The organism is Ensifer sp. NM-2 (assembly GCF_003024455.1).
GTDB classification, from domain to species: Bacteria; Pseudomonadota; Alphaproteobacteria; order Rhizobiales; family Rhizobiaceae; genus Ensifer; species Ensifer canadensis.
Window position 1 is genome coordinate 115,344 of record NZ_PVZR01000002.1, and the last position, 113,218, is coordinate 228,561.

Annotated in this window: 107 protein-coding genes, 1 pseudogene and 1 other annotated feature (1 of these 109 running past the window's edge); of the genes and pseudogenes, 41 read left to right on the forward strand and 67 right to left on the reverse strand. The window is 60.8% G+C overall.

The genetic code is table 11. The annotated features are described in order from the left end of the window. Positions 1-624: the 5' portion of an SDR family oxidoreductase gene (locus C6558_RS05755; RefSeq protein WP_057217029.1), read on the reverse strand. It extends 168 nt beyond the left edge of the window; 624 of the gene's 792 nt are visible here — the first part of the coding sequence; it begins with the start codon at positions 622-624; its stop codon lies beyond the left edge, outside the window. A gap of 196 nt (positions 625-820) precedes the next feature. Here C6558_RS05755 and C6558_RS05760 point away from each other — a divergent pair, with 196 nt between their 5' ends. Further along, positions 821-1,042 (forward strand): DUF2798 domain-containing protein, encoded by a 222-nt coding sequence (locus tag C6558_RS05760; protein ID WP_025430193.1) that lies wholly within the window; start codon positions 821-823, stop codon positions 1,040-1,042. 26 nt (positions 1,043-1,068) lie between these two features. Beyond that, entirely contained in the window at positions 1,069-2,019 is a 951-nt protein-coding gene (locus C6558_RS05765; RefSeq protein WP_107026946.1) for an alpha/beta fold hydrolase, read from the forward strand. Positions 2,020-2,032: 13 nt separating this feature from the next. Here C6558_RS05765 and C6558_RS05770 read toward each other — a convergent pair whose 3' ends face one another. From C6558_RS05770 to nirK, 4 genes are all read right to left on the reverse strand, one after another. Next, positions 2,033-2,938 carry a LysR family transcriptional regulator gene (locus C6558_RS05770; RefSeq protein ID WP_025430195.1) on the reverse strand — a complete coding sequence of 302 codons (906 nt, stop codon included), beginning with the start codon at positions 2,936-2,938 and terminating at the stop codon, positions 2,033-2,035. 213 nt (positions 2,939-3,151) lie between these two features. After that, a complete protein-coding gene (locus C6558_RS05775) occupies positions 3,152-3,853 on the reverse strand; it encodes a Crp/Fnr family transcriptional regulator (protein ID WP_025430196.1) in 702 nt (233 codons plus the stop codon). A 120-nt stretch (positions 3,854-3,973) separates the two neighbouring features. Then, positions 3,974-4,891: an SUMF1/EgtB/PvdO family nonheme iron enzyme gene (locus tag C6558_RS05780; RefSeq protein WP_025430197.1), complete on the reverse strand. Its 918-nt coding sequence runs from the start codon at positions 4,889-4,891 to the stop codon at positions 3,974-3,976. A gap of 110 nt (positions 4,892-5,001) precedes the next feature. After that, positions 5,002-6,144: a copper-containing nitrite reductase gene (gene nirK / locus C6558_RS05785; RefSeq protein ID WP_025430198.1), complete on the reverse strand. Its 1,143-nt coding sequence runs from the start codon at positions 6,142-6,144 to the stop codon at positions 5,002-5,004. A gap of 335 nt (positions 6,145-6,479) precedes the next feature. On the opposite strand from nirK, the gene C6558_RS05790 reads away from it, so the two are divergent. Next, the gene (locus C6558_RS05790; RefSeq protein ID WP_025430199.1) at positions 6,480-7,703 is read left to right on the forward strand and encodes an NnrS family protein; all 1,224 of its coding nucleotides are present in this window, start codon (positions 6,480-6,482) and stop codon (positions 7,701-7,703) included. 339 nt (positions 7,704-8,042) lie between these two features. Here the strand turns inward: C6558_RS05790 and C6558_RS05795 are convergent, their stop codons facing one another. The 5 genes from C6558_RS05795 to C6558_RS05815 all read right to left on the reverse strand — a co-directional run bounded on the left by C6558_RS05795 (position 8,043) and on the right by C6558_RS05815 (position 12,467). Beyond that, positions 8,043-9,467 (reverse strand): DUF1254 domain-containing protein, encoded by a 1,425-nt coding sequence (locus C6558_RS05795; RefSeq protein ID WP_371412242.1) that lies wholly within the window; start codon positions 9,465-9,467, stop codon positions 8,043-8,045. 382 nt (positions 9,468-9,849) lie between these two features. Further along, a complete protein-coding gene (locus C6558_RS05800) occupies positions 9,850-10,158 on the reverse strand; it encodes a metal-sulfur cluster assembly factor (protein ID WP_025430202.1) in 309 nt (102 codons plus the stop codon). Continuing rightward, entirely contained in the window at positions 10,145-10,681 is a 537-nt protein-coding gene (locus C6558_RS05805; RefSeq protein WP_025430203.1) for a DUF2249 domain-containing protein, read from the reverse strand. Before C6558_RS05805 ends, C6558_RS05800 begins: the two co-directional genes overlap by 14 nt. Next, entirely contained in the window at positions 10,678-12,042 is a 1,365-nt protein-coding gene (locus C6558_RS05810; protein WP_025430204.1) for a hypothetical protein, read from the reverse strand. Before C6558_RS05810 ends, C6558_RS05805 begins: the two co-directional genes overlap by 4 nt. Before the next feature lie 134 nt (positions 12,043-12,176). Continuing rightward, the gene (locus tag C6558_RS05815; RefSeq protein WP_025430205.1) at positions 12,177-12,467 is read right to left on the reverse strand and encodes a DUF2249 domain-containing protein; all 291 of its coding nucleotides are present in this window, start codon (positions 12,465-12,467) and stop codon (positions 12,177-12,179) included. 226 nt (positions 12,468-12,693) lie between these two features. Between C6558_RS05815 and hemN the strand changes: the two genes are divergently transcribed. Next, the gene (gene hemN, locus C6558_RS05820) at positions 12,694-14,046 is read left to right on the forward strand and encodes an oxygen-independent coproporphyrinogen III oxidase (RefSeq protein ID WP_057225852.1); all 1,353 of its coding nucleotides are present in this window, start codon (positions 12,694-12,696) and stop codon (positions 14,044-14,046) included. Positions 14,047-14,115: 69 nt separating this feature from the next. Here hemN and C6558_RS05825 read toward each other — a convergent pair whose 3' ends face one another. The 6 genes from C6558_RS05825 to C6558_RS05850 form a co-directional block, all read right to left on the reverse strand. After that, positions 14,116-16,017: a nitric oxide reductase activation protein NorD gene (locus C6558_RS05825; RefSeq protein WP_025430207.1), complete on the reverse strand. Its 1,902-nt coding sequence runs from the start codon at positions 16,015-16,017 to the stop codon at positions 14,116-14,118. A gap of 10 nt (positions 16,018-16,027) precedes the next feature. Further along, a complete protein-coding gene (locus tag C6558_RS05830) occupies positions 16,028-16,840 on the reverse strand; it encodes a CbbQ/NirQ/NorQ/GpvN family protein (RefSeq protein WP_025430208.1) in 813 nt (270 codons plus the stop codon). Positions 16,841-16,907: 67 nt separating this feature from the next. Further along, positions 16,908-18,254 (reverse strand): nitric-oxide reductase large subunit, encoded by a 1,347-nt coding sequence (locus C6558_RS05835; RefSeq protein WP_025430209.1) that lies wholly within the window; start codon positions 18,252-18,254, stop codon positions 16,908-16,910. Positions 18,255-18,278: 24 nt separating this feature from the next. Further along, positions 18,279-18,731: a cytochrome c gene (locus C6558_RS05840; protein ID WP_025430210.1), complete on the reverse strand. Its 453-nt coding sequence runs from the start codon at positions 18,729-18,731 to the stop codon at positions 18,279-18,281. Positions 18,732-18,903: 172 nt separating this feature from the next. Next, a complete protein-coding gene (locus tag C6558_RS05845; protein WP_025430211.1) occupies positions 18,904-19,182 on the reverse strand; it encodes a cytochrome C oxidase subunit IV family protein in 279 nt (92 codons plus the stop codon). Positions 19,183-19,187: 5 nt separating this feature from the next. Further along, positions 19,188-19,745 carry a cytochrome c oxidase subunit 3 gene (locus C6558_RS05850; RefSeq protein WP_025430212.1) on the reverse strand — a complete coding sequence of 186 codons (558 nt, stop codon included), beginning with the start codon at positions 19,743-19,745 and terminating at the stop codon, positions 19,188-19,190. A gap of 123 nt (positions 19,746-19,868) precedes the next feature. Between C6558_RS05850 and C6558_RS40280 the strand changes: the two genes are divergently transcribed. From C6558_RS40280 to C6558_RS05860, 3 genes are all read left to right on the forward strand, one after another. Further along, positions 19,869-20,030 carry a hypothetical protein gene (locus C6558_RS40280; RefSeq protein WP_164474911.1) on the forward strand — a complete coding sequence of 54 codons (162 nt, stop codon included), beginning with the start codon at positions 19,869-19,871 and terminating at the stop codon, positions 20,028-20,030. 120 nt (positions 20,031-20,150) lie between these two features. Next, positions 20,151-20,567, forward strand: a complete 417-nt coding sequence (locus C6558_RS05855) for a hemerythrin domain-containing protein (protein WP_025430213.1) — start codon at positions 20,151-20,153, stop codon at positions 20,565-20,567. Between the two features lie 9 nt (positions 20,568-20,576). Further along, positions 20,577-21,269, forward strand: coding sequence for an NnrU family protein (locus C6558_RS05860; protein WP_025430214.1), 693 nt, complete (start codon positions 20,577-20,579; stop codon positions 21,267-21,269). Here the strand turns inward: C6558_RS05860 and C6558_RS05865 are convergent. Together C6558_RS05865 and C6558_RS05870 are read right to left on the reverse strand one after the other, a co-directional pair. Continuing rightward, complete coding sequence (locus C6558_RS05865) at positions 21,218-21,844, reverse strand: UbiX family flavin prenyltransferase (RefSeq protein ID WP_025430215.1); 627 nt, start codon at positions 21,842-21,844, stop codon at positions 21,218-21,220. The genes C6558_RS05860 and C6558_RS05865 overlap by 52 nt on opposite strands. Beyond that, complete coding sequence (locus tag C6558_RS05870) at positions 21,841-23,352, reverse strand: UbiD family decarboxylase (protein ID WP_025430216.1); 1,512 nt, start codon at positions 23,350-23,352, stop codon at positions 21,841-21,843. The genes C6558_RS05865 and C6558_RS05870 overlap by 4 nt, the downstream gene beginning before the upstream one ends. A 113-nt stretch (positions 23,353-23,465) precedes the next feature. Here C6558_RS05870 and C6558_RS05875 point away from each other — a divergent pair, with 113 nt between their 5' ends. The 3 genes from C6558_RS05875 to C6558_RS05885 are packed head-to-tail and all read left to right on the forward strand — an operon-like array spanning position 23,466 to position 25,868. Next, positions 23,466-23,972, forward strand: a complete 507-nt coding sequence (locus C6558_RS05875) for an SCP2 domain-containing protein (protein ID WP_107026947.1) — start codon at positions 23,466-23,468, stop codon at positions 23,970-23,972. Next, positions 23,963-24,940, forward strand: a complete 978-nt coding sequence (locus C6558_RS05880; protein ID WP_057217002.1) for a peptidase U32 family protein — start codon at positions 23,963-23,965, stop codon at positions 24,938-24,940. Before C6558_RS05875 ends, C6558_RS05880 begins: the two co-directional genes overlap by 10 nt. A 4-nt stretch (positions 24,941-24,944) precedes the next feature. Continuing rightward, entirely contained in the window at positions 24,945-25,868 is a 924-nt protein-coding gene (locus tag C6558_RS05885; protein ID WP_057225867.1) for a U32 family peptidase, read from the forward strand. 246 nt (positions 25,869-26,114) lie between these two features. Here C6558_RS05885 and C6558_RS05890 read toward each other — a convergent pair whose 3' ends face one another. The 4 genes from C6558_RS05890 to C6558_RS05900 all read right to left on the reverse strand — a co-directional run bounded on the left by C6558_RS05890 (position 26,115) and on the right by C6558_RS05900 (position 30,467). After that, positions 26,115-26,300, reverse strand: a complete 186-nt coding sequence (locus C6558_RS05890) for a twin-arginine translocase TatA/TatE family subunit (protein ID WP_025430220.1) — start codon at positions 26,298-26,300, stop codon at positions 26,115-26,117. 414 nt (positions 26,301-26,714) lie between these two features. Continuing rightward, complete coding sequence (locus C6558_RS05895; RefSeq protein ID WP_107026948.1) at positions 26,715-28,148, reverse strand: family 16 glycosylhydrolase; 1,434 nt, start codon at positions 28,146-28,148, stop codon at positions 26,715-26,717. Between the two features lie 542 nt (positions 28,149-28,690). Further along, positions 28,691-28,876 carry a hypothetical protein gene (locus C6558_RS41535; protein ID WP_371412236.1) on the reverse strand — a complete coding sequence of 62 codons (186 nt, stop codon included), beginning with the start codon at positions 28,874-28,876 and terminating at the stop codon, positions 28,691-28,693. Positions 28,877-29,078: 202 nt separating this feature from the next. Next, positions 29,079-30,467: an FAD-binding oxidoreductase gene (locus C6558_RS05900; RefSeq protein ID WP_107026949.1), complete on the reverse strand. Its 1,389-nt coding sequence runs from the start codon at positions 30,465-30,467 to the stop codon at positions 29,079-29,081. An 89-nt stretch (positions 30,468-30,556) separates the two neighbouring features. On the opposite strand from C6558_RS05900, the gene C6558_RS05905 reads away from it, so the two are divergent. The 4 genes from C6558_RS05905 (at position 30,557) to C6558_RS05920 (ending at position 33,857) form a co-directional block, all read left to right on the forward strand. Then, positions 30,557-31,588: a GlxA family transcriptional regulator gene (locus tag C6558_RS05905; RefSeq protein WP_107026950.1), complete on the forward strand. Its 1,032-nt coding sequence runs from the start codon at positions 30,557-30,559 to the stop codon at positions 31,586-31,588. Positions 31,589-31,742: 154 nt separating this feature from the next. Then, positions 31,743-32,675: a LysR family transcriptional regulator gene (locus C6558_RS05910; protein WP_107026951.1), complete on the forward strand. Its 933-nt coding sequence runs from the start codon at positions 31,743-31,745 to the stop codon at positions 32,673-32,675. Between the two features lie 142 nt (positions 32,676-32,817). Further along, positions 32,818-33,531: an SDR family NAD(P)-dependent oxidoreductase gene (locus C6558_RS05915; protein ID WP_107026952.1), complete on the forward strand. Its 714-nt coding sequence runs from the start codon at positions 32,818-32,820 to the stop codon at positions 33,529-33,531. 86 nt (positions 33,532-33,617) lie between these two features. Continuing rightward, positions 33,618-33,857: a 4-oxalocrotonate tautomerase family protein gene (locus C6558_RS05920; protein ID WP_057207204.1), complete on the forward strand. Its 240-nt coding sequence runs from the start codon at positions 33,618-33,620 to the stop codon at positions 33,855-33,857. 111 nt (positions 33,858-33,968) lie between these two features. Here the strand turns inward: C6558_RS05920 and C6558_RS05925 are convergent, their stop codons facing one another. Beyond that, positions 33,969-34,859 carry a LysR family transcriptional regulator gene (locus tag C6558_RS05925; RefSeq protein ID WP_107026953.1) on the reverse strand — a complete coding sequence of 297 codons (891 nt, stop codon included), beginning with the start codon at positions 34,857-34,859 and terminating at the stop codon, positions 33,969-33,971. Between the two features lie 180 nt (positions 34,860-35,039). On the opposite strand from C6558_RS05925, the gene C6558_RS05930 reads away from it, so the two are divergent. The 10 genes from C6558_RS05930 (at position 35,040) to C6558_RS05975 (ending at position 45,030) form a co-directional block, all read left to right on the forward strand. After that, on the forward strand, positions 35,040-36,035 hold the full coding sequence (locus C6558_RS05930) for an ABC transporter substrate-binding protein (protein ID WP_107026954.1): 996 nt from the start codon (positions 35,040-35,042) through the stop codon (positions 36,033-36,035). A gap of 47 nt (positions 36,036-36,082) precedes the next feature. Next, a complete protein-coding gene (locus C6558_RS05935) occupies positions 36,083-37,432 on the forward strand; it encodes an MATE family efflux transporter (protein WP_245449127.1) in 1,350 nt (449 codons plus the stop codon). Next, positions 37,429-38,439: an iron ABC transporter permease gene (locus C6558_RS05940; protein ID WP_107026956.1), complete on the forward strand. Its 1,011-nt coding sequence runs from the start codon at positions 37,429-37,431 to the stop codon at positions 38,437-38,439. Before C6558_RS05935 ends, C6558_RS05940 begins: the two co-directional genes overlap by 4 nt. Beyond that, a complete protein-coding gene (locus tag C6558_RS05945; protein WP_107026957.1) occupies positions 38,436-39,473 on the forward strand; it encodes an iron ABC transporter permease in 1,038 nt (345 codons plus the stop codon). The genes C6558_RS05940 and C6558_RS05945 overlap by 4 nt, the downstream gene beginning before the upstream one ends. Positions 39,474-39,480: 7 nt before the next feature. Continuing rightward, positions 39,481-40,296 carry an ABC transporter ATP-binding protein gene (locus C6558_RS05950; protein WP_107026958.1) on the forward strand — a complete coding sequence of 272 codons (816 nt, stop codon included), beginning with the start codon at positions 39,481-39,483 and terminating at the stop codon, positions 40,294-40,296. A 271-nt stretch (positions 40,297-40,567) separates the two neighbouring features. Continuing rightward, positions 40,568-41,329, forward strand: coding sequence for a carboxy-S-adenosyl-L-methionine synthase CmoA (gene cmoA, locus C6558_RS05955; protein WP_107026959.1), 762 nt, complete (start codon positions 40,568-40,570; stop codon positions 41,327-41,329). 9 nt (positions 41,330-41,338) lie between these two features. After that, positions 41,339-42,088 (forward strand): isoprenylcysteine carboxylmethyltransferase family protein, encoded by a 750-nt coding sequence (locus C6558_RS05960; RefSeq protein ID WP_107026960.1) that lies wholly within the window; start codon positions 41,339-41,341, stop codon positions 42,086-42,088. 225 nt (positions 42,089-42,313) lie between these two features. Then, positions 42,314-42,967 carry a response regulator transcription factor gene (locus C6558_RS05965; RefSeq protein ID WP_025430235.1) on the forward strand — a complete coding sequence of 218 codons (654 nt, stop codon included), beginning with the start codon at positions 42,314-42,316 and terminating at the stop codon, positions 42,965-42,967. Between the two features lie 6 nt (positions 42,968-42,973). Beyond that, entirely contained in the window at positions 42,974-44,296 is a 1,323-nt protein-coding gene (locus C6558_RS05970; RefSeq protein ID WP_107027109.1) for a histidine kinase dimerization/phospho-acceptor domain-containing protein, read from the forward strand. Positions 44,297-44,355: 59 nt separating this feature from the next. Next, entirely contained in the window at positions 44,356-45,030 is a 675-nt protein-coding gene (locus tag C6558_RS05975) for a phosphatase PAP2 family protein (RefSeq protein WP_107027110.1), read from the forward strand. A 93-nt stretch (positions 45,031-45,123) separates the two neighbouring features. Here the strand turns inward: C6558_RS05975 and C6558_RS05980 are convergent, their stop codons facing one another. Next, on the reverse strand, positions 45,124-45,690 hold the full coding sequence (locus tag C6558_RS05980; protein ID WP_107026961.1) for a dual specificity protein phosphatase family protein: 567 nt from the start codon (positions 45,688-45,690) through the stop codon (positions 45,124-45,126). A gap of 215 nt (positions 45,691-45,905) precedes the next feature. After that, positions 45,906-47,321, reverse strand: a complete 1,416-nt coding sequence (locus C6558_RS05985; RefSeq protein ID WP_107026962.1) for an aldehyde dehydrogenase family protein — start codon at positions 47,319-47,321, stop codon at positions 45,906-45,908. 92 nt (positions 47,322-47,413) lie between these two features. Here C6558_RS05985 and C6558_RS05990 point away from each other — a divergent pair, with 92 nt between their 5' ends. The 5 genes from C6558_RS05990 (at position 47,414) to C6558_RS06005 (ending at position 53,015) form a co-directional block, all read left to right on the forward strand. Beyond that, on the forward strand, positions 47,414-48,307 hold the full coding sequence (locus tag C6558_RS05990; protein ID WP_107026963.1) for a LysR family transcriptional regulator: 894 nt from the start codon (positions 47,414-47,416) through the stop codon (positions 48,305-48,307). Between the two features lie 192 nt (positions 48,308-48,499). Then, positions 48,500-48,967 (forward strand): hypothetical protein, encoded by a 468-nt coding sequence (locus C6558_RS39600; RefSeq protein ID WP_146160872.1) that lies wholly within the window; start codon positions 48,500-48,502, stop codon positions 48,965-48,967. Between the two features lie 91 nt (positions 48,968-49,058). Further along, entirely contained in the window at positions 49,059-50,546 is a 1,488-nt protein-coding gene (locus C6558_RS05995) for a nucleobase:cation symporter-2 family protein (protein WP_107026964.1), read from the forward strand. Between the two features lie 84 nt (positions 50,547-50,630). Next, positions 50,631-51,236, forward strand: a complete 606-nt coding sequence (locus tag C6558_RS06000; protein WP_107026965.1) for a nucleoside deaminase — start codon at positions 50,631-50,633, stop codon at positions 51,234-51,236. Between the two features lie 444 nt (positions 51,237-51,680). Next, positions 51,681-53,015: a DUF2778 domain-containing protein gene (locus C6558_RS06005; protein WP_245449128.1), complete on the forward strand. Its 1,335-nt coding sequence runs from the start codon at positions 51,681-51,683 to the stop codon at positions 53,013-53,015. A gap of 243 nt (positions 53,016-53,258) precedes the next feature. Here the strand turns inward: C6558_RS06005 and C6558_RS06010 are convergent, their stop codons facing one another. The 10 genes and pseudogenes from C6558_RS06010 to C6558_RS06060 all read right to left on the reverse strand — a co-directional run bounded on the left by C6558_RS06010 (position 53,259) and on the right by C6558_RS06060 (position 65,061). Continuing rightward, complete coding sequence (locus C6558_RS06010) at positions 53,259-55,391, reverse strand: adenylate/guanylate cyclase domain-containing protein (protein WP_245449129.1); 2,133 nt, start codon at positions 55,389-55,391, stop codon at positions 53,259-53,261. Positions 55,392-55,660: 269 nt separating this feature from the next. Next, a pseudogene (locus C6558_RS40605) lies at positions 55,661-55,790 on the reverse strand (transcriptional regulator); the annotation flags it as partial. Positions 55,791-55,896: 106 nt separating this feature from the next. Further along, the gene (gene kduD / locus C6558_RS06025) at positions 55,897-56,661 is read right to left on the reverse strand and encodes a 2-dehydro-3-deoxy-D-gluconate 5-dehydrogenase KduD (protein WP_107026968.1); all 765 of its coding nucleotides are present in this window, start codon (positions 56,659-56,661) and stop codon (positions 55,897-55,899) included. Next, positions 56,658-57,497 carry a 5-dehydro-4-deoxy-D-glucuronate isomerase gene (gene kduI, locus C6558_RS06030; RefSeq protein ID WP_107026969.1) on the reverse strand — a complete coding sequence of 280 codons (840 nt, stop codon included), beginning with the start codon at positions 57,495-57,497 and terminating at the stop codon, positions 56,658-56,660. Before kduI ends, kduD begins: the two co-directional genes overlap by 4 nt. A gap of 46 nt (positions 57,498-57,543) precedes the next feature. Beyond that, on the reverse strand, positions 57,544-59,418 hold the full coding sequence (locus tag C6558_RS06035) for a DUF2264 domain-containing protein (RefSeq protein WP_107026970.1): 1,875 nt from the start codon (positions 59,416-59,418) through the stop codon (positions 57,544-57,546). 65 nt (positions 59,419-59,483) lie between these two features. Next, a complete protein-coding gene (locus C6558_RS06040; protein WP_158268918.1) occupies positions 59,484-60,668 on the reverse strand; it encodes an ABC transporter substrate-binding protein in 1,185 nt (394 codons plus the stop codon). A gap of 213 nt (positions 60,669-60,881) precedes the next feature. After that, positions 60,882-62,168: an ABC transporter substrate-binding protein gene (locus C6558_RS06045; protein ID WP_107026972.1), complete on the reverse strand. Its 1,287-nt coding sequence runs from the start codon at positions 62,166-62,168 to the stop codon at positions 60,882-60,884. Between the two features lie 34 nt (positions 62,169-62,202). Beyond that, complete coding sequence (locus C6558_RS06050; RefSeq protein WP_107026973.1) at positions 62,203-63,285, reverse strand: ABC transporter ATP-binding protein; 1,083 nt, start codon at positions 63,283-63,285, stop codon at positions 62,203-62,205. Positions 63,286-63,332: 47 nt separating this feature from the next. Next, positions 63,333-64,181, reverse strand: a complete 849-nt coding sequence (locus C6558_RS06055) for a carbohydrate ABC transporter permease (RefSeq protein ID WP_057207328.1) — start codon at positions 64,179-64,181, stop codon at positions 63,333-63,335. Positions 64,182-64,218: 37 nt separating this feature from the next. Then, the gene (locus C6558_RS06060; RefSeq protein WP_225906239.1) at positions 64,219-65,061 is read right to left on the reverse strand and encodes a carbohydrate ABC transporter permease; all 843 of its coding nucleotides are present in this window, start codon (positions 65,059-65,061) and stop codon (positions 64,219-64,221) included. Positions 65,062-65,298: 237 nt separating this feature from the next. On the opposite strand from C6558_RS06060, the gene C6558_RS06065 reads away from it, so the two are divergent. The 3 genes from C6558_RS06065 (at position 65,299) to C6558_RS06075 (ending at position 69,198) form a co-directional block, all read left to right on the forward strand. Further along, entirely contained in the window at positions 65,299-66,489 is a 1,191-nt protein-coding gene (locus C6558_RS06065; protein WP_158268919.1) for a glycoside hydrolase family 88 protein, read from the forward strand. A 64-nt stretch (positions 66,490-66,553) separates the two neighbouring features. Continuing rightward, positions 66,554-67,612 (forward strand): LacI family DNA-binding transcriptional regulator, encoded by a 1,059-nt coding sequence (locus C6558_RS06070; protein WP_025430254.1) that lies wholly within the window; start codon positions 66,554-66,556, stop codon positions 67,610-67,612. A 140-nt stretch (positions 67,613-67,752) separates the two neighbouring features. After that, the gene (locus C6558_RS06075; RefSeq protein WP_107026975.1) at positions 67,753-69,198 is read left to right on the forward strand and encodes a sulfatase; all 1,446 of its coding nucleotides are present in this window, start codon (positions 67,753-67,755) and stop codon (positions 69,196-69,198) included. Positions 69,199-69,499: 301 nt separating this feature from the next. Here C6558_RS06075 and C6558_RS06080 read toward each other — a convergent pair whose 3' ends face one another. Both C6558_RS06080 and oiaX read right to left on the reverse strand, forming a co-directional pair. Beyond that, positions 69,500-70,801 (reverse strand): four-carbon acid sugar kinase family protein, encoded by a 1,302-nt coding sequence (locus C6558_RS06080; RefSeq protein ID WP_057207185.1) that lies wholly within the window; start codon positions 70,799-70,801, stop codon positions 69,500-69,502. Positions 70,802-70,804: 3 nt separating this feature from the next. Next, on the reverse strand, positions 70,805-72,061 hold the full coding sequence (gene oiaX / locus C6558_RS06085) for a 3-oxo-isoapionate-4-phosphate decarboxylase OiaX (RefSeq protein ID WP_107026976.1): 1,257 nt from the start codon (positions 72,059-72,061) through the stop codon (positions 70,805-70,807). A gap of 152 nt (positions 72,062-72,213) precedes the next feature. Here oiaX and C6558_RS06090 point away from each other — a divergent pair, with 152 nt between their 5' ends. Next, positions 72,214-72,930: a transcriptional regulator NanR gene (locus C6558_RS06090; protein WP_025430258.1), complete on the forward strand. Its 717-nt coding sequence runs from the start codon at positions 72,214-72,216 to the stop codon at positions 72,928-72,930. A gap of 24 nt (positions 72,931-72,954) precedes the next feature. Here C6558_RS06090 and C6558_RS06095 read toward each other — a convergent pair whose 3' ends face one another. From C6558_RS06095 to C6558_RS06155, 13 genes are all read right to left on the reverse strand, one after another. Then, entirely contained in the window at positions 72,955-74,820 is a 1,866-nt protein-coding gene (locus tag C6558_RS06095; RefSeq protein ID WP_107026977.1) for a hypothetical protein, read from the reverse strand. Next, positions 74,817-75,851, reverse strand: a complete 1,035-nt coding sequence (locus tag C6558_RS06100; RefSeq protein ID WP_057216963.1) for a Gfo/Idh/MocA family protein — start codon at positions 75,849-75,851, stop codon at positions 74,817-74,819. Before C6558_RS06100 ends, C6558_RS06095 begins: the two co-directional genes overlap by 4 nt. A gap of 2 nt (positions 75,852-75,853) precedes the next feature. After that, the gene (locus tag C6558_RS06105) at positions 75,854-76,921 is read right to left on the reverse strand and encodes an ABC transporter permease (RefSeq protein ID WP_025430261.1); all 1,068 of its coding nucleotides are present in this window, start codon (positions 76,919-76,921) and stop codon (positions 75,854-75,856) included. Next, positions 76,921-78,465, reverse strand: coding sequence for a sugar ABC transporter ATP-binding protein (locus tag C6558_RS06110; RefSeq protein WP_107026978.1), 1,545 nt, complete (start codon positions 78,463-78,465; stop codon positions 76,921-76,923). Before C6558_RS06110 ends, C6558_RS06105 begins: the two co-directional genes overlap by 1 nt. Before the next feature lie 2 nt (positions 78,466-78,467). Then, on the reverse strand, positions 78,468-79,106 hold the full coding sequence (locus C6558_RS06115) for a DUF2291 family protein (RefSeq protein WP_057225907.1): 639 nt from the start codon (positions 79,104-79,106) through the stop codon (positions 78,468-78,470). Positions 79,107-79,175: 69 nt separating this feature from the next. Continuing rightward, positions 79,176-80,117: a D-ribose ABC transporter substrate-binding protein gene (locus C6558_RS06120; protein WP_025430264.1), complete on the reverse strand. Its 942-nt coding sequence runs from the start codon at positions 80,115-80,117 to the stop codon at positions 79,176-79,178. 117 nt (positions 80,118-80,234) lie between these two features. Continuing rightward, complete coding sequence (locus C6558_RS06125; RefSeq protein WP_084814014.1) at positions 80,235-81,062, reverse strand: phosphogluconate dehydrogenase C-terminal domain-containing protein; 828 nt, start codon at positions 81,060-81,062, stop codon at positions 80,235-80,237. 633 nt (positions 81,063-81,695) lie between these two features. After that, positions 81,696-82,820: an ABC transporter substrate-binding protein gene (locus tag C6558_RS06130; RefSeq protein ID WP_057207178.1), complete on the reverse strand. Its 1,125-nt coding sequence runs from the start codon at positions 82,818-82,820 to the stop codon at positions 81,696-81,698. A gap of 62 nt (positions 82,821-82,882) precedes the next feature. Continuing rightward, positions 82,883-83,884, reverse strand: a complete 1,002-nt coding sequence (locus tag C6558_RS06135) for an ABC transporter permease (RefSeq protein WP_107026979.1) — start codon at positions 83,882-83,884, stop codon at positions 82,883-82,885. After that, positions 83,881-84,861 (reverse strand): ABC transporter permease, encoded by a 981-nt coding sequence (locus C6558_RS06140; protein ID WP_057207176.1) that lies wholly within the window; start codon positions 84,859-84,861, stop codon positions 83,881-83,883. Before C6558_RS06140 ends, C6558_RS06135 begins: the two co-directional genes overlap by 4 nt. Further along, complete coding sequence (locus C6558_RS06145) at positions 84,858-86,372, reverse strand: sugar ABC transporter ATP-binding protein (RefSeq protein WP_057207326.1); 1,515 nt, start codon at positions 86,370-86,372, stop codon at positions 84,858-84,860. Before C6558_RS06145 ends, C6558_RS06140 begins: the two co-directional genes overlap by 4 nt. Continuing rightward, entirely contained in the window at positions 86,369-87,217 is an 849-nt protein-coding gene (locus C6558_RS06150; RefSeq protein WP_057207175.1) for a sugar phosphate isomerase/epimerase, read from the reverse strand. The genes C6558_RS06145 and C6558_RS06150 overlap by 4 nt, the downstream gene beginning before the upstream one ends. A 7-nt stretch (positions 87,218-87,224) precedes the next feature. Further along, the gene (locus C6558_RS06155; protein WP_158071660.1) at positions 87,225-88,091 is read right to left on the reverse strand and encodes a sugar phosphate isomerase/epimerase; all 867 of its coding nucleotides are present in this window, start codon (positions 88,089-88,091) and stop codon (positions 87,225-87,227) included. 162 nt (positions 88,092-88,253) lie between these two features. Here C6558_RS06155 and C6558_RS06160 point away from each other — a divergent pair, with 162 nt between their 5' ends. Continuing rightward, a complete protein-coding gene (locus C6558_RS06160; RefSeq protein WP_057207174.1) occupies positions 88,254-89,288 on the forward strand; it encodes an AraC family transcriptional regulator in 1,035 nt (344 codons plus the stop codon). Between the two features lie 1,107 nt (positions 89,289-90,395). Here the strand turns inward: C6558_RS06160 and C6558_RS06165 are convergent. Next, positions 90,396-90,641 carry a hypothetical protein gene (locus C6558_RS06165; RefSeq protein WP_057207325.1) on the reverse strand — a complete coding sequence of 82 codons (246 nt, stop codon included), beginning with the start codon at positions 90,639-90,641 and terminating at the stop codon, positions 90,396-90,398. 510 nt (positions 90,642-91,151) lie between these two features. On the opposite strand from C6558_RS06165, the gene C6558_RS06175 reads away from it, so the two are divergent. The 3 genes from C6558_RS06175 to C6558_RS06185 all read left to right on the forward strand — a co-directional run bounded on the left by C6558_RS06175 (position 91,152) and on the right by C6558_RS06185 (position 93,788). After that, a complete protein-coding gene (locus C6558_RS06175; RefSeq protein WP_057207172.1) occupies positions 91,152-91,400 on the forward strand; it encodes a hypothetical protein in 249 nt (82 codons plus the stop codon). 181 nt (positions 91,401-91,581) lie between these two features. After that, complete coding sequence (locus tag C6558_RS06180; protein WP_082523550.1) at positions 91,582-91,878, forward strand: PRC-barrel domain-containing protein; 297 nt, start codon at positions 91,582-91,584, stop codon at positions 91,876-91,878. Between the two features lie 317 nt (positions 91,879-92,195). Then, positions 92,196-92,251 (forward strand) — a sequence feature (sul1 is cis-regulatory element that is thought to sense ions involved in sulfur or methionine metabolism; They are found in Alphaproteobacteria). A 70-nt stretch (positions 92,252-92,321) separates the two neighbouring features. Continuing rightward, on the forward strand, positions 92,322-93,788 hold the full coding sequence (locus C6558_RS06185) for a SulP family inorganic anion transporter (protein WP_107026981.1): 1,467 nt from the start codon (positions 92,322-92,324) through the stop codon (positions 93,786-93,788). A 170-nt stretch (positions 93,789-93,958) separates the two neighbouring features. Here the strand turns inward: C6558_RS06185 and C6558_RS06190 are convergent, their stop codons facing one another. Genes C6558_RS06190 through C6558_RS06200 form a run of 3 tightly spaced genes read right to left on the reverse strand, consistent with a single transcriptional unit; the run spans position 93,959 to position 96,718 of the window. Then, positions 93,959-94,501: a flavodoxin gene (locus C6558_RS06190; protein WP_025430278.1), complete on the reverse strand. Its 543-nt coding sequence runs from the start codon at positions 94,499-94,501 to the stop codon at positions 93,959-93,961. Positions 94,502-94,560: 59 nt separating this feature from the next. Next, positions 94,561-95,550: an aldo/keto reductase gene (locus C6558_RS06195; protein ID WP_107026982.1), complete on the reverse strand. Its 990-nt coding sequence runs from the start codon at positions 95,548-95,550 to the stop codon at positions 94,561-94,563. Positions 95,551-95,560: 10 nt separating this feature from the next. After that, a complete protein-coding gene (locus C6558_RS06200) occupies positions 95,561-96,718 on the reverse strand; it encodes an aldo/keto reductase (protein WP_107026983.1) in 1,158 nt (385 codons plus the stop codon). A gap of 213 nt (positions 96,719-96,931) precedes the next feature. Between C6558_RS06200 and C6558_RS06205 the strand changes: the two genes are divergently transcribed. Then, the gene (locus C6558_RS06205) at positions 96,932-97,822 is read left to right on the forward strand and encodes a LysR family transcriptional regulator (protein WP_199196977.1); all 891 of its coding nucleotides are present in this window, start codon (positions 96,932-96,934) and stop codon (positions 97,820-97,822) included. Positions 97,823-98,113: 291 nt separating this feature from the next. Here C6558_RS06205 and C6558_RS06210 read toward each other — a convergent pair whose 3' ends face one another. From C6558_RS06210 to C6558_RS06240, 7 genes are all read right to left on the reverse strand, one after another. Then, complete coding sequence (locus C6558_RS06210) at positions 98,114-99,733, reverse strand: dihydroxyacetone kinase subunit DhaK (protein ID WP_107026985.1); 1,620 nt, start codon at positions 99,731-99,733, stop codon at positions 98,114-98,116. Positions 99,734-99,745: 12 nt separating this feature from the next. Beyond that, positions 99,746-100,741, reverse strand: a complete 996-nt coding sequence (locus tag C6558_RS06215; RefSeq protein WP_107026986.1) for an ABC transporter ATP-binding protein — start codon at positions 100,739-100,741, stop codon at positions 99,746-99,748. Then, positions 100,734-101,831, reverse strand: a complete 1,098-nt coding sequence (locus C6558_RS06220) for an ABC transporter ATP-binding protein (protein ID WP_057216945.1) — start codon at positions 101,829-101,831, stop codon at positions 100,734-100,736. Before C6558_RS06220 ends, C6558_RS06215 begins: the two co-directional genes overlap by 8 nt. Positions 101,832-101,834: 3 nt before the next feature. Then, positions 101,835-102,023: a hypothetical protein gene (locus C6558_RS06225; protein WP_025430285.1), complete on the reverse strand. Its 189-nt coding sequence runs from the start codon at positions 102,021-102,023 to the stop codon at positions 101,835-101,837. Then, positions 102,020-102,961, reverse strand: coding sequence for a carbohydrate ABC transporter permease (locus C6558_RS06230; RefSeq protein ID WP_025430286.1), 942 nt, complete (start codon positions 102,959-102,961; stop codon positions 102,020-102,022). Before C6558_RS06230 ends, C6558_RS06225 begins: the two co-directional genes overlap by 4 nt. After that, positions 102,958-103,905, reverse strand: coding sequence for a carbohydrate ABC transporter permease (locus tag C6558_RS06235; protein WP_025430287.1), 948 nt, complete (start codon positions 103,903-103,905; stop codon positions 102,958-102,960). Before C6558_RS06235 ends, C6558_RS06230 begins: the two co-directional genes overlap by 4 nt. Before the next feature lie 101 nt (positions 103,906-104,006). Then, a complete protein-coding gene (locus tag C6558_RS06240) occupies positions 104,007-105,344 on the reverse strand; it encodes an ABC transporter substrate-binding protein (RefSeq protein ID WP_107026987.1) in 1,338 nt (445 codons plus the stop codon). A gap of 275 nt (positions 105,345-105,619) precedes the next feature. On the opposite strand from C6558_RS06240, the gene C6558_RS06245 reads away from it, so the two are divergent. Both C6558_RS06245 and C6558_RS41540 read left to right on the forward strand, forming a co-directional pair. After that, the gene (locus C6558_RS06245; protein WP_057226324.1) at positions 105,620-106,642 is read left to right on the forward strand and encodes a LacI family DNA-binding transcriptional regulator; all 1,023 of its coding nucleotides are present in this window, start codon (positions 105,620-105,622) and stop codon (positions 106,640-106,642) included. A 7-nt stretch (positions 106,643-106,649) separates the two neighbouring features. Further along, positions 106,650-106,967: a hypothetical protein gene (locus tag C6558_RS41540; RefSeq protein ID WP_371412237.1), complete on the forward strand. Its 318-nt coding sequence runs from the start codon at positions 106,650-106,652 to the stop codon at positions 106,965-106,967. On the opposite strand, the gene C6558_RS06250 is transcribed toward C6558_RS41540, so the two are convergent. Next, complete coding sequence (locus C6558_RS06250; RefSeq protein ID WP_025430290.1) at positions 106,947-107,243, reverse strand: hypothetical protein; 297 nt, start codon at positions 107,241-107,243, stop codon at positions 106,947-106,949. The genes C6558_RS41540 and C6558_RS06250 overlap by 21 nt on opposite strands. Before the next feature lie 60 nt (positions 107,244-107,303). On the opposite strand from C6558_RS06250, the gene C6558_RS06255 reads away from it, so the two are divergent. Continuing rightward, positions 107,304-107,774 carry a hypothetical protein gene (locus tag C6558_RS06255; RefSeq protein ID WP_107026988.1) on the forward strand — a complete coding sequence of 157 codons (471 nt, stop codon included), beginning with the start codon at positions 107,304-107,306 and terminating at the stop codon, positions 107,772-107,774. 41 nt (positions 107,775-107,815) lie between these two features. Here the strand turns inward: C6558_RS06255 and C6558_RS06260 are convergent, their stop codons facing one another. The 5 genes from C6558_RS06260 to C6558_RS06280 all read right to left on the reverse strand — a co-directional run bounded on the left by C6558_RS06260 (position 107,816) and on the right by C6558_RS06280 (position 113,048). Further along, the gene (locus C6558_RS06260; RefSeq protein WP_057207163.1) at positions 107,816-108,568 is read right to left on the reverse strand and encodes an ABC transporter ATP-binding protein; all 753 of its coding nucleotides are present in this window, start codon (positions 108,566-108,568) and stop codon (positions 107,816-107,818) included. Beyond that, positions 108,565-109,416: an ABC transporter ATP-binding protein gene (locus C6558_RS06265; RefSeq protein ID WP_057207162.1), complete on the reverse strand. Its 852-nt coding sequence runs from the start codon at positions 109,414-109,416 to the stop codon at positions 108,565-108,567. The genes C6558_RS06260 and C6558_RS06265 overlap by 4 nt, the downstream gene beginning before the upstream one ends. Continuing rightward, entirely contained in the window at positions 109,413-110,315 is a 903-nt protein-coding gene (locus C6558_RS06270) for an ABC transporter permease (RefSeq protein WP_057207161.1), read from the reverse strand. The genes C6558_RS06265 and C6558_RS06270 overlap by 4 nt, the downstream gene beginning before the upstream one ends. Positions 110,316-110,324: 9 nt before the next feature. After that, positions 110,325-111,374 (reverse strand): ABC transporter permease, encoded by a 1,050-nt coding sequence (locus C6558_RS06275; RefSeq protein ID WP_245449130.1) that lies wholly within the window; start codon positions 111,372-111,374, stop codon positions 110,325-110,327. Positions 111,375-111,461: 87 nt separating this feature from the next. Beyond that, positions 111,462-113,048 carry an ABC transporter substrate-binding protein gene (locus C6558_RS06280; RefSeq protein WP_057207159.1) on the reverse strand — a complete coding sequence of 529 codons (1,587 nt, stop codon included), beginning with the start codon at positions 113,046-113,048 and terminating at the stop codon, positions 111,462-111,464. Between the last annotated feature and the right edge of the window lie 170 nt (positions 113,049-113,218).

The following is a 113,218-nucleotide window of genomic DNA, read 5'->3' on the forward strand; positions in this document are numbered from 1 at the left end:
GGCACACATCATTCCGGGCAGAAGTTCGGCTTCACATCCCGCAAATGGCCAGACATCGGTGCGGATTGCGGCGGTCAGAACCAATTGTACATAAACGCCGTGATGTCCCAGTTCGTGTTGCATCGTGCGGGCCAGGGCGATCAGGAAGGCCTTGCTCGCGCCGTAGACGCCGGTTGCAGTTTCGGGTGCGATGCCGCCGGCCGACGCCACGTTGATAATCGCACCGTGGCGCCGAAGGGCCATGTTCCGGGCGGCGGCCGCCGAAATGCGCGTGTATGCCCTCACATTCGTGCCAATCAGGCGGTCGAGATCTGCCGCAGAAGCTTCGGCCAGTGCCTTGCCGGGAGGCAGGCCGAGGTTATTGACGACGACGTCAAAGCCGGTTCCTCGCGCGAAACTGGCTTCCACGTCATCCAGGCCGCGATCGGTGCAAAGGTTTGGAGTGATGATCTCGACCGCCGCATCGGTTTCGGCTTGCAGAATACGTGCAAGCGCGGCTGGTCGATCAGCACCATTTGCAAGCATCACAACATCGTATCCGCGGCGCGCCAGCCGATCGGCATAAAGGAGACCGATCGCGCATGACGCGTAGGTCACAAGGGCCTTCGGGTGCGTTCGCGACATGACATTTCGTCCTTTCGCGACTGGTGTATGTCATTCCGCCCCGTTTGGGACTTGCCGACATCAAGAGGCTGCCTCTCGCATTCTTGCTCTACCGGCCGCGGGCGTGGCGCTCAATTCTTATGCCAGGTCCTGAACTCGTCGCTGACGACAAGCAGGCTGATTGAACCGCTATTTCCAAGCCTTCTGGGAGAAAGACATGCACATACATCTGAAACGGAAAATCGCATTCGCCCTGTCGATGGGCGTCGTGACGACGGGGATCATCTCCTTCTCGCTTCTCGCCTTCAATCTGGGCTTTTCGAATGGATTTGTCCTGACGTGGCTGCGTTCCTGGGGGATCGGATACGTGATCGTCATTCCCGCAATCCTCCTGATCGGCCCTCGCCTTCAGGCGCAAGTCGATCGCCTGGTCTACTGATCTGACGCTACATTGAGGAAACTGACATGCCAAAATCATCCATTCGGACGTTGTTCGCGGCCGCCGCGGTGCTTTGCTCTGCCATCGCTCCGGCAAGCGCCGAAGACAGCCAACAACCAAAGGCCAACATCGACTTCCTGAAGATCGATGCAGACATCACGCTTAGAAGAATGGTGGTGCATAACCCGAGACCGAAGGGGACCGTTCTCTTCCTGCATGGCTTTCCGGAGACCCTCTATGCCTGGAAAGATGTTTCGCTCGCCCTTGGCAATGACTACGAGGTTCATGCTTTCGACTGGCCAGGTTACGGTCTCTCATCACGGCCAGCGGTCGACAGATTTTCCTATGCGCCCAAGGACTACGCGCGCGTCTTGAACGAATACCTGGCGAAAGCGGATATCGACACCTCGAAGTTGACGATCTACGCAACCGACATCGGAGCCCTGCCAGCGCTGCTCCTGGCATTGGAAAAGCCTGATATCGCCAGGACGATCATTGTCGGCGACTTCGCTCCCTTCAACAGGCCCCAGTACATGTACGAGAGCCTGCAAAGCCTGAAAGTGGCGGGAGCGACTGGTCAGGCGCGTGCCCAGCTGAACAAGAATCGCGCCGATATCCTCGAGAACGCCTTCAGACGAGGCCTGCCCAAAGAAGCGCAGTTCGAGGTTTCGCAGGAATTCAAGGACGACATGGCCAACGGCTGGAACCATGGCGCTTTGACGACGGCAGACGCTTTCTCATTCTACTATTCTCACTTCACGCGGGACCAGGACTATTTTGAATCGCAATTGGCCCGGTTCAAAACACCCGTAAATGTGGTTTGGGGTGAGAAAGACCTCTACATCAAGAAGGAAATGGGGCTCGAACTCGCCTCAAGGCTCCCCGCAAAACTCAATCTCCTTGCCGGCGTTGGGCATTACCCTCATCTGCAGAGCCCGAAGCAAACGATTGAAGAGGTTCGCGCATCATTTCGGTGACGGCGCGTAGCTGTCAGGCCGCCGATCCATACCCACTGCAAGTCGTACGAAGCCGCGGCAGGGCCCAGTCGATGAAGGCGCGCACCTTCAGTGCGAGAAGGCCTTGACGCGAATAAACGATGTGGATCGGTTTCGCCTCGCCGCCATAACCTTGCAGGATCGGCACAAGCGCGCCGGTGGAGAGCTCCTCTGGCACCTGGTAGTCAAAGACCCGGGCGATACCGATGCCACTTAACGCGGCGGCAACACAATTGGCCGCCGTGTTGACTTCGATCCGGGCGATCGGAAGAGCTTCGATCAGTTTACCGTCGAGGTCAAATCCCCAGAAGAACGAGCGGTTGTTGAACATGATGCCGTCATGCTTCGGCAGGTCGCTCGGATGCTCAGGCACGCCATGCCGCTTGAGATAAGCTGGACTGGCAACCGTCAGAAGGCGAAACTCGCCAGCCTTGACTGCGTAAAGAGAGCTGTCGGCAAGTTCCCCGAGACGAATGGCAACATCCACCTGCTCGTTGACGAGATTGACTGAGCGGTCCAACGACAAGATGTTCAAGGAGACTTCCGGGTGCTTGTCCATGAAGTCCAATGCAATCGGCAGCACGTAGCGGCTTCCGAACTCCACCGGCATCGTGATCGTCAACGTTCCGCGCGGTGTTTGATATTCACCCGAGGCGCGTCGCTCGGCCTCCTCCAGGTCCGCCACGATCTTCCGCGCCGCTTCGACATAATCACGACCGGCATCAGTAAGTTGCAGGTTTCGGCTTGTGCGAATGATTAGGTTTGCACCGAGGTGCCGCTCGAGATCAGCGACTTTGCGGCTGACACTCGGCAAGGGAGCATTCAGCTTGCGGCTGCCAGCCGACAAACTTCCGGCGTCGACCACCGCAAGCAGTACCCGCATGGCATCAAGTCGATCCATTGGACCCCGCGACTAGAGCATCCCGCTTTCAAGTGGAATCACCGAAAGCGGATAAGATGCTCTACAATCAAAGTGCTAGAGCGTCCTTTGTGCGTTCATCTGAACGCACGGCGCTCTAGAATTTGCCCATAGGTACTGCATTCGTCCGATGGTGACTACAGGCCTTGACCAGACGTCTGGAAGTCACACACGTCGTGGAGGGGCAGTCGAACCCTAGCTCTTCTCGACTTGTTCAGCGAGACGTCGAAGCCCTGGCAGATCGCAGAGAAGCAGCTTCTGTCGTCCACCCTGCACCAGTCCCCGCCCCTCCCACGCGCTGAGAATGCGCGAGACGGTGTGGAGCGTCGTGCCGGTCATTTCGGCTATGTCCTGCCGGGAAATGGGAAAATCGATGCGCACGCCAAGCTCTTCGCGCTTACCCGCCTGTTCGGCCAGCCGCAGAACCGCGTGCGCGACGCGGCGTTCGACTTCCTCGGTCGACATCTCGCGGATGCGGGTATGGGCCTCGTCGAGCCGCTGGCCGATCGTGTGCATCGCATTGATGGCCAGATGCGGATTGCTCTCGACGAACACGTTCCAGAGCTCGGTCGGCCAGGCGAGGACGAGGCTTTCCGTTGCCGTCATCGCCGTTCCCGGATAGTCGCTGCGCTGCAGCGCGCGGGCAAAGCCGAACAGATCGCCCGGATTGACGACACGGACGATGATCTGTTGTCCGTCGCGGGTGACCTGAGTGACCTTAAGGCGTCCGTGCAGAAGCAGATAGAATGAGTCGGCCGCAGCCCCCTGCTCGAAGACGGCCTCATTCTGGGGGACGCGCCGCACGGTCGCGTGCGCCAGGAGCTTGTCCAGCTCCTGATCGCTCATCTTCTGAAACAGCGGGAGTGATTTGACGAGTGTTCGGTCCAGTGCAGCCACGTCGTTTCCTGTCTCCTGCGGATCGGCGATGCGGGCTGCTATATCACGTGCGATCGGGAGGAAGAAGCGGACAACACCCTTTCGCCGCCCTTAAGCGGCGATAATCAAGGCCCCGCGCTGTTACACCGCACCGGGGAAACGGCGCTCGAAGGCGTACAGCATGTTCGCATACCAACGATCGTCGCGAACCAGGCGGAAGCCGAGATTGTCCGGCGGCACGCCGACCGCGCAACCGCCGCTCTTCGGATCGCGAATGAAAAAGCTCATCGACGCACGGTGCTTGCCGTCGACGACGTAGATCCCGCAGGCTGGCGATATCTTCAGCACTTCGCCATCGACGCCGATCGTCACGCGACGGTGGCAGGTCTGCGTCCATTCCCAGACATTGCCGTCGAGATCGGCGACGCCGAATTCGTTTTCGCCGAACGTGCCCGACGGTTGCGGCATTGGGTTCTTCGACTTCTGCCGCGCGGATTCGCGCTCGTAGTCGGCAAGCCACCGGAGCGCCGGATTGTCCTTGCTGCCGTCAATGCCGAGCGCGTCGTCGGGAAATTTCCGGCCGGCCGCAAAGGCCCATTGCCGATCGGTCGGCAGACGCCAGACCTGCCCCGTCTTTTCCGTCAGCCAGGCGGCATAGTTGCTGGCGTCGGTGTAGTTGACGCCGGTCATCGGGGTATCATTGCCGAGGCTTGCCGCCGGCTCACCCTTCTCGCAGGCGCCGTCTTCGACGCAACGCTGATAGTCCGTGCGGCTAACCTGGTACTTCATGATCCTGAACGGTTTCGCGAGCGTCGCATCAACCAGCGGTGCATCGACGGCAAAGCCATTCTTGATGAAGTGGCCTTCGGCCCGGTATTCCATGCGGCGCGGCTCGATCGTCACTGTCACTGGCGCTTCGATGCGGGTGTCGACCGTTGCGTCGAGGTCATCCAGCAGCCCGACCTTGGCCGAAAGCACCCCGCCGATGGCAACCAGCAGCAAAGCTGGAACGGCGACGGAAAACACCGAAACCGAATTCTTGTGACGTCTATCGCGCATGTTCTTCCCCTTCTATTGGCATGCGCCGATGGATCCGGCGCATGCCTTTGTCGCTGCCTCGCGCTGCCCAAAGACCTCTTCGGGCAACGCGGCCAATTGTCATATCGGGGCTACATCGAAGCCGGCTTGACGACCGAGGTCATCAGATCGTCGTTCCACTCGCCGGTGACCTTGAAGTGTCCGGCCGCGCCCAGTTCGAAGGCCTCGATCAGGTTGTGGTTGACGTAGGCATAGATGCCCGGCTGCCGGAATGTGTAGAAGGCCGCGCCGGCCGTGCCGCCCGGAATGAACCAGGTTTCCTGATCGAGCTCGGGCGGATTACGGAATTTGCCGGTTGCCCAGACATAGTCGCCGTGTCCACCGATCAGGTGTGGCCGTGTGTCGCGGTTGGCCTGCGAGTGGATGACGAGCACATGTTCGCCAACGGCCGCTGTCAGCGCCCTCTCTCCAGTCAGCGCTCCGACCGCGCCATTGAAGACGACGTGGGTCGGGGTCAGCGTGCGCATCACCTTGACGGTATCTTCATAGGCTTCGCCGGGCGTTTCGTATTTCTTGTAATTGCCGGCTTCGTCGCGTGGGATGTAGAAATCCTGCTCGCCCACGTAGTAGACCTTGTCATAGGTCAGCGGCTGTCCCTTCTCATCCTTCAGCCCGTCACGCGGCAGCACCATGATGGCGCCGTTCATGCCCGAGGTAACGTGCCAGGGCACCATGCCTTCCGGCGCGCAATGGTAGACGAAGACGCCAGGTTTGGTCGCCTTGAAGCGCAAGGTCGTCTCCTCGCCGGGATTGACCTGCGTCAGGCCGCCACCGCCCAAGGCCCCCGTTGCTGCGTGAAAGTCGATATTGTGCAGCAGCGTGTTGGTGGCGGGGTTGATCAATCTGAGTTCGACATAGTCGTTCTCGTGGACGACCATCAGCGGACCGGGAACCGAGCCATTGAATGTCATGGCGTGCACTTCGGTGCCGTCGCCGTCAATGACCAGCTTCTTTTCTTCGATGGTCATGGTGAACTCGACCACGCGCGGGCCGGTCTTGGCGACCTGATCGTGAGCATGAACGAAGGGCGGAGCGACGAGGTCGACCTTGACCCGTTCCAGTGTCGCAATGTCGACCGGCGCCGTGTCCGCTGCCGCGGGAGCGGCGGCCGTTGCGGCCTGGGTCGAGGTCGCCGTCAGGATCGGCGTCAGCGCGCCAGCGAAGGCGGCGCCGGCCAGAATCGTCCGGCGAGTCATCTGCAGCTGTTCTGTCATCATTGCTCTCCTTGGGCATGACCGCGCGACCGGAGTGGCCGTCCGAAAATCATGCCGAAATTCAACGTGTTACGGTGTCCTCTGCCGTCCCTGGCGGGCTCACCTCAGGTTTTGACCACAGGTTTTTCAGTAGTCATGCCTCAAGTAGAACCGAGAGCGAATGACGTCTTTGTCTTGGAACAAATCGCCCCGGAAAGTGGATGTTTTTCTGCAAATCTTCACGGGGGCGGCGTTCGCCAGGCTCTATAATTGCGTTTTCGCAAAGATGCCTGGGCAAGCCCCGGATAAATCGATCCCATCCACCCGTCCGCTCGACGAAAGAACAGGATCGAACAATGTTTAGTTACTTCAGCAAACCAAGGCCTAGCGGAGGAATCCCGCGCGGAATCGCCACCACCGGTCCCGTTCTATTTTCCTATGGCTTCAGACCCTTCTTCCTCGGCGCCAGTCTCTGGGCGATCTTCGCCATGGCCGGATGGATTGCCGCCCTTACCACGGGTATCGACATTGCCGGCGAATATGGCCCTGCCCATTGGCACGCACACGAGATGCTCTTCGGGTTCTCATCCGCCGTACTCGCAGGCTTCCTTTTGACCGCTGTTCCGAACTGGACCGGCAGGCTGCCAGTTTCTGGCAGGCCGCTCGCCTACCTGTTCGCCCTGTGGGTTGCCGGGCGGCTGGCGCTGCTTGCAACCGATGTTATCGGATTGAAGTTCGCAGTGATCATCGAGGCCGCCTTCATGCCGGCGTTGCTCGCGATCTGCGCGCGCGAAATCATCGTCGGTCGGAAGTGGAAGGATCTGAAAATCGTCGGCGGTCTGGTTCTCCTTTCAGCCGCCAATGCGTGGTTCCATATCTCCGTCGTCCGTGAACTCGACGTCGATGCGGCGGCACGGCTGGCGATCGGCGCTTATGTCATGCTGATCATGATTGTCGGCGGCAGAATTCTGCCAAGCTTCACCCGCAACTGGCTGAACAAGTTCGGCCGGACCGACTTTCCGGTTCCCTATAACCGCTTTGACACACTGACGATTCTCGTCGGCGTCGCTGCTCTTGTCTGCTGGACCTTCGCGCCGCAACATATCGTCACGGCTACGGTAGCGTCCGCCGCCTCGTTGCTGCAGGCGGCCCGGTTTATCCGCTGGCGCGGGTGGACCACGTGGCCGGACAAGATCGTGTTCGTCCTGCACGCGGCCTATGCCTTCGTTCCACTCGGCTTTGCCGCCGTTGCGGCAGGCGCGGTCGGCGCTCTCGACGCGTACCCCGTCATGCATGTGATGACCGTTGGGGTCATAGCCTGCATGATGCTGGCCGTCATGACGCGCGCAAGCCGTGGACACACCGGACGGCCCTTGGCTGCATCGAACCTCAGCTGCGCCTCTTACATCGCCATCATCGGCGCGGCGCTGGCGCGCCCCTTCGCCGAGATCCTGCCGGCGCACTATCATCACCTGCTCGCGCTATCGGGAGCACTCTGGATCACAGCCTTTGCGCTGTTCTGCATCGAATACGGTCCGATGCTGGTTCGCGCCCGGCGCGCGCCACGGGGTACTGCGTAGCGCCCCGGGTAAGTTGGTTCTGCATAACCAAAAAAGAAGGTTGCCGCCGCTGCGGCAACCTTCCGACGAGGCCATGTACTCATAAAGACGTCGCCCCGCAGGATCGAAGCTTGTGCCTCCGACAGCGCGCGTGAGGCGAACCTCTCGAAAATCGCTAGCGCAGCCAATAACCGGTCATTGGCTGCGCTAAAAAAAACGATGGGGGCAGAAACACTTGCCACGGCGGCAGACGCAAGAAATCTAGCACTCATGCAGTGCCTGTGGTTCATTTCTTCGATGACTTCCCAGCGGGTCGGGTGTCGGACCGTATGCAAAACATCCGGAACCCGCGGCGCGTGTTCAATCAACCTTCTCGAAGTCGCCTGGCTTCCAACTCTTGTCGAACCATGGCTCCAATGGAGCATACAGCCGCAACAGCGAATTCCAGCCCTTGCCAGGTATGGTTTGAACCCAGTTTCCCTCTTGTCCCGACGGAGCCTCTGGAGAGAACCAGACTGTCACCGAACCGTCCTCGTTCTTCTTGATGCCCGGCTGGTTGCTGTCGATGCCTGCGAGCTTCTGGTCAGTCTCCAGCATTGATCTGGTCTGATTGTCATAGACCGTGAACGACCAGAACTGTCCGACCGGAACGGGGGCAGGCAAGGTGATTTTGTATGTCTTGCTGCCGTCGAGATAGGTTCCGGTCGAGTCCCTGACCGCAAACGCGTAGGCTGAGCCGGTGCCGGGCTTCGCATCTGCCATCGCAGGTGTGATCCCCGTCGCCGCGTAGTGGAACATCGTGCGCGCGTCGAGCATGCGTTCGCCGTCGTTCAGGAACTGATAGCTGTTGCCGATGAAGCCATTGTTCCATTGACGGTCGGGGTAAAATTTCGCGCGTTCATCGCGGGGAGCAAAGACCATGGACCGGGCCGTCGCATTGCCGACCGCAACAGCCTCGGTGAGGATTGCCCTCATGCGGGCATCAGGCGCGAACGGCTTGCCCTTCTTGATGCCAATAGATGCGAACAGGCCGACAATTTCGGGATCGAATGCATCGCCCGGCTCGGTCTGGATGACGCTGTTCAGCTCCTCGTAGAAATGGAAGTCATTGGCATGGACCGTATTCATCTGCTTGCCGGAGATGTTGATAAAGGTGGTTTCCGGCGGCTCCTTGCCCGCCGACAGCGGATAGACACGCGCATGGTCCTTCACGCTCCTGACTGCCGCAGCGATGTCGCCGTCCTTTACGAAGGCGCGGTAGAGAATCAGGTTTGTGTTGGTCGGCGACTTGGTGGCAAAGTAGCCTTCAGCAGGCAACTCGCCGGAATAGTCTGGTGGCACGAAAAGATATTTCCCACCTTTACCGCGGTCGGGTCCGATGAGGCCCACATCGGTGACGTAGCGGAAGTATGCGTCGTCGACGGGTCCGAGGACGCCTGGAGGTACCTCCGCGACGACTGGTCCGTTCGTAAGATCAACGCAGAAAAAGACGTAGACGGTTGTCGTATTCGCGGTCAGAAACAATGAACGCGCGTCCATAAGATTTTCCGTAATGCCGATGCCCTTGTTTTTCGCGGCCCCGACGTCCTCCAGGCCCTGGCACAGTGCGTAGACAGATGCGGCTGGCATTCCCGATAGAAACGCTTCGACGCCCCTTGAAAAGTCGATGTTGTCATAAACCTTCTGCACCGTCTCTTGATCGGGAAGACCGTCCGAGAACTTCAGGGTTCCGATGCGAGTTTCCACGGTATCCGGCGTCTGGATGCTCGCTGGGACATCGGCCATGAATTTGGGCCCGAAATGGTCCTGCGCGGCAACGGACGTCGCTGAGACGAGCGAAAACAGCGCCAGCGCTGGCAATCGATTGAACCTGACCATGCACACTCTCCTGGACGTTGTCGGAGCGACATTAGCTGCAACCTCCCGATGAGCAAGTGTTGCAGCAAATCTCGACATAATCGCACACAGATTTCATTTGGACGGGTCCCTCGTTCATTCACTTGCGGATCGGGCAACCGCATACGGACTCAAGGCGACATTGAACGCGAGCCTGTCTGGGATCATATCCTGAGAGCGATCTCGAACCTGAACGGTGCTGTGGTTCAGATGATTGACAGCACAGTGCGCACCAGCACGCTACATGCGTGCAAGTTTACACGTCCACGACCTAATACCTGGCAGATGCCTCGCGCATCATTTCCGGGGTCCATGGCGGCTCGTAGGTCAGCCGCACTTCGGCATATTCGACGCCGGGAACGTACCAGACGCAGTTCTGCACGGCTTCCTTGAGAAAGGCCGTGGCGGGGCAGGCCTTTATCGTCGTGGTCATCGTTACGCGGACGATGCCGCCATCCTGGACAGCAATGTCGTAGATCAAACCGAGATCCACGACATTGGACCCCATTTCCGGATCGACGATCATCCGCAGGGCGCTGCGAATGCTTTCGACCAGCTCTTCGCGTTCAGTCGGCTGCATTTTCGTCCCCCTTCTGTCCACCGACGCGGATCAGGATGCGATAGGTCTCGCCCGCCGCGTCGAAGTTCCCGGCCCATTTGTGACCGCGTTTGGCTAGTTCGGGGTAGAGAAACAGCGGCTCGCGCGCGAGAAGTGCGAAAAGCACCTCGCCGGCCTGCATCTTTTCCACCACGGCGAGGATGCGAACCATCGGCTCGGGCGGGTCCAGATCCGTCAGATCGAGCTGGCGCGCGGGATCCGGCCATGCGTCCAGATCCGTGTCGCCGGCGGAGACCCTGATCTCATCGACCTGTTCCTCCGGCGTGAATAGAACCTCCCAGTCGCCGTTGCCGAGCGGCTGGTCCTGGTGGGCAAAGCCGCGGCCGGCCATGACGCTGAAAAGCGGCACCGGCCTGAACGTTGCAATCAGTTTGAGCGGTTGTCCGGGTGCCAGACCGTCGACGGCGCGCATGATGGCCTGGAACGGATCGCTACCGCTCTTGAGAAGCGGCCGGACGTCGAGCTCGATGGGGTCTTTGGTCATGGTTGTCTCCGTGACTGAAACGATGGGAAGAAGAGATGCGGACGGGCGAAGCCGCCAGGAAGCCGAAGATTACTGGGCACGTTGCTGAGCCTTCGTGTTGCCACGAATTCCCAAAGCAACGCATTGACCGCAATCAACTGGCCAAAGCTGCTCGCCTGAAACAGCAATGCGTTGTCGAAATAGAGCGCTGTCGAGGCAACGATCACGGTGAGATAGTAGAGGCGAAACCAGAACGTCGCACGCGTTTCGACGACCAGATCCTGAACGCGCGGCGTCGGCATGCGTCCAAGCAGCGCGCCGTAGCATTCGAGCCAGGTGATGAAGGGAACGATCTTGTAAAGCTGCGCCAACCCCATGCCCGTCAGCCAGCCAAAAGTGACGAGATAGACAAGCGCGCCCACGCCTTCTTCGATTTGGCCGCTGACGATCAAAGCTACGAAGAACACGGTCGCGACTATCAGCGCCACGAAAGCGCCGATGCCGGCGCGGCTGTTCAATTCGATGAGCTTGCGTTTGCGCTCGCGGTAGATCCGCACGATGTCCGCCATGTAAATTCCAATGGCGATCACACCGGCGAGCGCCGCACCGACGAGAAGGGGCGTCCGCCCGTCCGAACCGGAAAGGATCATCGGCACAATGCAGACGATCATTCCGAGGGCAACAGCACCCAGCGCCCAGACGATCCTGCTACTATGCCGTTCGCGGTCCGGCGACAGCATGAACATGGTCAAAAGACGGTAGCTGACCCCCATGGTCGTAAAACTCAGCCAGCCGCCCAGCCCCAACGTGGCATGGAGCGAAACACCTTCGAGCGTCAGATCGATCGCGGCCGGCGCATCGGCAAGTCCGGCAAGGACGAATGCGTAGATGCCACCGAGAAAGAAGGTCATGACCAGCGAGCCAAGACCAACGGCGACGAACCGCGCGGGCAAGGGCAGCGGTCGCGCCTGCCAAAGCGTCGATGCAAAGATGATGATGAGCAGGCCGAAACCGGCGATCGTCACAGTCGCCCCGAACGGCAGAAGGAGCGGTGAAAGGCTGTTGGCGCCTGCGAGGCTGGCAAAACCAAGCACCAGGCTGGTTATGCCGACAACCAGCAGCACCAGAGCCGGAAGAGCCAGGTGGGGAAGCGAAAGCGGCCGACCAACGAGAACAGGCACGAACTGCAGCAGGGCCCCCGCCATCAAGAGGCTGAGCCATCCGAGCGCAATGGTATGGACGAGCGCCAGCGTCTCAGGGGCCTCGATGGATGAAACCGGATATCCGAAGCCGAGGACCATCATGATCTCGCCGATGGCAAGAAAGATCAGCGCAGCCGCGAAATAGGACATCGTCCAGCGGGAAAGCGTGGCACCGAACATCGCGGTTCATCCAGAAGAGCGCATTTCCAGGAAAGTGCGAAGCGGCTTTCCGGCCGGAAATGCGTAAACACAAAGAGATAGAGCGTTCCTGCGGCTACGCCTAAACTGGAAACGCCCTAGCCGGGACACTCGTATCAGTGGCCGCTGCTGCTGCCGCAGCAGCAATCGCAGCCGGAGGCCTGTTGCCGGCCGATCTCGACCCGCCAGACATCCGGTCCCTGCTCGAGGTAATCCCAGGTAAATTCGCCGGGGTAGCGGCTTTCCAACTGATAGTGCAGCGGACGCGGATCATGGTCGTTGACGATGATGAAGGAGCCGCCCTCGGCCAGCGCATTGAGCATGCCGAAGATCTTCGGATGGCGCTCCACCGGCGGGATGGTGCGCACGTCGATGAAGGGCTTGGTTTCTGTTTCTGCAGTGGTCATCTCAGTCCGTTCAGGGCGCCGTTGTTGCCTCAGCTTCCGGGAAACGCCGGCGCAAACGGCCCGGATTTGCAAAGGCTAATGCCGACGGCAACGCGACATTTTGTCGAAGCGCAAACAAATCCCGCTTTGCGCCTTCATGGTCGGTTACTTGGCATTTCGCAAAGAACGACGGGGGCACGCGGCCTAGAAACGGATCGATTGTTTCGACAAGCCGATAGGAACCGCCATGCAGTCCACCGCCCTTTTGAAATATGCCGAGATGCGCTTGCCGCGCTACACCAGCTACCCGACCGCACCGCGTTTTTCCGCCGGTGTCGATCGCACGACCTACGCCGATTGGCTCGGCGCGGTTCCCGAAGATCGGGATGTGTCTCTTTATCTGCACATCCCCTTCTGTCGATCGATGTGCTGGTATTGCGGTTGCCACACCACGATTACCCGGCAGGACGAACCGATCCTCGATTACCTCAACGTGCTGAGGCAGGAGATCGGCATGGTGGCCGATCATGTGTCCGCGCCGCTGCCGATCGGCGAGGTCCATTTCGGCGGCGGGACGCCGACGATCATCGAGCCGGAAGAGTTCCTTTCCCTGATGGCCCTCCTGCGCGAACGCTACCTGTTTGGTCAAAAGACAGGCGTGGCTGTCGAAATCGATCCCCGACGCCTGACCGCAGCCATGGCGCAAGCGCTTGGCGAAGGGGGCGTTGGACGCGCCAGCCTCGGCGTACAGAGCTTCGACCCGGTCGTCCAGAAGGCGATCAACCGCATTCAGACAGAACAGCAGACGGCGGATGCAGTGGCGCATCTTCGCAAAGCCGGTGTCACCGGAATCAATTTCGACCTGATCTATGGATTGCCGCACCAGACGGTTCGCTCCTGCGTCGAGACGGTCCAGGCGGCAGTGGCGATGCGGCCGGAGCGCTTCGCCGTCTTCGGCTACGCGCATGTGCCGTCGTTCAAGAAACACCAGCGCATGATCGACGAGAACGTTCTGCCCGACGCTTCGGCGCGCACCGATCAGGCGCTCGCCATCAGCGAGGCGCTCTGCGAAGCGGGTTACCGCCAGATCGGGCTCGACCACTTCGCCCTGCCCGACGACGATCTCGTGCTCGCGCAATCCTCTGGCACGCTTCGGCGGAATTTTCAGGGCTATACCACGGACAATTGTGAAACGCTGATCGGTTTCGGCGCCTCGGCAATCGGCCGGTCACAAGCCGGCTACGTGCAGAACGAGGTTCCCCCAGGACTTTATGCAAGCCACATCGCGTCTGGACGGCTGGCAACGACCAAGGGATATCGTTTGACCGATGAGGATCGCCTGCGTGCCGCGATCATCGAGAGACTGATGTGCGACTTCACGGTCGACATCAAGGCAATCGCCACCGCACACGGACGCGACCCGAACGTCCTTCTCGGTGGCAATGCACGGCTGACGACGATGGCCAATGACGGCGTGCTGGATATCGCCGACGGCGTCATAACGGTAAGTCAGGATCATCGCTTCGTGATCCGCGCCGTGGCCGCAGCATTCGATGCCTATATCGACGACGCGCCACGCACGCACAGCAAGGCGGCCTGAACCTCGGCTGACCACAAACACGAAAAGGCCCGGTCGAGACCGGGCCTTTTCGCGTTGTACCTGACCGTTCTATCCCGCCAGGCTTCGGTAGATCGCCGGCAATGCCGCCGGCAGCCGGGCGATATTGCCGACCAGCGCATAACCGTTCTGGCCGAACATGGCAGGCACATAGGACCGCGCCTCCCGGTCGACGGTGACGGCAAAAGCGCTGATGCCGCTTCGGCGCGCTTCCATCACCGCCCTGCGGCTGTCCTCCAGCGCGAAGCGTCCCTCATAGTGATCGACGTCGTTCGGCTTGCCGTCGGTCAGGACCAAAAGCAGCTTCTTGCGGTTGGGCTGCCTCTGGAGCTCTGATGTGGCATGGCGGATAGCCGCACCGATGCGGGTGTAATATCCCGGCTTCAATGCGGCGATACGGGATTCGACCAGCGGGCTCATCGGCTCGTCGAAAGCTTTGACGCTTTCCACTTTCACCCAGTCGCACCGCCGCGAGGTGAAAGTGAGGATCGAATGATTGTCGCCGCAGGCCGAAAGGCCATGGGCGAGAATGAGCAGCGCCTCCTTTTCGACGTCCAGCACCCGGCGATTGTCGGACCAGGCATCGGTTGAAAGCGAGACGTCGACCAGGATGGTGACGGCGAGGTCGTGAACCTGCGGGCGGCTCATCAGATGGATGCGATCGCTCCCCTGCCCGCCGGCCGCCAGATCGGTGCGAGCCCGCACCACGGCATCGAGATCGAGATCGGCGCCGTCGATCTGCGCGCGCAGGATCTCGTTGCGCGGACGCAGCACTTCGAACTGGCGCCGTACCCGCCGGATCAGGCTCCTGGTTTCCGGTGTGAGTTCAGCCCGGTCCTCCATGCCCGAGGCTGGGCTGGCCAGCACCCGGCAATGGTCTTTCAGATAGCTCGACGTCCTGTAGTTCCATTCGGGATAGGTCAGTTCTGATGTCAGCGGCGTCGGGTCGACGGCTTCCGGCGGCAGGTCGAGATCGAAGCGAAAACGCGCAGACGGGCGGCCCTTCCGCTCGCCAAGCGTCATCTCGTCAAGATCCTGTGCGGCCTTGTTGTCGTGTTCGTCGCTGTCGTCGGATGGCCGGTCGACATTGACCATCTCGGCCATCGCCAGAATTTTTTCGAAGCGGTTGAGGATGAAGGGGCTACGATCGCCCTTGCGGTTCTCCGGGTTTTCCCTGACGGCCACGTGCCGTTCGGTCTCGGCGATCTGGCTGGAGGCGGCACCTGTTGCCGCCACATCGTCATCGCGTTCGGTAATGGTCTCGGGTCGCAGCAAGGTATCGGGCCACAGCGGCACCGGCAGCAGCGGCAAATATCCCGGCGGCGCGCGATGCGGGAAGATTGCCGGCAAAGTCGTATCCGGCTGTCCGGCCGCCTTGCGCAACAGCCGCAGGACACGGTTTTCGACATGCTGCTCTACCGACGGGAGTGAACCGCGCTGGCGCTCGATAAGAACGGCTTCAGCCAGGCGGCAGTATTTATGGCGCATGCCCGGAAATCGCTGAAAGACCTCCGCCACGGTTTCCTGCGCCTGCGACAGATACGTAAGGTCGGCCTGTAACGGGTCGGCCTCATCACGCGGGGCAAGCGGCATGGTCGCCATATAGGCGACCAGCCAGAGATAGAGGTCAATGTTGAGTTTCCGGTCGGGAAAGATGTCGATCTCGCCGGGCAGCATCAACGAGGCGTGATCCCGGCCAGGCTGAACGAGCTTTTCCTCGCCGAGACCCATTTTCTGTCGCCACTTCAGACGGTGGCCAGACGTGCGGCCGCGTGCGGGGACGATCTGGACCGCGGTCTCGCCGCCGTGTCCTCGAAAGCTGATCGCCAGCATCGGCATCATGTCGGCCAGTTTGACAGCCTGCTCGGGATAACGTCGCCAGGTGCCGGTGTTGCCAATGAACCGGTGCCAGGCGCGCCCGACGGTTTCTTCGAGTTCTAGGAAATCCAGCATGGGCCTGTCCTCAGGCGATCAAGGAGGCGGCGACTTCGAGAAGGGCTGCCCGCACGTCCGGCTCGTCGGTCAGCGGCTCGATCATCGCAGCGCGCACCGCGTCCCTGATCGGCATTCCGGCATCGATCAGGCAGGCGCAATAGACAAGCAGCCGTGTCGAGACGCCCTCCTCGAGATCATGCCCTTTGAGTGCGCGCAGGCGCTGAGCGAGGTTGACGAGTGGCGCGACCTGGCTTGCGGCCAGTCCGCTCTCGCGGGAGACCACTTCGATCTCCTGGTTGCGTGGCAGGAAATCGAACTCGATTGCGACGAAGCGCTGTCGGGTGCTCGGCTTCAGGCTCTTGAGCAGGTTCTGGTAGCCGGGATTGTAGGAGACGACCAGCATGAACGCTGAAGGCGCTTCGAGCAATTCGCCGGTCCGCTCCAGCGGCAACATGCGGCGGTCGTCTGTCAGCGGATGCAGCACGACGGTGACGTCCTTGCGGGCCTCGACGATCTCGTCGAGGTAGCAGATCCCGCCTTCACGCACGGCGCGCGTCAGGGGGCCATCGACCCAGATCGTATCTCCGCCCTTCAACAGGTAGCGTCCGGTCAGATCCGCTGCGGCCAGATCGTCATGGCAGGAGACGGTGGAAAGCGGCAGGCCGAGCTTTGCTGCCATATGGCTGACGAAACGCGTCTTGCCGCAACCGGTCGGCCCCTTGAGCAGCAGCGGCAATTGCCGGACCCAGGCATTCTCGAACAGCGCGCATTCATTGCCGGAGGGGCTATAGGCCGGAATGTCGATCGATACCGGTACCAGGCTTGGTTGAACAATGCTCATGGCATGACTCCGTAAAAAAGGAGGAAGGAGATTGGCCGGTCCGGGCAACCCGGACCGGCACGTTCATTCATTCTGCGGGCTGCATCGATGCGCTCAGCGTCTTGCTGCGTTCCCGGCCGGGGACGAGGATTGCCCAGACGAACATCAATGCCGAGATCAGCACGAAGACGCCGGAGCCAAGGCGGATCCAGTAGAACAGAGCGAGTTGGTCCTGGACGTCCATGTAGCTTTCACCGAGCACGCGCTGAAGGTGGGCCTGCAGCACACCGGCGAAGGTGAGCGCGAAGGTCATCACCGACATGGCCGTGCACATGATCCAGAAGCTGACCATCGAAAGCATCTGGTTATAGGGTGCCCGCCCGCGAATTTCGGGGATCGCATAGGCCATGACCGCAAGGTTGAGCATGACATAGGCACCGAAGAAGGCGAGGTGCCCGTGAGCGGCGGTCACCTGCGTGCCGTGGGTGTAGTAGTTCACCGACGACAGCGTGTGCAGGAAGCCCCAGACGCCGGCGCCGAAGAAGGCCATAACCGAGCAGCCGATCGACCACAGCAGCGCCGCCCTGTTCGGATGCTTGCGGCCGGCCTTCCAGGTCATCACGAAGGTGAAGATCACCATGGTGAAGAACGGCGCAACCTCGAGCGTCGAAAACAGCGAACCGATCCACTGCCAGTAGCCCGGCGCGCCGATCCAGTAGTAGTGGTGGCCAGTGCCGAGGATGCCCGAAAACAGTGCCAGGCCGACGATGACATAGAGCCACTTCTCGACGACTTCCCGGTCGATGCCGTTGAGCTTGATCATCAGGAAGGCGAGCACCGACGCCATGATCAGTTCCCAGACGCCTTCGACCCAGAGATGAACGACGTACCACCAGTACATCTTGTCGAGCGCGAGATTGATCGGATTGTAGAAGGCAAAGAGGAAGAAGATCGCCACACCCCAGAGCCCGAAGATCAGGATGTTGGTGACGGTCGTCTTGCGGCCCTTAAGGACCGTCAACGTGATGTTATAGAGGAACATCAGAGCGACGATGACGATGCCGACCTTGATCGCGAAGGGTTGTTCGAGAAACTCTCGGCCTTCGTGGATGTGCAGGAGATAGCCGACGACGGCAATCGCAGCTGCGATCAGGAAGATCCAGAACTGCGCGATTGCGATCTTCGTGCTGTAAAGCTCGGTCTCCGCCTCTTCCGGCAGGAGATAATAAGTGGCCCCCATGAAGCCCATCAGCAGCCAGACGATGAGCGCGTTGGTGTGCACCATGCGAACGATGTTGAAAGGCAACAGTTCGGACAAGGTATTGGGAAGGACGTAGATGGTGCCGGCAAGGACGCCGAACAGCACCTGGGCGAGGAACAGGCCGATTGCTCCGTAGAAGTAGAGCATTGCGACCTTCTGGGTCTGGTATTTCATGATTTCACACTCCAATCGCAACGCTTAGCCGGCCTCGTTCGGCGGCCAGTTCTGGGTCTTGATGCGGCTCGTCCACTCCAGGAAATCGGCGAGGTCGTTGAGTTCCTGTTCGGTCAGGTTGAACTGCGGCATCTGGCGGCGCCCTTCGATGCCGCTCGGCTGGGCCGCCATCCAGGCCTTCATTGTCTCGCGCGCACCTTCCGGATCGGTCTCGCCGCCCCAGCGTTTCCAGACATTGCCGAGCTCGGGCGCGAAATAGGCGCCTTCACCGAGAAGCGTGTGGCAGTTGATACAGGCGTTCTTTTCCCAGACGTGCTTGCCGCGGGCGACGGCGTCCGTCAGGGTCGACTCATCGGTCGAGACAGTCCGCATGTAGTAGTGACTGTGGGCGGTAAGCCCGACAAAGATTGCAAAAAAGAAAAAGGACCCGCCGTAAAAGACGTTTCGGGCCCCGGTCTTGGTGAGGCGTTCTGCCATCACGTCATCCTTTCGACTTCGGCCGGCCGCAAACACCGTGGCCGGCTTATCTGATCCCCTCCCCGCTTGGCGCCGCGACGTGCGGCACCGACGAACTGTCGGGGCGCGACCCATGTCTAGGGATTTCCGAAGGGCCTTCTTTGCGTTTTGGCAAACAAGACAGAGAGTGGTTTCAAGCGGATAGCACCACGTCCATCGCAAGCTTGGCCAGGGCCAGAAGCGCAAGCATCATCGGCCAGGCCAAGAGGCCAAACCGCAGGCCAGCCGGCGCCTGGCCAAGGCCCATGAAATCGAGGGCAACAAGCCGGCATTTGATCACCGCCAGCACCAGCAGGGCCGCGATCACGAAAGCCGTGCCGCCGCAAAGCGTCATGATGGCCATGCCCGAAAGCACGATCGCGATCAGCACGGCAAAGGTATTGCGAAGTCGGCGCGCATTGTGATGGGTCATGGCGTTCACGCGAGATAGATGATCGGGAACATCACGATCCAGACAAGGTCGATGACGTGCCAGAGCGTGGTGATCAGAGCGATGTTTCCCGGGCTTGGGCGCCAGGCGACCAACAGCAGAATCACGCTGCCGAAGGCGACATGCAGCAGGTGGAAGCCAGTGATGAGGAAATAGAGCTCGAAGAAGGCGCCGAACTTCGGCAACCCGGCGACGGCGACTTCGGTCGAATATTCGAACAGCTTGATGGCGACGAAGGCGAAACCGAAGAGCGCGGCAAGAACGAGCGCGCGCCGGCGCGTCGGCGTCGAAGCTGCCGGACGCGTCGCCAGAGCCGCCTGCCAGCCGCTGGTCAGAAGAACGAGCGTATTGATACCTGCGAGCAACGGGTTGAGATGTGAACGGGCGGCGGCAAACGCGTCCGCCTGGATGACACCGACCACGAGAAAACCTACGAGCAGGATGCCGAAGGCGGCCAACTCGCTCCACACCAGCACCCAAAGCAGAAGGTCATCCGCGGATGCGTTCTCGTCTGCGTCTTGAACCGGGAGTGCCCGTCCGTCCATGCGCCAACTCCTTTGCCGGAACCGGCCGACACCTAGGCAGGCGGGGATGACCTGTCTTTGCGATTACGCAAAGAGGCCTGGCAACTGGGCTGATAGCAGCAGGATCATTCCAGGAGTTTTTCGATGACAGATGCTCAAATCGGCCTTTCCGTCGCAACCCCGATCATTGTCGGGTTCGCCATCCTTCTCTATCGCATGGGGGTCCTGCAGCGTGCGGCAACGCTGTCGGCTATCCTGTTTTCCGTCGCGATCGCCGTCGTGCTCTTCCTCGACCCGTCGCAATAGCCATGTCGCGGATGTCTCCTCACCAGGCGGTCACCATCCAGTTTGCGAAATGTCAAAGATCGCCCTTTCGATTGCGCCTAGACGTTTGAGGGATGACAAATCTCGCTGACGGAGCTGCCCATGCCCGGACGGACTGCCTTGGAAGAAGGCTATCAGAGCCTACTCGGATTGTGTGATCGCCTCGAGGCGATTGCCGACTCCCTGCCGCGCCGCATCGATGCGGCCGCTTGCAGCGAGATTGCAGAGAAGTTGCCATCGACGCTGCTGGCCGTGCACAGGCTTGAGGATCAGATCCTGTTTCCAGCCATCATGGCGGCAAGAAGCCCCAACGACGGACAGAGGCTGATCGAGCGTTTGCGCGACGAGCACCGGCATGACGGAAAACTGGCCGAGCAAGTCGCCCGCGTCCTCCATGAACTGCTTCACACGCGCTGCCCGCACAGCTGGGAGGCGATCGGCTACATGCTGCGCGCCTTTTTCGAAACCGTCCGGCGCCATATCGCGACAGAACGGTTGCTCCTTGCTGAGAGGATCTGAGGCCCAGTGATGTACAATTTTCTCGCGGCATTCGCAGTTTTCCTTGCCCTTCATATGGTGCCGGCATTGCCGACGCTGCGTCAGCGGCTGATCACACTATTGGGGCGGCGGACCTATTTCACCGTCTATTCGCTGCTGTCGATCGTCGCGCTCATCTGGGTTTTTCAGGCAGCGCTTGCGCTCGATTTCATCCCGCTCTGGGAGCCGGCCCCGTGGCAGGCGTGGACGACATTCGTCCTCGCGCCACTCGGGCTCTTCCTCGTTCTCGCCGGCCTGTTCAGTGAGAACCCGCTGTCGATCTCCATTTACCAAAGCAACGCCCGGAAGGGTGCGATCGTCAGCGTCACACGTCACCCGGTGCTTTGGGGCTTCCTGCTGTGGGCTCTCGGCCATGTCGTCACCAATGGCGATCTGCGCTCTCTGGTGCTCTTCGGCGGCTTCGCGCTTTTTGCCCTCGGCGGTTTCCTCATGGTGGAAAAGCGTGTGCGGCGCCGCCTGGCGGACAATTGGTCGATTGCCCAGCAAGGCACCTCGATTTGGCCCTTTGTCGCGATATTGAAAGGTCAGGCGTGCCTGCGCCTCGATCCGGTGATGATCCTGTCAGCCTTCGCGACCGCGGCGATCACGTTCTGGCTGCTCGCCGGTGGCCACTACGTTATGTTCGGGGCAGATCCGCTGTTGCAGGCGTTGCCTTTCGACTGAACCTCCCCCTGCCAGGCGGTCGCAAGCGGGCCGATCGGCAGCGCGAGGAGATCGATCGCCCTTGCGGCGAGATGATCGATGATTGCCTCGACGCTATCAGGCCGATTGTAGAACGCCGGCACCGGCGGCATGACGATCGCTCCCATCTCGGTCACCGCACACATGTTGCGCAAGTGGCCGAGATGCAGCGGCGTTTCGCGCGCCATCAGCACCAGACGACGGCGTTCCTTCAGGTGCACGTCCGCGGCGCGAACGATGAGATTGTCGGCAAGCCCGTTGGCGATCGCAGCAAGCGTGCGCATCGAACAGGGCGCGACGATCATGCCGGCGGTCGGAAACGACCCGCTGGCGATCGCAGCGCCGATATCGTCATGCTCATAGGTCCGGTCCGCCTTCTCCAGCAACCGCAACAGCGCATGTCCGCCAACCTCATGGGCAAGTGTGCGATGGGCCGACGGCGATAGCACCAGATGCATCTCCACTTCCTCGATCTGTGCAAGCCGCTCGGCAATGCGCAACGGTATGGCAGCGCCCGACGCACCGGTGATGCCGACGACAATTCGGTGCCTGCTCATGATGCTTTCCTTTCAAGCCCAAGATCGGCCCAGATGGCATCCACCTGGCTGATGACATCGGGTGTCATATCGAGGACGCGTCCCCATTCCCGATCGGTCTCGGAACCGATCTTGGCGGTGGCATCCAGCCCGAGCTTGCCGCCGAGACCGGAGCGCGGCGACGCAAAATCGAGATAGTCGATCGGTGTGTCGGCAATGATGGTGACGTCGCGGCTGGCATCGAAGCGGGTCGCCAGCGCCCACATGACGTCGGGCCAGTGGCGGACGTTGATATCCGGGTCGACTGCGATGATCAGCTTGGTGTAACTGAACTGAGGCAGCATCGACCACAGACCCATCATCAGGCGTTTCGCCTGTCCCGGGTAACGCTTGTCGATCGCGACCACCATAGCGCGATAGGAACAGGCTTCCGGCGGCAGCCAGAGATCGGTGATCTCGGGGAACTGTTTCTTGGCGAGCGGAATGAACAATGTGTTCATTGCCTCGCCGAGCCTTGAAGGCTCGTCCGGCGGGCGGCCGGTGTAGGTGGAGAGATAATAGGGGGCACGGCGCGTCGTGATGGCAGAAAGCGTCATGACCGGAAACGGCTCGACCGAATTGTAGTAGCCGGTATGGTCACCATAGGGGCCCTCGTCGGCGGTCTCGGTTGCCGACACCGTTCCCTCAAGCACGATCTCGGCATTTGCCGGCACGGCCAGCGGCACCGATGTGGCGGCGACTAATTGCGTTCGGCTGCGCCGCAGCAATCCGGCAAAGTTGAGCTCGCTCAGCCCCTCCGGCAGCGGCATGACCGAAGCGAGGATCGTCGCAGGATCGGCGCCGATTGCTACGGCAACCGGCATGTCGCGCCCCTGGCGCTGCCACAGGCGATGGTGTCGCGCGCCGCCGCGATGGGCAAGCCAGCGCAGGATCACTCGATCCCGGCCAAGCACCTGCATACGATAGATGCCGACATTGACATCACGCGGATCGTCCGGTGCGCGGGTGATCACCAGTGGCCAGGTGATCAGCGGTGCGGGTTCGCCCGGCCAGCACCATTGGATCGGCAGAAGGCCAAGGTCGATGTTCGTACCGCGCCAGACGATGTCCTGACACGGTGCTGATGTCACATGTTTCGGCCGCATGTAGAGCGCCGAGCGCAACAGCGGCAGCCGGTCCCAGGCGTCGCGCAGCGATCCCGGCGCCCGCGGGTCTCGCAGTTCCGCCAGGTCTCGCGCAAGCCCGGTCAGCCCGCCGGCCGTCAGTCCGAAACCACGTTCGATCCGACGCTCGGTGCCAAAGAGATTGGCCAAGAGCGGGATGTCGTGGACGCGCCCTGACGCATCGACCGGCCGCTCGAAGAGCAAAGCCGGGCCCTGATCTGCCAGAATGCGCCGGTGGATCTCCGTCACTTCGTGCACCAGGGACACGGGACGGGAGATACGCTTCAGCTCCCCCTCGCGCTCCAGCGCACAGGCAAAACCCTGAAGCGAGACGAAACCCTTGGCGGGAAGGAAGCTCTTGTTCATACCGCCTCTTACGGGCGGCAAATGCCCGATGTCTTTGACGTGGGACAAACAGCGGTGGCGACGCGCCGACTAGCATGCGGCCATTCTTTGCTCCGTTTTCATGCAGGCAGCCTATGACCCTACCCTTTGCGATGACCGTGACGCTCCGGATCGTACCAATCCCCCTCTTAGAACACGCCGCGCGGCTCGTCTTTGCCCAGGTCGTCGAGCAGCATCCGGATCTTTTTGACCGGCTCGGGGAGCACGCCGGCAAACGCTATGCGTTCATCCCGACGGACCTTCCGGTAAGCTTTCTGGTCGAGCCGGCCGCCCGGCGCATCTCTGTTCACCGCGCTGCCCATCTGCCGGCCGCTGACGCCTGCATGGGCGGCAAGTTCGTGCTGCTTCTGGCGTTGCTCGAGGGCCAGATCGACGGCGATGCCGTGTTCTTTTCCAGAAGCCTGACGATAACGGGCGACATGGAAGCCATGTTGGCGCTGCGCAACGCGCTCGACGACTGCAATATCGACCTGCCCGCAGATATCGCCCGCATGAGCGGGCCGTTCGCGCCTTTGGTTCTGCGCGCGGCATCTGAGATCAGGACACGCGCATTGTCCGGGGAGGCAGCCAGATGGAACTGATCTGTCCGGCAGGCACGCCGGCTGCCTTTCGCGAGGCCGTCGATGCCGGTGCCGATGCGGTCTATTGCGGCTTTCGCGACGAGACCAATGCACGCAACTTTCCCGGCCTGAACTTTTCGCGCGACGAGCTGAAGACGGCGATCGCCTATGCGCGCCGGCACAAGGTGATGACCTTCGTTGCCATCAACACCTTCATGCGGGCTGGCCACGAAAAGCTCTGGCATGACGCCGTCGACGATGCCGTGCGTCTGGGGGCCGATGCCGTGATCCTCGCCGACTTCGGATTGATGGCCTACACCGCCGAGCGCCACCCTCAGCAGCGGCTACACGTCTCGGTCCAGGCTTCCGCCTCCAACGCCGATGCCGTCAAATTCCTGGTCGAAACCTTCGGAGCGAAGCGCGTCGTGCTTCCGCGTATTCTGACCATTCCGGATATTGCCCGCCTTGCACGCCAGATCAGCTGCGAGATCGAGGTCTTTGTTTTCGGCGGGCTTTGCGTGATGGCAGAAGGCCGCTGCTCGCTGTCGTCCTATGCCACTGGCAAATCGCCCAACATGAACGGAGTCTGTTCGCCGGCAAGCCACGTTCGTTACCGCGAGGATGGCAGCGAACTGGTGTCGGAGCTGGGCGACTACACCATCAACCGATTTCCGGCCGGCGAGGCTGCCGGCTATCCGACGCTCTGCAAGGGACGTTTCGACATTGCCGAGGAGCGTGGCTACGCCTTCGAGGATCCGGTTTCTCTCGATGTCATGGATCATATCGATGCCTTGCGCGATGCCGGCGTCGGCGCACTTAAGATCGAGGGTCGCCAGCGCGGCAAGGCCTATGTCGCCGAGGTTGTTTCAATCATGCGCCGCGCCGTCGCTGCCGATGCGGCCGAAAGGCCCGCCTTGTTGTCACGACTTAGGCGGCTCAGCGAAGGACAGAAGACGACGTCGGGCGCCTATGAAAAGCGGTGGAGGTAACGACATGTCCGCAACAACCCACCCCTCGCTCAGCCTCGGCCCGGTGCTTTACCTCTGGGACGGACCCAAATGGCGCGACTTCTATTTCCGTATCGCCGACGAAGGCCCGGTTGATCATGTCACCCTCGGCGAGGCGGTCTGCTCGAAGCGCCTGCATTTCATCGAGCCGCATGTCGCGGAAGTAATCGAACGGCTGGAAGGCGCCGGCAAGAAGGTCAGCCTTGCCTCGCTTGCACTCGTCACCCTGGAGCGCGAGAGCCAACTCGTGCGCGGTCTGGTGCGCGACAGCATCCACCCGATCGAGGCCAACGATCTGTCCGCGCTCGGGCTCCTTGCCGGCAAACCGCATTCGATCGGACCTCTGATCAACGTCTACAACGGTGCCACCGCGAGACTGCTGGCGTCACGCGGTGCGACCAGCATCTGCCTGCCGCCGGAGTTGCCCATGGCATCAGTGCGCGACATCGTTCGCGATGCGCCTGATGTCGAATTTGAAATCTTCGGCTTTGGCCGCGTGCCGCTGGCAATCTCGGCGCGCTGCGCCCACGCCCGCTCCAAGGGGCTGGTCAAGGACAACTGCCAGTTCATCTGCGGCGAAGACAGCGACGGCCTCATTGTCGAGACACTCGATCGCCAGCCGTTCCTCACGCTCAATGGGGTCCAGACCCTGTCGCACACCTGCCAGAGCCTGCTGCAGGAGCTTGCCGAACTGCCGGCCGTCGGCATCAGCCGAGTCCGGCTGTCGCCGCAGGACTGCGACATGGTGACGGTCGCCCGTATCTATGAGGATGTTGCAACCGGGCGGATCTCGGCCACAGAGGGGCTCGAACGGCTGGCGATCGCCTATCCCGGCGTGCCGTTGTCGAACGGCTTTCACCATGGTCAATCCGGCGCGTCGTGGATCTCAGCCCCGACCGGCTCACCCTAGGGAGGCGCGCATTGGCAGCTGCGTTGATCCACGCGGCCATGGTGCCGACACACGATGCCAACATCGCTGACTTCGTTGGCAGCATCCGCCGTCTGATCGATCACGCCACGCTCGTTTGAATTTGCCGGAAGAAAATCGATCAATTGCTCCAGCAGGTCGTGAGGCTTCCCCCCGACCGACTGCCTGAGCGAGCCGGTTGACGATCGGCATGCTCAGGCTGCTTGGTCGTGGGCTCGGCGCAACCGATTACTCTCCCGATCCCGTTTCTATCCGCTTCTCGGCGGGCGCTGCGGTCTCGTCGCTCAAGCCGTTCTTGAAGCTGCGAATGCCCTTGGCGACGTCGCCCATCAACTCCGGGATCTTGCCGCGCCCGAACAACAGCAACACGACTGCCAGCACGATCACCCAATGCCAGACACTAAAAGATCCCATATCGTTGTTTCCCTGATCCAATGAACCGTTACAATGCCGCGCGGCGATGGCGCCGCTGGCGACAATCGGGAAGCTAGCGGGCCATGAGGCACCGGTCTTTGTCAGGTCGCAAACATTCAAAGCGCGCGACGCTCGTTCACCCGTCAGTCCGATCTGGTGTTCATCGGCGCTAAACCGCTACCAGAGATTGCCGGCCCGGTGGCATCCTTGTGTCGCCGACGGCGCATCCCGACGAGAAGCGAGCCAAGGCACTCGGCGTCAGGCGGTGGCCTTCGTGGTGGATGTCAACGCACGAGATCTGCGCGCAATCGCCGGACTGTTCGACGCAGGGCAACTTCGGACGGATGTCGGCCCTGTCCAACCGCTCAAGGAGGCACGGGCTGAGCATTGGTCGGCGCGCGCCCAACCGAAGAATCAGGATAACCAGTCGTCCATCGGCTGCGCTTCGCCAGTCGCCGACTGCACTTCATCCAGAGCATAGGCATGAATATAGTCGATCTGCATTTCCGCTCCGTCGCCGAAGTCTGCGTTCGGTTCCCCCGCTGCCCCTCCCACCGCCAGATTGACCACCATATACATGGGGTCGTGCATGTCGGCGGGTGTATCGGCACGCGCCACGGCGACGTCGTCGTAATACCAGACGATTTCATCCTCTTCCCATAACACGCCGTAGGTGTGAAACCCTTCGGTACTGGCGACTTTGACTGCGGTCGTCTCGCTTGTCTGTTCGCCGGTCTCGTTGCTGTGAACGGTTGCGTTGACAATGTTCGGTTGCTGCCCCCGCATCTCGACAACATCGAGTTCGGGGGGCCAGGAGCCATCTGCCGGCAACAGCCAGAACGCCGGCCAAGTGCCGGTTTCGGTCGGCATGTCCGCTCTGATTTCGAAATAGCCGTAGGTCTGCGCAAAGGTCGAATACGTCGTCAGCATTCCGGACGTGTATTCGTACCCATCGATCTCTGATTCCAGTGCATCCGGCGTCGGCTCTGCCTTGATGGTCAGCACGCCATCTTCGACCGAAAATGGATTGATGGCAGCGGTCTCCGCATGGTCAGGATTGATGTACCACTGCAGTTCGCCGTTGCTGGCCAAGGTTCCGCCTTTTTCAGGCGCCCACCAGAACTTTGCATCCCATACGCCCTGATCGCCATCATGAAGGGAGAGGCTGTCAAACTCGTCGGCAAAACTCAGCGCAAGGTTTGAGCGATCGAGACTAAGCTGAAATTGCTCCGGCGCGAGATCGGCCACGGTCGTGTCAGCAAACAGCAAGCTCTCGCCGTCGCCGAGGCTCAGCCTCAAATCCGTGCCTTCCTGCGTCGCAAGGCTGGTGACCTGCTGGAAGCTTGTGAGATCGTAACCATTCAGCCGGACCGTATCGGAACTGTCGAAGTCGGCAATCAGATCGCTGCCGCCACCTCGGCCGACGACGAAGATGTCCGCGCCGCTGCCGCCGACCAGAATGTCGTTGCCGCCGCCGCCGTCGATCGTCTGGCTACCGGAAGCCCCCGAGATCATATTGTCGGCGTTGTTGCCGAAAGCATGCCGGCCGCTGCCGGTGACCGTCAGGTTCTCGAAATTCTCAGGCAGGGTATAGCTCATCCAGGTGTTGATGGTATCAACACCAGCTCCAGCCGTCTCCATGGCACGGTTGATGCCCGAATAGAGGTAGTAAATGTCGTCACCGTTCCCGCCCGCCATGGTGACATCGACGGAGCCATCGCCCCAGATCGAGTCGTTTGCCTCAGTGCCGTAAAGCACAGGCCCCGATCCCGTCGCAGAAAACCACGCAGTCGATGCTCCACTGTAAAAAAGCGGGGTGCCTACGGCGTTGACGATAGATTTTGGCATGTTCAGCTCCTTCGGTTTCCTCCCGAAGGCAAGCTAACATCGCCCGGCAGAGGGTGGCACCGCCTGCATTTATGGGTTTTTGATGTGAATTGCGGCGCTGAAAAACGCAGGCGAACGGGATGATCTCAACGGTTTGCCGCAGTAAATGACACGACCCAGGTCACTTCGCTGAAAACAGAATTTTGGCGCGTATTGAAAGGCTTAGAGGGAAATCCTGCCACCATCTCCCAGAGATAATGATGTGTTCCGGCGTGCATGCGTGGATGCTGCTGTCTGCAAGTAGGTTCAAAGTGTGTTGCCGAAATTATCCGATTCCGAACGGCACGTGGCGTCTTGGATGCTCGACAACAGCGACAGAGCCATGAGGGCGTGCCCGAGAACGAATTTCCCGCTCATGACGATTGCACGCAAATCCGCACCGACGTCCCTGGCTGGAAGCGGTTCATTGGGATGTTGTGGCGTAGTCGGTCTCGTAACCTCGCTGGATAGCTGGGCGTGAACCACTTTTGACGTTGAGCGGTCAGACCGCTCCGGAACATCACTCACGTCGATATCGATGCGTTCTCGGCCTCAGTCGAAGAGCGAGACAATCCGGGACTGCGTCGCAAACCTGCGGCCGCCTGCCTTAAAGCAGCAGAGAACGCCTCAGGGGCGATACCATCGGCGCGCAGAACTTGCCTGATAAGTGGATCTCTCAGAACTTCGGATATCGTCATGTCTGTCGCCATCACGTTTCTCCTCCATAGATCCGCGGATGAGGTTTACCTCATCGGCGTCAGCTCGAATGTTCCACTGGTAACAGGAGAGAGCGGGACAACGTCGCGATCTAAATTGCGTACCGCTCCGGCGTGGCGCGCGCTTGGATCCACAGGTCGATCCGCCCCCACCGGCAGAGTGCAGACCTTGCCGACTGCCGACACCGCTCATTGGTCAAGACAATCGAACGTCCGGCGCAATGTTCTGGTTCAAGTGGAAGATGTTCTCCGGGTCGTAGACGCGTTTGATCTTCTGAAGTCTCGAATAGGTTTCAGCGCCGAAAGCATTGCGAACCAGGTTGTCACCCTCGCCGAGCCCGGGAAAATTCAGGTAGAGGCGACCCGTGGAATGTGGCTGCATGTCCTGCCATGCATTGCGAACCCAACGGATGTTCGCGTCATCATCTGACGGATCGGACCAGATCGCATCAAGGCTCAACATGTAAGGCATGCTGCGATCACCGAAGGCAGTGGCATCGGAAGCAACGCGCTGCATGGCTCCGCCAAATTTCCAGATCGACGCGTAGGTCATCTCGGAGGGTCGTTTAATCAGGCGCTCGATGATCGCGCCGATGACATCGTCACCAAGGCCCGAAAGGTAGGTCGATTTCCAGTAGCAGCGGTCACGCCCCTTGGGGAACAATCCGTCATAAATGGACTGGAGCTCGCGATAGGGCATCCGACCACTGAAATCGAGCAACGGCTCACCAAGAGCGCGCAACGGCTGCATGACGCGCTCCCCTTTTTCAGCGGGACCGTCATAAACAGTGGCAAGCGTTATCACTCGCCTGCCCCATGTCTGTTCCGGATAGGCCTGATCACTGGGTATGGTGGAGAATTCGGCGAGACCACTGACTTCGCCAGGGGCTGAAGCCATATAGTCGCGCCACTGGGGGATGACGGCGACGGCGTGCTCTTCCGGATAGGCAGGCGCGCAGAACATCACCGGATCGGCGATTTCGTGAAGACGAAGCTCGAAGTTCACGACGATGCCAAAATTCCCGCCGCCGCCCTTTAGCGCCCAAAGCAAGTCGATATTCTCGACTTCGCTGGCGCGGATGAGCCTGCCATCAGCGGTGACCACATCGGCAGCAATGAGATTGTCGCAACTCAGGCCATGGGTGCCACGCAACCAGCCAATGCCGCCCGAAAGAGTGAGCCCGGCCACGCCTGTCATCGAAATCAGTCCGCCCGGCGTGGCCCGCCGAAAAGGCGTGGTCGCCGCATCGACATCGCCCCATGTCGCCCCGCCTTCGATCAGCGCACGGTCGAGCCCAGGCGCGATGTGGACGGCATTCATGGGCGACATATCGATCATCAGACCATCATCGCAAACGGCGTAGCCGGCGACATTGTGCCCGCCGCTGCGAACGGTGATGGTGAGGCGATGCGTCCGCGCATGGTTTACCGCTGCGATGACGTCGGCAGCATTGCGGCATCTGGCAATCAAGGCAGGCCGCCGATCGATCAGCCCGTTCCAAACCACTCGAGCAGCGTCATAAGCCGAAGTTCCGGGCTCGAGCAGCTCGCCACGCATTACACTGCGGAGCACATCATGGGACATGTCGAGACCTCCTCTTGGCTGACAAGAGCCTAGTCGCGTTCGACGCTTGGTACTAAAGTCGAAAATGCTGGAAGGCGGTCATTTCTGCCATGCTTGATCAGGACAGCCCTATCAATGTAGCACTTCTCGCGGTGCCCGAAGTCACGGCCTCCGCCTTGTTCGGCATGTTCGACCTGTTTTCATCTCCCGGCCGCGACTGGCCGTTCATCGTCAAGGGTGAAGCGGGACAACAGCGCATGCGCCCCTATGTCGTTGCCCGTTCACGCAATGGTTTTCGCGCCGCCAACGGCATTTGGGTCAAACCAGACTTCGCATTCGGCGACTGCCCTCCACCGCAAATCGTTTGCATTCCGGATTTTTTCGTCAATCCGGGCGACAGCGTCGCAGGGCTGTATGAGCCTGAAGCAAGATGGCTAAGGCGAAGGCATGAGGATGGCGCGTTGCTGGCCAGTGCCTGTTCCGGTGCAGTCCTGCTCGGTGAGGCGGGACTATTGATCAATTGCGAAGCGACGATCCACTGGGGCTATGTCACGACCCTTTCCAACAATTACCCTGGTGTCAGGGTGCGCCTGGATCGGTCACTGGTCCTGAGCGGTGAGGCGCAGCGCATCGTTATGGCGGGGGGCGGGTCAAGCTGGCAGGATCTGGCTCTCTACCTCATTGCGCGGTTCGTCGGCCTCAAGGAGGCGATGGAAGTGGCCAAGGTCTACATGCTGCAATGGCATGACCTGGGGCAGCAGCCATTTGCGTCACTCATGAGCCTCCGCCAGACGGCCGACGCCGCGATCAACGCCTGTCAGAAGTGGCTCGCGCTGAACTACAAGACCCGCGCGCCCGTCGCCGCAATGGTGGCTCTTTCCGGGCTGTCGGAACGCTCGTTCATCCGCCGCTTCACCAAAGCGACAGGTATGACGCCGCTGGCCTACGCACACGCGCTTCGTATCGAAGAAGCAAAGCAGATGCTGGAAACAACCGACCTGACAATCGAGGCGATCGCCAACGAAACAGGCTATGAGGACGCAAGCTTCTTCAGCCGCCTGTTCCACCGTGAAACGGGCCTGACCGCCGCGCATTATCGCCTCAGATTTGGCTCGCTGCGCCAAGCCTTGAAACACACCTGATCGGAGCCGCGTTTCGGCACAGCCGGCGACGATCGCCGATATCGATGTCGACCGAGAGGAACCGAAGGTGCCTTCGGTTCGCATATTTACCTATTGCCAGTTTCGGGCGAATACTTGCCTGCTGATAGGCACTACACCGGAGATCGGCAGAATAATGGACCGCATTGATGCAATGAAAGTGTTCGTGACCGCGATCGACGAGGGCAGCCTCGCAGGTGCTGCCCGTCGGCTGAAGCGCTCCCCGACGGCGGTCAGTCGCGCGCTGAGCTTCCTGGAAGCGCATGTGGGTGCCGAACTGCTGCATCGCACGACCCGCACACTCAAGCTCAGCGAGGCCGGCCAACGCTACGCGACTGCCTGTCGGCGGGTGCTGATCGATCTCGAGGAGGCCGACATGCTCGCCGGCGGTGAGCGTTCCGCTCCGCGTGGCACGTTGACCATTTCCGTGCCGCCGATCATAGGGGACGAGGTTATGCGTCCGATCCTGGATGATTTCCTCGACGTCCACCCGGCTGTTTCTGCCCGACTGCTGCTGCTCGATCGGTTCGTCAACCTGGTGGACGAAGGCGTCGACATTGCGTTGCGTATTGGCCATCTGGCGGATTCGTCACATATTTCCACGCGATTGGGCGGTGATGTCAGGCGCGTGGTGGTCGCTTCTCCCCGCTATCTCGCCAATCATCCCGTCATCGAGGTGCCAGCCGACCTCACAAAGCACCAGATCATCGCCTTTACCAATTTCGGTCTCGATTCCTGGAACTTCACACCGGCAGAAAACTCGACCATTCCGCGGACGGTTCACTTCACGCCGAGATTGATCGTCAACAGCGTTCGGGCCGCCGCTGCTTCGGCCGTCGCGGGTAGAGGCCTAGCCAGGCTCTATTCCTATCATGTCGCTGAACATGTCAAAGACGGGCGACTGAAGATCGTCCTCGCCGACGCCGAGCACCCACCCCTGCCCGTTCATTTGCTCGCACCCCAGGGGCGCATGTCCGTGCCCAAGGTTCGCGCCTTTGTCGATTTCGCCACGCCACGTCTGCGCTCCGAATTTGCCCGACTGGCTGCAGAAGCAGGTACGCTCCCTTGATTATGCCGATATTCGAATGACTGACGTCCAACTTCTGACCATTCTCCCGATCTCAGGATAGATCTAAATCAATAGCACCAACGCCGAGGGCGTCGGGCGGGCGTCGATCAGACGGTCGCTGCCATTGAGAAAGGATCACATCATGAGTACCGAACAAAAGGTCGTCATTATCACCGGTGCGTCACAAGGCATCGGCGCCGCCCTGGTTCGCGCCTACCGTGACCGGAACTTTCGCGTCATAGCCAGTTCCAGGTCGATCGCGGCCACGACCGACTCGGACATTCTCGCCGTGCCCGGCGACATCAGCAGGCCGGAGACCGCCGAACGGATCGTCCGCGAAGGCATGGAGCGCTTCGGTCGCATCGACTCGCTTGTGAACAACGCCGGCGTGTTTCTTGCCAAGCCGTTCATTGAAATGACCCAGGAAGACTATGATCACAACCTCGGGGTCAATGTCGCCGGCTTCTTCCACATTACCCAGCGTGCCGCGGCCGAAATGTTGAAGCAGGGCTCGGGCCACATTGTCAGCATCACCACAAGCCTGGTCAATCAGCCGATCGTCGGCCTGCCTTCAGCGCTTGCTTCCCTGACCAAGGGTGGGCTGAACGCGGTCACCCAGTCGCTTGCCATGGAATTCTCGAAGAGCGGGGTTCGCGTCAACGCGGTATCCCCAGGGGTTATCAAGACCCCCATGCACGCGCCCGAGACACACGCGGCCCTCTCTGCGCTGCATCCGGTTGGCCGGATGGGCGAAATCCGCGATATCGTCGACGCCGTACTCTATCTGGAGAACGCGAGCTTCGTCACCGGCGAGATCCTCCATGTCGATGGCGGCCAGAACGCCGGGCGCTGGTAACCTCATGGTGCTGGCTCGGGACGATCCCAGCGCCGGCCCACCAAATCCGATGATTTACCGAACCAACTCTCGGCAAGGAGACTGCAATGCCTATTGTCACCGTACAGGTTACCCGCGAAGGAACCACGCCCGGCCGCAATTCGGTGTCGGCGGAGGAAAAGGCGGCCATCATCAAGGGCGTCAGCGAGGTGCTGCTCAATGTTCTGCACAAGCCGCTTGAATCGACCTATGTCGTGATCGAAGAGGTCGATCTTGATAACTGGGGCTGGGGTGGGCTTCCGACGGCACAATACCGCACACTGCGTGCTGCCGCCGCCAAGTCCTGAAGCAGTTGGCCAACCGATTTCAACGGTCTCTGCCCAAACGTGTGGGCAGAGACCGTTGCGATAGTGGAAACGCCGGATTTCGTAGCGCAAAGCATGAACGTCGAATCTCTGTCAATCAACCTCGACGTTCGTCCATTTCTCCAACCATTCCAGGAAAACGCCTGCCATGCCGAAGTCGACGGGCCTTGAGATCTCGTAAGCACCGACCACCGGCAACACCGACGCCGCCAAGGCTACAAGCTGCCCCGATCTCAGCTCGTGTTCGATAAACAGCGGGCTTGCCTGTCCCACTCCCAATCCCGAGATACAAGCGTCAATCGACGCCTCGTCGGTATCGAAAGCGATGCTTCCGCCCCGAGGCTCGAACGTGAGCGCCGCGGTATTGCACCAGCACCGCCAAGACCATGCGTCTGCCGTGTCCAGCAAGATGGGCAAATCGAGGATGTCACTGGCCTCGAGCTGCCCCCTGTTTCCGGCTATCAATTTCGGCGAGCAAACTGCCATCGTCCTATCCAGCAGGATCGCCGATGAGACTTCCCGAGCATCGGCGCTTCGCCGATATGAGATGGTTAGGTCGGGCCTTTCAAGCGAGCCCAGCGCGAGCGATTGGATGACAAGATCTGCGGTCGGGTTCTCCTGCCGGAATGATCCGATGCGTGGGATCAACCATCGACGGGCGAGAGTTATCGGAGCCTGGATCACGAGCCGCGACCGTTGCGTATTCAAACCGCGGGCGCCGGTCTCGAGCATCGCGAGGGCGGCATTCACGTAGGTCACAAAACGCTGCCCGGCATCCGTCAGCGCGATGGCGTTGTGGGAACGGTGAAACAAGTTCACCCCAAGCGCATCTTCCAACTGCTTAATCTGCCGGCTCACGGCCCCGGGGGTGAGGTGCATTTCCGCAGCCGCCAATGTCAGGCTCCCGCGCCTGCTTGCGGTTGAGAACGCAACGAGGGTGTTCAACGGAGGGTTTTTCAGGCTCTCGGCTTGAGCTTTTTTCATGCTGGCTTGAGAAACTTTCGATTGCTTTAAAGTGGACTATTAATATCAACAATCACGAAAAGCAAAGCGGCGTAAAGGCAAACATGCTCGACCTCGAGAACGAGCCGGTCCAGCGACACGCTGCTGAGATGATCATTGTTCATGCCTGGCACATGCCGGGACCAAAAGTCGATGGAGACCATGATGCCATACGCCGGTTTGGGCCGCACCGCGGCCGCAGGACACGCCCTAGCCGCCTTCCTTGCCTGGAACGCATGCGCGCTGCCTGCCAACGCCCAATCTCCGTCAACGCTCAACGTCATCGACGACCGTGGCGTGATCGTTGCAGTGCCGGCCGACGCGAAGCGCGTGGCGTCGGTTTCATATTTCGCTGCGGATGTGGCGCTCGCTCTTGGTATCAAGCCAGTCGCTGCCACCTACATGGTCGAAGGCCGAAATCCTGACTTTCTAGGTGGCTACCTGGAAGGTGTTAAGCAGATTGGTCAGCGCGCCACTCCAAATATCGAGCTGCTCGCCGAGGCCAAGCCCGACATAACCGTCGCCATCCGGCGTTACACCGAAGGCAATGCCGTCCAGTATCAGAAAGTAGCGCCGTATCTGGCCTACAACCTCGAACTATACGCCGACAGCGACCGTACGATCGGCCAATTGGCAACGATCCTCGGCAAACCGGAACGCGGCCAGGAACTGAACAAGCAGTTCAAGGCGGACCTTGAAGCCTACGCAGCGAAAGCCCCAAAGGATGTGCATCCCCGTTTCGTGGTGATGTGGGGCGGAGAAACGCCCTGGGTCTTTCGTTCGGAGAACATGACGGCGGCCATTCTCGTCGCACTCGGCGGTGACAACATCGGCGGCCAGAATCCGACACCATCCGTACCCGACAACTGGGGTTTGGAAATGAGTCTTGAAACGATGCTCGAGAAGGATCCCGAGGTTATCTTCGTCTACGACTATGGTCCGGACCGTCCGCAGGAGAACAACCCGATCTGGCAGCAGCTGAGCGCAGTCAAGAACGGACGCGTCCACTATGTTGGCGACCACTGGGTGGAAGCGCATGGCCCGATTGCCCGCGAGCTCGTGCTGAAGGAAGCCGCACATCTGCTTCATCCCGATACGTTCCCGGCAGTCGACGTCAAGGCCGAGGCCCGCAATATGATACCGGAAGCGGTCAAGTAGCACCAAGTTGCCGGCCTCTCGGGGCCGGCCCAATCTGGACCACCGCAGTGTCAGACAGCACCCCGACCCTTCACGAAGCCCGGCGCATTGCCGAGTTGGCGCTACCGCTTTCACTCATCCAACTCGCTCAGGTTGCCATTTCGACGACCGACATGGTGATGCTCGGCTGGTTCGGCAGCACTGCGATTGCGGTCGGCGCACTCGGCTATACCTTGTTCAACCTGCTGCGGACCATGGGGTTCGGGATGATCATCGGAACGTCCAATCTGGTGGCGCAGGACAGGGGCGAGTACGTCGGCGGGGAGCATCTTGCGTCCGCCTTGATCATGGCATCGATTGCGGCCGTTGCTGCCGCGATCGCCCTCGCCTTGGCTGGGCCCACTTTGGAATGGTTCGGACAAGACCCGGACGTTTCAGCGCAGGTTCGGGAGTATCTGATCTTCATTGCCCCCGGGTACTTGCCGTTATTCTGGTTCTACGCCTACCGCGGTGTGGTGGTCGGGCAGCGCAAGGCCAACGTCCTGCTCGTGATTACCCTGGGAACCGTCGTCGTCAACGCCGTCCTCGACTATGGCTTCCTGTTCGGAGCTTTCGGCCTGCCGATGCTTGGCGTCCCCGGCGTTGCTGCCTCCAGCTCCCTTTCGTTCCTCCTGCAGTTTATCGCCGTCGCTATCGCGACGCATCGAACGACCCGGTTTGCGCCTGTGCGGTCCTCCGTCAAGGTTCTTCAATCTCTCCGCAGGCTGCTCGCGATCGGCTTGCCGACCGCAGGTTCCTACGGATCGGAGGCGGGCTTTACGCTTTCGATTGCGCTGATGACGGGAGCGTTTGGTGCTTCGGCACTTGCAGCACACGCGGTGGTCAATCAGATAATGTATGTCGTCTTCATGCTGTCGATCGGCCTGTCGCATGCGACATCCGTGGGCGTCAGCGAGGCTTTCGGCAACAGGGACAGGAATGGCACCCTGCGCGTCGGGCGTAGCGGCTTCTGCCTTGGCCTAGCTGTGGTCGGCCTCATCTCGATACTGTTCTGCCTGCTTCCCGCACCGGTTCTGCGACTGTTTTCACTCGATCCGGCCTCTGCCGCCCAGGCTTATGGGATAGCTCTTGGTCTCATATTGATGGCCGCGTTCATTCAGGTGTTCGACTTCATCCAGAACATCGGCGTTGGCGCAGTGCGCAGTGTCGGCCGGGCGGGCCATGGCTTCTGGATAACGATTGCCTGCTATTGGGCATTCGGCCTGCCCTTGGCCTGGGTGCTCGGCACTCAAACAGAACTCGGCGCATATGGGGTCTGGCTGGGAATGGGCGCAGGTCTGGTCGCCGCCGGAATTGGCATGGTGTTTCTCTTCGAAAGGACCGCCGCCAAGCTCGAATTTTTTAGGCCCGCGTCATGAAACGGCACTCGCGTTCCGCGTCCATACTTCTAACCATTCTAGCCGGCGCGCTCGTCGTATTCGTTCTCGGGCTGCTCTTTGGTGCCAAGCCGATGACGATGACCAAGGCTGTCGGCGCGCTCTTGTCTCCAAATCAGGGAACAGACGGAATTATCGTCTGGACGCTTCGCATGCCCCGCAGCCTGGCGGCTTTCCTCGCGGGGGCAGCACTGGCGACCGCCGGTTTCCTGCTTCAATCGGTGACGCGAAACCCGCTTGCAGCGCCTGATTTGACGGGGGTCTCGGCTGGGGCCGTCACCGCAATCGTCACGACTTTCATATTCTTTCCTGCCGTGTCGTCCGTCTACTATCCGCCAATCGGCATGGCAGGCGGCATGTGCGCCGCGGGCCTGACGCTTTTTGCATCGAATGGCGGACGGGGCTCGCCACTCCATCTGGCGCTTTCCGGAGTCACTGTCGCGCTTTTCCTAAGCGCAACCACGACCTATGTTCTGCTCCGCGGTGGACCCCAGTCACCATCGGTGCTGTTCTGGCTTTCCGGTGGGTTCCAGGGTCGTTCCTGGCCACAAGTCGTTTACATGCTCCCTTGGATCGTCATCGGCCTCTTCGGTGCCCTTGTTAGCCACCGGGTGATTGGCTTGTTTGGTCTTGGCGACGAGATGGCGGCAGGCATGGGCGTCAACACCGCCGTCTGGAAACCGATCATCCTGATCTGCGCCATCATTCTGGTTGCGGGCGTGACGCCAGTCGCCGGCCCGATCGCATTCATCGGCCTGGCCGCTCCCCATCTCGTTCGTCTTCTGCGGCCGGCAGACACACTCTGGTCCATCCTACTCAACATCGCACTCGGTGGAGCCATGTTGGTAACCGCGGACGCATTGTCACGGTCAGTCGCGGCTCCTCGCGAAATCCCGGTCGGCATCTTCACAGCCTTGATCGGTGGCCCGGTGTTCATCTATCTCATCCAGCGACGGGGTCTGGGAATGACAACTGGGCCACGCACGTGACCTCAAGCACCGAAAATGTCACGAGGCCTACGCCAACGCGTGGAATCCTCGCCCTAACGCTTCTGGCTGTGGGCCTGATATTGGTCGCGGTTTTCCTGGGCGTCGTTGATGTCCCGACGACCGAGGTGATTGCGACGCTCACTGGCAACGGCTCTGAGCAGTCGGATCTGATCATTCTGACGATCCGTCTTCCGCGCATTCTGACAGGGATATTGACCGGCATTCATTTCGCGGTGGCCGGGACGCTGCTGCAGTCGATCACCCGCAATCCACTCGCCGATCCGACCATCATGGGCATATCGCAGGGTGCGACCCTCGCGGTGACCGTATTCCTGTTCTTTGCCGTCTACCGCTTCAACTCAGACGCCAACGCGCTTTACACACTGCCCGTTTCCTGGCTGCCGCTGGTCGGCTGTGTCGGAGGGCTGCTGAGTGGCATTGTCATCTACAGTCTGGCAATCGCCAAACGCATGGCCGCACTACAACTGACACTGTGCGGGATCGCCATTGGCGCGTTCCTGCATGCCATTGCCATGGGCATCGTCGTCGGGTGGGGTAGCTCGCGTTTCGAGATCGTCATGCAGTGGCTTTCGGGCAGTCTCTATGCGCGCGGCTGGGAACATGTGCTCTTCCTGCTGCCGTTTACAATGGCTGGCCTCGCGGTCCTGCCGATGCTCTATCGACCTGTGCTGATGTTGCGTTTCGATGAGGATGTCGCACGTTCCTTCGGCCTTTCATACCGGCTGTACTTCACCCTGACGCTTGGCGTCGCCTCGATCCTGGCCGCCAGCGCCGTTGGCGCAGTTGGTCCGCTTATCTTCGTTGGCCTCGTCGTGCCGCACCTCGCACGCTTTGTCGCCGGCAGGCATTTCGCGCTGGTCATTCCATTTGCCGGGCTGATTGGAGCGGCACTTGTGACTGGTGCCGATCTGGCGGGCCGACTGATCGGCGGACCCGAAGAAATACCGATCGGAGTGGTCACAGCCCTTGCCGGTGCGCCGTTCCTGTTTTTCCTGCTCCGCCGATATCGATGAGACCGTTATGCCATTGAGAGCCGATGAAATTACAATCAAATACGGAGCGATGACCGCACTGGACGGGCTATCGATCGAGGTGCGCCCAGGCGAGATAACCTCGCTGATCGGTCCGAACGGTTCCGGCAAGAGTACGGCGCTGCATGCTTTGGCCGGCCTTGCACGGTGTACGCACGGTACCGTCAGCCTTGATGCGAAGCCGATCGAAACCTGGAAGCGGCGCGACCTTGCCAAGCGGCTGTCCTTCCTGCCGCAAAACCCCACCTCGCCCGAGAATATGACGATCGAACAACTCGTTCGCCAGGGTCGGTACGCCCATCTCGGCTTGTTCCAGGGTTTTTCGCGGAGGGATCTTGCGGCCGTCGGCTGGGCGCTTGAGCAAACTGGCCTCATCGATCTCGCTGACCGTGATCTCACCAATCTTTCGGGAGGAGAACGCCAGAGAGCCTGGATCGCAGCGGCATTGGCGCAGGAAGCGGAAATCCTGCTGCTGGACGAACCGACGTCATTCCTCGATATTGGCCATCAGGTCGAAGTCCTTCAACTGCTTGATCGACTGAGCACCGAGAGGGGTATCGCTGTCGTGCTTGCCATCCACGACCTAAATCATGCGATGGCAGTTGCCGACAACGTCGTATTGCTCTCCAAAGGCAAGCTCATTTTTGAAGGGCGGAGCCGAGAACTACCCAACACCAGCTACCTTCAGACAACCTTCGAGGTTCATGGAAATTTCGAAGCCACCGCCTCGGGCGAGCACTATTTTCGGGTGCCTCTCGGCGGCACACCGTTGCAGAAGCCACGATCGCAGAAAGCATGCCAGTAATACGATCGCTTGTCTTAGCCCGATCCGATTCCTGATGCAGACAACGGGCAGCGTCTTCGGGCTTCACCGCAACAATCTGCTCTTCCCTAAATCTCCGCTTCTTCATACCTCTGTCCTTCAGTAGCGCGGCGCTGTAGCGGGAGCCAGTGCCCTGCGCGTCACCCCATCGTTCAGGTTCATGTCAGGTTCGGGTGGCCTGTTGCGAATGTCGGTAGACCTCCATCGCCTGCGATGAAGGTCATGACGCAAGGTATCAATCGGATTGCGACCCATGGCCAATAAGGCACAACACCTGCATCTTCGCTCCAGCGGGAAGGACGAAGTCTTTGCCCGCGACGACCAACAGGTCGGGGATTTCGCCTTCAACGCAACGGTTGCGGATGTGTTCGACGACATGGTCGGTCGCTCCGTTCCTTACTACGAGGAAATGCAGCGCATGGTGTGCGAGCTTGCGCGTGATTTCGCGCAACCCGACACCAACCTCTATGACATCGGTTGCTCCACAGCCACGACCCTTCTAAGCCTCGACGGCGTCATCGAGCCGAGCGTTCGCTTCGTCGGCATCGATAATGCGCCCGACATGCTCGACAAGGCGCGCCAGAAGATAGACGCATCGGCACCCCGCAGGCAGATCGACCTCAAGGTCGCCGACCTCCATCAGGGCGTGGACATGGACAATGCGAGCGTCGTCACCATGTTGCTGACGCTGCAGTTCATTCGTCCGCTCTACCGCGAACGCGTTATGCGCATGATGTATCAAGCTCTCAACGATCGAGGCTGCCTGCTTCTGGTCGAGAAGCTGACGGGTGAAGATACGACCTTCAACCGGCTCTTCATCCAGCACTACTACGATTTCAAGCGGCGCAACGGCTACTCCGAGATCGAGATATCCAAGAAGCGCGAAGCCCTGGAGAACGTCTTGATCCCCTATCGCCTGGAGGAAAACCTGCAACTGCTGAAAGAAGTGGGCTTCCGCAGCGTCGAAGTCTTTTTCCGCTGGTACAATTTCTGCGGCATCGTCGCGGTCAAGTAGGGCGCGGACATGAAGACGATAATGATACAGCTCGGCAATTTCTTCTTCCGATACCGCAACCAGGTCTTCCCGGCCATCATCCTGGCACTCTTCATCCTGGTGCCGCCGTCAACCGAAATGTGGGGCAGCGGGACGGCGAACCTGCTGAAGACCGCGGCCGCCATTGCTGTTGTTCTCGCCGGGCTGGCATTACGCACGGTCGTGGTGGGCTACGCCTACATTAAGCGCGGCGGGTTGAACAAGAGGGTCTACGCAAAGGACCTGGTCACCGAAGGCATGTTCGGCGTCTGCCGAAACCCGCTCTATGTGGGCAACATGCTCGTCTATACCGGCATTTTCCTGCTGCACGGCAATCCGCTGGTTATTGCAATTGGCGTTGGCCTGTTTGCCTTCATGTACCAGTGCATCGTCTATGCCGAGGAAGTTTTCCTGGAGCAGAAGTTCGGCGAGGCCTATCGTGCCTATTGTCGAGACGTGCCGCGCTGGGCGCTGCGGCTTGAGAATTTCCGCCACTCGATCGACGGGACGACATTCAATTTCAAGCGCGTCATCGCCAAGGATTATTCGACTGTCTCAGCCGCTCTGCTCGCGATCCTCGCAACGGAAATGTATCGGTTCGCCATCGCCGAGAACCTTGAGCACCAGCGATCCTATCTGCTTGTTCTCGCTGCCCTGATGGCGCTTGTCGGCATGGCGACCGCATTGGTCAGCCACTTCAAGAAGCACGGTGCGTTTCGCGAACCGAAGACATCGCTCTAGGGCGCCGCCTGCCGTGGCACCCTGCCCGGAGACGATGGCTTCCATCGTCTCGCACCCTTCAGGTTCATGCCAGGGATCCCGCAGCCTACGATCCACAACTCGGCGCCGTTTCGGCCTGAAAGGGAGCCATGGCCTCATGAGCAATCCGACCGATCGAAAAACAATCGACTTGACGCATGCCTATGGGCGACAATAGGCAGAGGTTGTTTGGTGGCGGATGGTAGCTTGCGCGTTCTGCTTGTGGAAGACGATCAGGTCCTGGGGGAGGCGCTGCGTGATCACGTCGCCGCCGCGGGCCATGCCGTAGACTGGTTCTTAAGCGTCGTTGATGCGATGTCGGCAACGGGGACGGTCGAATACGGGCTTATCCTTCTCGACCTGAGATTGCCGGATGGAGATGGACTGTCATTGCTCCGGTCTTTACGCTCGCGTCAGGATGCAACGCCGGTCATCATCCTGACAGCGCACGATCAGGTATCCGATCGGATCGAGGGACTTAACAGCGGGGCAGACGACTATCTCGTCAAACCCTTCGACCTCGACGAGTTGACTGCGCGCATGCTGGCTGTATCGAGGCGCTATGCGGGCAAGCCAACCTCGACCATTCGCCTACCAGGGATCGAGATAGACCAGATCAACCGAAACGTGGTGGTGGACAACGAAATCCAGCTCTTGAGCGCCCGCGAATGGGCCGTTCTGGACAAGCTGGCGGCCCGACCCGGAGCGATTGTGTCCAAGGCTCAGCTTCACGAGGAGCTTTACGCCTTCGGCGCCGAGATCGAAAGTAACACGGTCGAGGTCTACATCAGCCGGCTGCGAAAAAAGATCGGCCATGACCGTATCGAAACCGTTCGGGGTGTGGGCTACTGCATCAAGTGAGTGACCATGTTCCAGAAACCAAGCATGACCCGCAAGCTCGTCGTCGCGATCACAAGCGTCGTCGCTGCCTTCTGGCTCGTCGCCATGGGATTTGGCATCCTCATCATGCAGGACGAGTTTTCCGAGATATTCGATAGCGGCATTCAAGAAACCGCCGAACGCCTGCTTCCGATCGTCATCGACGATCTGGCCGGGCGGGATGCGGGCGATGCGCTACGACGCCCGGCAGAAAAAGCAGCCAGCAACCGCGAATATCTTGTCTACCAGGTTCGCGGTCGGGACGGGCAGATCCTGTTGAAATCGAGGGATGCGCCTGCCGAGCCCTTCCCGGCCCCCCTCGAGGTCGGCTTCTCGCAGAACGATACGCACCGGATATACACGGCCGGGACCGCGGACGGCTCATTCTATATCCAAGTGGCGGACTCCCTCGACAATAGGCGCGAGGCTGCAATCGAGGGGGGAATGGCCCTCTTTTTCCCGATCCTGGCACTCATTCCCGCCAGCATCATTGCCATCATCCTCGTCGTCCGTATGACGCTGTCTCCAATTGAAGGGCTGCGCGACGATATCGGCACCAAGGATGGTGGCAACATGGTCCCGGTGGATGAAGCCGGGCTCCCGGTCGAGCTTCGCCCGATCGCCCGCTCCGTCAACTTGCTGCTGGATCGACTGCGGGCCGTACTCGAATCCGAGCGGGAATTCACCGCCAACAGCGCACACGAGTTGCGCACACCGATTGCCGGCGCGCTGGCGCAGACCCAACGGCTGCTCGCGGAGGTGCCGCCTTCGCTGTCTGCCCGTGTCGGACAGATCGAACGATCGCTTCAACATCTGGGGCGGCTGGCGGAAAAACTGCTGCAGATGTCGCGCGCTGAAGCAGGCATCGGCGTGTCGGACGAAAAAACGGACCTCTTCCCGGTCCTGCAGGTTGTCATCGAAGACATCGGGCGATCTGCGTTGGGCGCGGGGCGCATCGTACTTCATGCGCCGGATGGGGCGCGCCTCGAACGGCAAATCCGCCCGGATGCCTTCGCGATCGTCGTGCGCAACCTGCTTGAGAATGCACTGGTCCACAGCCCGCCAGGCAGTGGCGTCGATGTCTTTTTCGGCAGTGATGGCATCCGCGTCGTCAATGAAAGCGTCGTCCTCGATCAAGCGACATTGGCGGGCCTGACGAGGCGTTTCACGCGTGGACCAACGCAAGCGGCCGGCTCTGGACTTGGGCTGTCGATCGTCAAGCGCTTCGTCGAACAGATGAACGGCAGCCTGGCACTCCAATCTCCTGCGACCGGTAGGTTGGGCGGCTTCGAGGCCGCCGTGCACCTTTAACCCAACCGGAGCCCGCCTTGTCCAAGATCGCCGCGCTAACCGAACGGTTTTACAGACGCATGAGGGCGTATGGGCCGCTAGGCATCGCCGCCTTTGCACTGGCATCCGGAGGCGCCTTTGTCTTCCTTAGGCTGACGAGCGAGGTGGTCGAGGGAGAAACGCGCGCGTTCGATGAGGCGATCCTGCGCGCGCTGCGCCAGCCCGGCAACCTCTCCGCTCCCATCGGGCCCGGATGGTTGACGCATGTGGTCACCGACATCACCAGCCTCGGTGGCACCACCGTACTGACCCTCGTCACTATCGTTACAGTCGGCTATCTGGTTCTCGCATCGCGTCGCGCCACCGGTATGTTCGTATTGCTCTCGGTTTTGGGTGGATGGTTGCTGAGCACGCTTCTGAAAATCGGGATTGCGAGACCTCGACCCGATATCGTGCCCCATCTGGTCGATGTCCATGATCTCAGCTTTCCAAGCGGTCATGCGATGCTGTCGGCCGTCACCTACCTGACGCTTGGTCTGCTTCTCTCGCAGATCCAATCGCGCCGGGCGACGCGCCTCTACGTCATCACCGTGGCCCTGACGCTGACTTTGTTGGTCGGATTGAGCCGGATATACCTTGGCGTTCACTATCCGACAGATGTTTTTGGCGGTTGGTGTGCGGGTGCGACATGGGCAACGATCTGCTGGATGATCGCCAGGCGTTATCTGCCCCGCCCCGAGGAGAGTGCCGGTTAGAGCGTTTCCAAGCGGTGTGAAAGAAACGCTCCATCTCTTTGTTTCCAAACATTTCCTCACGGAACGCCGCTTGGCACTTTTCCTGGAAATGCCCTAACCGGCGAGGCCGAAGACCTTCTCCAATATCTCCCAGTTCTCATCCATTGCGTAGCTGGGGGAAAGGTAGGGGATCCCGATGTGCCCGAAGCGTATCGACAGCTGTTTTTCGGCGGTCTCTTCGTCGGCCTTGGCGATTTGCTGGAGATAGATGACCGAAGCAAGTCCCGTGCGGTCGGCGCCCGACCGGCAGTGAATGAGGGCCGGTTTGGGAACATCGCGCAGCAGCGAAACGAGGTTCAAGGATTGGTCGAGGGTCATCTCGTGGCTCGCGGACATCTTGAAGTCCACATGTTTCAGACCGAGTGCTGCGGCAGTAGCGATTTCATCGCGATACCAAGCCGCGCCGTTGTCGACACCGCGAAGGTTGACGATCGACTTGATGCCATACCGCTTGGCGTAGTCGGCGATCTGACCCGGTGTCGGCTGGTTCGAGCGGTAAAGCTCGCCCGGAACCACCTCATGGAAGTTCCCGGAAAGCTGGATACCGCCGAGGTACCCGCCGATGATCAATGCGGCCGCGAGTGTCGCCCACAGGATTGGTCTTATGGATCCAAGCTTCATCCAAAGTGCTCCTTTTCGAGCACCATGGATGCAACCGCTGACATGAAGCTGAACGCCAATGTGGTCAATGTTCGCCTGCTGCGGCTGACCTGGAGACGGCGTCATCGCCGCTTGCGAAGAAATCTGTTCCGGCGGCTTCCGAAAGATGGGCGTCGAGCAGGACGATCAGCGTCTCTCGATGTCGAGACAGACCTCGAGAGACGCCACCGATTGCCTCAGCCAAGGATCGCCTTGGGCTCAAGATGAGCCTCCAAGCCCACGACGCCGCGTTCACGGCCGATGCCTGACTGCTTGAATCCACCGAAGGGTGCCAGGGGCTCGTGGGGTGCGCCGTTGATCACCACACGCCCGGCCTCCAGGCGCGCGGCAACCCGTCGCGCCCGCAAGGGATCGGACGACAGGACATAGGATTGCAAGCCGTAGGTCGTGTCGTTGGCGATGGCGATAGCGTCTTCCTCTGTGGCGTAGCCAATCACGCTCAGCACGGGTCCAAAGATTTCCTCGCGCGCGATCCGCATGTCGTTGGTGACGTTGGCAAAGACGGTCGGCTGCACGAACCAGCCGCGCTCAAGGCCTTCGGGTCGGCCCTCGCCGCCGACCAGCAGCGTCGCGCCTTCCTCCTGTCCAAGCTTCAGATAGGATTGCACCCGGTCCCACTGCTTCCGGCTGACGATCGGGCCAACGGACACTTCGGGGTTGGTCGGATCGCCGGCACGGACCGCCTCGACCTCGGTCTTCAGCCTCGCCAGGGTCTCTGCCAATCTGCCTTCCGGAACGAGTACCCGCGTCCCCGCTACGCAAGCCTGACCACTGTTCATGAAACCGGACGCCACCACCACTGGGATCGCCTCATCGAGATCGGCATCGTCCAAAATGATTTGCGGCCCCTTGCCACCGAGCTCCAGCGTCACGCGTTTCATCGTCTCTGCGGCCGACCGCAGGATCGACCGTCCAACTGCGGTCGATCCGGTGAACGTCACCTTGGCGACGTCGGGATGAGAGGCGAACTCCGCACCGACGACATCGCCCCGTCCGGTGACGATGTTGAACAGACCTGCAGGAGCGCCAGCCTCATGCAGCGCCTCGGTGACGATCCGGGTCTGGATTGCGCTCATTTCGCTGGGTTTGATCACGATGGTGCAGCCGGCGGCGATCGCCATCGCCATCTTGCCGCAGATGAAGGAGGCATTGCTGTTCCAGGGCGTGATGGCGGCGACGACGCCCAAGGGCATCATGCGCACGTCCGCACGGCCGATGGTCTGGTTGAAATCATAAGCCTCAAGCGTTTCCGCCGCCTCCAGAAAGGCAGTGGCCGCCATGTTCACCATCCAACCGGCGCGGCTCTTCGGCGCGCCGTATTCCTCGACGATAGCGTCGAGCTGATCGTCGAACCGGGCGGCGACCACGTCATGGAAACGGCGCAACAGGACGATCCGCTCCTCCTTGCTGGTCTGCGACCACGCCGGCAGCGCGCGTTTCGCAGCAGCAATTGCGGCGCGGGCGTCCTCGACGTCGCCCAGGCGCACCGCGCCGATCGCTTGTTCGGTAGTCGGGTTGAAAAGCTGGAACCGCTCAGTCCCGTGCGGCGTGACGAAGGCGCCATCGATGTAGATTTCGTTGATATCGCGCATAGTCGTTCTCCTGTTGAAACCAGGATGTAGCGCCTTCCGATTGCGTGTATAAGACCGTGAAAGAGACGCAAACTGTCCCGGAAACCAGCGCAATGAATCGCAGCGGCCTGATTGAACTGGAAGCCGTGGTGGCGGTGGCCCGACGCGGTGGATTTCGCGCCGCCGCCCGCGACCTTGGCATGTCCTCCTCAGCCCTCAGTCACGCGGTCGCGGGTCTCGAGGCGCGGCTTGGCGTACGCCTGTTCGATCGCACCACCCGCAGCGTTTCGCTGTCGGCGGCGGGCGAGCAGTTCATCGCGGAGGTCGCTCCGGCCCTTTCGCAAATCCACGCCGCCATCGAGAATGTCGATCTGCACCGCGAGCGCCCTTCCGGCACGCTGCGGCTGAACACCTCGCTCGGCGCAGCGCGGATGATCCTGTCGCCGCTGATCCTCGAATATCTCCGGCGCTATCCGGAGATGAAGGTCGAGCTGGTGACCGACAATCGGCTGATCGATCTTGTGGAGGAAGGATTTGATGCCGGCTTCCGCCTTCAGGAGAGCCTACCGGCGGACATGATCGCCGTGCCGTTCAGCCGGACGATCCGTTCCATCGTCGTCGGGTCGCCCGCCTATTTTGCGGGCCGCGAACAGCCGCGCGTGCCCGCCGACCTGCTGCGCCATGTCTGCATCCGCATGCGCATGTCCTCCAGTTCGATCTATCGCTGGGAATTCGAGAAGCGCGGCGAGACGGTGGAGATTGACGTTCCCGGCGTCCTGACGCTCGACGAAACCGCATTGATGCACGAGGCGGTTCTCGCCGGCGTCGGCCTGTTGCTGATCACGGAAGACCTGGTCGCCGAGGATCTGGCGGCGAGACGGCTGATCCAGGTGCTGGATGACTGGACCCCGGCCTATCCCGGCCTCAGCCTCTACTACCCCGGGCGCCGGCACGCGCCCGCCAAACTACGCGCCTTCATCGATCTCGTGAAGGAACGATCTCGATAAGCGATAACGTCTCCTTGGCCCCCTTGACAGTATCTGTAAAAACATTGCATCGTTAATTGAAGCGTAGGCCTGTGCCTCGCAAGAATTGCCCCGTTCAACCCACGTTGATGACGATCCGGAGTTCGCACCTCCTGGAACAGGGTCCTAGCGAAACTGGCCAATTGCCAGTTCAACTATGGAGCTGGTGGGGGCATGGAAACCGAACTTCCCTTTGGTAATATTTTTTGCTTTGAGCATGATTGGAAGACCTCAACCGCTGGTCGGTTAGTCTATGGCTTTCATTGCGTTATCTGCCGCAATACGCGCCAGTCTGACGCCCGTCGCAAGTCCCCTGCCAAGAGCGACGTGGTCGCATCAGAGCTGGTCGACGTCCACTCGAAGCGTTTCACAGTCATTGCTCGGTCCCAGGGTATCCATAAAATTATCGGCAGCCTCGATTTCGTTCGCGGAATCAGGATCCGTTCGATCGAGGGTGGCGAAACTGCCTTGCCGCTCGGTCTCTTCGATGATCCGGTTCACCTCTTAGAGCGCGCAGCGCCGCCGGGCACCGCTCCTGAAATTCGGTTCGGACACCCTGCCCCTGTTGCACGACGACACGTCTCTCGTGCGCGTTCCAGCAACGTCGACGATAAGCGGCAACGATCTCTCATTCAGGCATGAGCCCATGCTCGGCATAGGCCTGTGCCCCGATGGCTATGCCGACGTGTCTGACCGAAATGGGGTTCAACTCAAAACGCAACTCAGCAAAGGTATGGAGGAGTTTACCTTGGCAATTATAAAAGAGGGAAGTGCATCAAGCAGGCGCCCGGAAGACGAAAAACTCAGCATCGGCGCCAATATCGCATATGGATTACAGCACGTTCTGACGATGTACGGCGGCATAGTCGCCGTACCCCTTATTGTCGGACAGGCGGCGGGGCTTAGCCCAAGTGACATCGGCCTCCTGGTGACGGCGTCGCTTTTTGCCGGTGGTCTGGCCACCATCCTGCAAACATTGGGATTGCCATTCTTCGGGAGCCGTCTGCCGCTTGTACAGGGCGTTTCGTTCTCGGGGGTTGCGACAATGGTGGCGATTTCCGGCAATGGGGGAATACCGTCTATTCTCGGCGCCGTTATCGCGGCGTCGTTGATCGGGCTATTAATTACGCCCGTATTCTCACGGATTACCCGTTTCTTCCCACCCCTAGTCACCGGTATCGTCATCACCACCATTGGACTGACGCTGATGCCGGTCGCCGCGTTCTGGGCAATGGGCGGCAACAACAGTTCCCCCGATTTCGGAAGCCCGGCAAATATCCAGCTGGCCGCCACAACGCTCGCCATCGTTCTCCTGCTCAGCAAGCTTGGAAGCGCATCGGTTTCAAGGCTCTCCATCCTGCTTGCGCTCGTGATCGGAACGGGCATCGCCTATGCCGTTGGCATGACCGACTTTTCGCAAGTCGGAAATGGCCCCCTCTTCGCCCTGCCGACAATATTCCATTTCGGCTATCCCACCTTCGAGATCGCCGCCATCGTCTCGATGCTGATCGTCATCATCGTGACGCTCGTGGAGACATCAGCCGACATTCTCGCCGTTGGCGAGATCGTCGAAACGAAGGTTGATTCTCACCGCCTGGGCGATGGGCTTCGGGCCGACATGCTGTCGAGTATTCTCGCGCCGATCTTCGGTTCGTTCACACAGAGTGCCTTTGCCCAGAACGTCGGGCTTGTCGCCGTAACCGGCGTGAAGAGCCGCTATGTGGTGGCGACCGGCGGTCTTTTTCTCGTCGCCCTCGGCCTTCTGCCGGTCATGGGACGCGTTGTTGCAGCGGTGCCAAGTTCCGTTCTCGGTGGGGCCGGCATCGTCCTTTTCGGTACGGTCGCGGCAAGTGGCATACGCACGCTCTCCAAGGTCGACTACCACAACAACATGAACTTGATCATCGTCGCGACGTCGATCGGTTTCGGCATGATCCCCATCGCGTCACCGGGATTCTACGAGCACTTCCCGGCCTGGGTCGCGACGATCTTTCATTCCGGCATCAGTTCCGCTGCGTTGATGGCGATCGTCCTCAACCTGCTGTTCAACCATTTCAAAGCAGGAAATGCCGATCAGCAGTCAGTGTTCGTGGCGGGGACAGAACGGACGATCCGCTACAAGGACATCGTGCGGCTTCGCGATGGCGACTACTTCCTCAACGGCAAGCTCTATGACGAAAAAGGCATCGAAATACCGATGATCCCTGAGGGCGCTCACTGAGCATTGCTTTGAAATCACGTTCCGGATCGAGGTCAAAACTTTGATCCGGACCAACCTTTTCCCGACATTTCAAGGAGATAAAGAATGTCAGAAAAAATCGAAACGACGCGTCTGCTCGACGCCCTGCTGACAGCCATGGAGGCTGGCATCATCCCCGCGACTGAGGCGGGCGTTGCGGCAGGCAACAAGATCTTCGGAGCGGCGCTGCTGCGGAAATCGGACCTTTCGACCGTGCTCGTCGAAACCAACAACGAAACCGAGAACCCGTTGTGGCACGGGGAGGTTCACACCCTGAAGCGCTTCTATGAGATGACCGGATCCGAGCGGCCGGATACGACGGACCTCATCTTCCTGTCGACCCATGAGCCGTGCTCGATGTGCCTTTCGGCAATCACCTGGGCAGGCTTCGACAACTTCTTCTACTTCTTCAGCCACGAGGATTCCCGGGATGCGTTTTCCATTCCGCACGATTTGAAGATCCTGAAGGAAGTCTTCACGCTGGAGCCAGGGGGCTACAATCGGACGAATTCATTCTGGAAAGGACAGTCGATCATGGGGCTGATCGACGGAGTTCCGGAACCGCAGCATTCGCATTTGAAGGAAAGAGCAACTGCAATCGGCCGCAAATACGACGACCTCTCCGCAGTTTATCAAGCCAGCAAGGGGGATAATGCAATCCCCCTCAACTAACGCGCCGATCCGTCCCTTTTGCGCCGGTCTCGATAGAAACCGCCGCCTACGGCATGTTTCCTTAGATCCTATTCGATTTAGGGATAAAAACATGCAGCAATTCAAAGGGCTACAGCGACCTTTGCGCGTCAGATAAGAAGCGCGGCGCTGTAGCCTGATTGAAGAGTACGCACCGGGTGTAGTCCTTGGTGGGGCTACACCCGGCACCCTACCCCACGTCAGTAGCCAGCCGCCGATCACCCGGCAAACCCACTCGACGGCCGGGAACGGACGCCTTGATGCCAGTTTTTAATCTAGCGAGATTCATGGAAAGCAAAATTTAACCATACTTGTTCATTCTTTGTCGATCCGTCGTCAAAAAGGGGACAATCCGGGAAATTGCGCAGCGGTGGTCGCTCGTCGGCCGGAGAGCGTTTGCGAGATTTGCTGGCTTGAGATGCGTTGTTGAGTAAGGTCGTTCGTTCACAGTCTTTGCGCCGCCTGTTGCGCCCACTGCTGATCACCTGTTGCGGCGTCGCCCTTGCCGGCGCGGCTGTGGGATCCGTGGCCGGTGCAGTCGCGATGGGCAGTTTTTTCGTTCACGGTTCGGGCAACCTCTTGCCCAAGCCACAACTCTATGTGGCTCAGAGAAAAAAAGAGCGCTCGTGGGTCAAGCAGGCACGGGTCGAACAGACGCCGACGCTGATCGCCGCCGTGGCTGAGCCCGTCGTGCTTGCAAGCCTTAGCGGCGCCGAAGGGAAACTTCCCCGCCGTGCCGATATCTTCGGAGATGCCGAGACGAGTGGCAAGGCTGCACGCTTCACTTCCGGTGGGAAGCAGGCTGCATTGACATCCGAGCAGCTCGCCAGCCACTTCAAGGCCTCTCATTCCATCACGCCGGGCCGCGCGATTGCCAGTCTTGACGCGCCTGCACCGGAACGGTTCGGACCGCCGCGCGCCGTAGCAACCGACAAGCCCCTGGTCTCGTTGGCGTATGCGGGCCCCTCTCAGAGCGCAACGGACAGCGCTGTGTTCTCGGCCTTGCTGACGGTACCATTGGAGGAGGACCCAGCCGCCTCGCAGGGCCCGAATGCCGAAGATGAGGCCGTTGCCCTGCCAGACTATGAGGACACGCCGTCTTCGGGACCGAAGCCACAGTTCCGTCCCAGCGGAGATCAAGCCCAAAAGCCTGCCGCTGAAACGGAAAAGCCCGAGACCCGACGGGCCAAGGACGAGGCAGCGCCGAAAGCCGATGAGCGCGAAAAGCCAAAGCAGCAACAGCTTGCCTTTGTGCGGCCGAACAATCCGGCGGACAATCGATCCGGTGGCGGCCTCGGCGCGCTCCGCAACCTATTCGGCGGCGGTGCCCGCGCAGGAAATGGCGTCGCGGTCTACGACATCACCGCCGCGAAGGTCTACATGCCCGACGGCAGCGTGCTCGAGGCCCATTCCGGCATCGGCAAGATGGCCGACAATCCGCGTTACGTGAACGTCAAGATGACCGGACCGACCCCACCGCACACCTACAATCTCAAGATGCGCGAAACGCGCTTCCATGGGGTCGAGGCGGTCCGCATGCTGCCTGTCGACGGAAAGAACAAGCACGGCCGAGACGGTTTCCTGACCCACAGCTACCTGCTGCGCAGCGGCCGGGCGGAATCGCATGGCTGCGTCGCCTTCAAGGACTACAAGCGTTTCCTCACAGCGTTCAAAGAAGGCAAGGTCAGGCAGATCGTCGTGGTTCCGAGCGGCGGACGCGCGGCCGGCATACAGATGGCATCGAACGGAAAGAAGGGCTGACGGACAACATCCCGGCAGTCGCGGTAGTGATGGCGGCCAAGGCGTTCCGCCAACGCGACTGAGAAGGACGCGGGTTGGAGTATTCCAGCTACATCATCTCCGCGCGAAGGCCATAAAGGTCAAAGACATTCCAAATTCGCTGCCATTAGGTTGAGACGTAGGGGTTCATGCCGGCGAGAAATTGCGAACGCGTTCCCGTATCGCTTCCACCTGGTCGACAGGCTGTATATGGCCGGCTCGGCATTACAGCCTCAACAGCCAGGCCTCTACCTTGCCCTTGCCCTTGACTTCGATAGCGCCGCGCGGCTCGAAGACGAAGTGGTCTTTGAGCTTTTCGTAGACGGGGCGCGTCACCTGAACCGCGTCGGGCACGCCGCCTGATTCCATCCTACTGGCAAGGTTCACCGTATCGCCCCACAGGTCGTAAATGTACTTGCTCTTGCCGATGATGCCGGCCACGACCGGCCCGGTATTGACGCCAACCCTGAGCTTCATCGAGACGTTGTTTTCCATCGCGTGCTCTCGGGTGATGTGGACCATGCGGATAGCCATGCGCACCATCCGCTCGGAGTGGTTGGCCACCGGCTCGGGCAAACCACACACCGCCATATAGGCGTCACCAAGCGTCTTGATCTTCTCGATTCCGAGTTCATTGGCGGCGACATCGAAGCGCGTGAATAGCCCATTGAGAAACGTGACGACCTCGTGTGGCGGCATCTCCGATGACAGAGCCGTGAAGCCAACAAGATCCGCGAAGGCGACGGTCACCTCGGCGAAGCCGTCGGCGATCCCAGCCTCGCCACCGCGCAACCGGTTGGCGATCGGAGCCGGCAGCACGTTGAGGAGCAGTTCCTCGTTCTCACGATTCTTGTTCTCGATCACGACATTTTTTTCGTGCAGCGTCTCGACCATGCCGTTGAAGGCTGAGCAGAGCTGGCCCACTTCGTCGCGCGTGCGAACTGGCACACTGGCTCCATAGTCGCCGGCCGCGAAGCGCTTTACTCCGGCAGTGAGTTCACGCAGCGGTCCGAGCAGTGCGCGCGAAAGCCATGCGGCGGTCATGGCAACCGCCAAGAGCGCCAATCCCCCGACGATTAGCAGCTCCTGGCGGAGCCGGGCGATCGGCGCGAAGGCCTCGGCGCTGTCAATTTTAGCAACAAGCGCCCACCTGACGCCGGGTATCTCGAGCGGGCCCCACGAGGCGAGTGTCGGCACGCCGCGGTACCCGATGATCTCGCCGGTGTTTTCGACACCGGCAAGTGCTGCCCGAGATGCCTCGGTGTCGATGCGCTGATGCATCACCGGCGTCCCGTAACGCTGAATGGCGGCGATCTCCTCGTCCGAGGCACCGACAGACTTGAGTTCGGCGAAGTACGCCTCCCGGTTCTCGTAGAATGTCCGCGGTCCAGAGCGCACCAGATAGTCGGGTCCAATTAAATATGCCTCGCCCGTGTCGCCGAACCCTTCCTGTCGCCACCGGCGACCACCAGTGACGACGTTGTCGATCTCCTCGTTTGACAGTTGCGCGACCAGCACCCCGATGACGACACCCTTATCAATCACCGGTGCTCCCATGAAGGCAATTGGCGCTCCACCGGTCGGTGCATATGGAGCGAAATCCTCGAGGCAGATGGCCGATTGTCCGGCGGGCTCCGCGCAGCGCGCGACAGCGGATGCGACGTTGGAGCGGCGGTAGGGACCGAATTGCAGGGATGTAGTAAAATCGAGTTCCTTCTGGACTGTGTAGATCAGTCGACCCGATTTGGGTTCGGCGATCATGAAATCGAAGAAACCGACCATCGAGGCGGCTGCGCGCATCAATGGATGATAGGTGGCATGCAGCCTGGTGTATTCGCTGCCATCACCGGCATCATCGAGAAGCTTGCGCCGCTCCGCCGGGTTCGGATTTTCCACGATGTAGTGATACTGCAGATAGTACGGGGCACCGCCAACCGGAAGATAATCTGACAGCTCCGGTTGCCTTCCCAGGATACTCGTCATCTGCGGGATGAAGTTCGCGGCGTACCAATCCTGGACTTTCTGGCGCAGTTCAGGCTGTACGCCTGCGCGATCGAGCTGGTCGACCGCAATCCGGAATTCGCGCGTCGCATCAACCACCATCTTGGAGGCGGCGAGCAGGCGCAGTTCCGCTGCGATGGTGCGGAAATAGGTTTCGACTTGACGCGTCTTGTTCTGACGGGCGGCCGTGAGTTGGTCGAAAACCGCTTTTTCGATGGCGTCACGGGCGCGGAAGTAGCCAAGTACACCGGTCACCAAGATCGCGGCAGCGCCAAGCAGGACGAGCGTCGTAAACAGCTTTGCGGCCAACCCCCAGCGCGGGGGGCGGGAAATTCCGGTCACATCTGGCGAACGCATGACACAACTCCCACCAATAACGCGAAGTGCCGGGCAAATACCGTCAATGGTGATGATCCGAACGTCGCACCTCTGCTACAGCAGACTGTTCAATGTGGAACGGTCATCTGCTGCCTGTTGGGCAGTGCCAACCTCGGCGTATAGCAGATGCCATCTTAAGCCAGAAATCACTCGACGGCCAACGCTCGTATTCGATTTGAGGATGAAAGCATGCAGCAATTCAAAGTGCTACAGCGACCGTTGCGCGTCTAATATGACGCGCGGCGCTGTAGCGAGAAGGTGTCGTCGCAGCTGTAAGTGACGTTCGTCGAAAGATCGTACTCCTCGAACTTCTCGGAAGCGCTCCGTGTAAGACAGGCTCTGGCGCGAGAACGAGATGATTTTCTCACCCTTCAGATCCTCGGATGCCGATCTCGCCTCGGGTGAAGCAATGCGCTCTTTTTCTCCACTGCCACCCCCAAACTGCACGCTCGACATAGCGACTGTCCTAACGATCGAAGTGCTATCACCGCGCGAGCCATCCTCCATCCACCGGAATGATCGCTCCAGTCACATAGGATGCATGCGGACTTGCCAGAAACAGGACAGCAGTCGTCAGATCGTCAGGAACGCCCCATCGCCCGACGGGAATACGTTCGAGGATTTGCCTCTGTCGCTCCGGATCCGCTCGCAGGGCCGCGGTGTTGTCAGTTTCCATATAGCCGGGCGCGATCGCGTTGACGGTGACACCGGATGCAGCCAACTCGTTTGCCATCAGCTTCGTTAGCCCCGCCACCGCATGCTTGGAGGCGGTATAGGCCGGAACCCGGATGCCCCCCTGGAACGAGAGCAGCGATGCGATGTTGATGATGCGGCCGAAGCGACGCGAAACCATGCCGCGCGCAACGGCCTGGCTAAGGAAGAACAAGCTCTTCTCGTTGACGTTCGTCACCACGTCCCAATCAGCCTCGCAGTAGTCGAGCAGATCGGCACGCCTGATCGTTCCGGCATTGTTGACCAGGATATCGATGGGCCCGGCTTGCTCTTCGATCTCTCCGACGAGAGAGCGAAAATCGTTGGGTTGTGAAAGATCCGCCTGGATGCCGAGGAATCGGCGTCCGACAGCTTCGATCAACGCTCTGGTTTCCGGCATCGGCGTCGACCCGAGGCCGACGATGTCGGCCCCTGCCTTCGCAAGCGCCAGTGCCGTCGCCTGCCCAAGCCCTCCCCGGGCGCCTGTGACCAGCGCCCACTTGCCGGAAAGACTGAACAGATGCGCAATCTCGGTCATCGCAGGGTCTCCATTGCCACAAAATCCATGTCGGCGAAGGACTGGTTATCGCCTGCCATTGCCCAGACGAAGGCATAGGAGCCGGTGCCGCTGCCACTGTGGATCGACCACGGGGGCGAAATGACCGCCTGTTCGTTGCGAACGATCAGGTGGCGCGTCGCCTCGGGCCGCCCCATGAGATGGACGACCATGCGATCTTCCGGCATGTCGAAATAGAGATAGGCTTCCATGCGCCGATCGTGAAGGTGCGCAGGCATGGTATTCCAGACGCTCCCGGGCTCGAAGTGCGTGATGCCGAGCATGAGCTGGCAGGTCGGCAACAGGCCATCATGGACATATTTGTAGATGGTGCGCTTGTTGGCAGCCTCGCTCGTTCCGAGTGCCTGCGGCGAAGCTTCTTCCTGGGTGATCTTGCGGGTGGGGTGGCTGGCATGCGCGGGCGCCGAAACACCGTAGAGCCTTGGAGGCGATGCCTCGTCCACTGCGGCAAACGATACGCACTTCGCCCCCTTGCCAATGTAGAGCGCCTCGAAAGGCGCAATGACATGGTCTTCAGCGTCAGCAGATATTCTCGCTACGCCACCGCCGAGGTTGACGACTGCCAGTTCCCGACGCTCGAGAAAATCGGCGACGCCGGCGGATTTCGCGAGCTCTGCGCTGAAGGCGAGCGGCGTGGCCTCCGGCCGGATGCCGAGCAGAACCAGCCGATCATAGTGGCTGTATGTGGTGCGGATCTCGCCGGCAGCAAAAAGATCCTCGACGAGGAAATGGCGGCGCAGCCCCTCGGTGTCGAGCATCTCGGCCTGTTCGAAATGTATAGCTTGGCGAATATCCATCAGTTCTTGTCCTCGACTTGCAAAATGGGCCGGCATCAGCGGCCGGTCAGGCGTTCGTATTTCTGCTCATGAGCGAGACCGGCCGGCCCTTTGCCTTGATCAGCGCTTCAAGCGCTGGCAGGTCTGGGGACGGCGGCAGGCGCGTCAGCGTGCTGCGCCCGATGGCGGGATCGGCGCTCGCCAGGACGGCGGCAAAAAGTGTGCTCGTTCCCCGGGGAATCTCTGCCGTCAACTGCGGCACCAGCGTCCTTCCGGCAATCAGGTTCGTGTTCGGCTGGGCGATATGCGCTTTGCCGGCACGGATGACCGACGAGCCGAGATCGACGATCGCCGACAGATCGTGCGGGGTCGCGACAACCGCGTTGCCAGCTTCACCTTCCAATGCATCGGCAAGCCCACCGCTTCGGGCGATCGCAAAGCCGCCTTCCTTGGTTAGGACCGCTCGTTCGGCCCAGACGCGATGGGTGCGGACATGGAAATCGCCATGCCAGTAGAGCCAGGTTTCGACCAGGATGTCGCCATTGGGCCGCCAGCGCGCGTAGAGGACGCCATCGGCGATCAGCACTTGCTCGTTGGCCTGGCGGACATGGAACTGGAGGCCGTCGCTGCTGAATCCGATCATGCCGTCCAGGACCGCGTCGGCGAAACGGTTGGGGTCACTTTCCACGCTGAAACCGTAGCGGGCGGAATAGACGAACTTGCTGTATTTCTCGGCACCGAACCGTGCCCAGGTGTTTTGCGGACCCGTTTGCTGGCCGCCGCAAAGCGCGATCGCATCGCCCGGAGGGTTCTTGATGATCATGCCCGTATGCCCGTGTATGGCAACGTCGTCGCGCGGAGGGCAATCCGCCTCTTCAGCGCTCCAGAAGGGGTGTTGCTCCGGTAAGGCCAGCGGCAGAAACGCCTTCAAGGCCCAATAGGGCGACTGCGGAGAGTTGTAGGTCTCGCACATCAGAAGGTTCGGGTAAGCGTAACCGACCGGCAGGATGCCGTCTCTCGACGCCATCGGCTGCTTGGCCCACCAGCGCAGATTGCGCAGATAGAAGCCCTTCAGTTGCCCCCAAGGCAGCGCCTCCTCGCCGGCAAATGCCAGAGCGCCGAAGAAACCGGCGATGGCAAAGCGATAGGTCATCGACCGGCCAAACGCCAATGCGGCGCCATCATCGGCAAACCAACGCGTCATATCGTCGGCGGCGAGACGCGCACGCTCGCGATAGGGCTGCGTGTAGGCGCGGCCGTCGAGCACGGCAAGAATGAGCCCATAGAAGTGAAAGGCGAAGGGGATGTAGTGGTCGGCACGGCGCGCGTCGCCATCGCTGTACCAGCCATCGCCGAAATAGAACGTTTCAAGCTCGTCGATATAGGCTTGGTCCAAGTCCCGATCGCGATAGGCGCCGACGGAATTCAGCCCCAGGCTGATGAGCAGCCGGAAGAACTTCCAGTTGTTCTCAGAAAACCGGCAGGCATGCCCTGACTTGAGATAGGCGACGACGTTCTCGCGCTCATCTGGCCCAAGCGGAGCCCAGAGCTTGTCCGGCACGAGACGCAACGCAAAGCCGATGGCCGCGAGTTCGACAAGGCGCTGATTGCGATCCGTCGGCTGCCCCCAGTATTCGGCATGGTGCGGATCCGTGCCGGACGCAAGGCCGCGCGCGATCGGCGTCCAGTCGATCCAGTCGGCTCCGCCGACCTGCGCCGGGACCAGTCCCCACAACAACCGCGAAAAACCCTCAAGATCGGCCGCGGCCTGATCGAAATGCGCCGCGGTCGCGTCGAACCGCAGCCGCGCTCCACCGGCCGACCGGTTGGGTTCGGCCGGAGCACAGAGGGATTTCAATGCACGCTCGACATCGGCCCGCGTGCGCAGTTCATTGCCCGACCATGGGTGGAACAGGCTGTCGGGATATATGCCATCTGTCATTGGCCATTCCTGTCTTGGGAAGCGTGTGCTGCGGAGCCCTGCAGGGCGCCGACCGGTTGGAAGCGCTAGCTCCTGAGGATGCGGTTTGCCTGCGCGACCAGCTCCTCGCCAGCCGCAGCGACAGTCAATTGGCCGAAGGCAACCTGATCGGCGATCGGGCGGAACACGCGCTCTTCAAGCTCGGAGGCACCGATCGGAACCTGAGGCGGAAAGGCGCCCACCCGTCCGGCTATCGAAGAAATGTAGTCCACCGATCGTTTCGAGACATCGTCGACAAGAGGCGTCACCGCCTCCCTGACATCAAGATTGATCGGCACCCCGCGTTCAACCCCGAGAATTTTCCCGGCCGCCAGGTCATTGATGAAGAAGTCGATGAACCGTGCAGCAAGTTCCGGCTGCCTGGAGGTGCTGGCAATACCGAAATGCAGGCTGGCCTTGTAGAACAGGCCGGAGGGTGCCGATGCTTCGCTTATCGGCAAGGAGGTGATCTCCAGCTTGTTCTTGGCAAGCGCCTGATAGCCGAGCAACTGGTTGGAAAAGGCAATCGCCATGACCGCATGACCGGTCGAAAGCGGATTGGAGTCGATCTGCAGCTTGTCCATTGCCTGGATTTCAGCCGACACGCAGCCGCCGTTCTTCGCCAGACTTTCCCAATAGCCGTACCATTCGCTCGCATCGGCGGCGTCGAAGCCGATCCGGCCATCTTCGCCGTACAATCGCTTGCCGCGCTGAACGAGGAACGCTTCGAAGGCATAGCTGTAGCGCGCGCCGTTGCCGACTGCCCAGACATTCTTCCGGCCGATCGCCTTGGTGATGTCGATGCAGAGCCTGGCAAAATCGTCCCAGGTCGTCGTCGGTCCCGGAGGTGCGATGCCGGCGCTTTCGAAGGCGACACGGTCGTAAAGCAGAGCAAACGCATTCAATGACAGGGGCATGCCGACGACCTTGCCGTCGACCGCCCCGAGATCGAGGACGCCGGTCATCAATTTGTCGGTGCGGATCGTGCTTCCCAGGTAATCGCCGAGAGGAAGCATGGTGTTGCGGCGCGCGTAGTCGGCAAAGCGGCTTGGCGCGAGCTGGAAGATATCTGGCGCATTGCCACCGGCCAGCATCGTCGTCAGCTTCGACCAGTAGTCGTTGCCGCCAACCTCGCCATTGATCTTCACGCCGGGATTTGCGGCCTCGAACAACCTGGCAACACTAAGGGTGCGCTCGGCGCGTGCGGGAGAACCGAACCAGAAGAGGCGCATCGTTGCACTATCCGCCAAGGCTGAGCGCAACGGCGATTGCAAAAACGTTGCCGCGCCCCCGAACAACAACCCCAACTGCAAAAATTCGCGTCTGCCAAGCATGGTCCTCTCCCGAAAGCTTCGATTTCTGTGCGCCGCCGACCTCCTTCGGCGGCGCACTTGGGCGCTTAGGCGATTTCGACAAGCGAAGCGGCCACTATCGTCGCGAGACGATCAGCCCTTGAGAATTCGGCCGCCTTCCGCAACCAACTGATCAGCCGCCTCTGCGGGCGTCACCTGGCCAAAGGCCACCTTGTCTGCCAGCGGCCGGAAGGCGCGTGTGTCGAATTCGGAGGCGCCGACCGGCACTGGCGGAGGATAGGCGCCGACCCGGCCGGCAATCGACGAGATGTAGTCGACCGTCCGTTTCGACACGTCGTCGATCAGCGGAACGACCGCGCCCTTGACGTCGGTGTTGACGGGAACGCCGCGCTCGACGCCGAGAACCTTGCCGGCAGCCATATCGTTGACGAAGAAGTCAATGAACCGGGCAGCAAGTTCCGGATTTTCGCAGGTGCTTGCAATGCCGAAATGCAGACCCGGCCGGTAGAACAGGCCGGACGGTCCTGATGGATCCGTCACCGGCAAGGTGGTGATCCCGAGCGGGTTCTTCACCGCCGACTGGTAGCCGAGAAGCTGGTTCGAAAACGCGATGGCCATGGCGGCCTTGCCGGTTGCCAGCGGGTTTGAATCGACCTGAATCTGGTCCATAGACTGGACTTCGGCCGACACGCAGCCGCCGTTCTTGGCGAGGCTCTCCCAGTAGCCATACCAGTCTTTGGCATCGTTGACATCGAAACCGATCTTGCCGTCCTCGCCGTACAATCGCTTGCCGCGCTGGTTCAAGAATGCATCGAACGCATAGGTGTAGCGTGATGCGTTGCCGACCGCCCAAACGTTCTTGCGGTCGATCGCCTTGGTCAGCTCGACACAAAGTTTGGCGAACTCGTCCCACGTGGTCGCGGCCCCCGGCGGATTGAGCCCGGCCTGCTTGAAGGCTTCCGTGTCATAGAACAATGCGAACGCGTTGAGCGACAGCGGCATGCCCGCCACCTTGCCGTCGACGGTTCCAAGCTCCATCACACCCGGCGCGAGCTTGTCGGTGCGAATGGACTTGCCGAGGAAATCGTTGAGCGGAAGCGTGGTGTTGCGGCGCGCATAGTCGGCAAATCGGCCAGGCTCGAGCTGGAAAATATCAGGGGCATTGCCGCCAACAAGCATCGTCGTCAGTTTCGACCAATAGTCGTTTCCGCCGACTTCGCCGTTGATCTTGACATCCGGATTGGCGGCTTCAAACAGCCGGGCGACGCCAAGGGTGCGCTCGGCGCGCGCAGGCGTGCCCCACCAGTAGAGCCGCATCGTGGCGCTGTCGGCAAATGCGGTCCGCAGCGGAAGCTGCGAAAATGCAGCCGCTCCGCCGAGCAGCAGGCCGTTGCGTAGAAGTTCGCGTCGATTGATCATGAATTCCTCCCTTTGGTTCCGTTTTTGCCTGAGCCTAGTCAGCAAGCCTGCGCCCTTCGGCGTCGAAGAGATGGCAATGTTCCGGCGCGATGCTGACGCTCAGCGTTTCGCCCGTGCCAAGCAGTGTCTGGCCTTCCATGGCGACGATGAGCGCCTGCTTGTCGGGCAGACGCCCATAGACGATGGTCTGGCCGCCGAGATGCTCGATATGGGTGATCGTCAATGTCCCCAGATGGATGCCGCCCGCGGCGTTGGCCCTGATATGCTCCGGGCGAACGCCAAGGCTGAGCGTCGCCCCGATCGCGGCTCTTTCGACCAGGGGCACGGCGACATCGGCACCGGCAAGACCGATGACAACCTCGTCGTCGCGACGGCCCACCACGGAAACATCCAGGAAATTCATCTTCGGCGAACCGATGAAGCCGGCGACAAAGCGGTTGACCGGCCTATTGTAGATTTCGAGCGGCGTTCCCTGCTGCTCGATCCGGCCAGCGCGCAGCACGACGATCCGGTCAGCCAGCGTCATGGCTTCGACCTGGTCATGGGTGACGTAGATCATCGTGGCGCCGATATCGGCGTGGAGCTTTGCGATCTCGACACGGGTCTGCACCCGAAGCTCAGCGTCCAGATTGGACAAGGGTTCGTCGAACAGGAAGATTTTCGGATCGCGCACGATGGCGCGACCGATGGCCACGCGTTGACGCTGGCCGCCCGACAGCTGCTTTGGCTTGCGTTCGAGCAGCTGCGTGATCTGCAGGATTTCGGCGGCCTTGCGCACCCGCTGGTCGATCTCGGGCTTTGGCATGCGCATGGTTTCAAGGCCGAACGACATGTTCTTGTAGACACTCATATGCGGATAGAGGGCATAGGACTGAAAGACCATGGCGATGCCGCGCTCGGAGGCTGCCTTCTCATTCATCCTGGCGCCGCCAATCGCCAGCTCGCCGCCGGAGATGGGCTCCAGCCCGGCAATCATGCGCAAGAGCGTGGACTTGCCGCAGCCCGACGGGCCGACGAAAACGACGAACTCGCCGCTGCCGATCTGGAGGTCGACGCCGCGGATGACCTCGACGGCACCGTAGCGCTTCTGGACTTGCTTCAAAGCGAGCGTCGTCATGGGGCTCCCCTTTCCTATTGCTTGTTCTGTGGTTTTTGTTCGCCGCACTACCGCTTCATGCCCGTCGTCGCGATGCCTTCGATCAGCAGCCGCTGGAACAGGAGGAAGAGGATGAAGATCGGCAATACGGTCAAAGTCGACATCGCAAGTAGAGCGCCCCAATCCGATTGCGCCGTGGCATCAACGAAGGTTCGAAGACCAAGCTGGGCCGTGTATTTCTCGATGTCGTTCAAATAGATCAGCGGCGCGAAGAAATCGTCCCAGGTCCAGATGAACGAGAAGACTGCGGCGGTCGCGAGCACAGGCGTCGAAAGCGGCAGGATCACCTTGAGGAAGATGCGCAACGGTCCGGCGCCGTCCATGATGGCCGCCTCGTCGAGCTCACGCGGGATGCCACGGAAGAACTGAACCATCAGGAAGATGAAGAAGGCATCGATGGCGAAGAACTTCGGCACGACAAGCGGCATGATCGTGTTGACCCAGCCGAACTTCAGAAACATCAGATATTGCGGGATCAGCACCGCATGCTGCGGCATCATCAGGGTCCCGAGCATGAGCGCGAACCAGAACCCGCGGCCCTTGAACTGCAGCCGCGTGAAGGCGTAGGCGGCCATCGAGCACGATATCAGGTTGCCGATGACGACCAGGACCGAGATCAGCAGCGAGTTGAGGAACAGGTGGCCGAAGCTGACGCTCAGGCCATTCCAACCGCGTCGGTAGGCATCGAGCGTAAACTCCTGCGGTATGAGCGATGTTGTCGCAAAGATCTCGTTTTCGGGCTTGAAGGAGCTCGAGACCATCCACAGCAGCGGATAAAGCATGATGAAGCTCACGGCGGTCAGGAGCGCGTAGACCAACGCCCGCTTCAGCGGCGAGGATTTGGCTCCGTCGGGCATGGCAGCTGCCTCGACGACGTTCGACGCGTAGACGGTATCAGTCATCGTAGTGCACCCAATATTTGGCCGACATGAAGGACAGCGTCGTGAAAATGGCGATGATGACCACCAGCACCCAGGCAAGGGCTGACGCGTATCCGAAACGGAAGTTGGTGAAGGCTTCCTGATAGAGATAGAGCGTGTAGAACAGCGTCGTATCGATCGGACCACCGCTGCCGTCGCTGACGACGAAAGCCGAGGTGAAAGCCTTGAACGCGTCGATCGTCAGGATCACCGCATTGAAAAAGATCACCGGCGTCAAAAGCGGCAGCGTGATCTTGAAGAACTGGCGGGAGCGGCTTGCCCCGTCGATGCTGGCAGCCTCATACATATCCTGCGGGATCTGGCGCAGACCGGCGAGAAAGATGATCATCGACGAGCCGAACTGCCAGGCCGCGAGCAGAACCAGGGTGTAGAGCGACGTGGACGGGTTCGAGATCCAGCTCGGGCCTTCGTAGCCGAAAAGCGCCGCCAGAACCTGGTTCAGCACCCCGTCGCCGGCAAACACCTGCCGCCAGAGCACCGCGATCGCAACGCTGCCGCCGACCAGCGACGGAAGATAGAAGATCGCCCGAAAGACCGTCAGGCCGCGCAGCCCCTTGTTCAGCGCCACGGCGATCGCCAACGCGAACATCAGCTTGAGCGGAACCGACAGGAGAACGAATGTGAAAGTCACCCGCATCGCCGTCCAGAAACGGGGGTCGTCGCTGGCAATCCGCACATAGTTCTCGGCACCGACCCAGTTGGCCGGCCCCATCAGGCCGAAGTCGGTGAGCGAGAGATAGAACGACGAAACGGCCGGTCCCAAGGTCAGCACGACAAACCCCAGCAGCCAGGGCATCAGGAAGCCGTAGCCGCCCAACTGGCTGCGCAGTCGCACGCTCAGAGGCGGCCCTGCATTCGATGCGTCCGTAATGGACATTCCCTCACCCTCCCTTATCGGCGCCGTGGACGTCACGAAGGACGCCCAGACTAGACATAAGAATGAAACCGAAAACATTCTTCGTCAAGCGAAAGTTTCGCTATTGACGAAAATTGCGTAATGAGCAAAAAGATTTCCATACTCAGGAGCACTCACATGAAAATCGAAACCAGTAGCTACTTTGCAGCCTCCGTGCCGGCAGCCGCCACCTCTCATGTTGATCGCCACCAGGCAGCGCTCGTACGCAGCATCGAAAAATTGCGCACGACCATGCCGATCATCGGCATTCGCAACCCGAAGATCGGCTTGAGCGACAATAGCTGGGCCTATTGCAGCCCCTACGACTGGGTCGTGAGCTTTCATGCCGGCCAATTGTGGCTTGCTTCGCAGCTAACAGGAGATCCGACATTCCTGAACGCAGCGCGCGCCCGCCGCTCGATCTTTCGGGGCATTCTGGCGCATCGCCGCGCTCAGGACCATGATCTTGGCTTCCAGTTCTCGCTCAGCTGCGTCGCCGAATGGCTGATGACCGGCGAGAAGGAGCCGCGCGCGCTCGCTCTTGAAGCCGCCAATCTGCTGCTCGGCCGGTACCGACCGGAGGGGCGCTATCTTCAGGCGTGGAACGCGCAACCGGCGCATGGCTCCATGCGCGCAGATTTCGCCAACGGGCGGATCATCGCCGATACGATGCAGAACCTCGCCCTCCTCTATTGGGCCTACGGCGAAACCGGACGCGCCGACTTTCGCGAGGCCGCCGACGGCCATGCCGACACCACATTGAAACATCTGGTGCGCGACGACGATACCAGCTTCCACACCTTCCTGTTCGACCCGAGCACCGGCGAGGCACTGCGCGGAGAAACCCACCAGGGCCATGCCGACGGCTCATGCTGGTCGCGCGGCCAGGCCTGGCTGATCCACGGTTTTGCACAATGCGCGCGCGTCACCGGCAATAAGACCTATCTGGATGCGGCCCGCAGGCTCGCCGCCAAGGCCGAGCAGCTGATGGGCAGCGACCTCGTGCCCGTGTGGGACTATGACGTCCCCAACCCGAAGAACGCGCCGCGCGACAGTTCGGCCGGCGCCATCATGACAGCCGGCATCTACATGCTCGCCGACCAGTGCGACGTCGACGAGGCTCAAGCCTGGCGCGGGTTTGCCGACCGCCTGATCGCTGGCTTGCTCGACACCTGCGACCTGACCGACGATCCAACGGCACTCGGCCTTCTCGCCCATGGCGCGGCCCATGTCGGATCAGGCTATTCCGACACCATGCTTCCCTATGGAGACTACTATTTCATGGAGGCCTTGATGCGGTCGCTCGGGCATACACAATTCTTCTGGTAAGCAGACAAAATGCCAGTCGCTGCGACTCCCAAAAAGCGCAGGAATCTGATGGAGTGGGTTTCCAATGACCGATGATCAACTCGCCACACTGACACTGCGCGACATCGCCGATGCAGCCGGCGTTTCAGTCGCATCCGTGTCGAAGGTGCTGAACAATCGCGGCGGCGTCAGCGGCGAGAGCCGCAAGAAGATTTTGGCTCTTGCCGAAGAACTCGGCTACCTCGGGCGCAACGCCCGATCGCTGCACAAGGCTGGCATCGGAAGCACTGCCTTGATCGTGCCGGCCGAATATTACTCCGGGTCGCAGTTCTACGAGGATGTGATCCGCGGCGCACTGGACGAGGCTGCGGCGCATTCGCTGAAAGTCGACGTGCAGCTGCTGACGCTCGACGCCAAACAGAACACCGCGGAGATCGACGAATACCTGCGCGGCGCAGAGCCGAGCACGGTCATCGCTGTCGGCCTCGACGACCGGGCTGCGATCGACCGGCTCGCCGCAAGTGGCGTGCCGACCGTTCTGATCAACGGCATGGATCGCTCGATGCGCATGGACAGTGTTCTGCCCGACAACTGGTCGGCCGGCTGGCTTGCGACACGTCGTCTACTCGAGGCCGGGCACCGAGACATCGTGCACGTGACGCTGCCACGGCGATTGTCGATGCAGCGTCGCCTTGAGGGTTTTCGTCTCGCGCTGGAAGAGGCTGGAATAGCCTTCGATCCGGACAAGCACCTCATTGATCTCGGCAAGATGGGTTTCCTGGAAACCCAGGCGCAACTGGCCACGCGCCAGGCGCTTGAGAGCGGCAGGCTGGACAAGGCGACGGCGCTTTTCTGCAGCATGGACGTGGTCGCGCTCGGCGTCATGCAGGCGCTTCAAAGCCAAGGCCTTTCGGTGCCCGACGACTATTCGATCATCGGGCTCGATGACGTAGCGATTGCCATGCACAGCCGGCCGCCGCTGACGACGATCAGCATCGATCGCATCGAGCTCGGCCGGATCGGCGTTCAACTGCTGATGAAGCGAATAGCCAACGCCGAAGAAAGCATCACGCGCGTCAACATGGGCGTCAAACTGATCGAAAGGGCGACCGTCGGTCCGCCCAGGGAACGTCCCGCCCGCTGACGACGACGAAACCTACAGGCCTTCACCGACGCCTGCTCACCCCTTGCAGACGGCATGCCACCGCCGATGTCTGACTGACCGGGCTGCCACGGCGAACGCATTGCGCTGTCTTTTCTCCTTGGCTTAGCGAGGACGCCTTCATGCAGAAACCCAACGTCGTCGTCATCATGGCTGATCAGCTTCGCTATGATTTCATCGGCACATCCTACATGCCGCATCTGCAGGCGCTTCAGGCTGACAGCTGCCTCTTTCCGAACGCCTATTGCGCCTCGCCGCTGTGCGTGCCTTCGCGCGGCGCGTTTTTCACCGGGCGATATCCCAATTCGACCGGTTGCCTGATCAACCCCTGGATCGAGGTAGACAAACAGCATGGCTTCATAGGTGACGATATCGCCAACCTGTACGGACTGCTGTCTGCCGATTGGGACGGATGGCACGCGGGAAAACAGCATCTGATGTACCAGCCACCGCTCGAGATGCGCGAAGGCACGGCGGTCAGGTGGCATGCACTTGAAGAGAATTACGGCGCGTTTCTCGATGCGAGGGGGCACCGTCCACCTGGAGGCCCACGCTTCCGCGGCATCGTTCCGGAACTGACTTCAGGCACCGTTACCTCGGTCGGAGACTATTCGACGCCGGCGACCGGCTGCTATGAGCCGGGGTTCGACAGCTTCTTCGACGGCTATATCCTGCAATCGTCGCTCGGCGCCATCGAGAACCGCGACAGATCGCGGCCACTTTTCCTGAGCGCCATGTTCCTGGCGCCGCATCCCCCCTTCGATGTGCCCGAGCCGTGGTATTCGTTGGCGCGAGAGGTCGAGCCGCCTGACAATGTCGGCCAATGGTTCTCCGGCCAAAGTCCGCTGCAGCTCTACAATCTACCCGGCTTCCTCGGCACCCGTTACAGCCGCGACGATTGGAAAGAGATTTGGCGCGTCTATGCCGGGCTGGTGGCTCTTCTCGACCATTGCATCGGAGCGATCGTTTCCAAGCTGAAGGCTGAAGACATTTACGACGAAACACTGATCGTGTTTACGAGCGATCATGGCGAGATGCTAGGCTCGCATCGCCTCTGGCAGAAGATGTGCATGTACGAGGAGGCGATCCGCACACCTCTCCTGTTCAAGATGCCGGCGCCCATGGCCGGCATCGGGGTCTGCGACCAAGCGGTCAGTCACATCGACGTCTTGCCAACGATTTGCGACATCGTGAACGTCGAGAAACCCAAAGACCTTCCCGGCCGCTCCCTGATGCCGTCGATCAACGCCGGGACGCCTTGCGAGCATAAGGATATCTTTGTTCAGTTCGACGGCAATGGCGCCCTGGGCAACTTCTCGCGGTGTATCATCCACCAATCGCACAAGCTCATCGTCGACATCTTCAAGGACGAGGTCTTCTTTGAGCTTTACGCGCTGGCAAGCGACCCGCAGGAAATGAACAATCTGGTCGTGGAGCGCGAAGATCTGGCAGCGGAGTTGTTTTCCAAACTGACCGAGCACATGCGGCTAACAGGAGACCATATCGCGCTTGGCCCTGATGCGCTTCAGCAGTTCATACTGCGCAGGAAAGCCTTGGCCTTCCCTTAAGTTCCGGTCATAACCCGCCCTACGGGCTACTGGTGGACAGCTTCGAGGCCGCCACAGCGAACAAGTCGTCGCTCTGAGGTTTACCGACATCTTCGCCGATCAAGCGCACCCGATCTCATCTTGGAGATCATGCCGGCGCTGTCCGCCTGGCTGGAGGTCGACCTTCGAATATGAGCATTTCGAAGAATGATCCGGCAGCTCGCCCGGGCGGCCCAGTCGCACGTCTGCGTTAAACGGAGGCGCGGAAACGCTCTATCTCTTTATTTCCAGCCTAACGTTGGTGTGCCGCTCACCGCCCGAGTTATACTTTGCCCGCTCTGATCATGGAAAAATAGTCGTCGCCGCCAACCTGCCCGCCCTTTAGCGCGATCTGCAAGCCATCCACCGCACCGCCATGAGCGATGCAAAGCGGCGAGCCCGGCGTCTGCGGCAGGGGCATCTTTAGCGTCAGTGCCAAAATGCCCATCTGACCGAGCGCGTGGCTTGACGTATCGCCGCCGGCCACCACGGCGCGCGAGATCCCGGCGCGCTGGACAAGCGCCGACTGAATTTGGCCGAGCGCGCGGCCGAGGCGATGACGAGCGCCTGTCGATGAATCGAGTTCGCCGCCCCGATCGGCAGATGGACCAAGCGCCGTGTAAAGCACGACACTGTCGCCGCCTTCCAGCACCTTGAGGCCGGCTTCGATCGCCACGGCAATTGCAGATCCGGCCCCGTCGCCGGAAAGTGCAAGAGGATCAAGCGTGACGCCGCCAAAACCGTTTGCGAGCGCATGGCGAATTTGCCGCTCCGTGGTGGGAGAAACGCTGCCGGACACGACCGCGATGCGATCCACCGGACCGGCCTCGGCAAAGACAGGTTTGTCGCCGATCAGAACCTCGTTCCGCCATGCGGGGATCAAGGCATATTCGACACCGGAGGATCCGCAAATGAAGCCGCTTCTGGGATGCAGCGCGTTCCAGACCAAGGCACCGGCGGCGGCCTGGGTCAACGCGTCGAGCACGTCGATGAGCAGGATGTCGGCGTCTTCAAGCGCCGACCGGCCCAGCAGCGCGACATTATCGATGAGTGCCGAAGAGAGCTTTGTCTGGCGCGCGAGATGCATCAGCAGATTGGACTCGTCCATCGGCGTGACCGGATGGCGCGACATGACCGGATGACGATCGATGCGGTAGTTGCGGCCTTGATAGGCGGCGAAGAGCTCTCCGAAGGCCGTATATCGGCGGATCTGGGGCGCGCCGACGATGAGTGGCACGGTCGCTTCGCCGAAGACCGTGCGGCCGATCTCGATCGCCCGGCCGATATTGCCGACATGCGGCGCGGAATCGAAGGTCGAGCAGACCTTATAGTGGCAGAGTTCGGCGTCGAGCGTCTTCAGCCAGCCGAAGGCTTCGCGAAGGTGCACGTCCATCCACTCAGGCGTTTCGCTGCGGCTCGTGCCGGCAAGGCCGAAGGCGCGCGCGCCGTCGAAGCGCGACAAGAGGTCCGCGTCCGGCACTTTCAGGAAAAGCACCGTTTCGACACCGTTCGAGGCGAGCGCCTCCATGACGTCGGTCGAGCCGGTGAAGTCGTCGCCATAATAGCTGATCAGCGGTCGTGTCATGGCTCAGGCCGCCTTGCCATCGGCAAATTTCTCGATGGATTGCGCGAGTTCCGGATGATCCTTGGCATAGGCTTCCAGCGGCACGCCCGCGGCCGCCGCCTCCCATGCCTGCTTGACCGCCTTCACGCCCGCTCCCGGCCCGCCCGGATGGCTGACGATGCCGCCGCCGCAGAGGTAGAGAAGTGCTGTCGATCCGCCGGTCGCCGCGATCGTATCGGGCGCCTGCCCGCCCCACTGGCCCGAGCAGACCACCGGCAGCGCCCTGTCGTCTTCCGAAAACAACGGCGTGCTGACGGCCTTGTAGGATTGTACGAAACTTTCGTCCGGCTCCCAGTATTTCACGCGGATGCCGTTGATCTGGAATTGGTCGATGCCGAGCAGGCGCCAGAACTGCTGCCAGACGGAAAACTCGAAGCCGAGGCCGGCATGGCGCGTGAGGATATCCCAACCATTGCGGTGGGCATGCAGCACCAGGCTAGAGCGCTTGCGCAGGAAGGCGAGACCACCAAAACCGATCGAATTAATGTTGACCACGGCGCAATTGCCGCCGGCTTCGAGAACCATATCGTGGTTGCGCATCATCTCGTCGGGGTCGGCGTGACTGATACCGAAGGCGTACATGACCTTCTTGCCGATCTTCTGCTCGTGGGCGAGGATTTTCGGCATGATCGCCGCGACGCGGTCCTTCAACGACGAATAGCCCGGGCTCATCAGCTTCTCGTCGTCCTTGATGAAATCGACGCCCGCCTCGATCAACTCGCCGACCATATCAGCTGTTTCATGCGGCCTGAGACCGAGCGCCGGCTTGACGATGGTGCCGATGATCGGGCGATCCGTCACGCCGGTCAATGCGAAGCTTCCCGCCACGCCGAACTGCGGCCCGAGATGGGCCGCCGCAAATTCCTTCGGCAGCTTCATATCGACAATGCGGATGCCGGTGAGCCCTTTGATGGAAAACACGCCGCCGATGGCGATGGTCATCAGTGCGGAGAGATCCGTGCCCACAGCGTCCATCGGAAAGTCGATATCGACATCGGCGCGGTCGAACTGCGTCGCGTCGCCTCTTTCGTCCGGGAACGATGCCTGGTGTGTGGGCGGCAGCGGACGGACGGCGACGACGCGCGCCGCCACGCGCGCCTTCAGCTCTTCTGTCTCCCCCGGCAACGCCACGAAGGTGCCTGTCGACTGGTCGCTGGCGATCTTCGACGCCATCGCTTCTACAGATCCGGGCGTCTCTATCCGATAGGTCAGACGGATCACGTTCTCTCCTCCCGCACCTCCGTGCGGCAATGCTTGTTAACGGCTACAAACTGGTATAATGAGTATTTATGTTATTGCAAGCCGGCTGCGGCGAAACCTGTTGCAGCACAGGAACTTGATGCATATTCAAACCTGTCGAATCCAGGTGACTCATGAACGTTGTTTCCGAACCGATCGTCCGCAAGAAACTCTCCGATGAAGTGTTTTCGCGACTGAAGCTCATGATCGAGACCGGCGAGCTGAAGGCCGGCGACGACATGCCGTCCGAACGCGAACTGATGGAACGCTACGGCGTCGGGCGCCCGGCCATCCGCGAAGCGATGCAGGCGCTTGCCGGCAAGGGTCTCGTCGAGATTTCCCAAGGCGAGCGCGCCAAAGTTTTGCGCATAACCGCGGAATCCATCTTCCGGCAGGTCGATCTGCCGGCAAAGCTGATGCTTTCCGGCTCTTCGGACTCGCTGGAACACCTCAAGAGCGCCCGCATCTTCTTCGAGCGCGGCATGGTCCGCGAGGCGGCAGCCAAGGTAAGCCCGGCACAGATCGCCGAACTGCGCGCGCTGCTCGAAAAGCAGAAACAGAGTCTCGGCGATGCGGATGCCTTCATCGATGCCGACATGGAATTCCACCACGCGATCGCCCGGATTTCGGGCAACCCGATCTTTGCGGCCGTCAGCGGCGCGATGCTGGGATGGCTGAAGTCCTACCATACGGAAATGCTCATATGGACGGGCCGCGAGGACTTCACACTTGCAGAACACGCGGAAATCATCCGCGCGATCGAAAAGGGTGACGCCGATTTTGCCGAACAGGCGATGGTAAAACACCTGGAGCGCTCCCGCGCACTCTATGCCCTCAAGAGCCAGAAGTAGTATCAACGTAGGCTGGTATAACGCTCAGATGAAGATCTCGACGCAGCCATAGGCTGGTAGAGTGACGTGCTGTCCTGACGCCAGGACTTTCTCACCGCTCGCAATTTCCACGACCTTTCGCGGCGTAGCAGTGAGCATCACTGTCTGCGGCGCAGGCGTTATGTTTGCCAGAAGCAACCGCTCCCGGGACGCCAGCCCCAGCACCGCATCCGGCCGTGAGGTCTCGACCGCGACAACCTCTTCGCCTGCGAGCGCCCCGAGACGCGCCAGCACATGTGCAAGCGGCCGCAACTCGCCTTTCGCGGTCGTCTCCCCCTCACCGGCGACAAGCCCGAAAGGGCCTGCAAGCGTCGAAAGCGTCAGGACTTCCAGTTCTGCAGAGGCCACGGTTGCGGCATAGGCCAGCGCCCAGGCGGCGCCGAAACGTCCATTGTGCCGAGGGTCGACACTGGCCATCGGGATACGGCCGCCGGCCGGATTGTCCTTCGTGGCATTGCCATAGGGATTCTGGCGCATGGCGATGGTGGAAGGGCCGATGCGATAGGGCTTGTCGCCATAGATTGCCCGCGTGGAACGCACGACATCGCAAAGGGCCTCGAAGGTCTGCATGACGGAAAGGTCATCAGCCGCATGCACGATCGGGTTGGTGCAATGGCTGACATAGTCTATCCGATCACCGGGCACGTGCTTGCGATTGAGCTCGGTGAAATAGCTCATCATGCCGCCGCCGAGCCGAACGCCGGGAAAGGCTGCCCGCGCCGCGGAATAGACATCCGCGAGCGGCGGGCACTGCGGCCACTGACTGCCGGGCGGCGTTGACTGACGGTCCACTGACGGGCAAATGAACAGCGTATCGAGCGCCAGACCAGCCTTTTCGATGAACGTGGCGAGTTCGGCCATTTCCTCCTCAAGCGGGCGCTTGCATGGCAGGGCAAGTTCCAGTGTCACCTTGAGGCCGGACCGCTCAGCGATATCCGCGTATCCTTCCAGCGCCGAGATCCCATGTCCGGCGTCAGGATCGAAATAGGCGATCAGATGGCGCGCGTCGATCGTTTTGAGGACGGCAAGCGAGGCGAGTTGGTCGGCGAAGCATTCCGGCCGCAAGCCGACGCCGAGCTCCGGAAAGCGAAGTGCCGTCGGCGCCAGCGCAAGTGTGACCGTATCCGACGCCACCGCGAATGCCGCGCCCTCTTCCGCCCGGATGTCTACGGTAATCCGCTGGCCGAACGCTTCGCCCTTCGGCACGCGGTAGGGCCAGGGTAGCGCCAGTGGCCGCACATAGGTCTTATAGGATCCGTCGGTCCAGTTGCGCTGGTCCTCCATCTCGAAGACGTCGCCACCGAACTGCGTTGTTGCCTCGATGCCCGGCGCAACGCGGTGCGTGATCGCCGCGATATCCTTGAAAGGTTGCCAGGGCTCGATCTGCTCCGGCCAATGCGCCTGCTCGATACTGCCATCGCCATGCCGGACTTCCACTGGCTGGCCCGCGACGCCGACGACCGGGTGCAGCACGGCGAAGCCGGCACGGGCCGTCTCGAAGTCAGCGTCGCTGATGCAGTTTGCGGAAAAGCTCACTGTCCGCTCGGATCCATAAATCGCGACCGCGCAATCGAGATTGGCGCCCGAAGGCGCGGTGAAGCGGGCGCTGTAAGTGACGGAGAAACCCTGTTCTTTCTCTTCGACGGCAAGGGCACTGATCATGGCATTGCAGGTGCCCCAATCCCCGTCGCGCACCAGGAAGGCGATCGCGCGCAACACCTCATAGCCGCGGAACCGAAGGCTGCGAAGATTACCGTCCTGAAGCGCCACGCTCAAATCGCCGGCGATGAGCGTGCGGCTTTCGGGCTCACGCTCCCGGGTCCCGTAGAGCAGCAGCGCGTCTTTGTTCATCCCAGCAGATCCACAAGCGAAACGGTCTCGCCGCGCCTGGCGCTAAGATAGGCGGCTTCGACAAGGGCGAAGGTTTGCAGATTGTCGCGGCCGGAGGTGTCCGGTTCCTGCCGCGCGGCCAGCCGCTCGACCCAGTGCTTCTGGATCAGCGCCACGCTCTCCTGAATGTTGTGCCATGGCCGCGAGGCCCAGGGGAGCAGCTTCGGCGCGACGAGGCTTTCCGTCGTGCCCTCTGGCCCATGGACGGTGAGCTTGTAGTCCTTGCCGAGACGGAGCGTGCCCGTGCTGCCGTCGATCTCGACGAAGGTCTGCGGGAACGGTTCTTCCGGTAGCTTGCTCGCATAGCTGACATCGACGATCGAGGTGATGCCGTTGTCGTGGCCGAGCAGCATGGTCGCCACATCCTCACCGGCAATGTCAGGATTGATGCGCGCCGTGCGGGCAGTCATTCGGTGCGCATCACCGAAGAGGAAACGGGCGATGTCGAGCGAATGGATGCCGAGGTCCTCGATGATGAAGCGCTTGCCCTTGGCGAGATAGGGTTGGCCTGAAAAGACATCGAAGCCGGATCGGAAGGAGACGCGCCCCCAGAAGGGCGTGCCGATCGTGCCACGGTCCAAAACCGCCTTCACTGCGAGGATCGGCGTTTGCCAGCGGAAGTTCTCATGGATCATCAGCGGAATGCCAGCCCCGTCGGCAGCAGCCACCATGGCCTTGGCATCCTCTAGGGTCGGCGCGAACGGCTTCTGGCAGATCGCTGGCACCGCGTGACTGGCGGCAAGCTCCACCAGTGCCCGATGGCTGCCGACCGTCGTGGCGATATCGACGAAATCGAAGCCGCCATCGGCAAACATCGCCTCTGCCGACTGGTAGCGCCGCGCGACGCCGAACTGGTCGCCGACGATACGAAACCGCTCCGGATCGCGGTCGCAGATCGCCACCATCTCCACATTGGCAATATCCTGCCAGCCATGCATCTGGTTGACGGCGAAGAAACCGCAGCCGATCAGCGCGCCCTTGATCTTGGCCATGCTCAGCCTGCCTTTGCCATCTGCATCAGGGCCACGCGCTGCTGCAGGCGGCGCTGTGCCTGGTCCACCACCACGGCGACGATGATCACGAGGCCCTTGATCACCATCTGCCAGAACGAACTCACGCCCATCATCACCAACCCGTCGGACAGAATGCCGATCACGAAGGCGCCGATGATCGTTCCGCCGATCGTGCCGCGCCCACCGGACATGGATGTACCACCGAGAACTGCCGCTGCAATAGCGTTGAGCTCGAGATTGGTGCCGGTCGCGGGATGCGAGGCCATCAGTTCCGAGGAGATGACGAGGCCGACGATCGCCGCGCAGAAACCGGAGAACATGTAGACGAACATCTTGACGCGGTTGACACGGATTCCCGACATGCGCGAGGCGCGCTCATTGCCGCCGACTGCGAAGATGTGCCGGCCGAGCGGCACGAAGCGGGCGAAGTAGGCCGCACCCAACGCCACGACGATGAGGATCCAGACGGAGACCGGAAGGCCGAGGATCGAGCCGGATCCGAGATAGCTGAAGCCCTGGTTGCCGAGGTCTTCCCGCCCGTTGAGATTGGGCAGGGTCTGGCCATCGGAATAGAGCAGCGCCATGCCGCGTGCGACATAGAGTGTGCCGAGCGTCGCAATGAAGGGCGCAACGTTCAGTCGGGTAATCAGCAGACCGTTGACCGCACCGATGAGGATGCCGACTGCCATCACGATGATCGCGACCTCGACGATATTGAAATAGACGGTGTAGCCGAGCGGCAGCGCCACGCCGTACATGATCAACCCGCCCGCAATCATGCCGCAGAGCCCGACGATCGAGCCGACGGACAGGTCGATGCCACCGGTGATGATGACAAAGGTCATGCCGATGGCGAGAAAGGCGTTCTGCGTCGCGTGTTTTGACATCAGGATCATGTTCGCGGTCGACAGAAAATTCGGCGCGAAGATCGAGAAGAAGATGATCACCGCGAAGAGCGCGATGAACGTCCTCAGCTTCATGAGCGTGAGCAGGGCCGCCCCAGTGGAGAGGCTGTTGCCAGCGGCGGCAGTTTGCGTTGCTGTCGTCATCACGCATGCATCCTTTTGGTTTTATGTCCCTCTGCGGAGGCCGAGATGACCATCTCCTCGGTGGCATCCTTGCGGTCGACCACCGTCACGAGGCGGCCATTGCTCATCACCGCGATGCGATCGGAAAGGGCCATGACCTCTTCCAGGTCGGAGGTGGAGAACAGGATGGCGAGCCCCTCGCCCGCCAGGCGCCGCATGGTGCGGAAAACGTCCGCCTTGGCGCCGACATCGATGCCGCGGCTCGGCTCGTCCATCAGCAGCACTTTCGGCCCGGTCATCAGCGCCTTGCCGATGACGACCTTCTGCTGATTGCCGCCCGACATCGAGGTGACGTCGAAGTTCGGGTTCTTCGCCTTGATCGAAAGATTGCGGATCGCGTCCAGGATCGCCTTCTTCTCAAGCTTGAGATCGATGTGGAAGCCACCCTTCAGGAACTGGCCGAGGCTTGCCATGGAAAGGTTGTCAGCAATCGACATGGACTGCACGAGGCCCTCGCGTTGGCGGTCTTCCGGGATCAGCGCCAGGCCCTCGCGGATGCGGCGGGTCGTGTCACGCCCCTTCAGCTCCTCGCCCTCGACGAAGATTTTCCCCGTATAGTGCTCGTGGCGGCCCATGATGCATTCGAAAAGCTCGGAGCGCCCAGCGCCCATGAGACCGTAGATCCCCAGGATCTCGCCCTTGCGAACGCCGATCGACACATGGTCAACGGCATAGCCGCCCTGCGCGCGCGGCAGGCAGATGTTTTCGGTGCGAAAGACCTCTTCGCCCGGCTCGTGCTCGACCTGCTTGGCAAAATCCTTGGCATCCGATCCGATCATCGAGCGCACGATCCAGCGCGTATCGATGTCCTTGACCATGGCATGGCCAGTGATCTCGCCGTCCTTCAGCACCGTGATGTAGTCGCCGATGCGCATCAGCTCTTCCAGCCGGTGCGAGATGTAGACGATCGCAACACCGCGCGCTTTCAGGTCCGCAATCACGCGGAAGAGTACGTCGACTTCGGCGGCGCTGAGCGCCGAGGTGGGCTCGTCCATGATAAGGATGCGGGTGTCGAGCGATACGGCGCGAGCGATCTCGACGAGCTGTTGCTGGCCGATCGGCAGGTCTTCTGCAAGCGTTTCGGCGGAGATGCCTGCTTCCAGGCGATTGAGGAATTCGTTGGCTTTTTCCACCTGCGCCTTGTGGTCGATGCCGCGGAGGCCACGTGTGATCTCGCGGGTGGCAAAGATGTTCTCCGCAACCGAGAGATTGCCGAAGAGGTTCAGTTCCTGGAAGACGATACCGATGCCGTGGCGCACCGCGTCGGCGGGACTGTTCAGGTGGATGCGTTCGCCATCCATCCAGATCTCGCCGAGCGTCGGGCGCTCCACGCCGGCGATGATGCGCATCATCGTCGACTTGCCGGCACCATTTTCGCCGACGAGCACATTCACGGCACCGCGGCGAAGCTTCAGGTCCGCCTTCTTCAGCGCCACGATACCGGAATAGGCCTTGGTGATGTCCTTCAGTTCGAGAATGACGTCGCCGTCGTCGAGATTGGCCATCGTCAACCTCCCACGGTGATGGTGGCAGGCACGAATTGCGGCAACTGACCCTTGGCCGGCAGCGGATAAGCGCCGGTCGCTTTGAGCGTCTTGCCGGTGAGCCCTTCGCGCGAAAGCTTTTCAAGCAAGGCGCGGTTCACATGGGTGTTGAAGGCCTTTCCGTACTGCGCCCATTCGATCTGGTTCTTGAACTCGTTGAAGTTCACGAATTTCAGGCTGTCGCGCAACGCCGTGCCGCGGATGGCCGGGCCGATCGAGACGCGCACGTCCGCCTTCTTGTCGCCGTCCACGTCCACATCAACGTAGGCCGCGCGTGATTTCGTCTCCTCGGCGACGATCACGCCGTCGACCTTGGCGGCAAAGGTCCATGGCGCGTTGCCCTGCTTTTCCTTGTGGCCGTATTTTTCCGCCGCCGCGTCCAGATTGTTTGCGGCAAGAGCGGTGACATCCTTGAACGCGCCTGCACGCTCGTCGAGATAGGGTACGACCTTCGCGTCCCAAATGTCGGCGACCAGCCTGTCGGGATTGAAGGCGCCTGCCGCCGCTTGCTTCTGTTCGTCCTCGGTCTTGACGAATTTGCAGCCGCTAAGCGCAAGCGCGCCGGCAAGCATGAGTGTACAGGCAGCCTGAAACCTCAGCATTCCCATTCTCCGTCATAAACAGCAAACGCGAGGCAGGGTTTTCCCCTGCCTCGCGCCATTGCGAGAGGATTATTCGGAGAGCGCGAAGGTTTCGAGCTTGCCGGCGTTGTCCGCTGTGATCAGCACGCAGTCCATCAGCTGCTTTTCTTCGGCCGGCGCCTTGCCGGTCGTGATGTACTCATGCGCCTGGGTAACGGCGAGCTGGGCCTGGGCATAGGCCGGCTGCATGACAGTTGCCTTGATGCCGCCCGCCTTGATCGAGTCGCGCACATCGTTCGACCCGTCGAAACCGACGACGATAACGTCCTTGCGACCGGCAGCCTGCAGAGCCGCGATCGCGCCCATTGCCATCGTGTCGTTGCCGGCGATCACGCCCTGGATGTCCGGATTGGCCTGAAGGATGGTCTCCATCTTGGAGTAGCCTTCGGTCTGGCTCCAGTTGGCCGACTGCTGGGCGACCATCTTCATGTCCGTATATTCGTCCATGACGTCGTGATAGCCCTTGGAGCGGATGCCGGCATTGAGGTCGGCTTCGCGGCCGAGCAGCTCGACATAGTTACCCTTCTCGCCCATCAGCTTGACGAACTCTTCGGCACCAAGCTGCGCGCCCTGGTAGTTGTTCGAGACGATCTGGGAAACAGCGACGCCCGTGGCGTTGATTTCACGGTCGATCAGGAAGGAGGGGATGCCCGCATCCTTGGCCTTCTTTACGGCGGCGATCGAGGCTTCCGAGCCGGCATTGTCGAGGATGATCGCCTTGGCGCCGCGGCCGATTGCCGTATCGATGAGTTGCGACTGCTTGTTGGCGTCGTCGTCATGAACGAGAACCAGTGTCTCGTAGCCGAGCTCCTTGGCCTTGGCTTCCGCGCCTACGGCTTCCGCCTTGAAGAACGGGTTGTCGTGGCTCGGCGTGATGATCGCGATGAGATCGGCAGCAAACGACGGCATGGCAACGCCAGCCGCCATGACGGCAGCAAAACCGATAGTGATCAGTCTACGGGTAATGTTCATGTTTCTCCTCCCAGTTAGCCCCGGTCTCCTTCGGCCATCCCCCCATTGAAAATGGCCTCCCGGTGCGATTCTTTGCCGGCGCGTGGCGCCGTCAGCGCGGACCAAGCCCGCCGTAAATCAGGTGATGCGCTGGATGCTCGCGGCGATTTCCGCGGGCTCGAACACGCGCTTCCAGTCGTCCTTCATGAGCACGGGCTTTCCGAACTCGATCGCCTTGTTGCAGGCATCGGAGAAGACGCCCGGTGTCTCCTCGAAGATCACGGCGCCGAGCACGTTCATGTGGCCGAGCAGGAAGTCGCGGGCAGCCTCCTTGGCAACGCCGCGGCGCACGCATTCGTCCATTGCTTCGCGCATAACGACGAGCAGCGAAGCGCAGACCGTTTCGGACAGGCCCGGCTCCAGCAGCGCCATCTGCTCGACGGTGACGCGGTGCGAGCGCATGACCGGCGCCCAGATGACCTTGGCGATCTCTTCGCCGAGCGCATAGGCACTTTCCGGACCCTGCATCAGAGCGGAAACGATGTGCTGCTTGGCCGCGATGCCGCCAAAGAAATCGCGCTTGGCCGCTGGATCCGTCTCGTCATTGAAGATCGGCGGATGGCAGGGATGCGTGACGAAATAGGTAAGGTCCGCGCGCTCGGGCAAATGGCCGGCAAATGGGGCCGCGGCATCGAGCGCCACGACCATCATGCCCGGCTTCAGCCTGCCGGCAATGCCGGCCGCGACCTTGCCGATCGCAGTATCCGGAACCGCAAGAATGACGACATCGGCACCATCTAGGCCCTCATCGGCGGAAACGCAGGCGATGCCGAGATCCTTCGAAAGGCGCGCCTTGCCGGTGTCGCTCACTTCGACATGCCGGACATCGAAGCGCGAACCCTTCAGATTCTTGGCGAGCCGATAGCCCATTTTGCCACCGGCACCGAACAGCGCGATCGATGTCATCGAAGACCTCCCTAAATGCAAGTGACCGGAGCCAATCTCGTCCAGCCGAAACGTTCCTCCGCCGATCCCGGCGTAGGTCTATATTTCTCAACTGGTATAACATGTCAACAGGTATCATAAGATACATGTTATCGAGATCTGCGAAACCGCGCCGGCAATAGGACGGCTCGATTGCAAGCCGGGTAGAGGCATCTGCCTGCACAAGGCCTGCCCACAAGAGGGGCCGCATCACAGACGTTCGACTACCAAAGCACTGAAACCCTCTGGGCTGATCCGCAACTGCTCACCGAAGAACGCAGGCGTACTCGGCGGCCGTCGCCTGGCGGAGCGTGGCTTGACCTGAAACAGCTGGGACAAGTCGTCGTGAGGACGGACGCAACCAACGTGGCATCGGCCTTCGGCGACGCGGAGGTTATAGCAAAGGGGCTGGCGTTGGTGACATTGACAGGCTGGGCGCAAAAGGCGTCACCTTTTCGCTCTGTAACCGGCCAGCGCTATGATGGTATGGCCGCGTTCAGATTTCCGGTCGGCCTGTACCCGGCAATTCGCGGGCCGAGGAACGTCGTCTCTATGGACCGGTCCAGCGAGGGAGACGACGGAAGGGGCCGCGCTGTCGCGCAGCCCCTCTTCTTCTTACTGACCACCCCATGCTGCCGGATAGTCGGGCAGCTTTTCGCAGCCGCACATGGCATGATGTAGCGGCGGCATCTTGTCGTTGACGTACTGGTCGAGCGTCTCGGCTGTGATCGCCGGCTGCGGCATCACCCATTCCGGACCCGGGACCGGTTCACCCTTCAGCACGTTCACGGCCGCAATGATGGGCGTGCGCCACTGATAGGTCGGGTAGGTCGGCGCAATCGCCTTGAAGCCTTCGGCCTTCCATTTCATCAGAAAGTCCTGCTGGTCCTCCCCGGTGATAACAGGCAGGGGCAGACCGGAATCTTCGAAAGCCTCCAGCGCTGCAACGGCGGTGGCGCCGGCATCCATCCAGACCGCGTCGATCGTGCCGCGCTGCAGATAGTCCTCGACGATCGACTTGGTCTTGGCGTTGTCGCCCTCGGTGAACTCCTCGCCGATGACGTTCAGCCCCTTTTCCTTGAAGATGTGCTTGGCGGCGGACGCACGGGTCTCCAGTACGTCGACGCCGGGCACGATGCGCAGCATCAGCACGTTGGCGCCGGCCGGCGCATTGGCCGCCACGAATTCGCCTGCCTGGATGCCGAAGCCATAACCGCCGACCGGGTGGATGAAAGTGACCGGGCATTTTGTGTTGACGCCGCGATCGAAGACGATGACGGGCAGCTTGGCACAGGCCTTCTCGACGGCCGGGGTCAGCGCCGCGGTCGTGTTCGGCGAGACGATCAGAGCCGAGCATTTGCCGCCATTGATCAGATCGTCGATGTCGGAGATCTGCTTGTCGTCGGAGCCTTCGGCATCGACATGGATGAGCTCCTTGATTTCCGGATGGAGCTTCACTTCAGCCTGCATGTTCGTCCAGCCGGTCACGCGCCAGGCATTGTTGACCCCGGCGTTCGAGAAGCAGATCGTGTAGGGACCATCCTTCTTGAACTTTGCGGTGTCGGCCATTTGGTCACCGTAATATTGCGCCCACGGCTCCCCACCCGGGCCGTTGGCCTTTGCCGTCAAGAGCTCGCGCTGCCTGGCGAACTCGGCAGGATCGTCGAAGTTCAGCTGTTGGGCCTGCGCGGTGCTGGCGATGAGGGCAGCCGAAAGGGTGGCGGTCAGCAGTCTTTTCATGTCTCACTCCCATTTGATCATGATTTTTCAGTTCCTCCCGACGGCCCTTCGGCCGACGAAACTCAGGTCCCACCGGCGCGGTTGCGCCGATAGGTGGCAAGCACGACGGCGACGATCAGGATCACGCCCTGCACGACATCGCGCACCGGTTTCGGCAAGCCAATGAAATTGAGCAGCGTGAAGATCGCAGTCAGCGTCAACGCGCCGGCGATCGACGCGGGCACCGAGCCACGCCCGCCGAGAAGCTGCGCACCACCGATGACGCAAGCCGTGATCGCCTGCAGCTCGTAGCCGACGCCGACATCTGTCGAGACGCCCGCAAAACCGCCGAGCAGAATGCCGGCCGTCACGGCGCTCAGCGACGACACGACGAAGGCGGTGATGCGAACCCGCTCGAGCGGGACGCCCGACATCTGCGCCGCCCGCGGATTGTCGCCGATCGCATGCAGCATGCGGCCGAGATTGGTGCGATGCATGAGCCAGAACAGGCATATGCCGACCGAAAGCAGCACCAGCAGCGCAACCGGCAGGAACTGAATGAGCGGAATGCCCTGGATATTGACGCGCCCGAAGAAGCGGAAAGTCTCGGGCAGGTAGCCGCGCGGCGATCCGCTCGACCACATGAAGGCTGCACCGTTCAGAGTAATCATCATGCCGAGTGTGGCAATCAGCGAGGGGACCCTCAGAAAGCTGACGACGAGACCGTTGATCACGCCGACAGCGAGCCCGACAGCGTACATGACAGGGATCACCCACCATGTCGCATCGGCATTGTTGTTAAGCAGCATCGATGAACCGACCACTGTCAGCGTGATCAGCGAGCCGACCGAGAGATCGAATCCACCAGAGACGATGACATAGATCTGGCCGACGGCGAGGATCGCCAGCGGCGCGGCACGCTTCAGGAAATTCATGTATCCGGGGGGCTCGACGAAGTTCGGGTTCGACAGCGTGATGGCGACGAGCAGGGCTGCAAGCACGAAGAAGACGGGATTGATCTTCGGGAAGCGGCCGCTTCTCGAGGTGCCGGGCGTCTCTGCAGAGCCGATGGTTTGCTGAATCATGCCACTATCCTCTTCGAACGCACGGCGTAGAAGGCGACGGCTGCGACAATGATGATGCCACGCATCACCTGCTTGGCGAAGGCGTCGACGCCGGCGAGATTAAAGATGGAGTCGATCAGCGAGAAGATGATGACGCCCGCGACGGTGCCCCAGATCCCGCCCTTGCCGCCGGAGAGGATCGTCCCGCCGATGACCACGACGGCGATCGATTCCAGGTCGTATGCACCCTCCGTGCCGATCCAGGGCGAACCGGACTTCAGGCGACTTGCGAGATAAAGGCCCGCCAGTGACGCACACAGGCTGCAGATGATATGGCTCGCCATCACCACGCGGCCCGTCTTGATGCCCGCTGCACGCGCGGTGTCGCGATTGCCGCCGACTGAGTAGATGTTGGACCCGAAGCGAGTGAACCGCAGCAGGACCCAGGCAGCAAGAACGACCAGCGCCAGCATGATGAGGCTGAATGGCAATCCCAGCACAGTGCCATAGGCGAAGAACTGGAACGCATCCGGGACCGAACCTGCGAACTTGCCGTGGAAGGAAGCAAGGCAACCCTGAATGATGAGCGCCATGCCCAGCGTCGCGATGAGCGGATTGACCTCCAGCCTGATAATCAGCAGCCCGTTCAACGTGCCGACCAGAACACCCATCAGCAGCACCGCGAGGACGGCAGGCACCATCATCGCCGGATCACCGTTCATGATCGCCGACGAGACCACCGCCGACGCGGAAATGAGATGCGCCACCGACAGGTCTATCGAGCCGACGAGAATGGCGAAGGTCTGGCCGACAGCGGTCATGCCGAGCGCGATGGAGCGGTTGAGGATGGAGATCGCCGCTTCCGGTGTCAGGAACCGCGTCAAACCAAGGCTGAGCGCGATAGCGATGTAGATCAGAAGCGCGGCAGCGAGCAGCAGGGCCGGCGAATAGCGCTCAATGCGCGAAGTGGGGCGTTTGGTGAAGATCGCCGTGTTCATGCCGCCACCGCCTCTTCGCCGGTTGCAGCGAGCATGACATCGGCTTCCGACACGCCGCGCTGGAACGCTGCCACCAGTTCGCCGGCGCGCATAACGAGGATGCGGTCGGCAGCACCGAGCACCTCCGGCAGGTCGGACGAAATCATCATGATCGCCGTACCCTTGCGGGCGAGATCGCGCATGAGGTGGTAGATGCCGGCCTTGGCATTGACGTCGATGCCGCGCGTCGGCTCGATGAAGATCAGCAAGCGTGGCGCCAGAGCCAGCCAGCGCGCGACAATTGCCTTCTGCTGGTTTCCGCCGGAGAGCGCCTTGATTTCCTGGGAAAAGCTGCCCGCGCGCACGTCGAGGTCCTGCAGCAGCCTATCCATCTCCTCAGTGGAGGCGAACGCGGTCGCATCAGCCTTGCCCGCGAGAGCCGACAGCGCCCTTGCCGTCAGCATGCCATTGTCCGTGACCGACTGCATGAGCACCAGCCCTTCGGCCTTGCGATCGCCCGGCAAAAGGCCGATGCCTGCGCGGATGGCGTCGCGCGGGTTGGTGAACCGCGCCGGCTTGCCGGCAAGCAGCACCTCGCCCCTGATGAAGGGCGAAAAGCCGAAAATCGCCTGGGCGAGCGCAACGCGCCCTGCCCCCTGCAATCCGGCAAAACCGACGATCTCGCCGGCGCGAAGTTCGAAGGAAATGTTCTTCAGCCGCTCGTTGCCGGCATTGCGCACGGAGAGCACGGCATCACCAATCTCCTGCGACGTCGCCGGCGCCGCATAGAAATCGCCGATATCGCGGCCGACCATGGCGCGTACGATCACATCGGGCTCCGGCACTTCGTCGAAGCTCGCGGCCGTTTCGCCGTCCTTCAGCACAGTCACCCGATCGGCAAGCCGCGTGATCTCGCGCATGCGGTGCGTGATATAGACGATCGCCACACCCCTCATCTTCAGCGTGTCAACGAGGCCGAACAGCACCTCGCATTCCGCCTCGTTCAGGGCGGCAGTCGGCTCGTCCATCACGATCACCCGTGCATCGAGCGACACCGCCTTGGCGATCTCGACCAGTTGCTGGCTTGCGACATCGAGGTCGGCGACAACCGTGTCGGGTTCGATCCGATGCGACGAGCCGAACAGCGAGAGCACGCGTCGCGCCTCCTGGTTCATCGCCCCGTGGTCGACGAGGCCGAACCGCGTCGGCTCGCGGCCGAGAAAGATGTTCTGCGCCACGGTGCGCTCGGGTAGTAGCGAGAATTCCTGGTAGATCACCGCGATGCCGGCGCGGATCGCATCGAGCGGATGAGTGAAATGTCGCTCCTCTCCGCCCACGACGACGGCGCCGCCATCCAGTCGGTAGACGCCGGAGAGGATCTTCATCAGCGTAGACTTGCCGGCGCCGTTCTCGCCGGCCAGTGCGTGGACCTCACCCGGATAGGCAACGAAGCTCACACCTTTCAGCGCTTTGACGCCGGGAAAATTCTTGGTGATGCCGCGCATCTCGATTGCGGGAGAAGGAATGGTCATGCTTGTGCCCATGTCTTGCGAATGAACGTCGCGCTTTCGGAAAAGAGCGTCTCGAAATCGGGAAACAGCGGCCGCCAGACGCGGGTTGCCGTCGCGATTGCTGGAAGTCCGGCGCCGAATGCTTCAAGGGTCAGCCAGCCGTCATAACCGATCTCCTTCAAGATCTTGAACATTGCGGCGAAGTCTATGTGTCCCCGTCCCGGGATGCCACGATCGTTCTCGGAGACGTGAAAGACGCCGATGTCGCTGCCGATCAGGCGAATGGCCGCCTCCGGCCGACGCTCTTCGACGTTGGCATGAAAGGTGTCGTACATGATTTTGAAGGCTGGATGCCCAACCCGGTCCACATAGGAGCGGGCCTGCTCCATGGTGTTCAGGTAATAGGTCTCGAAGCGATTGAGGGGCTCGAGGCTCAGATGCATACCGTTTGCCGCAGCCCGCTCCGCCAGTGCCCGATGTGCGTCGGCGCCGTATTTGAGCTCGTCCTCGCTGGCCCCGGCCCCGGTGAAGAACCCGATCGGTGCATGGAAGGGCCCACCCATACTTTCGGCCCCAAGGGCGATGGCGCAATCCAGGGCCCAGTCGAGATGGGCAAGGCCGCGCGCTCGTACGTCCGCGTCACAACTGACCGGGTTGGCGTCCGGCGTCGGAACGATCGACGTGGTCGATCGGCCGATGCCGAGCGTGTCGAGCTCCTTGCCCAGGCGCTCATAGTGGCTGACGGCACCTTTAAGGACCGGGACCTCGACCCCGTCATAACCGAGGTCGCGCAGCCGTCCGATGCTGGCCAAGTGCCTGTCCTCGACGAAGTCAGTCAGACAGAGAAGGTTGATGCCTAGGTTCATGGCGCGCTCAGTGCAGCTTGATGCCGAGGTCGCGGCAGGTCGCGCGAATCCAAGACAGGGATTTCTCGATCATCGGGCCGGCGGCTCCCTCGCATTCCAGGCTGAGCACGCCGTCGTAGCCGTGATCGCGCAGTATCGCGAGGCAGGCCTTGATGTTGTCGGCATTGACACCATCGCCGAGCGCGCAATGGCTGACCGCGATGCCGGTCTGCCCGCCACGAACCGCAGCGGCGAGCGATTGCGAAACATCCTTGACGTGAACGTGGCTGACCTTGTCGACGAAGCGCGGCAGAAACTCCGTCGGCTCCTGACCGGCGATGAAGGTGTTGCCGGTGTCCATGTTCATGCGCAGCCATCGGGAATCGACGAAGGCAAGCATGCGCTCCATGAATTCGGGGCGCGTGGTGAAATGCCCGTGCGGCTCGATATTGACGATGATTTCGTGCGCTTCCGCGACCTCGATGATCTTCTCGTAGCTGCGCTTCATGAGCGCCATCGATTCTTCTTCGCTCAGCCCCGGCGGCATATGGAGCCCGTCGGTCGTGTCGACGCAAGGGCTGCCGGCCTGCGCGGCCCAGGCAATCGATTTCAGCACGTAAGGCACGCCGCGCAACGGGCCATCTTCGCCGGAAAGCGGATAGGCGGCATCGACCTGGGAGAAGCGCACGCCGTAGCGATCCATCTTCCGACGCAGCAGTGCGGGATCCTCGTAAAGCGCGACATGCGGCTGGTAGCCGAGCCCATGAATCCAGCTGACCCCGTCTATCAGGCCACACTCGATGAAGTGCACATCGTTGTCGCTCGCCCACTGCAAGCATTTTTCGAACGACCAATAGGCCGAGTTGAACGCGTCCGTGTGGAAACCTATCCGCACCGGCAAATCCTCCCTGATTCTCCTCCATGCCGTTGAGTTTCAACGACAAATCACGAAGCGCCTCCGTTTGCCGCTTGATGATGACGCAGCATTGCGCAATAAAGGAGCGTCCGCGTTCGAAATAGAGGACTGGTAAATTTTGAACATCGGCGGGGGAGAACGATGAGCAAAGTCAACAATGAGCGAGCCGTCGGCCGGCCGGCGGTTTTCCGTGAGCCGGGTGCCCTGCTCTATGCCGGGAACTGCCAGGACCTGATGAAGGCGTCTCTTGCCGGACAGGTCTCACTCAACGCATGGACGCGACGCGGCTATCCGGGCATCGACCTCGGCCACGCCCTACCGCAGGTCTGTTCCGTCGGCGGTTGGGATGCGACGAACCCGCAGGACTGGGGTCTGCGCGAACATTGCAACGAAGGCGTCAAGATCGCCTATCTCGCACGCGGCTCTCTCACCATTACGATGGACGGCCGCAAGACCACGCTCAGCGAAGGCCAGATGTTCGTCGTCCGGCCGTGGCAATTGCATGCGCTCGGCGACCCCAATATCGGCGCAAGCCATATCGTCTGGGTGCTGATGGACATGGGCGTGCGCCGCCCGCATGAAACCTGGCTCTGGCCCGATTGGATCGGCTGGCCGGAACGGGATCGCAGGCGGCTGAGCGAGCTTCTGTCCAAGAACGAGCAGATCTCCTATCTCGCCTCGCGCGAAGTCGCGCGCACCTTCATGGATATTCACGAGGTGGTGGCGAGCCGTGACATCCATGGCGGCGAAGCGCGCCTGCGCCTGCTGATCTCGATGATGCTGCTCCAGTTCCGCCAAATGCTGGAAAGCCAGGCGCCGGTGCTGGATCTGGCACTCGCAAGTTCCAAGCGCACGGTCGAGATTTTCCTCAAGCGCTTGAGGCATGCCCTCGACGAAGACTGGACCCTGGAGAACATGGCTGTCGAATGCAATCTCTCGCGCACCCAGTTCACCCAGCATTGCCAGGTGCTGACCAACATGACGCCTGTGCGCTACTTGCAGATGTTGCGCCTGAACGCGGCGCGCCAACTGCTCGAAAGTGGCCAGCAGTCCGTCACCAACGTTGCTTATGACTGCGGCTTCTCCTCGAGCCAATATTTTGCCACCTGCTACAAGAAGCGCTTCGGCTTCTCGCCCATTGAGACGCCGCGACAGCAGACGATGATGACCAGCTGAGCTCCGTCAGGAGGGATCCCCCTACCGAACGAAGATCTGGTTGGCACAGGGGCGCCGGCGCTATGCGCAAAGAGAGCTTTGGAAGGACCGGCGTCTCGAGCGTTACGCGGACATGGCCAGGATGACCATCAGCGACGAATCAAACCGGTTGCGGGACGTTTTTTTCCTATCCGGTTGGTCCTCGTCTTCGGCTGCAATCACACCTGGCCCTGGATCCACGCCAGGAATTTGCGAACAGCCTTCCCTTGCCGCGCCGATCCAGATGCACGAGTTTGGTCAGGTCGTAGCTTTGACTGCCTGCGAGCTGACGACAACGTCAAATTCCGCCTCAACGGCCTTGCGACGACGGCGGCCTATCGAAGCAATCGAGTGTCTGCACTACGTAGATCCTTATCAGGCCAGGATACTTCGGGTTGCCCGCTGGTCTGCAAAGGATTCAAGGTCAGTCGTGCAAGAGCCTAGCCCTGCGGTACTCGAACTCAAATCGAAGGAGGAGACGTTGGAAGACGCTGAAATTGAAAGACGTGCCAGACAGCTATGGGTTAGAGAGAACCCTAATCGACCATGGCTCCCGCTATCTCAAAGGGCCGAACTCGGACAGGACATGTCGGCTAGTGCGTCCGAGGAAGACAGGAAGCGCTATATTGAACGGGTTCGAAGTGGCGAGTAGGCTCAAGCCACTAAGCTTGTGCTTCCGGGAAAGACGACGACTGAAACAGCGACGCCGCCAGCCAACGGCGGCCGCTCAATAGAGGCGCATGCGTCGGAGTAAATATAAGCATCGGGCCCAACAAAAAAGGCCGGGGCGCGCTGGCTCCGACCTTTTTTCTTTGTCGCTTCCAAGACTAGTGCCAGTACATCCGTGGTCACGAGTCGAAAGCAGTGCGCGATTGCCGGCGTGGAGTTATCTCATGCTCGACAGATGCGCGTATACCAGTTTTATAGGACGACGGGTTTTCCGAAACAAGTTGTCCGTTTGGGCTATGACCTACGCCATATGCAGCCAAATAGGGATCAGATACTCATCCTCGACCACCAAAATGAGTGGCAGCAAACAACGAGGAAAAGCCCCATCCGCGACCCGGTGAACCCTAGAAAACAGGACGATTACCTTCCCTCGGCCGCAGGCCAATCGTTTGAAGGTTCATCAATAGTGGTCTTCGCTGTGTCGTCGTCTGCGGGGTCTGGATCGCGGATCCAGGCGCTGCGCAGACCATCGACATCCTCAAGGATGGCGGCGAAAACATCTTCCTGCTGAATGCCTGCCACGACGAACAGGTCTACCAACCCCTCAAGTCGCAGTCGAAGATCCTCGCGCCATGCCTGCGGATCTTCCTCAATCGCAATCGTCATGTTCGACCTTTCTTGCGGCTCGTCGGCCATTGAGAAAAAGCGCATTCTCTAATCGGTCGGGTATGCGGCCCTTGGCAATGTGACGCCGCCGGCCTCTAGCTCTGTTTCTTCTTCCGCCGCGGCAAGTCGGGCACTGGTTGCGTCCAAAATAGCCGTCAGAAATTCTACACGGCCCCATCCGACCAAGTGGGCTTCTTCGACAAGGAGCTGCACCGCGTAGTCAACCGCCTGGTCGAGTTCGACCTTCCGCTCGGATGTGCCTGGGGGCTGATTTGGAGGATCAATCATTGCATTCCTCAAACCGAAGATGGTGACGTCACAGAACGCCTGAAATATGAACCCCGTGTTCGGAAAATCGTTCCAAAACTTCTCAATCGAAAATCCGGCTTTTCGGGTGCTCCGCAGCCCTACGCAGACGAGGCACCGCCATTGATAAGGGCCGGTCGGCCATTTGTGGAACCTCCCCACCCCATTGTCAGTTCCTCCTTCACACCAACAAGGAGAAACTCCATGGCAAAGAATGACCTTACAGCCGGCTTCACTGGCACACCCACCGAACCACCTACTGGCGTTCGCAAAGTAGCAAAGACAGCGGGAGATGTGGTGAAGCGCGAAACCAGTGCTGTGGCTGCTGCGGCCGCTGACCACCCACATACCGCAACGGGTTTGGTGCTTACGATCGGCGCCCTTGCCTTCGCGATCGGCTACATTATGGGGCGATCGTCGATCGAGGACACTAGGCAGGGCTATTGGCGGTAGGAGGCGCGCTGGCGCTTGGAACGCTGTAGTGGATAACAGCGTCTGTTTGCCGCTGTCCGCCCGTCTCGGCGGGTTAAGCGCGGCACGCCATCGCACTCAGACGCAGAGTACCAATCGCGCTCGAATGGAACACTTTCCTTCCAATTAGGTTTAACCAGTTCATTTCAAAGGAGAAACGAAGATGGATCACACTAATCACGTCCGCCTCGCAGCCACAGAACTCACGCCCGCAGTCCTGGAAGGTGCGACAGTTTACGGAGCGGATGACCATAAAGTCGGCAAAGTTGATCATGTGCATGGAGCGGGCGCCGGCAGCAGCGTTATCATTGACGTCGGCGGCTTCCTCGGCATAGGCGCCAAGCCGGTCGCGGTTCCCCTTACCGATCTCGATTTCATGCGGGATGAGGACGGCGACGTCCACGCTATCACGACATGGACCAAGGATCAGCTTAAGGAGATGCCCGAGCATCGCCATTAGCCACTGTAGCCCGGCCTATGTGCCGGGCTTCCTCCGACTGTGGTCAAAAGCACCGCAGGCGGCGAATATCTCCGATCTGATCACATTCGTTCAACGTGCGCACATTGGCGGACTCCCTCACGGAGCTACGGTAAGTCCGCTACGAAGATAGCCGGATGCAACGTATGTCGCCGACCGCCACAAAACTCACGCCTTGAGCGGCGATGAACCAGAGGTCATCGACAGCCAGCATGGTCGGCAGCTCCCAAATCGATGCGCGGCAGGCTCCGTTGCATGTTGCATTGCGGAATAAATGAGGTCATAAAAAAATCACTCACCACGGACCCGGTGAAACTCCGGGTGGCTCTTCTGGCCGCCGATCCGCCAGACCACGCAAAACCTGCATGCCAACTTCAGAACCGCTCGATCGAGCGCGTTCGCCATGCTTTGCGAGAACACATCATATGCATTTTTCCTCCATCCGTCGGGATTGGTCCGCCGCCCCTATGCGCGAAATGCTCGCCGGGGCCGTCGCGACGTTCGCCTTGATCCCCGAGGTCATCGCCTTTTCTTTCGTCGCCGGCGTCGATCCTCAGGTCGGCCTGTTCGCCTCCTTCATCATCGGCATTGTCATCGCTTTCACGGGCGGGCGTCCTGCCATGATTTCCGCTGCTGCAGGATCGGTCGCGCTCGTCGCAGCACCCCTCGTCCACGCGCATGGGCTGCCCTATCTCTTTGCCGCCGGATTGCTCGCGGGCATCTTCCAGATACTGTTTGGGCTCCTCCGGCTCGGCGTTCTCATGCGTTTCGTTTCGAAATCTGTCCGCACAGGCTTCGTCAACGCGCTTGCGATCCTGATCTTTGGAGCCCAGCTACCGCACATCATTGGCGGCGACTGGCTTGCCTACAGCATGCTGGCGGCAGGACTTGCGGTCATCTACCTTGCCCCAAGGGTCACCACGGCGATCCCATCGCCGTTGATCTGTATTTTGGTTCTGACCCTGGTATCGATCTCGTTACAACTCCCGGTGATGACCATTGCCGATCTCGGCAAGTTGCCTGACTCTCTTCCGATCTTTGGCTGGCCCACCGTTCCCCTGACACTGGAAACGCTGAGGATTATCGCAGGGCCGGCGCTCGCCATCGCCATGGTCGGCCTGCTTGAATCTATGATGACTGCCAGTGTGGTGGATGATCTGACGGGAACACCGAGTTCGAAGAACAGGGAGTGCACGGGCCTCGGCATTGCAAATGCCGCGGCAAGCCTGTTCGGCGGGATCGCAGGCTGCGGCATGATCGGCCAGACCATCAGCAACGTGAAGTACGGCGGACGCGGCCGACTATCCACGCTGTTTGCCGGGGCCTTCCTGCTGGTGCTGATGGTCTTGCTGAAGCCATGGGTGTCTCAGGTTCCGGTCGCAGCACTGGTGGCCATCATGGTAATGGTGTCGATCGACACGTTCGATTGGCTTTCATTGCGCAGTGTGATCGTTCACCCCAAGGTGTCGAGCGCGGTCATGATCGCGACCGTCCTCGTCACGGTGTCTACCTCGAACCTGGCACTCGGCGTGGCAGTGGGCGTCCTTCTAAGTGGCGTTTTCTTCACGTTCAAAGTCGCGCGCCTCTTGCGGGTTGAAACCGCGGCCGACGCTGCTGCCGGACGTTTGACATATCGCGTGTTGGGCCAGGTGTTCTTCGCGTCGGCCGACATCTTCGTCGAGGCATTCGATATAGAAGAGGCAAGTGGCATGGCTGTTCTGATCGACGTATCACAGGCACACTTCTGGGACATCACCGCCGTCGATGCTCTGGACAAGGTGGTGGGACGTTACAAGGCGCATGGTATCGCCGTGGATATATTGGGCCTGAACGAGGCGAGTGCCACGTTGATCGGGAGCCTGAATGGGGCGATGAAGCTTAAAGAGGTCTGATCCAGATTATTTGATCCTCAACAAGAGCTGGCCATGAACGCCAAGGACCATGGCCAGCTCTTGTTAAGGTTCTGTCGGCCAACAGCGGCCATCACAATCGTCACGCTTTTGTGGCCGAAGCCGACCTGGCGGCCGGTACCAGAACCAGTATCTCGGGCAAAAATCCGACCTCACTTGGGGGCACCCAAGCGGTCGAGCCAGTCTGTCACCCTTTCAATAGTCTGTCGTTCCTGCGGCGCCTGCATGGAGAAGCCCTCGACCAGGTTCACGGTCGGCGCGTGCGTTGCGAGGACCGACAGGCTATCGCCAAGCCCGTAACCGCCATGGGTGATGAGTGGCACAATGGTTTTGCCCGATAGGTCATGCGCGGAAAGAAACGACCGTATCACCGGAGGCGCCGTCATGCCCCAGATCGGAAAACCGAGGAAGATCGTGGCATAGCTGGCGACGTTGTCCACCGTCGCCCTCAAGGGCGGCTTATAGCCTTGATCGCGTTCCGATTGCGCCTGCGCGACCGTCTCGAAATAGTCGTCGGGATACGGTTGTTCCGGCTCGATCTCGAATAGATCTGCGCCCAGGGCACGGCGGACCTGCCGGGCGACAACCCGCGTGTTTCCGCTGCGCGAAAACACCGCCACGAGCGGCTTCTTGCCCTGTTGGGCCACGGTGGCGGACGCGCTGCCCGCCGCAAGGGTGAGGAACAGCGGCGCCATGAGAAGGCCCCTCCGGGTCGGCTTGCCGAAATCAGTCACGACGGTTCACCTGCCTTTGATTAGAGCCCGGTCATCTTGAGCGATGCTTCGGGAAGACGCTCGCCACGGACCTCGATTTTGGAGACCTCTGCATCGATCTCGGCAAGATCATTAGGCGCCAGCTCCAGATCGGCGCTTCCAAGGTTTTCTTCCAACCGATGGAGCTTGGTGGTGCCGGGAATCGGGACGACCCAGGGCTTTTTCGCCAACAGCCAGGCGAGCGCGATCTGCGCGGGCGTAGCACCTTTGCGATCGGCCACTGCCTTGACCACGCCCACCAGCGCCATGTTCGCCTTGCGCGCTTCGGGTGTGAACCGCGGCACGTGGTTGCGGAAATCCGTCGGATCAAAAGCCGTGTTCTCGTCTATCTTGCCGGTGAGGAAACCGGCGCCGAGCGGGCTGAAGGGAACAAAGCCGATGCCAAGTTGCTCGAGCGCTGGCAGAAGCTCGGCCTCCGGTGCGCGCCAGAACAGCGAGAATTCGCTCTGCACCGCGGTCACGGGCTGGACTGCATGGGCGCGGCGGATGGTCTGGACGCCGGCCTCCGAGAGACCGAAGTGCTTGACCTTGCCTTCGGCGATAAGCTGCTTGACGGCGCCGGCCACGTCTTCGATCGGCACGGCCGGATCGACACGGTGCTGATAGAAGAGGTCGATGCGATCTGTTTTCAGCCGCTTCAACGCCGCCTCCGCCACCGCCTTGACATGTTCGGGACGGCTGTTGGTGCCGCCGCTGCGCGCGCCGGTCTCAAGGTCTATGTCGAAGCCGAACTTCGTGGCAATGACAACCTTGTCGCGGATCGGTCGAAGCGCCTCCCCCAGCAACTCCTCGTTGGTCAAAGGTCCATAGGCTTCTGCCGTGTCGAAAAGCGTCACGCCCAGGTCGTGCGCGTCGTGGATGAGCTGGATCATCTCACTCCTATCCCCAGCGGAGCCGTAGACGCCCGTCATACCCATGCAGCCAAGGCCTAGGGCCGACACTTCAAGATTTCCGAGATATCTGTGTTTCATTGTTTATCCCTTACTTCTTCTCAGGTGCCTCGACGGCCGAGTAGGCCAGAACGGCATCGGGCAAGCGCTGGCCGCGCACCTTTATGGCAGAGACTGCGGCATTGAGTTCTGTGGTCTCTTCGGCGCTGAAGCTGATCGACGTGGCGCCGATATTCTCAAGCAGGTGCGGCATCTGTGTCGTCCCAGGGATCGGTACGATCCACGGCTTTTGCGCCAACAGCCACGCAAGTGCAATTTGAGCCCGGGTCGCCTGCTTCCGGTCAGCCCAGTCATTCAACAATGTCACAAGCGCCAGGTTCGCCGGCAGGTTTTCCGGCGAGAAACGCGATTCGATCCCGCGGATGTCGCCCTGGGCAAAACGCGTCCGCGCGTCGATTGCACCCGTCAAGAAACCGACACCAAGCGGGCTCCATGGAACGAAACCGATGCCGAGTTCCTCGCAGACCGAAAGCACTTGATCTTCAGGCCCACGCCACAGCATCGAATACTCGCTCTGGACGGCCGACACGGGAAGTGCGGCGTGAGCGCGGCGCAATGTGTTAATCCCCATTTCGGAAAGGCCCCAATGCAGGACCTTGCCCTGGTCCATGAGGTCCTTGACTACATCAGCGACATCCTCGATCGGAACGTTCGGATCGACGCGGTGCTGGTAGAGAAGGTCGATGCGGTCCGTGCGCAGACGCTTGAGCATGCCGTCAACCACAAGCTTGATGTGATCCGGACGACTGTTGAGGCCGGGACGGCGCTCGCCGGTTTGGAGGTCGATGTTCCATCCGAATTTCGAGGTGATCACGACGGTATCTCGGAACGGTTCGATGGCTTCGCCAAGAATCCGCTCGCACTCATGCGGGCCATAGGCCTCGGCGGTATCAAAAAAGGTGACGCCGCGCTCGTGGGCCGCACGGATGATGTTGATCATCTCCAGCCGGGACGGGATCGTCGTCTGATAGGTCCGGCCCATGTTCTGAACACCAAGGCCGACGCTTGAGACTTCCAGCGTTCCAAGCTTTCGCCGATCGCTCGACTGGACTGAGGCAGAACTGTCCGCGGTCCCTGCCTGTGCAAAGGCCGGCGAACTCGCACCGGCGAGCAGGGGAGCCACCGCAAGACTTCCCGCCGCGCCGAGGAAGCCTCGACGGCCGATTGTCGTTGTGTCCTCATTCGTCATGTCTTTCGTCCTTCCCTGTGATCGGTTTGCAGACCGTTACCCATCGACCGTCGTGTTTCGGGGCCGAGTGCGTTGCGAACGCAGCCGGAAAAAGCTGGAAGAGATCCGAGTGTCCGGCTGCCCGCACCATTGAGTTCCAAGGTAGCGCGTGACGCCGATGGCGATTAGATGCCATAATCCGCATGAACCTTTTAGTTGAGCTAACAAATCCAGATGGAAAACTTCAACGATCTCGCCGCCTTTGCGGTTATCGCCAGGGAGAAAAGCTTCACGCGGGCTGCTGCAAAACTTGGCGTCTCACCGTCGGCACTCAGCCAGACCATGCGCAATCTCGAGGAGCGACTGGGTCTGCGGCTTTTGACCCGCACGACGCGCAGCGTCTCGTCGACGGAAGCCGGCGAGCGCCTGCTGCGAACGGTTGCGCCGCGCTTCGAAGAGATCGAAGCCGAATTGGTCGCTTTGGGTGAGCTTCGGGACAAGCCGGCCGGGACGGTTCGCATCACGGCCGGTGAACATCCCGCGATCTCGATCCTTCAGCCCGCGCTCAAACGATTTCTCCCTGATTATCCCGACATCCCGGTGGAAATCATCGTCGACTACGGCCTCACCGATATCGTCGCCGAAGGCTATGATGCCGGGGTGCGCATGGGCGAGCAGGTCGCCAAGGATATGATTGCAGTGCGCATCGGCCCCAATATGCGCATGGCGGTCGTGGCGTCGCCAGCCTATTTCGAGCGGCATCCGCTTCCACAAACCCCGCAGGACCTGACCGCCCACACCTGCATCAACATCCGTCTCCCGACCTATGGCGGGCTATTCCCTTGGGGTCTGGAAAAGGACGGACGCGAGGTGAAAGTGCGTGGAGAGGGGCAACTCGTGTTCAATAGCCTGAGCATGCGATTGTCCTCGGCCTTGGACGGACTTGGCGTCGCCTATATGCCCGAAGACCAGGTACTCGCTCATGTTGCCGAGGGGCGGCTGGTGCGCGTTTTGGAGGATTGGTGCCCCTCCTTCCCCGGCTATCATCTGTATTATCCGAGCCGTCGGCAGCAATCGCCTGCTCTCGCATTGCTGGTGGACGTTCTGCGGTATCGCGGCAGCTGAACGGACTGCGCTTGATGCCTGGAGCCCACGTCACAATGTAGTGCGTCAGGCACATGCGGAGCCCGGCAATGGCGAGGCAGTGAACGAAGAAGCCCGCGACAGAGTAGCAAAGGTAAGTGGCCCGGTGCGGCGCACCAAGGCCTTTCCGGTGCACGATCCACCGTTTCTCGGCACTCAGCCGGCAAGGATTTGGTTGCCATCAAGGGCGATATCTCCGCTGCCAAGGCGGCGCAGTACCGCCTCGGCATGGATCTGGGCGAGCGCAACCTGCAATGCAGATGCGCTCGAGCATCACGCCGCCAGGTGTTCGAACAGCCGGGCGACGGCCTCCGCGCCCGGATCGACATGGCCCTCAAGTTGTCGCGCGTTGATATAAGCTGCGCGACCGGCATTGGCCTTGAGGAGCGTCGCCGTCAGGTTTGCTCCTTCCCGAGCCGCCAGGGCGGCCGAACGGACCCCGTCGCCGAGTGCGTCGAGAGCGGGGGAAAGCGCATCGACCATAGTTCGGTCGCCGAGACGCGCACCGCCGATTTCCTGCATCCGGGCAAGTCCTGCCTTCAGCGCATCGCGCATGGGAAGGCCGCTTGACGCAGCGTCGCCGGCTGCGGCGAAGAAGATCGCCAGCAGCACGCCCGACGATCCGCCCATCGTCTGGCTGAGTTCCTGGCCAATCGCCCGGTAGAGTTGGGTATGATCGGAGAGCGGCAGCCGGTCGATCGCATTGATCAGGGCGCGTGCGGCGCCAGCCAGTGTCGAGCCGGTATCGCCATCGCCCGACTTGGCATCCAGCGCATTCAGGTCTTCCTCGGCTGCAACCAGGATCCGGCAGCATTTGACAATGAACTCGCGTGTCTCCCTGTGTTCGGACGACAGCGGCGCAATTGGCGTCAAGCCGTCGGGCAGCATGTTGACGATGACCGGTTTGACCTTTGACACGCCGGGCCATGCCGCCATGGAAACCGGTGCGCTCAGCGCCGCTATTTCCGCTTCGTCAGCTGGATAGACGGACACCGAAAAACCATGCATGTCGAGAGAGGTCATCATCGACGCGGGACCGACGATGTGCGAAATCCGCGCTCCGATCGAGGACGTGATCAGTTCGTGCGCTAGTACCGACATTTCCAGCGTTGAGGTGCCGCCCAGATTGTTGATGAGCGCCACATAGGATCTATCCTCCATGGCCGCTGCAAGTTTGCTTACGGCTGCTTCCATGGCCAGTCGAGCGTCGATGAAGTCGACTTGCTCGACACCGGCCTCCCCATGGATGCCAAGCCCAAGTTCGGCCATGTGGGCCGGAATGCGGTCCTCCTTTGGGGATCCAGGAACCGTACATGTATCGAGGGACATGCCGATGCTCTTCGATCCGGCGGCCACGCGCCGGGCAGCCGCCGTTACCGTTTCCAGATCCGCACCGGCCTCGGCCAACGCTCCTGCAATCTTGTGAACGAAGAGAGTGCCTGCGACACCGCGTGCCTGCGGCAATTCGGGTAATGCCACGTCATCGCCGATGATGACCATGCTGACATTGAGGCCGAAGGCACGCGCGCGTTCGGCGGCGAGACCGAAGTTCAGTCGGTCACCGGTATAATTCTTGACGATCAGAAGGCAGCCGGCTGGACCGGTGACCGCGAGAATGCCGGCAAGAACGGCGTCGACACTGGGCGAGGCAAAGACGTCGCCACAGACGGCAGCGGTCAACATGCCCGCCCCGACGAAGCCCGCATGCGCAGGCTCGTGCCCTGCCCCGCCGCCGGAGACCAGCGCCACCTTGGACTTGTCCCAATCATTGCGCAGAACCACGCGAATATGCGGGTAGCCGTCGAGTCGTGCCAGCGCGCCGCCGCTTATCGCCAGCAGGCCGTCGATCGCCTCGGTGACGACGTCTTCCCTCTTGTTGATGAATTGTGCCATGTGATCCTTCCTCTAAGCTAAGCGCATGCCGGCCGCGTCGAAATAGAGCGGCTCGTCCGGCTGAATTTTCACGGTGTCGCCACTTTTCAGCCTGGTGTGGGCGTCGGTGACGGTGATGAGGTCGTTTTTCTTGAAGGACAGATGAAGACGGGTCTGGTCACCAAGATGCTCGACCCGCCGGACCAATGCCTCCTGGCCGCTGCCCTGTGTGATGTGCTCGGGCCGCAAGCCGATGTGCGCCGCTCTGGATGGTGCGCCGGGAAAAGTGTCGGCGGGAATAATGTTGATGCGGGGCTGGCCGAGCTTTGTTGCCGCATAGATGCTCACCGGATGCTCGTAGACTTCACGCGGGGCGCCGAACTGCACCAGCCGGCCTTCGTGAAGCACGCCGATATGCGTTGCCATTGTCATTGCCTCGATCTGATCGTGGGTGACATAAAGCAGCGTGGCGCCGGACTTGGCCTGGATATTCTTCAGCTCGACGCGCAAATCGGCCCTGAGCTTGGCGTCGAGCGAGCTCAAAGGCTCGTCCATGAGATAGATCTGCGGCGTGCGAACGAGCGCGCGGCCAATGGAGACACGCTGCATTTCGCCGCCCGACAGCGCCGTCGCCTTGTTGTCGAGTTTGTGGGAGATCTGCAGAACCTCGGCGATCGCATTGACCTTGCGGTCAATCGCGTCGCGTGGCGTCTTCAATAGTGGCGATTTCAACGGGAACTCGAGGTTCTGCCGCACCGTCAGATGCGGATAGAGCGAATACTGCTGAAACACCATGGCGACGTTGCGCTGCGCCGGTGAATGTCCCTCGACTGAATGGCCGCCGAAATAGATATTGCCGCTATCGGGGCGATCGAGGCCGGACACCATGCGCAGTGTCGTGGTTTTTCCGGCGCCCGTCGGCCCGAGGAGAACCACAAAGGAACCGTTCGGTATCGTCAGCGACACGTTGTCGAGCGCTGTATGATTGCCAAACTTCTTCGTCACGTTTTCAAGAACGACGTCAGCCATGGCGCAACACTCCCTCATTGGCTTCGGAAAGAAGCGCCTGCCCTTTCACGCCCTCAAATATCGTCAGGGTGGCGGGATCGAACTCAAGACCGATGACTTCCCCGGATCTGACAGCCTGCCTCGAGGACGCACGCGCCTTGACCTCGCCGTTCGGCGTCGCCAGCGTAATGATCTGCGTGGTGCCGAGATATTCCGTGGCAAGCACTCTGCCGCGATACTCAGAGGAATCGGAAAAGCGGATGTGCTCGGGCCTCACCCCAATAGTCAGCTTGCCCTTGGCCCCTTGCCGCGATGACGGAACATCGACCTTCTTCCCCGAAAGCTCGACGACAGTGCCGCCGGCATCGATCATGCCGTCAAAATCGAAGAAGTTCATGGCCGGAGAACCGATGAATTTTGCCACGAATTTGGTTGCCGGCCAGTCATAGATTTCCTGCGGTTTGCCGAACTGCTCAACGACGCCGTGGTTCATCACCACGATCTTGTCGCCCATCTGCATGGCTTCCAGCTGGTCGTGGGTGACGTAGACAGTGGTCGCACCGATCCGGTCGTGAAGTGCACGCAGTTCCTCGGCCATATGCTCGCGGAACTCCGCATCGAGCGCGCCAAGAGGCTCGTCCATGAAAAACGCCTTTGGGCGGCGCACGATAGCACGGCCGAGGGCGACACGCTGGCGGTCGCCGCCCGACAATCCGCCGACCGGGCGGTCAAGGATCGTCTCGATCTTGAGGATGCGCGCCACATCTTCCACGCGTGCCTTGACCTCGGCCCGCGGCATGCCCTGGCTCAGCAGAGGGTAGGAAATGTTCTTGCGTACATTCATATGCGGATAGAGGGCGAACATCTGGAAGACGAAGGCGATGTCGCGCTGGCTTGCCGGCTTCATGCCGACTTCTTCGCCATCGATGAAGATTTCACCGCTGGTCGGCAGTTCCAGACCGGCCATCATTCGCAACGTTGTCGTCTTGCCGCAACCCGATGGTCCCAGCAGCATGAAGAATTCACCGTCCTCCACTGTGAACGAGGAGGACTCGACGGCAGTGAATGCTCCGAACTCCTTGCGCACATTCTGAATTCTGATCTGTGCCATGGGTTACTCCGGAAAATGGCTGACGATGATGAACATGACAGTGCCCACCAGGGTCACGATGAACGAGTAGGAAAACATCGACAGTGCGAACGGCTGCATCAGCATGAACACCCCGAGCGCGATGAGGATCGAAGCGACCATTTCCCATGCGCCGCGCCGGAACCCGCGCAACCCTTTGATAAATTCGGTCATTTGCGAACGGCTCCGAATGTGATGCCACGCAACAGGTGTTTGCGAAGGACAATCGTGAAAATCATGACGGGAACGAGAAACAACGTTGCACCCGCTGCCACGGCCGGCCAGTCCTGGCCGCCGACGCCGATGATCGTGGGAATGAAGGGTGGTGCCGTCTGGGCTGTGCCCGAGGTCAAAAGAACGGCGAAGGCATATTCGTTCCAGGCGAAGATCAGGCAGAAGATCGCTGTCGAGGCAATGCCGGTCATGGCTTGCGGAAGGACGACCTTGTAAAAGGCCTGAAAGCGGGTGTAGCCATCGATCAGCGCCGCTTCCTCGTATTCGATCGGGATTTCGTCGATAAAGCCCTTAAGCAGCCAGACCGCCAGCGACAGGTTGACCGCCGTGTAGAGCAGGATCATGCCGAGATGGGTGTCGTTGAGGCCAAGCGAGCGGAACATCAGGAAGATCGGGATCGCCACGGCAATCGGTGGCATCATGCGCGTCGACAGGATGAAGAACAGCAGGTCATCCTTGAGCGGTACCTTGAAGCGGGAGAAGGCGTAGGCCGCGGCAGTGCCCAAGACTATGCACAGCACCGTCGAACCGAAGCCGATGATGATCGAATTCCAGAACCGTTCCATGAAACGCGATGGGCCGGCGATGATAAAGCCATCCTTGCGCACGATGCGGTCGTACCAGGTCGTCGGTTCCCCAAGGGCTTTGACATCCTCTTCCGTTGCCCGCGTGCGGGTGGTGAAGAGGTTCACATATCCTTCGAGGGTTGGCGAAAAGAACGTTTTGGGCGGATAGGCGATGGCATCGGAGGGCGACTTGAAGCTTGTTCCGATGATCCACAGGAGCGGCAGGATCGTGATCAGGGCGTAAAGGACCACAAGCGTTCCCGCGAACAATTTCTGGCGACCCGAAGGTTCTGTTACGGAATAGCTGCTCATCTCTGTTTCACCTTGTTCAGGGCTTTGACGTAGATCGATGCGAGACCGAAGACCGTCACGAAGAGGATGACCGCGTAGGCGGAGGCATACCCCGTGCGCCATTTTTCGAAGGCTTCGCGCTTCAGGTTGATGGACGTCAGCTCAGTGGTCGACCCGGGACCGCCGCCCGTCAGTTGCACCACAAGGTCGAACATCTTGAAGTTTTCAATGCCGCGGAAGAGGATCGCCAGCATCAGAAACGGAAGGACCAGGGGAATTGTGATCGTCCAGAACTGCCGCCATTTGCTGGCCCGGTCGCATTCCGCCGCTTCATAGATGCTGCCAGGGATGGACCGTAGCCCCGCCAGGCAAATCAGCATGACGAAAGGCGTCCACATCCAGGTATCGACGATTACGATGGCCCACGGTGCCAGCGGCACGTCGCCGATCATCGAAAAGGCGGACGGGTCGGCTCCAGTCAAGAACCCCACGGCGTAATTGAACAGGCCGATCTGCGGCTGGTAGAGAAATGTCCAGAAGTTGCCGACAACCGCCGGGCTCAACATCATCGGCAGCACGATGATCGTCGTCCACATGTCGTTGCCGCGAAATTTCTTGTTGATCAGATAGGCCAGCGCGAAGCCAATCAGAACCTGGAGGACGATCGTCCAGATCAGGAAATGGGCCGTCGCCTGCATCGTCAACCAGACGTCCGAGTCTGTCAGGATATTGATGTAGTTCTTGAGCCCGACGAAACTGACCTCGGCATTCGGCCGATTGACCCGAAAATTGGTAAAACTCAGCCGGATTGTCCATATCAACGGAAAGATGTTGACGGCGAGCAACAGGAAGATCGACGGTGCCACGAAAAGCCAGGCAATGGCCCGATCTGAGAGCCCTTGGATGCGTTTGGCAACGACTGGTGGCGTTGCGCGTGCCGCCCGTTCGATCGATGAATCGAGCATAGTAGTCCCCTAATTCATAAGCAGATTGGTTCGCAGGACCGGCTAAAGAGCGCCGGTCCTGCACAGACATCTGAAGCCGCGAGGAGGTACGCGGTCAGCGTCTAGTATTTGCCTTCGTCGTCGAAGATCTCGGTCCAATCGGCAGCCAGGCCGTCAAGCGCTTCCTTGGCCGTGCCCTGACCGGCGACGACGTAGTTGTGGAAGCGTTTTTGCGAGGCCTGTAGGAGCGAGGCGTAGGACGGTTCCGCCCAGAAGTCCTTCACGATTGCCATGGAATCCAGAAAGGTCTGCGCGTAAGGCTGGCTCGTGGCAAAGCCGGGGTCTTCAACGACCGCGCGCAATGCGGAATAGCCCCCCAGCTGCCACCATTTGGCCTGGATATCGGGCTGAGCGAACCATTTGATATATTCAAGGGCAGCATCTTGCTTGTCTGATGCTGCGACTACGGAGATGCCCTGGCCGCCCAACTGCGCGAACTGCACGCCGTCGGGACCGGCCGGATTTGCGAAGTAACCAGACTTGTCGCCACCGACTTTGGGATCGGCATGGATGCCGGGCCAGGTGAAGGCGAAGTTCATCTGCAGGGCAACCTGGCCGGACTTGTAAGCGTCGATGTTCTCGGACATGTAGGCGTCGGACGATCCGGGAGGAGCGCAGCAATTATAGAGCTCCTTGTAGAATTCCAGACCTTTCACGGACTTGTCTGAATTGACAAACCCTTCGAGCTCATAGGGCTTGTCCGGATTCTGATATTCGAAGCCAAAGCTGTAGAGCACGTCCATCGCGCCCATTGTGATGCCCTCGGATCCGCGCTCGGTATAGATCGCGGCGCCGTAAACCTTGTTGCCGTCGATCTCGCGATTCTGGAAAAACGCGGCGATATCTTTGAGTTCTGCGAACGTCTTCGGCACGGCAAGATCGCGGCCGTATTTCTGCTTGAATTCCGCCTGCAGTTCAGGGCGAGAGAACCAATCTTTGCGATAGCTCCAACCAACGACGTCACCGAAGGCAGGCAGCGCCCAGTAGTTCGGCGAACCCTTCGGCCACTCGGCATAACCTGTGACGGTCGCCGGGATGAAATCGCTCATCTTGATGCCTTCCTTGCCAAAGAAGTCATTGAGCTTGACGTATTGGCCGTTTTCCGCCGCGCCGCCGATCCACTGGCTGTCGCCGATCATCAGGTCGCAAAGCTTGCCGCCGGAATTCAGCTCATTGAGCATACGGTCGGCGAAGTTCGGCCACGGCACGAATTCGAAACTCATCTTGTGGCCGGACTTGGCTTCGAAGTCCTTGCTGAGCGCAACAAGCGCATTGGCCGGATCCCAGGAAGCCCAGCACAGCGTCAAATCCTCGGCTTGCGCCTGCGTCGTTGCGCCCAGCGCCAAAAATGCGGTTGCGACACCGGCGCCAAGCGCCGATTTCAAATATGAACTTGGCATGGAAATCTCCTCCAGCGTGACACTCCGACCTCCATCGGCACGTGCCTCGCGCTCTCAACGAGTTGCGACAGACTCGAAGATTCGCCCTCCTTGGAGCGACCCTCCCCTCCAGCGTCGGCGCACTCCTCTGGCCGCTGCTGTTGTCAATCATATAACTGAGGTGCGCACCTCAGTGCAAGGTTTTTTTGAGGTGCGCACCTCAATTTCTTGCTTTTTCGCTTGTGCTGTTGGAAAAGAGGCGGTGGGCGGCAACAGGAGGATGGTGAAAAAAGATGATGCGACCGACGGCGAAAGACCTGGCGGAAGCAGCCGGATTGAGTTTGGCGACAGTCGATCGCGTTTTGAACGACCGGCCGAATGTCAGTGCTGGAGCCGTACGAAAAGTGAACGAAGCCATTGAACGAATTGGTTTTTTTCGCAATCCGGCGGCTGTTGTCCTGGCTCGCAACAAGCTCTACCGCTTTCGCTTCGTTCTCCCAAGCAAAGGCGATCAATATCTTCTGGAGCTGCTGCAACGTGTTCGGGAGGCAAGTCAAACGCTCAAATCCGAGTTGACGGAAATAACCGTCGATCAAATTCCAACGGACGATCCGCATCAGCTTTCACGGCATCTGGCCTCGATCGAACACGAAGAGGTGGATGGCGTCGCCGTCATGGCGCCTGAGTCACCACAGGTGCGCGACGCGCTCAGCCGGCTGATGCTGCGCGGCATTCATCTGGTCCAGTTTTTGTCCGGACAGGAAAAGTTGGAAACTGCAGACTTTGTTGGCGTCGACAACTTCGCAGCCGGTGCAACAGCGGGCAAGATCATTGGCCGGTTCCTCGGCCGGGAAGTCGGCAAGATCATGATCGTCGCGGAAACCATGGTGGCGCGCGACAGTATCGAGCGCCGCCGCGGCTTTGACAGCATCATCAATCAGCAGTTCCCTCACCTGACGAACCTGCCGTCGCTCGAGACCTATGGGGATGAACGGCGGGCGACAGCGATTATACGGCAAGTCATGGAACATAATCCGGATATCAGGGCCGCTTATGTCATGAGCCCGGAAAGCCGCGTGCCTGTTACGGCGATCAGGCAGCGTATGGACGCGCAAAAGATCGTCATCGTTGTCCACGAACGCACGCCCTTCAGCGAAGAAGCTCTCCGCAACGACCAGATCGATACCATTATTGCACAGGACCCCGGGCACGCGGTGCGCAGCGCCATACGCATCATGCGCGCTCGCACCGATGAGCGCGAGCCGATCGCGTCGCAGGAAAAGATCCGTATTGAGGTCCTGCTCAAGGAGAATTTGTGATCGAGGGATGCGAGGCTGCCACTCTCTTGTGGCGTCGAACATCGCAACGCGACAGGTAGCATCCGCCTATCTGAAGACGATCGCCGAACAAGGATTGCTTCAAGAAATAGAGGTCGGCCGCGAAAATCTCAATGTTAAGCCGGCCTTGCTTTCGCTCCTGTCGAAATGCCCAGCTGATCTTTGCCCGGACCGGACGCAGGGAGTAGTCGCCCGGCGACAAAGGTCGCCAATCGACGCCAAGAACTGGGCTGGACGACGCTTCCTGGTGAGTTTCTGCTTGAAACCCGTGGGCCGGGCTTGGTCCCTAGCCGCGCTGAACCGCTAGGAAAACAGCTATAATCAAGAGCAGGAACAGCCCGGCTGCGGCCGCCGCTATGCCCAGGACAGCGAACCATGTCTGCGCGCTAAGAAGGCTTGGTCGCTGGCCGTCAGCCTTCTTCGTGCCGAGAAACGCCAAAGTTCCGAGGAGAACCGGCGTGCCTCCTCCAACGACCATCGCCATTGCGCCTTCCGGAGCAGTGGTTCGCCAGATCATTCCGAACAGGTAAATGCCGGCAATCGTCCCAACGATGAGGGCGCCAAAAATCAGAAGAATGCGCATTGCGACCCTTTCGACGACCAGAATTTGAGAGAGTCTACGCGAAAAAGATTTGGATCGGCAATGTCGGTGTGGACCGCGATTTTCGCGGCGCTTCTGCTGGTCATATTGTCCAGCTTTGCACCGCAGCAGATTGACACCCGTGTCAGGATCAAGAGAGAATCCTCTATCCCTTCAGAGGCCCACTTGCGCGGCGAGAGTCTGCCCGCGCATAACGCTTCAGGGTCGACCGGGCATTCGGAGTTGACGTCAATGATGGCCACGGGTGACGAAGGTGCGGATCGAATTCACTGTTTTGCGATTTCCAAAGACGCCTGGTACGCGGCAATTTTTGCACTGAGAGACCAAGGATGGTCTCTCGATATGGGTGGCGGCCTTGACCATTCATGGGCGGTGCTGGAACGAGACGGCATTCGCATAGAGATGGAATACGATATCTGGAGCGAGGGAGAGATGGTCGTAGCCGCCGGTGACCTAGTGAAATTGAGAGCCAATTTTCCAACGACCGTCCTTGTGGAATTGGGATTGATTTGAGGGAGGCGCGGAAGGAGCCGTGGCCCAAGGAGCTCGCCTCCTCATTCGTTGGCTAGCGCACCTTGCGCCCTGTGGTGGCTCGCCCGGAACAGGGTTCGGGTATAGTCGTGCTGCATATCGCCGGAGCGCAATTGCGCGCGGGTCAGCGTTTCGACCGGGCGGGCGTTCTGCATCACCATCAGCCGGTCGCACATGTAGGAGATGACCGCAAGGTCGTGGCTGACGATCACGAAAGTCAGGTTCAGCTCCCGGCGGAGCCGGTTCAGGAGGTTGAGGATTTCGGCCTGGACCGAAACGTCGAGCGCCGAGGTCGGTTCGTCGAGCAGGAGCAAGCGGGGGGAGAGCGACAGAGCGCGGGCGATCGCCACGCGCTGCCGCTGGCCGCCGGACAGCTCGTGCGGGAAGCGGAAACGGTGCGCAGCCGTCAGGCCGATCATTTCCAGGAGCTCGACTGTGCGGGCGTCGACGTCCGACATGCGGTTGATCCACATCGGCTCGGCGATCGCCCGGCCGATTGTGTAGCGGGGATGGAGTGAGGCGTAGGGATCCTGGAACACCATCTGCGCCACATGCACCAGATCTCGCCGTCGCCCCTTGCGCGGGTCGATGCCCCCTATGCGGATATCGCCGGTCCAGCGGGGCGTAAGGCCCATGAGGGTGCGCAGCACGGTCGACTTGCCCGATCCGCTTTCGCCGACGAGGCCGAAGCTCTCGCCGGCTGCCACCGACAGGCTGAGGTCTTGGACGGCCACCGCGCTGCCGAAATGGACGCTGAGATTGTCGATCCGGATCATGCACGCACCTCGTTCCAGCTTGCGTCCCGCTCCAGGGTTGGCAGCGGCGTCAGCGGCCCGTCGATGGCCGGCAGGCAGGCGATAAGCCCCCGTGTATAAGGATGCTTCGCTTCGTGCATCCGTCGCGCATCCAGTGTTTCGACGACCTGACCGGCATACATGACCAGCACCCGGTCGCAGAAGCGCGAGACGAGGTTGAGGTCGTGACTGATGAAGATCAACCCCATCCCGCGGCGTTGGACAAGCTCCTCCATGATCTCCAGCACCTGGGCCTGCACCGTCACATCGAGGGCGGACGTGGGCTCGTCGGCGATCAGCAGCTCCGGTTCGCGCACCACCATCATCGCGATCATCACGCGTTGGCCCATGCCGCCGGAAAGCTCGTGCGGGTAGAGATCGAACACCCGCTCCGGCGCACGGATGTGCACGGCTTCCAGCACCTCCAGCACCTTCCTGCGTATCGCCGCGCGGGGCAGCGAACGATCGCCGAGCCGGATGGCTTCCGCGATCTGCTTGCCGACGCGCATGACCGGATTGAGCGAGAATTTCGGGTCCTGCAGGATCATTCCCATGCGGCTGCCGCGCAAGTGACGGCGCAGCCGCGGCGTGGCCGTCAGGAGATCGATGCCGGCAAAGGACATGGCTTCGGCCGACACCCGCGCATGGCCGGGCAGCACGCCCATCAACGCCCGGCTGGAAAGGCTCTTACCGGAACCACTTTCGCCGACGATGCCGAGCTTCTCCCGGCCGACACTGAATGACACGCCCTTGACCGCTTCGATGATCCCACCGCCCTCGCCGACAAAACCGACGCGCAGGTTTTCTACGTTCACAAGTGTCTCGCTCATGCGCGCCTCCTGAGGTGTGGATCAAGCAGGTCGCGCATGGCGTCCCCCAGAAGATTGAACCCGAGGCTGACGACGAAGATGGCAAAGCCGGGCATTGTTGCCACCCACCACTGGTCGAAGATGAACTTGCGGCCGGTCGAGATCATCGCGCCCCATTCCGGTAGCGGCGGCTGGGCGCCAAGACCGATGAAGCCGAGCCCCGCCGCCGTCAGAATGATGCCGGCCATGTCCAGCGTCATGCGTACGATGACCGACGAAAGGCACATGGGAATGACGTGGCAGAAGACGATGCGGAATTCGGACCCTCCGGCAAGCCGCACGGCATTGACATAGTCGCTGTCGCGCACGACGAGCGCTTCCGCCCGTGCCAGCCGCGCATAGGGCGGCCAGGCGGTGAGCGTGATCGCTAGCGCCGCATTGACGATGCCGGGGCCGAGCGCGGCGACGAAGGCGAGTGCCAGCAGCAGCTTGGGAACCGCCAGGAACACATCGGTTATGCGCATGAAAACCGCATCGACCCAGCCGCCGGACGTTCCCGCCACCGCGCCGATGACGAGGCCGATGGGGACCGATGTGGCGACGACCAGGCCGACGATCAGAAGGGTCAGGCGCGCACCAAAAAGGACGCGGGAGAAGATGTCGCGCCCCAGCTCGTCCGTGCCGAGCCAGTTCTCGCCGCTTGGCGGCGAGAGACGCCGCACGAGATCGGGCAGGTAGGGATCGTGCGAGGCGAGGAGCGGAGCGAAGACGGCGCTCAGCACCAGCACACCGAGGATGGCGAGGCCGAGCATGCCGAGCGGATTGCCCGCAAAGCGACGGGCGAACTGCCAGAATTCGCCGACGCGGGCACGCCGCAGCTGGCGCCGGCTGTCGGCAAGGGCAAGGTTCGTTGCGGTCATGGTGGCCTCCTACCGGCGACGAAGGTTGGAGCGCGGATCGAGCATCTGGTACAGCACGTCCGAGATCATGTTGAGCAGGATGAAGACGGTGCCGACAAGCACCGTGCCGCCGAGAACGGCGTTGACATCAGCCCGGAAGAGCGATGAGGCGATGTAGTTGCCGATGCCCGGCCAGGCGAAGACCGTCTCGACGAGCACCGAACCCTCGAGCAGGCCGCCATAGGAGAGCGCGATGACCGTCACGAGCGGGATCGCGGCATTGCGCAGCGCATGGAGCATGACGGTCCGATACTCCGTCGCCCCCTTGAGACGGGCCGTCAGCACATATTCCCTCGATAACTGGTCGAGCATCATCGAACGCGTCATGCGCGAGATATAGGCGAGGCTGTAATAGCCGAGCAGCACCGCCGGCAGCACGATATGGCTCCACGCATTGGCGAAGACCTCCCATTCGCCGGCAATCAACGAGTCGATCAGCAACGAACCCGTCACCGGCTTGACGATACCCTGGAAGAAGATGTCGATCTGCCCTGGTCCCGACACCCAGTCGAGCCTGGAATAGAAGACGAAGAGGCCGACCAGCCCGAGCCAGAAGATCGGCACGGAATAGCCGATAAGGCCGACGAAGCGTATGAGATAGTCCGGCCATCGGTCATGCCAGTAGGCGGCGGCGACCCCCACGGGTACGCCTACCAGCGTGCCAATCAGCAGACCGAGCGTCGCCAGCTCCAGCGTTGCCGGGAAGAAGCCGGCAAGGTCGGACAGCACGGGCCGATTGGTGACGAACGACGTACCGAAATCGCCTTGCACGAGCTTGCCGGCATAGACAAGGAATTGCTGCCAGAGGGGCTTGTCCAGCCCCATTTCGAGGAAGACGCGCTGGTAGACTTCCTCGCTCGCCTTCTGGCCGACCACCGAGAGGACCGGATCGATCGGCACCATGCGGCCGATGCAGAAGGTGAGCGCCACGAGGCCGAGCAGGGTGATGCCCACGGTCACGAACAGGAAAAGGATCCGGCCGGTGAAGCCGAGAACCCGGTTGAAGAGAACTGCCGGCACGACCCACTCCGGTTTGATTGTTTGCGATCGACGCTCGGCCGCGAACCGGGACCGAATCCCATTCGCGGCCGAGTGCTGTTCGGACGTTTACTTGCTCACGTTCCAGTAGCGGTCGTCGGAAAAGGTCTGCCCCAGGACGAGGCCCTTGACCGAGCTGCGCACCCCGACCTTGCGGACTTGCTGGAACATGTAGAGGAAGGGCGAAGTGTCGGTATGGGCCTTCTGCATGGCCTGATACATGGCCTGCCGCTTCACCGTATCCTGCTCGCGAACAGCCGCCATCGCATCTTGCGACAGTTTTCCGGCATCCCAGCCGAAACGGTCGGCGAGACCGGTGGAGCCATCCGGCGCGTCCTTCTTGTTGACGGCGAAAGCCTTGGCGTTGGAATGCGGGTCGGGATAGTCAGGTCCCCACAGGCCGAACCAGATGTCGAGGCTTGCCGAGCGGTAGCGCTCCAGCCATTGCTGGCCATCGACCACCTCCAGATTGAGCTTGACGCCGGCCTGCGCCATGGTCGCCTGGATGGCCTGTGCAAAGTCCGTGTAGGGCGGCGTGTTCCAGACGACGGAATCCAGCGTGAACTCGCCGGAAACGCCGGCCTCGCCGAGCAGCTTCTTGGCCTTCTCGATGTCCGGCTTGTAGGGGTTGTAGTCGATCGCACCGAGGAAGCCCTTCGGCACCAGCGTCTGGTGCACCTCCATCGTGCCGCGTGAGATCGTGTCGACGATACCTTGATAGTCCACGAGATACTTCAGTGCCTCGACGACCTTGGGCTTGGCCAGATACTCGTTCCGCACATTCAGACCCATGTAGTAGATCGTGCCCGAACGGCCGTCGACGAAGCCGACATCCGCATTGTCCTCCAGCGCGCCGAAATCATCGGGGCCGAGTTTGTTGGCGATGTCGATGTCACCCTTTTCGAGCAGCAGGCGCTGGGCCGCGCTTTCCGGAATGTGCTGGAGGAAGATGCGCTCCAGCCCACCGGTTTCGCCGGCATAGTTCGGGTTGCGGGTCAGTAGGATCGATTGCTTCGGCTCCCAGCGCGTCAGCACATAGGGGCCAGAGCCGGCGGAATTTTCGGCCTTCAGCCATGCATTGCCGAAGTCGCCGCTGACCTCGTGCTCCTGCACAAGCTTGGAATCGACGATGCCGCCCACATAGGAAGACAGGCAGTAGTAGAGGAACGAGGGTGCATAGGTGTCGCCGATCTCGATGACCAGCGTCATGTCGTCGGTCGCCTTGATGCGTTCGTTGGCGTTTTCCGGCGTGAAGCCGAACTGGGTAAGGATGAAGGCTGAGCGCGACTTCATCTGGACCACGCGGCGCAGCGAATATTCCGCATCCTTCGCCGTCACCGGATTGCCGGAGGCGAACTTCAGCCCCGGGCGCATCTTGAACGTATAGGTCTTGCCGTCGGGCGAGGCCGTCCACGTTTCGGCGAGCACGCCGATGATCTTGCTGGAATCGTCGGGCGCGACGCTCACCAGCGGCTGATAAATCTGGTTCGCGGCGAGAACGCCGCCGAGTTCCGATACTTCACCAGGATCGAGCGTGATGATGTCGTCGATGGTGTCGGCCACGACGAGCGTGTTCTTCGGCGTTTCGGCCAGCGCATGAGTCGTCGCCAGCGCCAGCGCCACCATCGCTCCGCTTACCAGTCTTTGTACGCGCATGTTTCCTCCTTCAGCCGGCCAGGATTTCACCTGGTGCCGCCTGCTCCCGTGTTATTGTTCTGGAATTGCATTCCCGCGCAGCTGCACGGGCCTTGATCGTCCCACCTTGCGGGCTGGCCCTGTCACGAGGCATGGAACCGGCAAGGCAGCGTTTACCGGATCGGGCGACC

Excerpts from the sequence above, each read along its gene's own strand:
- C6558_RS05760 (WP_025430193.1), top strand. The coding sequence starts at position 821 with ATGCACATACATCTGAAACGGAAAATCGCATTCGCCCTGTCGATGGGC.
- C6558_RS05765 (WP_107026946.1), top strand. The coding sequence starts at position 1,069 with ATGCCAAAATCATCCATTCGGACGTTGTTCGCGGCCGCCGCGGTGCTT.
- C6558_RS05770 (WP_025430195.1), bottom strand. The coding sequence starts at position 2,938 with ATGGATCGACTTGATGCCATGCGGGTACTGCTTGCGGTGGTCGACGCC.
- C6558_RS05780 (WP_025430197.1), bottom strand. The coding sequence starts at position 4,891 with ATGCGCGATAGACGTCACAAGAATTCGGTTTCGGTGTTTTCCGTCGCC.
- nirK (WP_025430198.1), bottom strand. The coding sequence starts at position 6,144 with ATGACAGAACAGCTGCAGATGACTCGCCGGACGATTCTGGCCGGCGCC.
- C6558_RS05790 (WP_025430199.1), top strand. The coding sequence starts at position 6,480 with ATGTTTAGTTACTTCAGCAAACCAAGGCCTAGCGGAGGAATCCCGCGC.
- C6558_RS05795 (WP_371412242.1), bottom strand. The coding sequence starts at position 9,467 with ATGGCCGATGTCCCAGCGAGCATCCAGACGCCGGATACCGTGGAAACT.
- C6558_RS05800 (WP_025430202.1), bottom strand. The coding sequence starts at position 10,158 with ATGCAGCCGACTGAACGCGAAGAGCTGGTCGAAAGCATTCGCAGCGCC.
- C6558_RS05805 (WP_025430203.1), bottom strand. The coding sequence starts at position 10,681 with ATGACCAAAGACCCCATCGAGCTCGACGTCCGGCCGCTTCTCAAGAGC.
- C6558_RS05810 (WP_025430204.1), bottom strand. The coding sequence starts at position 12,042 with ATGTTCGGTGCCACGCTTTCCCGCTGGACGATGTCCTATTTCGCGGCT.
- C6558_RS05815 (WP_025430205.1), bottom strand. The coding sequence starts at position 12,467 with ATGACCACTGCAGAAACAGAAACCAAGCCCTTCATCGACGTGCGCACC.
- hemN (WP_057225852.1), top strand. The coding sequence starts at position 12,694 with ATGCAGTCCACCGCCCTTTTGAAATATGCCGAGATGCGCTTGCCGCGC.
- C6558_RS05825 (WP_025430207.1), bottom strand. The coding sequence starts at position 16,017 with ATGCTGGATTTCCTAGAACTCGAAGAAACCGTCGGGCGCGCCTGGCAC.
- C6558_RS05830 (WP_025430208.1), bottom strand. The coding sequence starts at position 16,840 with ATGAGCATTGTTCAACCAAGCCTGGTACCGGTATCGATCGACATTCCG.
- C6558_RS05835 (WP_025430209.1), bottom strand. The coding sequence starts at position 18,254 with ATGAAATACCAGACCCAGAAGGTCGCAATGCTCTACTTCTACGGAGCA.
- C6558_RS05840 (WP_025430210.1), bottom strand. The coding sequence starts at position 18,731 with ATGGCAGAACGCCTCACCAAGACCGGGGCCCGAAACGTCTTTTACGGC.
- C6558_RS05845 (WP_025430211.1), bottom strand. The coding sequence starts at position 19,182 with ATGACCCATCACAATGCGCGCCGACTTCGCAATACCTTTGCCGTGCTG.
- C6558_RS05850 (WP_025430212.1), bottom strand. The coding sequence starts at position 19,745 with ATGGACGGACGGGCACTCCCGGTTCAAGACGCAGACGAGAACGCATCC.
- C6558_RS40280 (WP_164474911.1), top strand. The coding sequence starts at position 19,869 with ATGACAGATGCTCAAATCGGCCTTTCCGTCGCAACCCCGATCATTGTC.
- C6558_RS05855 (WP_025430213.1), top strand. The coding sequence starts at position 20,151 with ATGCCCGGACGGACTGCCTTGGAAGAAGGCTATCAGAGCCTACTCGGA.
- C6558_RS05860 (WP_025430214.1), top strand. The coding sequence starts at position 20,577 with ATGTACAATTTTCTCGCGGCATTCGCAGTTTTCCTTGCCCTTCATATG.
- C6558_RS05865 (WP_025430215.1), bottom strand. The coding sequence starts at position 21,844 with ATGAGCAGGCACCGAATTGTCGTCGGCATCACCGGTGCGTCGGGCGCT.
- C6558_RS05870 (WP_025430216.1), bottom strand. The coding sequence starts at position 23,352 with ATGAACAAGAGCTTCCTTCCCGCCAAGGGTTTCGTCTCGCTTCAGGGT.
- C6558_RS05875 (WP_107026947.1), top strand. The coding sequence starts at position 23,466 with ATGACCCTACCCTTTGCGATGACCGTGACGCTCCGGATCGTACCAATC.
- C6558_RS05880 (WP_057217002.1), top strand. The coding sequence starts at position 23,963 with ATGGAACTGATCTGTCCGGCAGGCACGCCGGCTGCCTTTCGCGAGGCC.
- C6558_RS05885 (WP_057225867.1), top strand. The coding sequence starts at position 24,945 with ATGTCCGCAACAACCCACCCCTCGCTCAGCCTCGGCCCGGTGCTTTAC.
- C6558_RS05890 (WP_025430220.1), bottom strand. The coding sequence starts at position 26,300 with ATGGGATCTTTTAGTGTCTGGCATTGGGTGATCGTGCTGGCAGTCGTG.
- C6558_RS05895 (WP_107026948.1), bottom strand. The coding sequence starts at position 28,148 with ATGCCAAAATCTATCGTCAACGCCGTAGGCACCCCGCTTTTTTACAGT.
- C6558_RS41535 (WP_371412236.1), bottom strand. The coding sequence starts at position 28,876 with ATGGCGACAGACATGACGATATCCGAAGTTCTGAGAGATCCACTTATC.
- C6558_RS05900 (WP_107026949.1), bottom strand. The coding sequence starts at position 30,467 with ATGTCCCATGATGTGCTCCGCAGTGTAATGCGTGGCGAGCTGCTCGAG.
- C6558_RS05905 (WP_107026950.1), top strand. The coding sequence starts at position 30,557 with ATGCTTGATCAGGACAGCCCTATCAATGTAGCACTTCTCGCGGTGCCC.
- C6558_RS05910 (WP_107026951.1), top strand. The coding sequence starts at position 31,743 with ATGGACCGCATTGATGCAATGAAAGTGTTCGTGACCGCGATCGACGAG.
- C6558_RS05915 (WP_107026952.1), top strand. The coding sequence starts at position 32,818 with ATGAGTACCGAACAAAAGGTCGTCATTATCACCGGTGCGTCACAAGGC.
- C6558_RS05920 (WP_057207204.1), top strand. The coding sequence starts at position 33,618 with ATGCCTATTGTCACCGTACAGGTTACCCGCGAAGGAACCACGCCCGGC.
- C6558_RS05925 (WP_107026953.1), bottom strand. The coding sequence starts at position 34,859 with ATGAAAAAAGCTCAAGCCGAGAGCCTGAAAAACCCTCCGTTGAACACC.
- C6558_RS05930 (WP_107026954.1), top strand. The coding sequence starts at position 35,040 with ATGATGCCATACGCCGGTTTGGGCCGCACCGCGGCCGCAGGACACGCC.
- C6558_RS05940 (WP_107026956.1), top strand. The coding sequence starts at position 37,429 with ATGAAACGGCACTCGCGTTCCGCGTCCATACTTCTAACCATTCTAGCC.
- C6558_RS05950 (WP_107026958.1), top strand. The coding sequence starts at position 39,481 with ATGCCATTGAGAGCCGATGAAATTACAATCAAATACGGAGCGATGACC.
- cmoA (WP_107026959.1), top strand. The coding sequence starts at position 40,568 with ATGGCCAATAAGGCACAACACCTGCATCTTCGCTCCAGCGGGAAGGAC.
- C6558_RS05960 (WP_107026960.1), top strand. The coding sequence starts at position 41,339 with ATGAAGACGATAATGATACAGCTCGGCAATTTCTTCTTCCGATACCGC.
- C6558_RS05970 (WP_107027109.1), top strand. The coding sequence starts at position 42,974 with ATGTTCCAGAAACCAAGCATGACCCGCAAGCTCGTCGTCGCGATCACA.
- C6558_RS05975 (WP_107027110.1), top strand. The coding sequence starts at position 44,356 with ATGAGGGCGTATGGGCCGCTAGGCATCGCCGCCTTTGCACTGGCATCC.
- C6558_RS05980 (WP_107026961.1), bottom strand. The coding sequence starts at position 45,690 with ATGAAGCTTGGATCCATAAGACCAATCCTGTGGGCGACACTCGCGGCC.
- C6558_RS05985 (WP_107026962.1), bottom strand. The coding sequence starts at position 47,321 with ATGCGCGATATCAACGAAATCTACATCGATGGCGCCTTCGTCACGCCG.
- C6558_RS05990 (WP_107026963.1), top strand. The coding sequence starts at position 47,414 with ATGAATCGCAGCGGCCTGATTGAACTGGAAGCCGTGGTGGCGGTGGCC.
- C6558_RS39600 (WP_146160872.1), top strand. The coding sequence starts at position 48,500 with ATGGAAACCGAACTTCCCTTTGGTAATATTTTTTGCTTTGAGCATGAT.
- C6558_RS05995 (WP_107026964.1), top strand. The coding sequence starts at position 49,059 with ATGGAGGAGTTTACCTTGGCAATTATAAAAGAGGGAAGTGCATCAAGC.
- C6558_RS06000 (WP_107026965.1), top strand. The coding sequence starts at position 50,631 with ATGTCAGAAAAAATCGAAACGACGCGTCTGCTCGACGCCCTGCTGACA.
- C6558_RS06010 (WP_245449129.1), bottom strand. The coding sequence starts at position 55,391 with ATGCGTTCGCCAGATGTGACCGGAATTTCCCGCCCCCCGCGCTGGGGG.
- kduD (WP_107026968.1), bottom strand. The coding sequence starts at position 56,661 with ATGACCGAGATTGCGCATCTGTTCAGTCTTTCCGGCAAGTGGGCGCTG.
- kduI (WP_107026969.1), bottom strand. The coding sequence starts at position 57,497 with ATGGATATTCGCCAAGCTATACATTTCGAACAGGCCGAGATGCTCGAC.
- C6558_RS06035 (WP_107026970.1), bottom strand. The coding sequence starts at position 59,418 with ATGACAGATGGCATATATCCCGACAGCCTGTTCCACCCATGGTCGGGC.
- C6558_RS06040 (WP_158268918.1), bottom strand. The coding sequence starts at position 60,668 with ATGCGCCTCTTCTGGTTCGGTTCTCCCGCACGCGCCGAGCGCACCCTT.
- C6558_RS06045 (WP_107026972.1), bottom strand. The coding sequence starts at position 62,168 with ATGATCAATCGACGCGAACTTCTACGCAACGGCCTGCTGCTCGGCGGA.
- C6558_RS06050 (WP_107026973.1), bottom strand. The coding sequence starts at position 63,285 with ATGACGACGCTCGCTTTGAAGCAAGTCCAGAAGCGCTACGGTGCCGTC.
- C6558_RS06055 (WP_057207328.1), bottom strand. The coding sequence starts at position 64,181 with ATGCCCGACGGAGCCAAATCCTCGCCGCTGAAGCGGGCGTTGGTCTAC.
- C6558_RS06060 (WP_225906239.1), bottom strand. The coding sequence starts at position 65,061 with ATGCCCTGGCTGCTGGGGTTTGTCGTGCTGACCTTGGGACCGGCCGTT.
- C6558_RS06065 (WP_158268919.1), top strand. The coding sequence starts at position 65,299 with ATGAAAATCGAAACCAGTAGCTACTTTGCAGCCTCCGTGCCGGCAGCC.
- C6558_RS06070 (WP_025430254.1), top strand. The coding sequence starts at position 66,554 with ATGACCGATGATCAACTCGCCACACTGACACTGCGCGACATCGCCGAT.
- C6558_RS06075 (WP_107026975.1), top strand. The coding sequence starts at position 67,753 with ATGCAGAAACCCAACGTCGTCGTCATCATGGCTGATCAGCTTCGCTAT.
- C6558_RS06080 (WP_057207185.1), bottom strand. The coding sequence starts at position 70,801 with ATGACACGACCGCTGATCAGCTATTATGGCGACGACTTCACCGGCTCG.
- C6558_RS06090 (WP_025430258.1), top strand. The coding sequence starts at position 72,214 with ATGAACGTTGTTTCCGAACCGATCGTCCGCAAGAAACTCTCCGATGAA.
- C6558_RS06095 (WP_107026977.1), bottom strand. The coding sequence starts at position 74,820 with ATGAACAAAGACGCGCTGCTGCTCTACGGGACCCGGGAGCGTGAGCCC.
- C6558_RS06100 (WP_057216963.1), bottom strand. The coding sequence starts at position 75,851 with ATGGCCAAGATCAAGGGCGCGCTGATCGGCTGCGGTTTCTTCGCCGTC.
- C6558_RS06105 (WP_025430261.1), bottom strand. The coding sequence starts at position 76,921 with ATGACGACAGCAACGCAAACTGCCGCCGCTGGCAACAGCCTCTCCACT.
- C6558_RS06110 (WP_107026978.1), bottom strand. The coding sequence starts at position 78,465 with ATGGCCAATCTCGACGACGGCGACGTCATTCTCGAACTGAAGGACATC.
- C6558_RS06115 (WP_057225907.1), bottom strand. The coding sequence starts at position 79,106 with ATGCTGAGGTTTCAGGCTGCCTGTACACTCATGCTTGCCGGCGCGCTT.
- C6558_RS06120 (WP_025430264.1), bottom strand. The coding sequence starts at position 80,117 with ATGAACATTACCCGTAGACTGATCACTATCGGTTTTGCTGCCGTCATG.
- C6558_RS06125 (WP_084814014.1), bottom strand. The coding sequence starts at position 81,062 with ATGACATCGATCGCGCTGTTCGGTGCCGGTGGCAAAATGGGCTATCGG.
- C6558_RS06130 (WP_057207178.1), bottom strand. The coding sequence starts at position 82,820 with ATGAAAAGACTGCTGACCGCCACCCTTTCGGCTGCCCTCATCGCCAGC.
- C6558_RS06135 (WP_107026979.1), bottom strand. The coding sequence starts at position 83,884 with ATGATTCAGCAAACCATCGGCTCTGCAGAGACGCCCGGCACCTCGAGA.
- C6558_RS06140 (WP_057207176.1), bottom strand. The coding sequence starts at position 84,861 with ATGAACACGGCGATCTTCACCAAACGCCCCACTTCGCGCATTGAGCGC.
- C6558_RS06145 (WP_057207326.1), bottom strand. The coding sequence starts at position 86,372 with ATGACCATTCCTTCTCCCGCAATCGAGATGCGCGGCATCACCAAGAAT.
- C6558_RS06150 (WP_057207175.1), bottom strand. The coding sequence starts at position 87,217 with ATGAACCTAGGCATCAACCTTCTCTGTCTGACTGACTTCGTCGAGGAC.
- C6558_RS06160 (WP_057207174.1), top strand. The coding sequence starts at position 88,254 with ATGAGCAAAGTCAACAATGAGCGAGCCGTCGGCCGGCCGGCGGTTTTC.
- C6558_RS06165 (WP_057207325.1), bottom strand. The coding sequence starts at position 90,641 with ATGACGATTGCGATTGAGGAAGATCCGCAGGCATGGCGCGAGGATCTT.
- C6558_RS06175 (WP_057207172.1), top strand. The coding sequence starts at position 91,152 with ATGGCAAAGAATGACCTTACAGCCGGCTTCACTGGCACACCCACCGAA.
- C6558_RS06180 (WP_082523550.1), top strand. The coding sequence starts at position 91,582 with ATGGATCACACTAATCACGTCCGCCTCGCAGCCACAGAACTCACGCCC.
- C6558_RS06185 (WP_107026981.1), top strand. The coding sequence starts at position 92,322 with ATGCATTTTTCCTCCATCCGTCGGGATTGGTCCGCCGCCCCTATGCGC.
- C6558_RS06190 (WP_025430278.1), bottom strand. The coding sequence starts at position 94,501 with ATGGCGCCGCTGTTCCTCACCCTTGCGGCGGGCAGCGCGTCCGCCACC.
- C6558_RS06195 (WP_107026982.1), bottom strand. The coding sequence starts at position 95,550 with ATGAAACACAGATATCTCGGAAATCTTGAAGTGTCGGCCCTAGGCCTT.
- C6558_RS06200 (WP_107026983.1), bottom strand. The coding sequence starts at position 96,718 with ATGACGAATGAGGACACAACGACAATCGGCCGTCGAGGCTTCCTCGGC.
- C6558_RS06205 (WP_199196977.1), top strand. The coding sequence starts at position 96,932 with ATGGAAAACTTCAACGATCTCGCCGCCTTTGCGGTTATCGCCAGGGAG.
- C6558_RS06210 (WP_107026985.1), bottom strand. The coding sequence starts at position 99,733 with ATGGCACAATTCATCAACAAGAGGGAAGACGTCGTCACCGAGGCGATC.
- C6558_RS06215 (WP_107026986.1), bottom strand. The coding sequence starts at position 100,741 with ATGGCTGACGTCGTTCTTGAAAACGTGACGAAGAAGTTTGGCAATCAT.
- C6558_RS06220 (WP_057216945.1), bottom strand. The coding sequence starts at position 101,831 with ATGGCACAGATCAGAATTCAGAATGTGCGCAAGGAGTTCGGAGCATTC.
- C6558_RS06225 (WP_025430285.1), bottom strand. The coding sequence starts at position 102,023 with ATGACCGAATTTATCAAAGGGTTGCGCGGGTTCCGGCGCGGCGCATGG.
- C6558_RS06230 (WP_025430286.1), bottom strand. The coding sequence starts at position 102,961 with ATGAGCAGCTATTCCGTAACAGAACCTTCGGGTCGCCAGAAATTGTTC.
- C6558_RS06235 (WP_025430287.1), bottom strand. The coding sequence starts at position 103,905 with ATGCTCGATTCATCGATCGAACGGGCGGCACGCGCAACGCCACCAGTC.
- C6558_RS06240 (WP_107026987.1), bottom strand. The coding sequence starts at position 105,344 with ATGCCAAGTTCATATTTGAAATCGGCGCTTGGCGCCGGTGTCGCAACC.
- C6558_RS06245 (WP_057226324.1), top strand. The coding sequence starts at position 105,620 with ATGCGACCGACGGCGAAAGACCTGGCGGAAGCAGCCGGATTGAGTTTG.
- C6558_RS41540 (WP_371412237.1), top strand. The coding sequence starts at position 106,650 with ATGCGAGGCTGCCACTCTCTTGTGGCGTCGAACATCGCAACGCGACAG.
- C6558_RS06250 (WP_025430290.1), bottom strand. The coding sequence starts at position 107,243 with ATGCGCATTCTTCTGATTTTTGGCGCCCTCATCGTTGGGACGATTGCC.
- C6558_RS06255 (WP_107026988.1), top strand. The coding sequence starts at position 107,304 with ATGTCGGTGTGGACCGCGATTTTCGCGGCGCTTCTGCTGGTCATATTG.
- C6558_RS06260 (WP_057207163.1), bottom strand. The coding sequence starts at position 108,568 with ATGATCCGGATCGACAATCTCAGCGTCCATTTCGGCAGCGCGGTGGCC.
- C6558_RS06265 (WP_057207162.1), bottom strand. The coding sequence starts at position 109,416 with ATGAGCGAGACACTTGTGAACGTAGAAAACCTGCGCGTCGGTTTTGTC.
- C6558_RS06270 (WP_057207161.1), bottom strand. The coding sequence starts at position 110,315 with ATGACCGCAACGAACCTTGCCCTTGCCGACAGCCGGCGCCAGCTGCGG.
- C6558_RS06280 (WP_057207159.1), bottom strand. The coding sequence starts at position 113,048 with ATGCGCGTACAAAGACTGGTAAGCGGAGCGATGGTGGCGCTGGCGCTG.